Origin of the sequence: Eubacterium sp. 1001713B170207_170306_E7 (assembly GCF_015547515.1) — a bacterium.
In the GTDB taxonomy this organism is placed as follows: domain Bacteria; phylum Bacillota; class Clostridia; order Eubacteriales; family Eubacteriaceae; genus Eubacterium.
On the sequence record NZ_JADMVE010000003.1, the window covers coordinates 1 to 115,343 of the forward strand.

108 protein-coding genes, 4 tRNA genes, 1 rRNA gene, 1 pseudogene and 2 riboswitches (1 of these 116 running past the window's edge) are annotated in these 115,343 nt (G+C 47.5%); of the genes and pseudogenes, 83 read left to right on the plus strand and 31 right to left on the minus strand.

Annotated features, from left to right (window positions below):
• The first annotated feature begins 115 nt into the window (after positions 1-115).
• The 5 genes from rrf (at position 116) to I2B62_RS08005 (ending at position 670) form a co-directional block, all read left to right on the plus strand.
• Positions 116-232 (plus strand): 5S ribosomal RNA (gene rrf / locus I2B62_RS07985).
• Positions 233-241: 9 nt separating this feature from the next.
• A tRNA-Asn gene (locus tag I2B62_RS07990) sits at positions 242-316 on the plus strand.
• A 67-nt stretch (positions 317-383) separates the two neighbouring features.
• Positions 384-458, plus strand: a tRNA-Glu gene (locus I2B62_RS07995).
• 36 nt (positions 459-494) lie between these two features.
• Positions 495-571 (plus strand) — tRNA-Asp (locus I2B62_RS08000).
• A gap of 23 nt (positions 572-594) precedes the next feature.
• A tRNA-Lys gene (locus tag I2B62_RS08005) sits at positions 595-670 on the plus strand.
• Between the two features lie 247 nt (positions 671-917).
• Here the strand turns inward: I2B62_RS08005 and I2B62_RS08010 are convergent.
• From I2B62_RS08010 to I2B62_RS08020, 3 genes are read right to left on the minus strand one after another with little or no spacing between them, the layout of a single operon-like run.
• Positions 918-2,147, minus strand: coding sequence for an aminopeptidase (locus tag I2B62_RS08010; RefSeq protein ID WP_195268462.1), 1,230 nt, complete (start codon positions 2,145-2,147; stop codon positions 918-920).
• An 11-nt stretch (positions 2,148-2,158) separates the two neighbouring features.
• Complete coding sequence (locus I2B62_RS08015) at positions 2,159-3,742, minus strand: carboxylesterase family protein (protein ID WP_195268463.1); 1,584 nt, start codon at positions 3,740-3,742, stop codon at positions 2,159-2,161.
• Positions 3,739-4,980, minus strand: coding sequence for a nucleotidyltransferase family protein (locus I2B62_RS08020; protein ID WP_195268464.1), 1,242 nt, complete (start codon positions 4,978-4,980; stop codon positions 3,739-3,741). The genes I2B62_RS08015 and I2B62_RS08020 overlap by 4 nt, the downstream gene beginning before the upstream one ends.
• Positions 4,981-5,125: 145 nt before the next feature.
• Between I2B62_RS08020 and I2B62_RS08025 the strand changes: the two genes are divergently transcribed.
• The 17 genes from I2B62_RS08025 (at position 5,126) to I2B62_RS08105 (ending at position 21,580) form a co-directional block, all read left to right on the plus strand.
• Entirely contained in the window at positions 5,126-6,316 is a 1,191-nt protein-coding gene (locus tag I2B62_RS08025; protein ID WP_058695250.1) for an acetate kinase, read from the plus strand.
• Positions 6,317-6,506: 190 nt separating this feature from the next.
• Complete coding sequence (locus tag I2B62_RS08030) at positions 6,507-6,977, plus strand: DUF177 domain-containing protein (protein ID WP_074618482.1); 471 nt, start codon at positions 6,507-6,509, stop codon at positions 6,975-6,977.
• Between the two features lie 30 nt (positions 6,978-7,007).
• On the plus strand, positions 7,008-7,184 hold the full coding sequence (rpmF, locus tag I2B62_RS08035; protein ID WP_013381192.1) for a 50S ribosomal protein L32: 177 nt from the start codon (positions 7,008-7,010) through the stop codon (positions 7,182-7,184).
• A gap of 56 nt (positions 7,185-7,240) precedes the next feature.
• Positions 7,241-8,257 carry a phosphate acyltransferase PlsX gene (gene plsX, locus I2B62_RS08040; protein WP_195268465.1) on the plus strand — a complete coding sequence of 339 codons (1,017 nt, stop codon included), beginning with the start codon at positions 7,241-7,243 and terminating at the stop codon, positions 8,255-8,257.
• Positions 8,257-8,481: an acyl carrier protein gene (gene acpP / locus I2B62_RS08045; protein ID WP_195268466.1), complete on the plus strand. Its 225-nt coding sequence runs from the start codon at positions 8,257-8,259 to the stop codon at positions 8,479-8,481. Before plsX ends, acpP begins: the two co-directional genes overlap by 1 nt.
• 145 nt (positions 8,482-8,626) lie before the next feature.
• A complete protein-coding gene (gene rnc, locus I2B62_RS08050) occupies positions 8,627-9,295 on the plus strand; it encodes a ribonuclease III (protein WP_195268467.1) in 669 nt (222 codons plus the stop codon).
• A gap of 31 nt (positions 9,296-9,326) precedes the next feature.
• Positions 9,327-12,905, plus strand: a complete 3,579-nt coding sequence (gene smc / locus I2B62_RS08055) for a chromosome segregation protein SMC (RefSeq protein ID WP_195268468.1) — start codon at positions 9,327-9,329, stop codon at positions 12,903-12,905.
• A 111-nt stretch (positions 12,906-13,016) separates the two neighbouring features.
• Positions 13,017-13,952 carry a signal recognition particle-docking protein FtsY gene (ftsY, locus tag I2B62_RS08060; RefSeq protein ID WP_207735973.1) on the plus strand — a complete coding sequence of 312 codons (936 nt, stop codon included), beginning with the start codon at positions 13,017-13,019 and terminating at the stop codon, positions 13,950-13,952.
• A gap of 235 nt (positions 13,953-14,187) precedes the next feature.
• Positions 14,188-14,553, plus strand: a complete 366-nt coding sequence (gene ylxM, locus I2B62_RS08065) for a YlxM family DNA-binding protein (RefSeq protein ID WP_074618623.1) — start codon at positions 14,188-14,190, stop codon at positions 14,551-14,553.
• Between the two features lie 8 nt (positions 14,554-14,561).
• Positions 14,562-15,908 carry a signal recognition particle protein gene (ffh, locus tag I2B62_RS08070; protein WP_195268469.1) on the plus strand — a complete coding sequence of 449 codons (1,347 nt, stop codon included), beginning with the start codon at positions 14,562-14,564 and terminating at the stop codon, positions 15,906-15,908.
• 48 nt (positions 15,909-15,956) lie between these two features.
• Positions 15,957-16,202, plus strand: coding sequence for a 30S ribosomal protein S16 (gene rpsP / locus I2B62_RS08075; RefSeq protein WP_058695241.1), 246 nt, complete (start codon positions 15,957-15,959; stop codon positions 16,200-16,202).
• Positions 16,203-16,217: 15 nt separating this feature from the next.
• Positions 16,218-16,448, plus strand: a complete 231-nt coding sequence (locus I2B62_RS08080) for a KH domain-containing protein (protein WP_013381181.1) — start codon at positions 16,218-16,220, stop codon at positions 16,446-16,448.
• Positions 16,449-16,576: 128 nt separating this feature from the next.
• Positions 16,577-17,095: a ribosome maturation factor RimM gene (gene rimM, locus I2B62_RS08085; RefSeq protein ID WP_195268470.1), complete on the plus strand. Its 519-nt coding sequence runs from the start codon at positions 16,577-16,579 to the stop codon at positions 17,093-17,095.
• The gene (trmD, locus tag I2B62_RS08090) at positions 17,092-17,781 is read left to right on the plus strand and encodes a tRNA (guanosine(37)-N1)-methyltransferase TrmD (protein WP_195268471.1); all 690 of its coding nucleotides are present in this window, start codon (positions 17,092-17,094) and stop codon (positions 17,779-17,781) included. Before rimM ends, trmD begins: the two co-directional genes overlap by 4 nt.
• Before the next feature lie 335 nt (positions 17,782-18,116).
• On the plus strand, positions 18,117-18,779 hold the full coding sequence (locus tag I2B62_RS08095; protein ID WP_195268472.1) for a Crp/Fnr family transcriptional regulator: 663 nt from the start codon (positions 18,117-18,119) through the stop codon (positions 18,777-18,779).
• Between the two features lie 188 nt (positions 18,780-18,967).
• Positions 18,968-20,167 (plus strand): MFS transporter, encoded by a 1,200-nt coding sequence (locus I2B62_RS08100; protein ID WP_195268473.1) that lies wholly within the window; start codon positions 18,968-18,970, stop codon positions 20,165-20,167.
• An 18-nt stretch (positions 20,168-20,185) separates the two neighbouring features.
• Positions 20,186-21,580 carry a uroporphyrinogen decarboxylase family protein gene (locus I2B62_RS08105; protein WP_195268474.1) on the plus strand — a complete coding sequence of 465 codons (1,395 nt, stop codon included), beginning with the start codon at positions 20,186-20,188 and terminating at the stop codon, positions 21,578-21,580.
• 415 nt (positions 21,581-21,995) lie between these two features.
• Here the strand turns inward: I2B62_RS08105 and I2B62_RS08110 are convergent, their stop codons facing one another.
• On the minus strand, positions 21,996-22,901 hold the full coding sequence (locus I2B62_RS08110) for a DMT family transporter (RefSeq protein WP_195268475.1): 906 nt from the start codon (positions 22,899-22,901) through the stop codon (positions 21,996-21,998).
• Between the two features lie 242 nt (positions 22,902-23,143).
• Here I2B62_RS08110 and I2B62_RS08115 point away from each other — a divergent pair, with 242 nt between their 5' ends.
• From I2B62_RS08115 to I2B62_RS08145, 7 genes are read left to right on the plus strand one after another with little or no spacing between them, the layout of a single operon-like run.
• The gene (locus tag I2B62_RS08115; protein WP_195268476.1) at positions 23,144-23,773 is read left to right on the plus strand and encodes a histidine phosphatase family protein; all 630 of its coding nucleotides are present in this window, start codon (positions 23,144-23,146) and stop codon (positions 23,771-23,773) included.
• A 17-nt stretch (positions 23,774-23,790) separates the two neighbouring features.
• Entirely contained in the window at positions 23,791-24,792 is a 1,002-nt protein-coding gene (locus tag I2B62_RS08120; RefSeq protein WP_207735974.1) for a PhoH family protein, read from the plus strand.
• A gap of 35 nt (positions 24,793-24,827) precedes the next feature.
• Positions 24,828-25,298 (plus strand): rRNA maturation RNase YbeY, encoded by a 471-nt coding sequence (ybeY, locus tag I2B62_RS08125; protein WP_243259466.1) that lies wholly within the window; start codon positions 24,828-24,830, stop codon positions 25,296-25,298.
• 28 nt (positions 25,299-25,326) lie between these two features.
• Complete coding sequence (locus I2B62_RS08130; protein WP_195268477.1) at positions 25,327-25,704, plus strand: diacylglycerol kinase family protein; 378 nt, start codon at positions 25,327-25,329, stop codon at positions 25,702-25,704.
• Between the two features lie 21 nt (positions 25,705-25,725).
• Complete coding sequence (gene era / locus I2B62_RS08135) at positions 25,726-26,640, plus strand: GTPase Era (RefSeq protein ID WP_195268478.1); 915 nt, start codon at positions 25,726-25,728, stop codon at positions 26,638-26,640.
• A gap of 3 nt (positions 26,641-26,643) precedes the next feature.
• Positions 26,644-27,390, plus strand: coding sequence for a DNA repair protein RecO (gene recO / locus I2B62_RS08140; RefSeq protein ID WP_195268479.1), 747 nt, complete (start codon positions 26,644-26,646; stop codon positions 27,388-27,390).
• Between the two features lie 14 nt (positions 27,391-27,404).
• The gene (locus I2B62_RS08145) at positions 27,405-27,791 is read left to right on the plus strand and encodes a VOC family protein (RefSeq protein WP_013381142.1); all 387 of its coding nucleotides are present in this window, start codon (positions 27,405-27,407) and stop codon (positions 27,789-27,791) included.
• Between the two features lie 81 nt (positions 27,792-27,872).
• On the opposite strand, the gene I2B62_RS20645 is transcribed toward I2B62_RS08145, so the two are convergent.
• Complete coding sequence (locus I2B62_RS20645) at positions 27,873-28,007, minus strand: hypothetical protein (RefSeq protein WP_013381141.1); 135 nt, start codon at positions 28,005-28,007, stop codon at positions 27,873-27,875.
• A gap of 8 nt (positions 28,008-28,015) precedes the next feature.
• Complete coding sequence (locus I2B62_RS08150) at positions 28,016-29,173, minus strand: uroporphyrinogen decarboxylase family protein (protein ID WP_195268480.1); 1,158 nt, start codon at positions 29,171-29,173, stop codon at positions 28,016-28,018.
• 162 nt (positions 29,174-29,335) lie between these two features.
• Here I2B62_RS08150 and I2B62_RS08155 point away from each other — a divergent pair, with 162 nt between their 5' ends.
• The 13 genes from I2B62_RS08155 to I2B62_RS08215 all read left to right on the plus strand — a co-directional run bounded on the left by I2B62_RS08155 (position 29,336) and on the right by I2B62_RS08215 (position 42,155).
• Positions 29,336-30,046: a TetR/AcrR family transcriptional regulator gene (locus I2B62_RS08155; protein ID WP_195268481.1), complete on the plus strand. Its 711-nt coding sequence runs from the start codon at positions 29,336-29,338 to the stop codon at positions 30,044-30,046.
• 154 nt (positions 30,047-30,200) lie between these two features.
• Positions 30,201-30,318: riboswitch (cobalamin riboswitch) on the plus strand.
• Positions 30,319-30,466: 148 nt separating this feature from the next.
• The gene (locus tag I2B62_RS08160; protein ID WP_013381138.1) at positions 30,467-31,219 is read left to right on the plus strand and encodes an energy-coupling factor ABC transporter permease; all 753 of its coding nucleotides are present in this window, start codon (positions 30,467-30,469) and stop codon (positions 31,217-31,219) included.
• 1 nt (position 31,220) lies between these two features.
• The gene (locus tag I2B62_RS08165; RefSeq protein WP_013381137.1) at positions 31,221-31,541 is read left to right on the plus strand and encodes an energy-coupling factor ABC transporter substrate-binding protein; all 321 of its coding nucleotides are present in this window, start codon (positions 31,221-31,223) and stop codon (positions 31,539-31,541) included.
• Positions 31,542-31,620: 79 nt separating this feature from the next.
• Complete coding sequence (gene cbiQ, locus I2B62_RS08170) at positions 31,621-32,508, plus strand: cobalt ECF transporter T component CbiQ (protein ID WP_195268482.1); 888 nt, start codon at positions 31,621-31,623, stop codon at positions 32,506-32,508.
• A gap of 10 nt (positions 32,509-32,518) precedes the next feature.
• A complete protein-coding gene (locus I2B62_RS08175; protein ID WP_195268483.1) occupies positions 32,519-33,352 on the plus strand; it encodes an energy-coupling factor ABC transporter ATP-binding protein in 834 nt (277 codons plus the stop codon).
• 146 nt (positions 33,353-33,498) lie between these two features.
• A complete protein-coding gene (locus tag I2B62_RS08180) occupies positions 33,499-34,143 on the plus strand; it encodes a cobalamin-dependent protein (RefSeq protein ID WP_038351724.1) in 645 nt (214 codons plus the stop codon).
• Positions 34,116-34,832, plus strand: a complete 717-nt coding sequence (locus tag I2B62_RS08185) for a GntR family transcriptional regulator (protein ID WP_195268484.1) — start codon at positions 34,116-34,118, stop codon at positions 34,830-34,832. Before I2B62_RS08180 ends, I2B62_RS08185 begins: the two co-directional genes overlap by 28 nt.
• A complete protein-coding gene (locus I2B62_RS08190) occupies positions 34,829-35,530 on the plus strand; it encodes a GntR family transcriptional regulator (protein ID WP_195268485.1) in 702 nt (233 codons plus the stop codon). Before I2B62_RS08185 ends, I2B62_RS08190 begins: the two co-directional genes overlap by 4 nt.
• Positions 35,531-35,751: 221 nt before the next feature.
• Positions 35,752-37,158, plus strand: a complete 1,407-nt coding sequence (locus I2B62_RS08195; protein WP_195268486.1) for a trimethylamine methyltransferase family protein — start codon at positions 35,752-35,754, stop codon at positions 37,156-37,158.
• Positions 37,159-37,233: 75 nt separating this feature from the next.
• Positions 37,234-38,538 (plus strand): MFS transporter, encoded by a 1,305-nt coding sequence (locus I2B62_RS08200; RefSeq protein ID WP_195268487.1) that lies wholly within the window; start codon positions 37,234-37,236, stop codon positions 38,536-38,538.
• Positions 38,539-38,585: 47 nt separating this feature from the next.
• On the plus strand, positions 38,586-39,860 hold the full coding sequence (locus tag I2B62_RS08205; protein WP_195268488.1) for an MFS transporter: 1,275 nt from the start codon (positions 38,586-38,588) through the stop codon (positions 39,858-39,860).
• A 23-nt stretch (positions 39,861-39,883) separates the two neighbouring features.
• A complete protein-coding gene (locus tag I2B62_RS08210; protein ID WP_195268489.1) occupies positions 39,884-41,290 on the plus strand; it encodes a trimethylamine methyltransferase family protein in 1,407 nt (468 codons plus the stop codon).
• A 94-nt stretch (positions 41,291-41,384) separates the two neighbouring features.
• Positions 41,385-42,155: a formate/nitrite transporter family protein gene (locus I2B62_RS08215; protein ID WP_195268490.1), complete on the plus strand. Its 771-nt coding sequence runs from the start codon at positions 41,385-41,387 to the stop codon at positions 42,153-42,155.
• 61 nt (positions 42,156-42,216) lie between these two features.
• Here the strand turns inward: I2B62_RS08215 and I2B62_RS08220 are convergent, their stop codons facing one another.
• Positions 42,217-43,101 carry a LysR family transcriptional regulator gene (locus I2B62_RS08220; RefSeq protein WP_195268491.1) on the minus strand — a complete coding sequence of 295 codons (885 nt, stop codon included), beginning with the start codon at positions 43,099-43,101 and terminating at the stop codon, positions 42,217-42,219.
• 153 nt (positions 43,102-43,254) lie between these two features.
• Here I2B62_RS08220 and I2B62_RS08225 point away from each other — a divergent pair, with 153 nt between their 5' ends.
• The 8 genes from I2B62_RS08225 (at position 43,255) to I2B62_RS08260 (ending at position 54,506) form a co-directional block, all read left to right on the plus strand.
• On the plus strand, positions 43,255-45,018 hold the full coding sequence (locus tag I2B62_RS08225) for an ABC transporter ATP-binding protein (protein ID WP_195268492.1): 1,764 nt from the start codon (positions 43,255-43,257) through the stop codon (positions 45,016-45,018).
• On the plus strand, positions 45,018-46,904 hold the full coding sequence (locus tag I2B62_RS08230; RefSeq protein ID WP_195268493.1) for an ABC transporter ATP-binding protein: 1,887 nt from the start codon (positions 45,018-45,020) through the stop codon (positions 46,902-46,904). Before I2B62_RS08225 ends, I2B62_RS08230 begins: the two co-directional genes overlap by 1 nt.
• Before the next feature lie 213 nt (positions 46,905-47,117).
• Entirely contained in the window at positions 47,118-47,699 is a 582-nt protein-coding gene (locus I2B62_RS08235; RefSeq protein ID WP_195268494.1) for an MptD family putative ECF transporter S component, read from the plus strand.
• A complete protein-coding gene (locus I2B62_RS08240) occupies positions 47,699-48,433 on the plus strand; it encodes an energy-coupling factor transporter transmembrane component T (RefSeq protein ID WP_195268495.1) in 735 nt (244 codons plus the stop codon). Before I2B62_RS08235 ends, I2B62_RS08240 begins: the two co-directional genes overlap by 1 nt.
• A gap of 7 nt (positions 48,434-48,440) precedes the next feature.
• Complete coding sequence (locus tag I2B62_RS08245; RefSeq protein ID WP_195268496.1) at positions 48,441-49,940, plus strand: energy-coupling factor ABC transporter ATP-binding protein; 1,500 nt, start codon at positions 48,441-48,443, stop codon at positions 49,938-49,940.
• A complete protein-coding gene (locus I2B62_RS08250) occupies positions 49,930-50,925 on the plus strand; it encodes an AraC family transcriptional regulator (RefSeq protein WP_195268497.1) in 996 nt (331 codons plus the stop codon). The genes I2B62_RS08245 and I2B62_RS08250 overlap by 11 nt, the downstream gene beginning before the upstream one ends.
• A 64-nt stretch (positions 50,926-50,989) precedes the next feature.
• Positions 50,990-52,765, plus strand: coding sequence for an ABC transporter ATP-binding protein (locus I2B62_RS08255; protein ID WP_195268498.1), 1,776 nt, complete (start codon positions 50,990-50,992; stop codon positions 52,763-52,765).
• On the plus strand, positions 52,758-54,506 hold the full coding sequence (locus tag I2B62_RS08260; RefSeq protein WP_195268499.1) for an ABC transporter ATP-binding protein: 1,749 nt from the start codon (positions 52,758-52,760) through the stop codon (positions 54,504-54,506). The genes I2B62_RS08255 and I2B62_RS08260 overlap by 8 nt, the downstream gene beginning before the upstream one ends.
• A 211-nt stretch (positions 54,507-54,717) precedes the next feature.
• Here the strand turns inward: I2B62_RS08260 and I2B62_RS08265 are convergent, their stop codons facing one another.
• The 3 genes from I2B62_RS08265 to I2B62_RS08275 are packed head-to-tail and all read right to left on the minus strand — an operon-like array spanning position 54,718 to position 58,067.
• Positions 54,718-56,298: an ABC transporter permease subunit gene (locus I2B62_RS08265; protein WP_195268500.1), complete on the minus strand. Its 1,581-nt coding sequence runs from the start codon at positions 56,296-56,298 to the stop codon at positions 54,718-54,720.
• A 13-nt stretch (positions 56,299-56,311) separates the two neighbouring features.
• Positions 56,312-57,076, minus strand: coding sequence for an ABC transporter ATP-binding protein (locus tag I2B62_RS08270; protein WP_195268501.1), 765 nt, complete (start codon positions 57,074-57,076; stop codon positions 56,312-56,314).
• A 1-nt stretch (position 57,077) separates the two neighbouring features.
• Complete coding sequence (locus I2B62_RS08275; protein WP_195268502.1) at positions 57,078-58,067, minus strand: extracellular solute-binding protein; 990 nt, start codon at positions 58,065-58,067, stop codon at positions 57,078-57,080.
• Positions 58,068-58,368: 301 nt separating this feature from the next.
• Here I2B62_RS08275 and I2B62_RS08280 point away from each other — a divergent pair, with 301 nt between their 5' ends.
• Positions 58,369-59,754: a sigma 54-interacting transcriptional regulator gene (locus I2B62_RS08280; protein WP_195268503.1), complete on the plus strand. Its 1,386-nt coding sequence runs from the start codon at positions 58,369-58,371 to the stop codon at positions 59,752-59,754.
• Positions 59,755-59,792: 38 nt separating this feature from the next.
• Here the strand turns inward: I2B62_RS08280 and I2B62_RS08285 are convergent, their stop codons facing one another.
• From I2B62_RS08285 to I2B62_RS08315, 7 genes are all read right to left on the minus strand, one after another.
• Positions 59,793-61,244 (minus strand): trimethylamine methyltransferase family protein, encoded by a 1,452-nt coding sequence (locus I2B62_RS08285; RefSeq protein WP_195268504.1) that lies wholly within the window; start codon positions 61,242-61,244, stop codon positions 59,793-59,795.
• Positions 61,245-61,281: 37 nt separating this feature from the next.
• Positions 61,282-62,538 (minus strand): MFS transporter, encoded by a 1,257-nt coding sequence (locus I2B62_RS08290; protein WP_195268505.1) that lies wholly within the window; start codon positions 62,536-62,538, stop codon positions 61,282-61,284.
• A 277-nt stretch (positions 62,539-62,815) separates the two neighbouring features.
• Complete coding sequence (locus I2B62_RS08295) at positions 62,816-63,607, minus strand: XdhC/CoxI family protein (protein WP_195268506.1); 792 nt, start codon at positions 63,605-63,607, stop codon at positions 62,816-62,818.
• A 14-nt stretch (positions 63,608-63,621) separates the two neighbouring features.
• A complete protein-coding gene (locus I2B62_RS08300) occupies positions 63,622-64,398 on the minus strand; it encodes an ABC transporter ATP-binding protein (RefSeq protein ID WP_195268507.1) in 777 nt (258 codons plus the stop codon).
• Complete coding sequence (locus I2B62_RS08305; protein ID WP_195268508.1) at positions 64,398-65,435, minus strand: iron ABC transporter permease; 1,038 nt, start codon at positions 65,433-65,435, stop codon at positions 64,398-64,400. The genes I2B62_RS08300 and I2B62_RS08305 overlap by 1 nt, the downstream gene beginning before the upstream one ends.
• A 34-nt stretch (positions 65,436-65,469) precedes the next feature.
• Positions 65,470-66,507 carry an ABC transporter substrate-binding protein gene (locus I2B62_RS08310; protein WP_195268509.1) on the minus strand — a complete coding sequence of 346 codons (1,038 nt, stop codon included), beginning with the start codon at positions 66,505-66,507 and terminating at the stop codon, positions 65,470-65,472.
• Positions 66,498-66,633: riboswitch (molybdenum cofactor riboswitch) on the minus strand. Its footprint overlaps the gene before it by 10 nt.
• A 117-nt stretch (positions 66,634-66,750) precedes the next feature.
• Complete coding sequence (locus I2B62_RS08315) at positions 66,751-67,662, minus strand: exopolyphosphatase (protein ID WP_195268510.1); 912 nt, start codon at positions 67,660-67,662, stop codon at positions 66,751-66,753.
• A 241-nt stretch (positions 67,663-67,903) separates the two neighbouring features.
• Here I2B62_RS08315 and gpmA point away from each other — a divergent pair, with 241 nt between their 5' ends.
• The 3 genes from gpmA to I2B62_RS08330 all read left to right on the plus strand — a co-directional run bounded on the left by gpmA (position 67,904) and on the right by I2B62_RS08330 (position 70,718).
• Positions 67,904-68,647, plus strand: coding sequence for a 2,3-diphosphoglycerate-dependent phosphoglycerate mutase (gene gpmA, locus I2B62_RS08320; protein ID WP_195268511.1), 744 nt, complete (start codon positions 67,904-67,906; stop codon positions 68,645-68,647).
• Between the two features lie 173 nt (positions 68,648-68,820).
• Positions 68,821-70,125 (plus strand): ATP-binding protein, encoded by a 1,305-nt coding sequence (locus I2B62_RS08325; protein ID WP_195268512.1) that lies wholly within the window; start codon positions 68,821-68,823, stop codon positions 70,123-70,125.
• A 35-nt stretch (positions 70,126-70,160) separates the two neighbouring features.
• Positions 70,161-70,718: a nitroreductase family protein gene (locus I2B62_RS08330; protein WP_195268513.1), complete on the plus strand. Its 558-nt coding sequence runs from the start codon at positions 70,161-70,163 to the stop codon at positions 70,716-70,718.
• Positions 70,719-70,777: 59 nt separating this feature from the next.
• Here I2B62_RS08330 and I2B62_RS08335 read toward each other — a convergent pair whose 3' ends face one another.
• Entirely contained in the window at positions 70,778-71,455 is a 678-nt protein-coding gene (locus I2B62_RS08335) for an isoprenylcysteine carboxylmethyltransferase family protein (protein WP_195268514.1), read from the minus strand.
• Between the two features lie 167 nt (positions 71,456-71,622).
• Between I2B62_RS08335 and I2B62_RS08340 the strand changes: the two genes are divergently transcribed.
• Complete coding sequence (locus I2B62_RS08340; protein ID WP_195268515.1) at positions 71,623-72,351, plus strand: NAD-dependent protein deacylase; 729 nt, start codon at positions 71,623-71,625, stop codon at positions 72,349-72,351.
• A gap of 22 nt (positions 72,352-72,373) precedes the next feature.
• On the opposite strand, the gene I2B62_RS08345 is transcribed toward I2B62_RS08340, so the two are convergent.
• Both I2B62_RS08345 and I2B62_RS08350 read right to left on the minus strand, forming a co-directional pair.
• Complete coding sequence (locus tag I2B62_RS08345) at positions 72,374-73,303, minus strand: DMT family transporter (RefSeq protein ID WP_195268516.1); 930 nt, start codon at positions 73,301-73,303, stop codon at positions 72,374-72,376.
• Positions 73,293-74,153 carry an AraC family transcriptional regulator gene (locus tag I2B62_RS08350; RefSeq protein ID WP_195268517.1) on the minus strand — a complete coding sequence of 287 codons (861 nt, stop codon included), beginning with the start codon at positions 74,151-74,153 and terminating at the stop codon, positions 73,293-73,295. The genes I2B62_RS08345 and I2B62_RS08350 overlap by 11 nt, the downstream gene beginning before the upstream one ends.
• A gap of 305 nt (positions 74,154-74,458) precedes the next feature.
• Between I2B62_RS08350 and I2B62_RS08355 the strand changes: the two genes are divergently transcribed.
• From I2B62_RS08355 to I2B62_RS20505, 3 genes and pseudogenes are all read left to right on the plus strand, one after another.
• Complete coding sequence (locus I2B62_RS08355; protein WP_195268518.1) at positions 74,459-76,249, plus strand: bifunctional diguanylate cyclase/phosphodiesterase; 1,791 nt, start codon at positions 74,459-74,461, stop codon at positions 76,247-76,249.
• Positions 76,250-76,578: 329 nt separating this feature from the next.
• Positions 76,579-77,264, plus strand: a pseudogene (locus tag I2B62_RS20790) (MATE family efflux transporter); the annotation flags it as partial.
• A 75-nt stretch (positions 77,265-77,339) separates the two neighbouring features.
• Positions 77,340-77,822, plus strand: a complete 483-nt coding sequence (locus I2B62_RS20505) for an MATE family efflux transporter (RefSeq protein ID WP_347707808.1) — start codon at positions 77,340-77,342, stop codon at positions 77,820-77,822.
• A 46-nt stretch (positions 77,823-77,868) separates the two neighbouring features.
• Here the strand turns inward: I2B62_RS20505 and I2B62_RS08365 are convergent, their stop codons facing one another.
• The 11 genes from I2B62_RS08365 to I2B62_RS08415 form a co-directional block, all read right to left on the minus strand.
• Entirely contained in the window at positions 77,869-78,630 is a 762-nt protein-coding gene (locus I2B62_RS08365; RefSeq protein WP_195268519.1) for a peptidylprolyl isomerase, read from the minus strand.
• Between the two features lie 62 nt (positions 78,631-78,692).
• Positions 78,693-79,739, minus strand: a complete 1,047-nt coding sequence (locus I2B62_RS08370) for a spore photoproduct lyase family protein (RefSeq protein WP_195268520.1) — start codon at positions 79,737-79,739, stop codon at positions 78,693-78,695.
• The gene (locus I2B62_RS08375) at positions 79,678-80,211 is read right to left on the minus strand and encodes a hypothetical protein (protein WP_195268521.1); all 534 of its coding nucleotides are present in this window, start codon (positions 80,209-80,211) and stop codon (positions 79,678-79,680) included. The genes I2B62_RS08370 and I2B62_RS08375 overlap by 62 nt, the downstream gene beginning before the upstream one ends.
• 44 nt (positions 80,212-80,255) lie before the next feature.
• Positions 80,256-80,558, minus strand: coding sequence for a nitrous oxide-stimulated promoter family protein (locus I2B62_RS08380; RefSeq protein ID WP_195268522.1), 303 nt, complete (start codon positions 80,556-80,558; stop codon positions 80,256-80,258).
• Positions 80,558-82,210 (minus strand): ABC transporter ATP-binding protein, encoded by a 1,653-nt coding sequence (locus I2B62_RS08385; protein ID WP_195268523.1) that lies wholly within the window; start codon positions 82,208-82,210, stop codon positions 80,558-80,560. Before I2B62_RS08385 ends, I2B62_RS08380 begins: the two co-directional genes overlap by 1 nt.
• The gene (locus I2B62_RS08390) at positions 82,161-83,945 is read right to left on the minus strand and encodes an ABC transporter ATP-binding protein/permease (RefSeq protein WP_195268524.1); all 1,785 of its coding nucleotides are present in this window, start codon (positions 83,943-83,945) and stop codon (positions 82,161-82,163) included. The genes I2B62_RS08385 and I2B62_RS08390 overlap by 50 nt, the downstream gene beginning before the upstream one ends.
• Complete coding sequence (locus I2B62_RS08395; protein ID WP_195268525.1) at positions 83,938-84,312, minus strand: YbaN family protein; 375 nt, start codon at positions 84,310-84,312, stop codon at positions 83,938-83,940. The genes I2B62_RS08390 and I2B62_RS08395 overlap by 8 nt, the downstream gene beginning before the upstream one ends.
• A 22-nt stretch (positions 84,313-84,334) precedes the next feature.
• The gene (locus I2B62_RS08400; protein ID WP_195268526.1) at positions 84,335-86,425 is read right to left on the minus strand and encodes a heavy metal translocating P-type ATPase; all 2,091 of its coding nucleotides are present in this window, start codon (positions 86,423-86,425) and stop codon (positions 84,335-84,337) included.
• 14 nt (positions 86,426-86,439) lie between these two features.
• Positions 86,440-86,682, minus strand: coding sequence for a DUF6110 family protein (locus tag I2B62_RS08405; RefSeq protein WP_195268527.1), 243 nt, complete (start codon positions 86,680-86,682; stop codon positions 86,440-86,442).
• Between the two features lie 90 nt (positions 86,683-86,772).
• The gene (locus tag I2B62_RS08410) at positions 86,773-86,994 is read right to left on the minus strand and encodes a ferrous iron transport protein A (RefSeq protein WP_013381057.1); all 222 of its coding nucleotides are present in this window, start codon (positions 86,992-86,994) and stop codon (positions 86,773-86,775) included.
• A gap of 12 nt (positions 86,995-87,006) precedes the next feature.
• Entirely contained in the window at positions 87,007-87,222 is a 216-nt protein-coding gene (locus I2B62_RS08415; RefSeq protein ID WP_347707809.1) for a FeoA family protein, read from the minus strand.
• Between the two features lie 294 nt (positions 87,223-87,516).
• Between I2B62_RS08415 and I2B62_RS08420 the strand changes: the two genes are divergently transcribed.
• The 25 genes from I2B62_RS08420 to pstA all read left to right on the plus strand — a co-directional run.
• A complete protein-coding gene (locus I2B62_RS08420) occupies positions 87,517-88,080 on the plus strand; it encodes a DUF3793 family protein (RefSeq protein ID WP_195268529.1) in 564 nt (187 codons plus the stop codon).
• 23 nt (positions 88,081-88,103) lie between these two features.
• On the plus strand, positions 88,104-88,532 hold the full coding sequence (locus I2B62_RS08425) for a flavodoxin (RefSeq protein WP_195268530.1): 429 nt from the start codon (positions 88,104-88,106) through the stop codon (positions 88,530-88,532).
• Positions 88,533-88,586: 54 nt separating this feature from the next.
• On the plus strand, positions 88,587-89,201 hold the full coding sequence (locus I2B62_RS08430) for an L-2-amino-thiazoline-4-carboxylic acid hydrolase (RefSeq protein ID WP_195268531.1): 615 nt from the start codon (positions 88,587-88,589) through the stop codon (positions 89,199-89,201).
• A 687-nt stretch (positions 89,202-89,888) separates the two neighbouring features.
• On the plus strand, positions 89,889-90,545 hold the full coding sequence (locus tag I2B62_RS08435; RefSeq protein WP_195268532.1) for a helix-turn-helix domain-containing protein: 657 nt from the start codon (positions 89,889-89,891) through the stop codon (positions 90,543-90,545).
• 36 nt (positions 90,546-90,581) lie between these two features.
• The gene (locus I2B62_RS08440) at positions 90,582-91,238 is read left to right on the plus strand and encodes an HAD family phosphatase (protein WP_195268533.1); all 657 of its coding nucleotides are present in this window, start codon (positions 90,582-90,584) and stop codon (positions 91,236-91,238) included.
• A 119-nt stretch (positions 91,239-91,357) separates the two neighbouring features.
• Positions 91,358-91,777 (plus strand): MarR family winged helix-turn-helix transcriptional regulator, encoded by a 420-nt coding sequence (locus tag I2B62_RS08445; RefSeq protein WP_195268534.1) that lies wholly within the window; start codon positions 91,358-91,360, stop codon positions 91,775-91,777.
• 35 nt (positions 91,778-91,812) lie between these two features.
• Positions 91,813-94,200 carry an endopeptidase La gene (lon, locus tag I2B62_RS08450; RefSeq protein ID WP_195268535.1) on the plus strand — a complete coding sequence of 796 codons (2,388 nt, stop codon included), beginning with the start codon at positions 91,813-91,815 and terminating at the stop codon, positions 94,198-94,200.
• A gap of 162 nt (positions 94,201-94,362) precedes the next feature.
• Positions 94,363-95,478: a 1-propanol dehydrogenase PduQ gene (locus tag I2B62_RS08455; RefSeq protein ID WP_195268536.1), complete on the plus strand. Its 1,116-nt coding sequence runs from the start codon at positions 94,363-94,365 to the stop codon at positions 95,476-95,478.
• A 293-nt stretch (positions 95,479-95,771) separates the two neighbouring features.
• Positions 95,772-96,776: a PhnD/SsuA/transferrin family substrate-binding protein gene (locus I2B62_RS08460; protein WP_195268537.1), complete on the plus strand. Its 1,005-nt coding sequence runs from the start codon at positions 95,772-95,774 to the stop codon at positions 96,774-96,776.
• A complete protein-coding gene (locus I2B62_RS08465) occupies positions 96,748-97,530 on the plus strand; it encodes an ABC transporter permease subunit (RefSeq protein WP_195268538.1) in 783 nt (260 codons plus the stop codon). Before I2B62_RS08460 ends, I2B62_RS08465 begins: the two co-directional genes overlap by 29 nt.
• Positions 97,520-98,128 carry an ABC transporter ATP-binding protein gene (locus tag I2B62_RS08470; protein WP_195268539.1) on the plus strand — a complete coding sequence of 203 codons (609 nt, stop codon included), beginning with the start codon at positions 97,520-97,522 and terminating at the stop codon, positions 98,126-98,128. Before I2B62_RS08465 ends, I2B62_RS08470 begins: the two co-directional genes overlap by 11 nt.
• 56 nt (positions 98,129-98,184) lie before the next feature.
• The gene (locus I2B62_RS08475) at positions 98,185-100,074 is read left to right on the plus strand and encodes an alpha-amylase family glycosyl hydrolase (RefSeq protein ID WP_195268540.1); all 1,890 of its coding nucleotides are present in this window, start codon (positions 98,185-98,187) and stop codon (positions 100,072-100,074) included.
• A 573-nt stretch (positions 100,075-100,647) separates the two neighbouring features.
• Positions 100,648-101,637: a ketol-acid reductoisomerase gene (gene ilvC, locus I2B62_RS08480; RefSeq protein ID WP_038351264.1), complete on the plus strand. Its 990-nt coding sequence runs from the start codon at positions 100,648-100,650 to the stop codon at positions 101,635-101,637.
• 116 nt (positions 101,638-101,753) lie between these two features.
• Positions 101,754-103,349 (plus strand): citramalate synthase, encoded by a 1,596-nt coding sequence (gene cimA, locus I2B62_RS08485; RefSeq protein WP_195268541.1) that lies wholly within the window; start codon positions 101,754-101,756, stop codon positions 103,347-103,349.
• A 23-nt stretch (positions 103,350-103,372) separates the two neighbouring features.
• On the plus strand, positions 103,373-104,635 hold the full coding sequence (gene leuC / locus I2B62_RS08490; protein ID WP_195268542.1) for a 3-isopropylmalate dehydratase large subunit: 1,263 nt from the start codon (positions 103,373-103,375) through the stop codon (positions 104,633-104,635).
• A gap of 16 nt (positions 104,636-104,651) precedes the next feature.
• Complete coding sequence (leuD, locus tag I2B62_RS08495; protein ID WP_195268543.1) at positions 104,652-105,143, plus strand: 3-isopropylmalate dehydratase small subunit; 492 nt, start codon at positions 104,652-104,654, stop codon at positions 105,141-105,143.
• An 81-nt stretch (positions 105,144-105,224) separates the two neighbouring features.
• On the plus strand, positions 105,225-106,286 hold the full coding sequence (leuB, locus tag I2B62_RS08500) for a 3-isopropylmalate dehydrogenase (RefSeq protein WP_195268544.1): 1,062 nt from the start codon (positions 105,225-105,227) through the stop codon (positions 106,284-106,286).
• 18 nt (positions 106,287-106,304) lie between these two features.
• A complete protein-coding gene (gene ilvD / locus I2B62_RS08505; RefSeq protein ID WP_195268545.1) occupies positions 106,305-107,963 on the plus strand; it encodes a dihydroxy-acid dehydratase in 1,659 nt (552 codons plus the stop codon).
• Between the two features lie 100 nt (positions 107,964-108,063).
• Complete coding sequence (ilvB, locus tag I2B62_RS08510) at positions 108,064-109,731, plus strand: biosynthetic-type acetolactate synthase large subunit (protein WP_195268546.1); 1,668 nt, start codon at positions 108,064-108,066, stop codon at positions 109,729-109,731.
• Between the two features lie 180 nt (positions 109,732-109,911).
• Positions 109,912-110,646, plus strand: a complete 735-nt coding sequence (locus tag I2B62_RS08515; protein ID WP_347707802.1) for a flavin reductase — start codon at positions 109,912-109,914, stop codon at positions 110,644-110,646.
• Between the two features lie 119 nt (positions 110,647-110,765).
• Positions 110,766-112,178 (plus strand): MATE family efflux transporter, encoded by a 1,413-nt coding sequence (locus I2B62_RS08520; protein ID WP_195268548.1) that lies wholly within the window; start codon positions 110,766-110,768, stop codon positions 112,176-112,178.
• A 14-nt stretch (positions 112,179-112,192) separates the two neighbouring features.
• Complete coding sequence (locus tag I2B62_RS08525; protein WP_195268549.1) at positions 112,193-112,834, plus strand: cytidylate kinase-like family protein; 642 nt, start codon at positions 112,193-112,195, stop codon at positions 112,832-112,834.
• Between the two features lie 364 nt (positions 112,835-113,198).
• Positions 113,199-114,035, plus strand: a complete 837-nt coding sequence (locus I2B62_RS08530) for a phosphate ABC transporter substrate-binding protein (RefSeq protein WP_195268550.1) — start codon at positions 113,199-113,201, stop codon at positions 114,033-114,035.
• 48 nt (positions 114,036-114,083) lie between these two features.
• A complete protein-coding gene (pstC, locus tag I2B62_RS08535; protein WP_195268551.1) occupies positions 114,084-114,965 on the plus strand; it encodes a phosphate ABC transporter permease subunit PstC in 882 nt (293 codons plus the stop codon).
• 5 nt (positions 114,966-114,970) lie between these two features.
• Positions 114,971-115,343 carry the start of a phosphate ABC transporter permease PstA gene (pstA, locus tag I2B62_RS20795; RefSeq protein WP_195268552.1) on the plus strand. It continues 833 nt past the right edge of the window, so 373 of the gene's 1,206 nt are visible here — the first part of the coding sequence; the start codon lies at positions 114,971-114,973; its stop codon lies beyond the right edge, outside the window.

Here is a 115,343-nt window from a genome sequence, read left to right on the forward strand (position 1 = left end):
ACTAATCGGCCGAGGTCTTGATCCCATTAAGACATTTTGAAAATACTCCCAATCTTTATGTTGTTTTGAATGACCAAAATGAGCATCAAACAACCGAATAACAAAGTGAGATTGATCTCGTGATGATGGCGAAGGGGAAACACCTGTTAACATACCGAACACAGAAGTAAAGTCCTTCAGCGCTGAAAGTACTTGGTGGGCAACTGCCTGGGAGGATAGGACATCGCGGGGTCTTAAATAATCCTCAGTAGCTCAACGGTGGAGCACTCGGCTGTTAACCGATAGGCTGTAGGTTCGAATCCTACCTGGGGAGCCATTTGAAGACAAACGGATATGGAGAAGCAAAGACTTTCCATATCCGTCTTTTTAAGCCAAAGCAATTTGGCCCCTTGGTCAAGCGGTTAAGACACCGCCCTTTCACGGCGGTTACGGGGGTTCGAATCCCCCAGGGGTCACCATTTTTAGTTTTAAAGTTCCTATTTTTAACACCATGCGGCCTGGTAGTTCAGTTGGTTAGAATGCCAGCCTGTCACGCTGGAGGTCGAGAGTTCGAGTCTCTTCCAGGTCGCCATTTTTTATATTACCAATTTATGTGACCCATTAGCTCAGTTGGTAGAGCATCTGACTTTTAATCAGGGTGTCGGGCGTTCAAGTCGCCCATGGGTCACCATTTTAGAAGATATAGCAGCTGTGAAAACAGTTGCTTTTTTTATTTTTTAGAGAAACAAGACAGGCGGCTTGAATGCTGAGAGGGGGATATGGCGCGCTGTTTTGGCACGTCATCTCACGAGGAGTTGGTGAAAAATTGGGCCGGAGCTGAGTGCACAGCATGGTGTGTCGTTTTGGCATGTCGTCTTATTCCATCAAAAAAGAACCTTTGGCTGGATCTGCCAAAGGTTCTTTTTTGATAGCTTGGGCTAGATGGCCCAGTCGCCGTTCACAAAGATGGGCACTTCGGTGCCGTCGGCCTGGATACCGGTAATGCTCAGGTCTTCGGTGCCGACCATGAAATCAACGTGGGTGGTGGAATAGTTGAGACCAGCCTTTTTAAGCTCGTCCACGCTCATGCTGGAGCCGTCTTTGACACAGGTGGGATAGGCGGCGCCAAGGGCAAAGTGGCAGGAGGCATTTTCGTCGAACAGGGTATTGTAAAACAGGATATCCATATTGGAAATGGGGGAGTGGTAGGGAACGAAGGAGATCTCACCCAGGTAATTGGAGCCTTCGCTGGCTTCGACGAGGTTTTTGAGGGCTTCTTCGCCGGTTTCGGCCTGGTAGCTTACGACCTTGCCGTCTTTAAAGGTCAGTGAGAAATTGTCGATGAGCTGGCCATTGTAGACGAGGGGATGGGAGCTGACCAGTGTGCCGTTGACCTTGTCCTTATGCGGGGCGGAGAACACTTCCTCGGTGGGGATATTGGGGAAGAATTCGACGCCGTCTGCGGCTTTTTCACTGCCGCCGGCCCAGATATGGTTTTCGGGCATGCCGACCTCAATGTCGGTGCCCAGGCTGTTTTTATAGATGAATTTGACGAACTGGCTGTTGTTGAGGAAACGGGTTTTATCCTCAAAGCTTTTGTTGAACTGGTGCCAGGCGGCAATGGGGTCGTCCTGGTCTGCCCGTGTGGCCTTGAAGATGGAATCCCAGAGCATATCGACAGCGGTTTCGGGCTCGACGCCGGGGAATACCTTGGTGGCCCAGCCGACTGTGGGTACAGAGACGACACACCAGCGGCATTCGTTGTTCATCATAGCCATGTGGTAGGCTTCGGTGGCGCTCTGAATGGCGGCTGAGGCGGTTTTGATCTTTTCGGGGTCGACGTCCTTCAGGAGGTCGGGGTCGTCGGCGTAGACAGAGATCATGGCTGAGCCTTTTTCGACCACGGCGTTCTGCTTGGCCACGAACCAGTCGGGCACTTCTTTAAACACGTCGAGGTCGGCGTGGGTATAGCGGATTTTGCTGAATTTTTCGTCGCTGTAATTGATGCTGACGTCTCTGGCGCCGGCCTTGTAGGCTTCTTCGGCCAGGGCTCTGGCGAACGCGCTGCACTCGATGGGGGAATTGACGACCAGGTTCTGGTCTTTTTGAATGTTGACGCCAATGCGGACAGCCAGTTTAGCCAGCTTTTGTAAATTTTCTTTCTGCATGATTATCTCCTTTATAAATAGTAGGGTTTTTTACCATAGAGTAAATTCTGTAAAAAATCGAGGGTATCGGCATCGGGCATGGTCTTGTTGGAAAGCTCCTTGTCAAAAACCATGAGCTGCCGGGTTCTGGTGTTGTAGAAGGGCCAGAACATCATATTTTTGTACTCGCCGCCAGTGTTTGGGTTGCCGGTTTTCATAAAATTAGTCCAGTGGGTCTGCATCTGGTCGGACAGGATGCTGATTTTGCTGATCCGCATTTTTCCGATGGCGTTGCCGAACACAAAGGGCAGCTCCAGGGAGTGGGCGGTGTCGAGCCCGACGATTTTAAGGATTGTCGGATCATAGTTAAAGTTATAGAAAAACACGCTGCGCCCGGCGTCGGCAAAGTAGTCGGCGATGATGCGCATGCCCAGGATAAAGCCGGTATGGGTAAAAATGGCTTCGAGCTGGCGTTCGGCTTTGCGCTCGTCCTCGATGGGGAAGCGCTCAAACACAGCGGGGGCGTTGTCGGCGCCGAAGAGATCATAGATCATCATCTGGTAGGAGCCAAAGTTGTTGTTGCTCTTGAAGAACAGGGTGGCCTCGTTAGTGTTGTAGCCGATGAGCAGATCGACGGCGTTGTAGTCGCCGTTTTTCAGGGCCTGTATGGGATCCTTTGGCAGGATGACGCCGTCGAATACGGGCCAGAAGGAAAAACGTAGGGGCAGGGCGCGGTCGGCCTTGATCATGGACAGGTAGGCCATGGCCTCGGCCGGGGCTTCCCGGAGTTTTTCAAGCCCCTCTGGGCTGTCGTCTGCGCCGAAGATCTGGGCAAAGTCTTTTCCCATGGCAATGGATTTTGCGAGGTTGCCCTTGGCCCGGGTGCAGAAGGCTCCGATGGACAGGATGGAGCCGCTCTCGACGATGGCCCGGTGGAACAGGCCCCTGGCCAGCGGGCTGAGCAGCAGGCCGGTCACGCTGAAGGCGCCGGCGGACTCGCCGCCCAGGGTGATGTTTTCGGGATCGCCGCCGAAGGCTTCGATGTTTTCCCGCACCCACTTCAGAGCCTGGATCTGGTCGAGGAGGCCGAGGTTGCCGATGCTGCCGGATTCTTCGGCCATGGCCCCGAGGGCTAAAAAGCCGAAGGCGCCGAGGCGGTAGTTAAAGGTGACGACCACCACGCCCCGCCCGGCCATATTGGTGCCGTCGAACATGAGCTCGGAGCCGGAGCCGGTGGCAAAGCCGCCGCCGTGGACGTAGACATAGACGGGGAGCTTTTCCCCGGGCTTGGTAGCGGGTGTCCAGACGTTGAGGTACAGGCAGTCCTCGCTTTTTCCGATGGCGCTGTACATGGGCGGCAGGTCGGCCAGAATGCCGCCAAACTGGAGGCATTTATCGCTGAATTCAAAGCATTCGCGCGGGCTGATCCAGGCTGGGGCGGGCTCTGGCGGCCGGAACCGCAGGGGACCCACCGGAGGTTTGGCAAAGGGAATGCCCTTGTAGCTGGTGACGTTTTTCCGGAAAACGCCGGTCACAGGGCCGCAGGGCGGATAGATGGTGGGATTGGGGGGCAGGGTGGCTTCCGCGTTGGGGATCATGTTAAAGTTCAGATTCATAAGGCCTCCTTTTCGGCGATGATGACAGGGTTTTGGGTGTAGTCGCGGTGGTAATGGTACTGCTTTTCACAGAACAGGCTGAACAGGTCGGTGGCGCGGGCGTCGAAATCGAAACAGGCGCGCTGGTCGGGGCTCAACCTTGTGATATTGGCACGGGTGTTGGTGATAACGGGCAGGCCGTCCTGCTCGCGGATGGCCTTTAGCAGCGCCCGGCCTTTTTCGTTAAAGCCCAGAACCCGGAGGCAGGGCACAAAGCCGGGGTCTGCGAAGCGGCTGAGATCGGCGGACTCAAAACCCATGGACAGATCCATTAAAATACGCCGTATCCGGCTTTTGGGCGCGCGTTTTGAGGTGAGGGTATCCACAATGCTGTTGTAACGGCTGTCTGCCTCCAGGGCTTTTTTAAGCTTGAATTCAAGGCCTTTTTCCATGTAGGGCAGGGTTCTGAAACGGCTGAGGTCCTGGGAGTGGATCTGGCTGAGCAGGGCCTTGGCGTAGCTTTCCTCCCAGGGGACGCGGGCTTTTTGTATATAGCTTAAGAGCAGGCTGGGATCGTAGGGCAGCAGGGGCGCCAGGGCCGGGGCGCTGACGCCCGGCGCGGCCAGCAGCTGCCGGATGGCGGTGGCGCTGGCAAAGCGGCTCTGGGCGTCGGTGTCGTGGTAGGCATTTCCCTGCCGCTTTATGGTGACGGGCCGGATGGTGCTGTGGGTGCGGAGCAGGGCTTTGAGATATTCTATACCCAGAATATTGTTGGGCTCCCGCAGATAAGATGCGGATTTTTCGCCTTTGGTAGCTTTAAAAGCAAGCTCGCGAGCCTTTGGAAAGGCCAGGCCCTGGCCGAGGGCGGCCTTGAGAGCGTCTCTGAAGGCGGACGTCTCAAAGGCGAGGCTCTGGGCCACATCGCTCAGGGCCTCGAGGTCGCCGGCCTCGGAGCCAAAACAGAGGGTGTCGCACACGCCGGTGGCGTTTAGGATTTTGACGGCGCCGGCGGCAAAGTACTCGGCGCTCTGGGCGGCGTAACAGAAGGGAAGCTCGCAGACCAGATCGGCCCCGGACAGCAGGGCGGTGCGGGCGCGCAGCCATTTATCGGCTACGGCAAAGGTGCCCCGCTGGACCACGCTCCCGCTCATGAGCGCCAGGGTATGGGTGCTGCCGGCTGCCTTTTTTCCTGCCTGTATCTGGTAGGCGTGGCCGTTGTGAAAGGGGTTGTATTCGCAGATGATGGCCTGGGTTTGCATGGTTTCCTCCAACTGAGCAATAATTTAGCCCAAAAAAACAAAAAAATAATGGCATTATTGGTTTGTTACTGTTATTATATACTAGTGTAGTTCAATTATAAATTGTTTATCTGAAAAAGACAATAAAAGGAGAAAAAATTTAAAAATGAATGTACTTGTTATTAACTGCGGTAGCTCATCACTGAAATATCAGTTGCTGGATATGGACACTGAAACAGTGTTGGCAAAAGGTTTAGCTGAGAGAATCGGTATTGATGGCTCTGTTGTGGTGCACCAGCCGGCTGGTAAAGATAAGGTTAAGTTTGAACAGCCAATGGAAACACACAAGGAAGCTTTGGATATTATTATGGCGGCCCTGGTTGACGCTGACCATGGCGTGATCAAAGACCTTAAGGAAATTGATGCTGTCGGCCACAGAACCGTTCACGGGGCTGAAACTTTTGCGAGCTCTGTTGTGATCAATGATGAAGTGATTAAGAAAATGGAAGACTGCTCTGAGCTGGCGCCGCTTCACAATCCTGCCAACTTAATCGGGATTCGTGCCTGCGAAGAACTGCTGCCGGGCGTACCGATGGTCGGCGTGTTTGATACGGCTTTCCACCAGACCATGCCGGCAGAAGCTTATATCTACCCGTTGCCGTATGAAATGTACGAAAAATACAGAATCCGTAAATACGGCTTCCACGGCACCTCTCACCGTTTTGTGAGCCTGACGGCTGCTGAGCTGCTGGGTGAAAACATCGGCAACTTAAAATTAATTTCCTGTCACTTAGGAAACGGCGCGAGTGTCGCTGCGATCCGCTATGGCAAATGTATTGACACTTCCATGGGCTTAACCCCGCTGGCAGGCCTTGAAATGGGTACCCGCTGCGGCGATATTGACCCGGCCATCATTCCTTTCTTATGTGACAAGGGATATACCGTGGATCAGGTAAACACCATGATGAACAAGGAATCCGGCGTGCTGGGCGTTTCCGGCGTAAGCTCGGACTTCCGTGATGTTGAAGCGGCGGCTGAAGCGGGCAATGAACGCGCGAAGCTGGCGCTGGATATCTTTATCTACCGTGTCAAAACCACCATCGGCGCTTATGTCGCTGCCATGGACGGCGTTGACGGCATTATCTTCACTGCCGGCCTGGGTGAAAACTCTGCCAAGGACCGCGCAGCGATCTGCAGCGGCTTAAAATACCTGGGCATCCAGCTGGACGAAGAAAAGAACAGCAAACGCGGCGAAGCGCTTGTGATCTCTACCCCGGACTCCAGAACCAAGGTCATGGTGATCCCGACCAACGAAGAATTAATGATCGCCCGCGATACCGTCGAATTAGTCGGTTAATCATAAGAAAAACAATCACACAGAGATGGCGTGTCATATGGGCACGCCATCTTAGTGTCCAGAGGCATAGAAATCCCTTATTTTTAAGCTTTTGTCGGCCTTTGAAATTTGTGGCCCGTTTGTAAAGATTTTTACTTGACAAAATGGGCAATCCTATATATAATGAGGATTGCCCATTTGGAGTTATGAAATGATTATTAATGTTTTAAAATTATTAAATGATGAAACCCTGAATTATGAATTTCGTCTGTTTCAGGATGATCTCAAAGGATATGGGGACGATTATGAGGGCAAGCTGGATGAAAACGGCGCTTTGGTAAAGGGCAGCATCAAAAAGCTCGGAGCTACTGAGTTTTTGATGAAGTTTACCTTGACCGGAGTGATTGTTTACCCCTGCGCCCGCTGTCTTACACCCACCCCCGTTAGCAGTGTCTTTGAATTTGAGGACACGATCGAAACGGACCCGGGTACGGAGACCATTGATATGGTGCCCTATGTTGAGGAGTGTCTCTTTATCAACGAGCCGTTTAAGGTTTTGTGTGACGAAGACTGTAAGGGGTTATGTCCAAGTTGTGGAGCAAACTTAAATCAAGAACAATGCAGTTGCGGGGATGAATCGGATATTGATCCGAGGATGGAAGCCCTTAAAAAGCTACTGTAAGATGTGACTTAAACATAGGAGGTGTAAAAGATGGCAGTACCAAAGAGTAAAATTTCTAAATCTAGAAGAGACAAGAGAAGAACACATTACAAACTGAATATCCCTGGTATGAGCGTATGCCCAAAATGTGGTGAAATCAAATTACCACACCGCGTATGCAAATCCTGCGGAACTTATAAAGATGTAAATGTAATGATTGAAGACTAAACAGAGTTCCGACTCTGTTTTTTCTCTATACGGAGTTATTTTAGGAAGGTGTTAACGTGAATATATTCGTCGATGCAATGGGCGGCGACAACGCGCCGGTCGAGATTGTCAAAGGCGCGGTGGACGCCGTTAAGGAGTACGGCGTGCCCCTCACCCTTGTGGGTAAGGAGGACATCGTAAAGCAGGAGCTGGCAAAATATACCTATCCACAGGATAAGATAAAGGTGCTTCACGCAGAAACCGTCATCGGCTTTGACGAGGAGCCGGCAATGGCGATCCGCCGAAAAGAGGATTCCTCGCTGGTGGTGGCCCTAAACGCCATGAAGGGCGACCCGGACAGTGTGCTCATCTCAGCGGGCAGCACAGGTGCGCTGCTTTCCGGCGGGCTTCTTAAACTGGGAAGGATCAAGGGGATCAAGCGTCCCGCGCTGGCGGCTGCCCTGCCAAAGGACGGCGGCGTGGTGCTGCTCATTGATACCGGAGCCAACGCAGACTGCAAGTCTGAGTATCTGGAACAGTTCGCCATGCTGGGACATGTCTATTTTGAGAGCGTTTTGGGTAAAAAGAATCCTAAGGTGGGCCTGGTCAACATTGGGTCTGAGGAGGAAAAGGGCAGCATGATGGTCAAGGAAACTTACCAACTGCTCAAAAACAGTGACCTGAATTTTGTGGGCAATGTTGAAGCCCGGGATATCCCCACCACCGATGTGGATATACTGGTGTGCGACGGCTTTACAGGCAACATTGTGCTCAAGCTGCTCGAGGGCCTGTCCAGCTACCTGATGAAAGGGATCAAAAAATCCATCATGGGCTCTGCCAGGGGCAAGATCGGCGGGGCGCTCATCAAGAACGACCTGAAGCAGTTCAAAAAACAATTTGACTCAGACGAAGCCGGCGGAGCACCGTTTTTGGGCGTGAAGGGCGGCATCATCAAGGCCCACGGCAGCAGTGGCGCCTATGCCATCAAAAACGCCATTAACCAGAGCATTAAGTTTATCGACAACGATGTTCTGGGCAAAATCACTGCCAAACTACAAGAAGAAAAGGCAGTTAAGGAACAGGAGAAAGAATAATGGAAGAAAAATTTGCAAAAGTTCAGGAAATTATCGCGGAACAGCTGGAGATTGACCCGGCAAAGATCACCATGGAATCCTCTCTGATGGAGGATCTGGAAGCGGATTCTCTGGACGTTATCGAGCTGGTCATGGCCTTTGAGGAAGAATTCGGCGTTAAGATGCCCGATGAGGAGCTTGAAAACATTAAAACCGTTGGCGATATCGTAAACGCCTTGCAGTAATCAAAAGTCCCTTTGCGGACTTTTCTTTTGTTTTGGCCCCAAAATTATGATTTTGGCTGTTAGAAAAGCAGCTGTCAGAACCGAAAAGAAGCTCTTAAGAGGTGGTATAAGAGGTTTCTTAATTTTAAAAGCGAGGTGGAAAAGAATGAAGAGAATTGAAGATCGCATTGCTTACATATTTAAGGACAAGGAACTTCTGAAGGTGGCGCTGACCCACAGCTCACATTCAGGAACGACCACGAACAATGAACGCCTGGAGTTTTTGGGGGATGCAGTATTGGAACTGATTATCAGCGAGTATTTATATAAATACAACAAGCTTTCCGAGGGAAAGATGACGAAAATCCGCTCCAATATTGTATGTGCCGAATCCTTGTCCCAGGCCGCCTCTGACCTGAACCTGGGCGATTATATGCTCCTCGGCAAGGGAGAAATCGTGACTGGAGGCAGAAAACGCAAATCCAATCTGGCCAACGCCTTTGAGGCAGTGATGGGCGCGGTGTTTTTAGACAGCGACTATGACACCACCAAAAAAGTGGTGCTGGGAACCCTGGAAAAAAACATCGAGCTGGCCCTGAGCGGCGGCCTCATCAAGGATTACAAAACCGAGCTTCAGGAGCAGATCCAGAAGCACAGTGACAACGCCATCGAGTATGTGCTGGAAAAATCTGAGGGGCCGGAGCACAACAAGACCTTTTTCATCGACCTTTCCTTTAACGGTGTGGTCGTGAGCAAGGGCACCGGCAAGAGCAAGAAGGAAGCCGAGCAGAACGCTGCTAAAAACTATCTGTTTAAAGACAAAAAGAGTGAATAAATAAACAAATCAAAAAAGAGGAGGTGTGCGGTTGTACCTGAAAAAACTAGCCCTGGCCGGCTTTAAATCCTTTGCGGAGCCCGTAGAGCTGGAATTTTCCAAGGGGGTATCGGCCATCGTAGGCCCCAACGGCAGCGGCAAGAGCAATATCACCGACGCGATCCGCTGGGTGCTGGGGGAACAGAGCACCAAGTCCCTGAGGGGCAAGAAAATGGAGGATGTTATCTTCTCCGGAACTGAGAAAAAGAAACCCCTCAGCTACGCAGAGGTCACCTTGACCTTAGACAACACCAGCGGCTTCACCCTGGACAATCTGGACGAGATTGTCATTACAAGACGGCTTTTCCGCTCCGGTGAGAGCGAATACCGCATGAACCAGAAAAACTGTAAGCTCAAGGACATCCATGAGCTGTTTATGGACACCGGCCTTGGCAAAAACGGGTACTCCCTTATCAGCCAGGGCGGGATCGAGAATATTATCGGTGCCAGTCCCCAGGAGCTCCGCGGCATTGTGGAGGAGGCTGTCGGCATTGTTAACTACAAGACCAAGAAGCAGGAGGCCGAGAAAAAGCTGACGAACACCCAGAATAACCTGGAACGGCTGAAGGACATCCTGGAAGAAATTGAAAAACAGCTGAAGCCTTTAAAGGCCCAGTCCGAAAAGGCCAAGGAATACCTGGAGCTGCGGGAGGCCCTTAAAAAGGTTGACCTCATGGTGTTCTACCACAACATGAAGGACGCCTCAGAGCAACTGGCCGCCTATGAGAAGCAGCTGGCCGAAATCCGGTTTCAGATTTTTGAGATTGAGAAAAAGACCGAAGAAAAGGACCGCGCCTTCCAGACCGCCCGGGGCAATATCCGGGGCATTACCGAGCAGGCCGACGCCATGTCAGAAGCGCTGGAGCAGTTAAAAAAGCGCATCGGCGCGTGTGAGCGTGAGCTTTTGGTCACTCAGGGTAAAAGTGAGAACGAGTCCGCCAACGCTGAGCGGCTCACCCAGGACCTGAACGCCCACCTGGACGAGCACAGCCGCTGCCAGGCGGAGTATGACGGGCTGGTCGCCTCCCGCGACGCGGCCGCCCAGGCCTACGCGGCTGAGAGCGAAGCCCTGCAGAAGCTGGTGGACGAGAAAAGCCGCCATCAGGCCGAGCTGGAAGCCGAGAAGCTGAAGCAGGCCGAAGGCGTTAGCCTGAGAGAAGAACGGGAGCAGCAGCGGGCTGTGCTGAACGATACGCTGTTGGATTTAAAAACCCGCCTGGCCGGCTTTACCACCAGGAAAAGCTTTCACGAGGACCAGCTGAAACGTGTGAGCGAAGAGCAGGCGCGCAGCAGTCAGCTGCTGGCCGACATTAAGCTGGAGGCCGAGCAGAACGAGCGCACCCACGCCCGCCTGGCCGCGGAGACCGAGAGCCTTAAAACCCAGACCGAGGCGGCTGAGAAAAAAGCCCTGGGCCTGAGAAATGACCACAGCGTGCTGGAAAACAACTACAAGGTAAACCTGTCCCAACGCGATTATCTCAAGAGCGTCCAGAAAAATTACAGCGACTACTTTCCGAGCATCCGGACCATTATGAATTCCCGGGAGCATCTGGGCGACATGATCGACAAGGTCTATGGCCCGGTCGGGGAGCTTTTATCCATTCCCGACCGCTTTACCATGGCTGTGGATGTGGCGCTGGGGGCCAAGAGCCAGAACATCGTGGTGGAGGACGTGTCCACTGCCAACCAGTGCATCAATATTTTAAAAAAGCAGCGGGCAGGCCGGGCGACTTTCCTGCCGCTGGACAATCTGCGCTATGGCCGGGTAGAGGCAAGGGATCTGGAGATTCTGTCCCGCTCCCCGGGCTTTGAGGGCATCGCTTCTGAGCTGGTGGCATACGGCCCCCGATTTAAGCGGGTCATCGAGAGTCTGCTGGGCCGCATTGTGGTGGCCGCCGACTTTAACGCCGGCCGGGCCATCCAGAAAGCCATCTTTGGCAAATATACGGTGGTCACCCTGGAGGGGGAAATCTTTTACCCCGGCGGGGCCATCGTGGGCGGTTACAACAAGAGCGGCAAGCAGTCGCCTCTGTTTAAAAAGGCCGAGATCGAAAAGCTGGAAGCCGAGATGAAACGGCAGGACAGCGAGAAAATCAAGCTCAAGGCCGCCTACCGCGAGGCATTTAAGGCCTATGAGGGCCTGAAAGAGGCCGCCAAAAAGGCCGAGCTGCGCCTAAACAGCGTGGAGCAGGAGCGCTGGAAAATCAGCCAGAACCTGGAGACCACCAAAAAGCGTATGGCCGAGAGCGACCGTATTTTTATGAATCTGCAAGACGACGCGGGCAGCTCTTTGGAAAAAGAAAAACGCCTGCGGGAAACCGTCGCCCAGAAGGAGGCCGAGCTGGCTGCCCTGGAGGCGGAAATGGAGCAGGACGATACCGGCAGCGCCGGGTACATTGAGGTGATCCGCGGGGCCATCGAAGGCCTGAACCGTAAAATCTCCGAGGGGCGGGTCAAGCTGGCCCGGGACAACGAGGGCATCCGCTCCCTGGAGCAGCAGATGGCCATGATCCACAGCCAGATCGAGACCTGCGTCAGCCGAGAGAAAAAGGTGGAGAGCGAGATCCGGGCCTGCCGTGAGAGCAGCGCCCTGCACCGCACTCGCTGCGAGGTGCTGAAGGTCGAGACCGAGGAGCTGCAGGCAGCCGTCAACGAAAAGCGCGCGGCCTTAGAGAGCTTCTCCGCCGAGACGAGAGAGCAGACCGCCATCAGCGAGGCCCTGGAGCAGGAGATCAAAGACCTGAACCATCAGCTTATCCTGCAGAATGAGACCAAAAGCAACGCCGAGATGGCAAAGAACAAGCTGGAAATGCAGATGACCCACTGGGAAGAGAATATCTTCGAGAGCTATGACATGAACTTTGTGATGGTGGGGGACATCTACGAGGCCCTGAGCCGGGAGAACCTGGACCTGAGCCCCGAAAACCAGCGCAGCTTAAAGGGCCGCATGGCCGCCATTGGCAATGTGAATGTGGGGGCCATTGAGGAATATCTGGAGCTGAACGAACGCTACGGCTTCATGAGCGCCCAGTATAAAGACCTGACCAAGGCCAAGGGCGAGCTGGAGCGCATTATTGACAGCCTGTACGAATCCATGGAGCGGCAGTTTGCAAAGCAGTTCGCCGAGCTCCAGAAAAAATTTACCCGGATCTTCGGCATCCTCTTCGAGGGCGGCAAGGCCCACATCGAGTATACCGACCCCGAGAACGTGCTGGAAAGCGGTATCGAGCTGGTCGCCCAGCCGCCAGGCAAGAACCTGCGCCACATTTCCCTGCTGTCAGGGGGCGAGAAATCCATGATCGCCATCGCGCTGCTGTTCTCCTTCCTGGAGCTGAACCCGTCGCCCTTCTGCGTCATCGACGAGATCGACGCCGCTCTGGATGACCATAACATCTACCGGTTCACCAGCTATTTAGAGCATATTGCCGCGGATAACCAGTTTATTATCATCACCCACCGTAAGAGCACCCTGGAGGCCTGCGACGCCATATACGGCGTTTCCATGGCCAAAAACGGAATCTCCAAGCTGGTGGCGGTAAGGCTGTCGGATTATATCGAGCCGGGCGCTTAACAGCTTTTGTGGAAGGTTGAAGGTGGAAGGTTGAAGGTTATAGAACGAATTTGAACCTGAACTTTCCACTTTTCACCTTTCACCTTCAACTTTAAAAAAACGAGGTGTAACATGTCAGAACTGACCCTTTATGAGCGGATGTGCGAGAAGCTCAAAAAGACCAAGGATAGCTTTATACAGAAGGTCGAGAACGTCGTGTACTACGGCGACCTCGACGATGATTTTTTCGATGAGCTGGAGGAAACCTTTATCCTTTCCGACCTGGGCATCGAAACGGCCACCAAGATTACCGAGACCCTGCGTGAGCAGATCAAGGAGACCAAGACCAAGGCCAAGCAGGACGTCATGGACCTGCTCAGGCAGATCATGACCGAGATGGTCGAGGTGGAAAAGCACGAGACCAAATTACCTGTGATCATGCTGGTGGTGGGCGTCAACGGTGTGGGAAAGACCACCACCATCGCCAAGCTGGCTCAGAAATACAAGGACCAGGGCAAAAAAGTTATGGTGGCCGCGGCCGATACCTTCAGAGCCGCCGCGGCCGAGCAGCTGGACGTGTGGGCAGGCCGCGTGGGCGTGGACATTATCAAGAGTGTGCAGGGGGCAGACCCGTCCTCTGTGGTCTTTGACGCCATCGGCGCCGCCCGGGCCCGCGGCACCGACATCCTGCTCTGCGACACCGCCGGGCGCCTGCACAACAAAGTCAACCTGATGAAGGAGCTTGAAAAAATCACCCGCATTGTTGACCGGGAAGGCCCGGATTTCAGCCGGCATAACCTGCTGGTGCTCGACGCCACCACAGGCCAGAACGCCCTGAACCAGGCCAAAACCTTTAACGATGCCGTACACCTGGACGGCATTGTCATGACCAAAATGGACGGCACCGCCAAAGGCGGTGTGGCCATTGCCATCATCGATGCGCTCCAAGTGCCCATCGAGTACGTGGGCATCGGAGAAAAGCCCGAGGACCTCATCGATTTTGACGCCGGCGAATTTGTGCGCATGCTGTATGAGGGCGGGGGAGAGAAAGAAGAAATGGAAGGTTAAAGGTGGAAAGTGGAAGGTTAAGGTACAAATCCGCTATGCGGATTTGATTTTAAATCGAATTTGTCAAAGCAAATTCCTTCCAAAACCTTCCACCCTCAACTTTACACCTTCCACCTGTTTACCCTGTCAAGTTTTTTTCTTGACAAAGGCGAAAAAAGCTTGACAAGCGGATTGAAAAACCTTAAAATAAGTAAGTGCGTAAAGGGAAGAGACTTTACGCGCTGTGAAGGTGCTTATGGAAAAGAACGTATTAGAGCGGTTACTCTTTGATTTCTATGGAGAATTGCTGACAGACAAGCAGAAAATGATCATGGATTATTATTATAACGATGATTATAATCTGGCCGAAATCGGCGATGTGGTTCATGTCACAAGGCAGGGCGTCTACGATGTCGTCAAGCGTTCGAAAGCGCAGATGCAGGCCTACGAGGACAAGCTGAAGCTGGTGGAACGGTTTTTAAAAAGCCAGGAGCTCATCGACGGCGTGATCCTCGAGCTGGAAGCGCTCCTCGCGACCGAGCTGGTCACAGGGCATCCGGCCCTGGGTAGCGAGCTGACAGCCATCAAAGAGAAAATGAACAGAATTAGCGAAGATTATTAGGTGATATCATGATTTTTGAAGGCTTGAATGAAAAATTTCAAAACATCTTCTCAAACTTAAAACGCAAGGGCAAGCTGAGCGAAGCCGACATCAAGGCCGCCAGCCGCGAAATCAAGCTGGCACTTTTGGAAGCCGACGTCAACTTTAAGGTCGTCAAGCAGTTCACAAAAGCTGTGAGCGAGCGCGCCATAGGCGAGGAGGTCTTAAAATCGCTGACCCCGGGACAGCAGTTCATCAAAATCGTCAACGACGAGATGACCAAGCTGCTGGGCGGTGAGCTCCAGAAAATGGCATTTGTGGACCAGGGCATCAACATCTTTATGATGGTCGGGCTCCAGGGGGCGGGTAAAACCACCACCGCGGCCAAAATCGCAAACCTTCTGCGCAAAGAAAAGAAGCTTAAACCACTGCTCGTGGCCTGTGACGTCTACCGTCCCGCGGCCATCGACCAGTTAGAAATTCTGGGCAAGGAGCTGGACATTCCCGTTTACCTGAACAAGGACGAGAAGGACCCCAGAGTCATTGCCAAAAAGGCCCTGGAATTTGCCGAGGCTGAGGGTTACGACCTGGTGATCATCGATACCGCCGGGCGCCTCCAGATCGACGAAACCCTGATGAACGAGCTGGTCGACCTCAAGGCGCTGCTCGAACCAACCGAGATTTTGCTGGTGGTCGACGGCATGACCGGTCAGGAATCCGTGAACGTGGCCGATGAATTTAACAAACAGCTGGAAATAACCGGCGTTGTACTGACCAAACTTGACGGGGACACCCGGGGCGGGGCGGCACTGTCCGTCACCTACACCACCGGAAAGACCATCAAATACATCGGGACCGGCGAAAAGCTGACCGATATCGAGCTTTTCTACCCCGACCGCATGGCCAACCGTATTCTGGGCATGGGCGATGTCCTGTCACTGATCGACAAGGCACAGAACATGATCGACGAGGAAAAGGCCAGGGCGCTCGAGGAAAAGCTGAGGACGCAGGAATTTGACCTCAACGATTTCTTAGACCAGATGCAGCAGCTTCAGAACATGGGCTCCATGAGCGAGCTGATGGAAATGGTGCCAGGCGTCAACAAAAAAATGCTGAAGAGCATGAACATGGACGCTGCCGAGGGACAGACCAAACAGACCGAGGCCATTATCCGCTCTATGACGCCCGAGGAAAGGCTGAAGCCCGGAATCATTAACGGCAGCCGCAGAAAGCGCATCGCGCTGGGCAGCGGCACCACCGTCTCCGACGTCAACCGGATGCTCAAAGGCTTTGAGCAGACTAAAAAGATGATGAAGCAGATGGGTGCCATGCAGGGCAAGGCCAAAAAAGGACGGTTCAAGCTACCGTTTATGTAAGCTTTTAGATAAATTAATTTAGCAATTTCACAGAAAGGGGGAAATAAAATGGCAGTTAAAATCAGATTAAAAAGAATGGGTAAAAAGAAAAAACCTTTCTATAGAGTCGTTGTTGCGGACATCCGCGCACCAAGAGATGGTAAATTCATCGAAGAAGTAGGTTACTACAATCCATGCGTAGAACCCGCAGAGTTAAAGCTGGACGCAGAAGCCATCAAAGGCTGGTTAGCCAACGGCGCAAAGCCGACGGACACCGTTCAGGCATTACTGAAAAAAGAAAATATCATTGGATAGTCCAGGAGAGTGGTAATGAAAAAGCTTGTAGAAATCATTGCTAAAGCGCTGGTCGATCATCCGGACGCAGTTGTCGTCAACGAAATTGACAAGGAACAGAGCATTGTTCTGGAGCTCAAAGTCGCCGACGAGGACATGGGTAAGGTGATCGGCAAGCAGGGCCGCATTGCCAAGGCAATCCGTACGGTTCTCAAAGCAGCGGCTACAAAAGACGATAAACGCGTTGTACTGGAAATTGTTCAATAGAGAAAAACGGGATTGTTCAAAAGTGAACGGTCCCTTTTTTGATACCAAGGGCCAAAAGGGCCTGTGTTTCACGCTCGTGTGAAAAAACGGGACTTTTGCCCCCGATAGCGTATTTTAATTTGGAGGAAATGATGAAAAAAGAAACCATGGTGATCGGTAAAATCCTTGGCGCCCACGGCATCCGCGGCGAGCTCAAGGTCTACCCGCTGACCGATGATCCCGGCCGGTTTTACGGGCTGGACACCGTCTATGTGCAGGACGGGCAGAAGCAAGAGTGCTGCGAGGTGGAGCTGGTGCGCCTGCACAAGGGCAACGTGCTCCTGACCCTGAAAGGCGTGAGTGACCGCAACCAGAGCGAAAAGCTCATTGGCCGCACTGTTGCTGTAGACCGTGAGGACGCAGTGGCCCTGGAGGAGGACGAATATTTTATCGAGGATATGATTGGCCTGGAAGTCTCAGACCCGGACGGCGCGCCCATCGGTGTTATAAAGGACGTGATCCAGACCGCCGGCAGTGTGGATAATATCGAGATCAAAACCCCGGAAAAGCTGGTCTACGTCCCGGCGCGCAAAATCTATTTCCTGAAAGTGGATTTAGAGGCAGGGCGCATCACCGCCGACATTCCAGAGGAACTGATGAACCTATGAAATACTATTTCCTGACCCTGTTTCCGGGGCTCATTCACCAGTACTTCGGAGACAGCATGATGAAGCGGGCTGTGGACAGCGGCGTGGTGGACTACGCGGTCATCGATATCCGGGATTACTCGGGCAACAAGCACAAAAAAGTGGATGATTACCCCTACGGCGGCGGCGCGGGCATGGTCATGGCCGCCCCGCCCATCGCCGCGGCCCTTAAAAGCATCGAGGGCAGCGCCCATTATCCGGTCATCCACCTGAGTCCGGGTGGCAGGATCTTCACCCAGCAGGAGGGCGAGGCCCTGTCAGAGGCGGAGGGGCTGATCTTTATCTGCGGCCACTACGAAGGCATTGACGAGCGGTTTATCCAGGCCTATGTCACCGACGAGTACTCCATCGGGGACTATGTGCTCACCGGCGGCGAGCTGCCGGCCCTCACCATGGCCGACTGCATCGCCAGGCACCTGCCCGGCTTTCTGGGCAACAACGAGAGCCTGAGCGAGGAATCCTTTGAGAACGGTCTGCTGGAATACCCCCAGTACACAAGGCCGCCGATGTTTGAGGGCCGCGAGGTGCCCCCGGTGCTGCTCTCCGGCAACCACAAAGCCATCGCCGACTGGCGCCACGAGCAGGCCGTCGAAAAGACAAAAGCCCGGCGTCCCGATTTGTACGAGAAGTGGAAGCGGAAGCAGTAAAAAGAGAGAAAAAAGATGGAGTGCTTTTTGGGCGCTTCGTCTTTTTTGTTGTGGCGAGCTGCGAGGCCGCGCCTTTCACCTAAGTAAAGAAAAGTCGTCCTGCGGCTACATCATTTGGACTTGGATCAAGCTGGGGCCTGTTATCTCACGGGTGACCGGCTGTTCCGGTCAATTACCGCGATTCCAGATCGTATTCGTCAGCGCCTGGATACTTTTCTTTGTCTGGATGAAAGGCAGAGCCTCGCACCCCGTATCTCCCCATATCTCCCCGTATCCATTCCGCTTTCTTTCTGCTATAATAAAATAAACACTGCAACGCAGAGAGGGAGGGGCTCATGGATAAACCAGATTTTATCAATGATGATTTTTCGGAGTTTGAGGATTTTCTGATAGGGGAGGAGCATGGAATCATCCGGCGCAAAAAGGGCGAGGTGCTCAACGGCGCCGGCGACGTGTTCGACCGTTATTTTTACGTTTTGGAGGGGGCGGTCCGCTCCTTTTATTTTCATGAGACGGGCAATGTCCGCACGGTGCTCACCTATTACGGCAAGGGCGCGCTTTTTCCACTGTACTGCCCAAGCGCTTCAGTCTTTGAAATGGCCACCAGCTTTGTGGCCGATACCGACACGGTACTGCTGACCCTGGCGCCAGAAGTCATGGACCGCTGCGTCAACGGCAGCGCCAGCTTTAACCGGGCCATGTACCGGTGCTATAACCGCATGCTCAACCAGATTCTGGGCGAGCTGTCCGACCGGATCTACCTGTCTGGTATGCAGGTGCTCAGCCGTTTCCTGCTCCGCACCTACGAGGAAACTCCAGGGGAGATTCTGTTCTGTACCCAGGAGGATATTTCCTCCCACATAGGCATCACCCGGTCCAATACAGCCCGCTATCTGAAAAAACTGCGGGAGGAGGGCGCCCTGGAAACCGGAAGAAACCGTATAATCATAAAAAATATTGAAAAAGTGCGCGAATGCAGCGAGATTAAAGAAGATTAATCATAAAAAACAGAAAAATTTTGAAAAAAAGATCCTTTATGTCTCATATGAGACAAAAGGGTCTTTTTTTACGTGCTATAATGCCCATAGAAAATACAATCATCATTCTAAATTTAGTTTGGCCAGTAAATTCGGAAAATAAAGAGGTTGTATTTTAAGAAGATCTTCTTTTCCAAAATGAGGGGAAAATGAAAAAAACAAAGTATTTAGCGGGATTTGTTCTGTTTGCGGCCTGTGTCGCCAATTTTTCGCCAAATTATTCCCAGTACCAGCTGTCGCCCCTGGCGTCCCAACTCATGGAAATGTTCAGCATGACGCCGTCTCAGTTCAGCAGTATTTTTACAGCTGTCATGATGCCGGCCATTTTTCTGAGCCTGGTCGCCGGGATACTGGCAGACCGCTTTGGCTTAAAGCGGGTGGTAGGTTTCGGCCTGGGCTTCACCGCCCTGGGCACTTGCCTGCGGATCTTTGCCGGCAGCTACGGCACCCTGGTGGTGTTTATGTTCATGACCGGGATCGGGGCCACACTCCTGAACGCCAACGGGGCCAAGTTTATCGGCAGCTACTTTCCGCCTGAGAAGAACGTGACCATGATGAGCATCTTTCAGGCCGCTGCCACACTGGCGATGGCAGTGGCCATGGGCACCACCAGCCTTTTTCCGTCTGTCAGCAGCGCCTTTGTGTTTGCGGCCGGCATCAGCCTGGCGGCCCTGATCCTGTGGCTTGTCTTTGCCAGAGACCCGAAGCAAGAGGCCAGCGCCGGGGTGGCAGAGCTGCCCAGGGACACAATCGCAGAGGCCATGAGGATCGTTGTCCGGAACAAGTACGTCTGGCTGACGGCCTTCTGCCTTATGGGCATTATCACCAGCGCTACAGCCATGAACGCCTTTTTGCCCACCGCCCTTGCCGAGCGCGGCATCGACGCCGTGCAGGCTGGTGTGGTGGCCTCCTTTATGACCATCGGAAATCTCTGCGGCTGCCTGGCAGTGCCCTTTATCGCCAACCGCTTGGGGAAGAACAAACCCGTTCTGGCCGCCTGCGCCATCATTGCCGCAGTGGGGTCAGCCTTTGCCTGGCGGGCGCCCGAGGGGCCGCTGCTTATTGCCAGCTTGTTTTTAACCGGCGCCTGCCTCAGCGGTATGGTACCGCTGCTCATGCCCATTCCAGTTCAGATTAAGGAAATCGGGCCCCTGTACGGCGGTACGGCCGGCGGCTTTGTCACCACCATCCAGCTGCTGGGCGTTGTGCTGCTGCCCACCTATGTCCTGACACCGCTGGCAGGGGGGAACATGACCCTGTACTACCTGCTCTGCGGCCTGTGCGTGTGCATGTCCATCGTAACGGCCTTTTTTCTGCCCGAGTTCGGCAGAAAAGCGATTTCTAAATAAAATAGAGAGAGAAATAATATGAATAACAATCAATCAGTCAAAGAATTACAGGAAGAACGCTGCAAGGATTTCAGCGATTTTTATCAGAACCGGATGCCCAAAAAGGTACCCCTGTCCATGGTCCTGCCCTTTCACCTTATGGCCGAGTATGGCCGCCAGAACCCTTTTGATTTCCAGTACGATTACAGCTGCCTGCGTGAGCCTTTGCTGGCTCTGGCCGACCAGGTTTATTCGGATGGCTGTATCAGCTTTCCAGTCAACCTGACCACTGGCCGCACGCCGCTGATCTATCAGCTCCTGGGCTCCCAGTCCTTTGTCATGGGCAGAAACGGCTTCGTGCAGCACCCCGAGGTAACCGGCATGAACGATGACGAATACCCCCAGCTCATTGAGGACCCCTTCACTTTTCTGGTGGACAAAGTGATCCCGAGACAGTACCGGAATCTGGACTTTAAGAATGAGCCGGTCAAGGCCATGCAGCGCTTTAACATGGCCCAGAAAGCCCTGGAGGAGGATACCCTGGCGTCATTGCCCTGGTTTATGGAGCTTATTGAGACCAAGGGCTACTATCCCGGCGCGCCCTTGGGCTCCTCAGGCTTCTGCGAGGCTCCCTTTGATTTCATCGCCGACCAGCTGCGCAGCTTCAGCGGCGTGAGCATGGATATCCGCCGCCACCGCGCCCAGCTCAGGGAAGCCTGCGAGGCCGTGCTGCCCCTGATGTTTTACTGGGGCCTGCCCGAAGCGCCCCATCCCGAGGGCAGTGTGATTACCCCGCTGCACATGCCTACCTTTATGCGTGAAAAAGACTTTGAAGCGCTGTGGCTCCCAACCTACAAGACCATGCTGGAACAGTTCGCCAGCAAGGGCGTGCGGGTCATGGCCTTCTGCGAGGACGACTGGTCCCGCTACCTCGACCACCTGCGTGAGCTGCCCGCCGGCACCCACCTCATGTTTGAATATGGCGACCCCAGAGCCATCAAGGACAAGCTGGGCGACAAGTTTATCCTCCACGGCCTGTACCCGATCTCACTCATCAAGCAGGGCACCCGGGAAGAATGTATTGACAAGGCCAAGGAACTTCTGGACATCATGATGCCCGGCGGCGGCTACGTCTTTGGCTTTGACAAGGATCCGCTGACCTTGGGCGACATCAATCTGGAAAATTACATCGCAGTGGCAGAGTTCGTGCACGAGTACGGCACGTATGAAAATTTCGGACAGCCCTTTGGCATGCCCTTGAACAGTGAGGGCTTCACCTTTGACCCGGCCATCATGAAGCCTGTAAAATCTAGGTGTCTGCTGACATGGGAGGACTTTAAAGCAGAAAATCCCCTGGCCCCAGAAAGCGCCCGTCCTCGGGTAGAAAAATACAGTAAGCAGTTCTTTGACGGGATCATGGACCTGCTGGTATAAGAAAAAGACGACGTGCCGTTTTGGCAGGTCGTCTTTTTTAGTTTGGCAAAGCCTTACAATCTCGCTTCACCCCTTTCCTCTATAAAACATTGGCGTGTAACGGATACCGTCGCTCAGCTGCTTGGGGCTGTGGAGTTGGTGATCTGGGCAGCATGTATTATAATAAATCCATAAGGTTGAAAAGAAGACAAAAGAAAAATTTAAATCAACAGCAGTCCTTGTATTAAAACCTGTGAATTTGCCGATATCAGTAAATTTATCAGTTTGATCAACACAATTGGCAGTGTCGGTAATCTGATTAGCCGAAGTTGGGTTGGGCCTCAGAAGCATTGAATACTCTGACCAGCAGTTTGATTATAAGAAGATATTGAGTTGAACTCAAATAAAAAACGAACATTGTTTGAGACTTCGTTTTTTATTCAGGGCTGTCTTTTACTGTGTTGTGTCGCAGAAAAGCCCATTTGGTCTCTGCGGTAATAACGCCGAGAAAAATGACAACACAGCCGATGGCCATCATCAGCGTAAAACGATCACCCAGCAGAATGATGGAGAAAATACTGCCAAAGACGGATTCCAGGCTCATGAGAATGGCCGCATGAGTCGAGCTGGTGTACTTCTGGGCCACTGTCTGGAGCAGGAAGGCCAGGAAGGTGCTGAACAAGCCCAGATAGACGGCGTTAAGCCAGCCCGAAGGAGTGATGGCAGTGGTTAGCTCTCCGGAGAAAATGACATAGAGCAGCGATGCCAGCGCCGTGAAGCCCAGCTGGATAACCGTCAGGGCAATGGGGTTGTGATCTTTTGAGAACACGCCTACCGAGACAATGTGGCAGGCAAACAGGAAGGCACACAGCAAGGTGAGCCCGTCGCCTGCGCCAAAGCTGAAGCCAGTGCTAAAGTCTGTTGTCAGCAGGGTAATGCCCAGCAGCATAATAAAGGCCGCGGCAAAATTATAACGGTCTGGACGGTGCTTCTTCACCGCCCAGAAGATAAAGGGAACCATCACCACATTGGTGGCGGTCAGGAACGCCTGCTTACCGGCCTGAATAAATTGTAGGCCGATGGTCTGGGCCGCAAAGGCTGTAAACAGGAAGAATCCGATGATGCACCCGGCCTTGAGTGTGTCCTTCGAGATCCTCCTGAGATGCTTGAAAAAGACAATAAATGCTATTAGAAAGGCCACTGTAAAACGGATGGCCATCACCATCATTGGGGTGGTGGCGGCAATGGCGTTTTTGGAGGCCACAAAGCCCGTCCCCCAGACAACCGCCACTACCAGTAACCCAAGATCCGCCATCAGACCTGTTTTCTTTGTTTTGTCCATGAAAAGCTCCTTTCTGAGATATAAGGATTATTATAATAAAAATACATTTAAAGCACAAGTGAAACCTTGAAAAATTGAAAATAAATTTTAAAAATGCATTATTTATGAATAAATATACGAAACGAAAGGGTGCTTTTCAGGTGGAGGCTGGTAAAATTTAAAAATTCCTGGTTCCTACCTTTTACTATTTTGTAAAATCGTATATAATGGATATAAATAATTATGTATACGTCAGGTGAAGAATGAAATATATTTTAGTAAGACACGTAGAAACCTTTGGAAACGCCGAACACCGCCTCAACGGCCATACCGAATCCGACTATACGGCCTTCGGGGCCAGGATGAAGGAAATGCTGGTGGATAAGCTGGTCGCTCTGAACGAAAAAATTCCCTTTGATGAAATTTATGTGAGCCCCATTTCAAGGGCGTATAAAATTGGAGAGGCAGTGGCAGAGCGCCTGGACAGGCCTTTTACACCAGACGACCGTCTTAAGGAATTTAACTTTGGTATTTTTGACGGGTTGACCGCCGACGAGGCCATGGCCCTGGACAAAAAAATGTGGGATGCCTGGATGGATGACTACAACCACGTCACCCTGCCCGGGGGCGAAAACTATACCGATTACCACAACCGCATGAGTGCTTTTCTGGCTGAACACGCTGAGGCTCACGCGGATAAAAATGTGCTTATTGTGGCCCATGGCGGTACGGTGCACAGTCTGCTGGTCAACCTGCTGGATCTGCCTCTTCAGTCGAAATGGCATTTTAACATCAGGCTTGGCAGCATTACCGTGGTGGACTGCCCAGAGGGTTTTGGCATGCTGGAGGCGCTTTACACACCCGATTATGACAGTATTAAACTAAATCCGTAAAATATCAGGAGGTTCATTTGGAAGAAATCACAAAGGACATTATGATTGAATCGCCGGAGACTATGTCAAAGGTTTTTGGCAAATATGACGAAAATATCAAGCTCATTGAGGAGCACTTAAAGGTCGACGTCATGGTGCGCGACGGCGCACTCAAAATCTGCGGCGAAGGCAGGCGGGTGGATGCGGCGGTAAGGATCATCGAGGAAATGATCCGCACCATCGTGGGCCAGGGCGGCATTACAAAGGATAATACCGAGTATATCCTCACGCTCCAGTCCAAGGGGCTGGAGCGTGAATACAGCGCCCTGAACGATGACATCATCTGCTACACCATGCGAGGCAAGCCCATCCGAAGCAAAACCCTGGGCCAGAAGCGTTATATCGACGCCATCCGCCATAACGACATTGTTTTTGGCATTGGCCCGGCAGGTACAGGCAAAACCTATCTGGCCATGGCCATGGCTATCACTGCTTTTAAAAACGGCGAGGTAGATCGTCTGATTCTGACCCGTCCGGCGGTGGAAGCCGGTGAAAAGCTGGGTTTTCTGCCAGGCGATTTGCAGGACAAGGTCGACCCCTATCTGCGGCCGCTGTACGATGCGCTGTTTGAAATCATGGGGGCCGAAGCCTTTGAAAAGAATATGGAAAAGGGGCTCATCGAGGTGGCGCCGCTGGCCTACATGCGTGGGCGTACACTTGAAAATGCCTATATTATACTGGATGAAGCTCAGAACACTACGCCAGAGCAGATGAAAATGTTCCTGACCCGCTTTGGCCAGGGCTCTAAAATCGTGGTGACCGGGGATATTACCCAGATCGACCTGCCCGGCGGCAAACGTTCCGGCCTTAAGGAGGTCCGTAAGATTCTGCGCGGCATTCAGGACATTGCCTTTATCGAGTTCTCACAGGACGATGTGGTGCGCCACCGTCTGGTTCAGCGTATTATCGAGGCCTATGACCGGAACGACAAGGCGAAGGAGAAAAAGCTCACGCTTGAGCTGGCTGAAAAGCCAAATTAAAATCATCAGGGCGTTAAGAAGAAGGAGAGAAAAAATTGCCATTAGAACTTAATTTGGAAATTGACAATCGGAGTGAGGTCGAGCTTGACGCATCGGTCTACGAAAAGGTTGAGGAGTACATTTTAATCACGCTTCAGCAGGAGAATGTCCTGGTGCCCTGCGAGATTAGCTTTTCGCTGGTCGTGCCTGAGGAAATTAAGGAGCTTAACACTGAGTATCGGGGCATCGACAAGGAAACTGATGTGCTGTCCTTCCCCATGCTGGAATTCCCGGAGGATGAGGATATGATCACTTATGAGACTGGGATACCGGTCATGCTGGGGGACATCGTCATCTCAACCACACGGGCGGCAGAGCAGGCGGAGGAGTATGGGCACAGTCTGGAGCGTGAGATCTGCTACCTGAGTGTGCACAGCGTGCTGCACCTGTTAGGCTATGACCACATGGAAGAAGACGAAAAAAGAGTGATGCGCGCCCGCGAAAAAGCCATTATGGGCGACGACTGACCGTTTTTCAGTTAAGGGGGAGAGAAAAATGCGCCGACGTTTAACAAGCAGTTTTGGGTACGCATTTGAGGGTATTAAATATGTATTAAAAACGCAGCCCAATATGAAGATACACAGTGTCATCGGCCTGTTTGCCATACTGGCTGGCTTCTTTTTCAAAATATCGGAGACCGAGTGGCTGGCCATTGTCATTGTGATCGGCTTTGTGCTTATTTTAGAGGTGGTCAACACTGCGGTCGAGACGCTGGTAGACCTCTACACCGAGGAATACCACCACCTGGCCAAGGTCTCCAAAGATACGGCCGCCGGCGCGGTACTGCTCATGGCTATTGTGTCTGTGGTAGTGGGGCTGATCATTTTTCTGCCAAAGATCTGGACCATGATCGCGCCACTTATCTTTAAGTAAAACAAAAGTAAAGGAAAATTTATGCAGGAAACGAAAAGTACAGAACAACCATTTAAATCAGGCTTTATCAGCATTATCGGCCGTCCCAACGTGGGAAAGTCCACGCTGCTTAACAGCATCATGGGCGAAAAGCTGGTGATCACGGCTAACAAGCCTCAGACCACGAGAAACGCCATCCGCTGTATCCACACCGACGCGGACAGCCAGATGGTTTTTATCGACACACCGGGCATGCACAAGCCCAAGAACAAGCTTGGGGATTTTATGCTCAAGTCCGCTGAAGACACCATCTCCGACGTGGACGTGGTGCTCTTTTTGGTGGAGCCTGAAGACAGGATCGGCCCGGGAGACCAGTACATTCTGGATAAGCTCGCGGGCAGCCGGACACCGGTGATCCTGATCATTAACAAGATCGACACCGTGCCCAAGGAAGAACTGCTTAAGACCATTGCGGCCTATCAGGGCTATACCTTCCTGGACAGCATTATTCCTGTCTCGGCCTGGAATGGCGATGGGGTACAGGCGCTTCTGGCGGCCATTAAAAAGCATCTGGAGCCAGGTCCCATGTACTTTCCGCCGGATATGGTGGTGGATCAGTCCGAGCGCTTTATTGTGGGTGAGCTGATCCGCGAAAAGGTTCTGCATCTGCTCAAGGATGAGGTGCCCCACGGTGTGGCGGTTGAGGTTACAAAAATGAAGGCGCGTGAGGATAAGAACATTGTCGACATCGACGCTACCATTTTCTGTGAGCGCAAAACCCACAAGGGGATTCTGATCGGAAAGCAGGGCTCCATGCTCAAAAAAATCGGAACCTACGCCCGAAAGGATATTGAATTCTTTTTAAAAACCCCGGTCAACCTTCAGCTCTGGGTCAAGGTAAGGGCAGACTGGCGCGAGAAAACCTACGACCTTAAGGATCTGGGATATACCGAGTAGCCTATGGCACTGGTAAAGACGAAAGGCATTGTGATCCGCGAGCAACCCTTTCAGGAGCAGGACAAGATTCTTACCCTTTTTACCGAGGAAGAGGGAAAGGTTAAGGCCATCGCCAAGGGGGTAAGGCGGAACCGCAGCCCGCTGGTGGCAGCGACCCAGCTCTTTGCCTACAGCGAGTTTGTCTACTATCCCGGCAAAAATTTTGCAAATATCAATCAGGCCAGCCTCATACAGTCCTTTTATCCGCTGCGCAACGATCTGATAAAGATGTCGCTGGCTTCCTACGTTTTGGAGTTGCTGGACGCCTTTTACGATTACTACCAGGGGAATAAGGCTGTACTGCGGCTGGTGAATTTTATTTTGTTTTACATTTCGGAGGATAAGAGCCAGAGCAACGAGGCGCTGGTCGCCGCCCTTCAGCTAAAGCTGACAGAGGTGCACGGCATACGGCCGGTTTTTGACATCTGCGCGCTTTGCGGCAGTACCGAACATTTAATGTATTTCAGTATTGAAAATAACGGCGTTTTATGCGAAAATTGTCATCGGACAGAAGGCTATAGCTACCGCCTTACCCCGGAGGTGCTCACGGAGATGGTCTATCTCCTCGTCACCCCCATCAAGGCGATAAGACAGCGGGCGTTTGACAAAACGCTGGTACGGCGCATCATGGATATGATGAACCACTATATTTCTTACCAGCTGGCGAAAAACCTCAAAACCTATGACTTCTACCGGGACTTAAATTTATAAGGAGGAACAACATTATGGGAAAATACCGTATGGCACATACCATGATCCGTGTAATGGATCTTGAAAAATCACTGGCATTCTATCAGGATGCGCTGGGCTTTAAGGAAGTCCGCAGAAAGGACAAGCCGGAAGGCAAGTTTACCCTGGTATATCTGGGCGATGGCCAGACTGATTTCACTCTGGAGCTGACCTATAACTACGACCCTGAAAAGCCTTATGTCATCGGCGATGGCTACGGCCATTTGGCAGTGGAGGTCGAAGACCTGGAAGCCAGCCATGAAGAACACAAGGCCAAGGGATACGATGTCACTGACCTCAGTGGTCTGGACAACGGCGTTAAAAGCTATTATTTTATCAAGGACCCAGACGGGTATAAGATTGAAATTATCCGCCTGAAATAAACGCGGCAAAAAGCCCCCGGAAATTTTCGGGGGCTTTTGTTTTGCGGTACCATACTTTTCCAGACCCTGCATCAAGCGGTTTTACATGATCAGGCTGAGAATAAACATTTCCAACTCGGTTTCGGTAACCTCAAGATTGCTTTCGATCATGGGGCGGTATTCTTCGGGATAGCTCTCAACAATTTCTCTGTCTAACTGTGTTAATTGATCTTTCATGTTTCACCTCAATACTGTCCGTACTCGCGGACGAAATTCAATACAGCTTTTAGCTTATCCGGGTCAGCATCATGAAAATCCAGGGCGGATTTGTTCAGCCCGAAGTAAAAGCGGCCGTTTTTCATGCCGATATCCATCAGCTCACGGGCTTTGTCAACACATTCCCCGGTAGAGTAATCCGAAAAATAGTTCAGTGGATAGGAGCAGCTGAGCATATGGTCCCGGCCGAGGGTGGCAGTCGCCTGCTCAAAATCCTGGTATTCCACGGCGATGACGATTTTATCCTTTGGCAGATCCTGATAAAAGTCGAAGAAACGGCCGTCGCGGTAGTCACCCTGGAAGTTGACATAAAGGGTGACGCCCTTATCAGTCAGCATTTCACACAGCTTTTTGAAGGTGGGCCAATAAAAACGCTCAAACTGCTTCTGATTGATCATCGGCGGCAGGTGAGACCAGGTGCAGGCCAGTGGGAAGCCGCTTTCATCTGCCATGCTGGTGGTTTCCACGTAGCGGGCCATGACGTTTAACAGCGCGTCGCAGGCGGCTTCGACGTCGTCTTTTCTGCGCCGCAGATCCATGGAAATCTGGGTGATGCCCCGCAGATGGTCTGCCAGAAGGTCGAAGGGGGCGTAGAACATGGTGCCGTAGTAGAGCAGCGCATTGTTTTCCATAGTTTTTTCAAAAATCTGGTCATAGAAGTGGTGAACCTGATTCTTTTCATAAAGCAGTGCCTTGGCAAAAGCCATTGTGCTGTAGGGGGCTTCACGCCCCAGCTCGGTGTACATCCGGGGCAGCACGCGTGATGCGATGCAGTGGAGAGGATCCTCGATGAGCTCGGGATATTCCTCCGGAAACAGTGAGGTCACCTCCGGATGCTGCATATAGCCGTTGACGCGGTTCTGAACCCACACCTTTGAGCCCAGTAGGGCATTTTTCTGCGGCGGCAGAAAAACCACACTTTGGGTCAGATCGATGTCAAAATCCTTCATGACCTGGTCATAGCCTGCGATAAAGCCGTCGTAATCCCAGAAGGAACGGATGCAGTCCTGTTTTGTATACTCACAGATATAGGTGGGCTCAAAGTCCATCATAATGGGGACATAGTCCATTTTTTCGCCGCGAACACCGCGCATAAAATTATCCAGCTTTGCCTGAACATTTTCCATTTTGTTTTGTTCTCCCTTATTTTTACAGATTTAGACAAAATGTGCACATATTTTGAATACGTTCAATATACACCTTTTTCTGAATTTTGTCAACGTTCAAAATTTGTTTCTTTATTTTTTTTACGGTGGATGCTATAATATAATAAAAAACGTGGAGGAGCCATGGCTAACTATAAAAACGGCCTCGAGACAAAGGAAAGCCTTTACCAGAGCGCCAAAAAGATTTTTTATCAGAAGGGCTATGATAAGACAACGGTCAAGGATATCATCACCGATGCCAGGACAAAACAGGGACTTTTAAACTATTATTTCGGGGCGAAGGAGAACCTGGCGGTTCAGATCTATAAGGATTTCTGCAACGATGTTGTTTTCTGCGTGGACGAGAAGAAAGATGAACTGGGAAGCCTGCCGCGGGGGATGCTATTAGATATGATCGGCTATCGGGCTTATTTTAAGGCGTTGTTTACAGACGACGCTGTCATGCGGTTTTATGCAGAGGTCTCAAAACTGCCGCTGTTCGCGAGGAGCATGCTTGATCTGCGGGATTATTTCTTTAGCCTGGAGCTTGAGAGTGAGGCCTATACGGGCATTAACCCAAAGCTGAAGGAACGCAGATATTTCGAGTATCTGAAATCGCTGACGGTTGGAATGGAAATTCAGGTGTTCAGGGATGTGCTCGAAAAGCAGATTGATCTGGAGCTTCAGGACGCTGTTGACTGGTTTTTCTTTGATTATTACAGCTTTCTCTTTACCGATGCGGGCTATATCCGTGAAAATATCGAAGCGTCAAGACAGGTTGTCAGTCGTTTTATCTTTGAGATTACCCCGACCTTTGAGATCAGCTTGTCAGTACAGGCGGGCAGGCGTCTCTAGTAAGAAATGCGTAATAAAGTTAGCTAAATCAAAGTATACCCATAAGGGGTACAGGTATAAGGGGCTCTGGTAGATTTCAAATAGATGCAACAGAGGTATTGACAAAACAGGTTTTTAAGCATATAATAAATGTAAATTCGGCATTGTTATTATTGTCCTGTGGTTGTCCATCGGCCTCACGATGGTTTGAGCACAATTGGGTGAAAATCCCAAACGGTCCCGCCGCTGTAAGACGAAAGTCAAGTCAGATTGCTGACCATAGGATTTTAAGCTGCATTTGGTTACGAGAGATAACTGAATGTAAGGACGAGGCTGTGTGTATCTTTGGCACACCCATTTCGTACTTTCATCGCTTATCTTTTTTGATGAGCGATTTTTTTATGGCAAAGTACGTTGGGAACAAGTTTGAGGAGGTAGAAAATGACAAAGAGACAAAAACAAGTTGTGACCATGCTTGGGGCATGGGCACTGGTCTTCGGTATCGTGCCCGCGGCAAACGCGATGCACATCATGGAAGGCTATTTACCGGTTGGCTACTGCATTATGTGGGGTGTTTTATGTATACCTTTTCTGGCAGCCGGCTTTTTCTCCATTAAAAAGACTCTGACAGGCAACAGAAGGGCGATCACCCTACTTGCGATGGCGGGCGCATTTATCTTCGTGATCTCTTCTTTGAAAATTCCATCCGTTACGGGCAGCTGCTCGCACATGACCGGTACAGGCCTGGGCGCCATTTTATTTGGCCCAAGCGCGGTCAGTATTCTGGGTATTATTGTACTCTTATTTCAGGCGATCCTTCTGGCCCACGGCGGTTTAACTACCCTTGGCGCCAATACCTTCTCCATGGCGATTGCAGGTCCCTTCGTGTCCTTCGGAATCTATAAGCTTTGTCAGAAAATGAAGGTAAACCGCAAAATCGGGGTATTTTTGGCAGCCTGTATCGGCGATCTGTTTACCTACTGTGTCACCAGTATTCAGCTGGCCTTTGCCTATCCGTCAGAAACGGGCGGCGTAGCGGCTTCAGCGGTTAAGTTTTTGGGCGTCTTTGCTCCTACACAGCTGCCGCTGGCCATCATCGAGGGGATTTTAACGGTTATTATCGTCATTGCTCTGGAAACCTATGCGAGCCCAGAGTTAAAATCAATTGGATTTTTAGCAGCGGAGGAAGCGTAAGATGAGCAAAAATAAAAAATTAGTTATTGTTCTGCTGGTAATCGTCGCGCTTTTGGTAGTCGTTCCGCTCTTTGCCCTTCAGGGCGCAGAGTTTGGTGGCTCCGATGATGCAGGAAGCACCATGATCGAAGAAATTCAGGGCGGCGAATATGAGCCATGGTTTACGCCAGTGCTTGAAACGTTGATCAACGGTGAACTGCCAGGTGAGGTTGAATCACTGATCTTCTGTCTCCAGACCGGTATTGGCGTTGGCATTCTGGCCTTCTTTATGGGCCGGCTGGTTGAACGCAAAAAGCTCGGGAAAGAAGATTCAGAGCTGTAATCGCATTTCCGGGGGTAGGGAAACCTGCCCCTTTTTTATGATTTAAAGTAAAAAATCCTTAGTGTAAAGGAGCTTGTTCGTGAAAGTATTTTTAGCAGCGCTTGCGATTCTGTGTGTGTGTGGCCTGGTATACTGGTTTCGCCACCGGGAGTGCGTCCACAGACATGGTGGACACCATGGACATTCCCACGGCGGGGCGGTTTTTTCCATTGATGTACTTGCCTATAATTCAAAGATCAACGGCTGGAATCCTGGCTTTAAGGTAGGGTTTTCCCTGCTGCTTCTGCTCATCTGTGTCATCGCCAATAACCTCTATGTGTCAGTCCTGGTTATTTTGATCACAGCTTATATTACGGTGGTCATGGGCGGCGTACACTTTAGGGATTACCTGAGCTTTTTAAGGGTGCCGGTGGCGTTTCTCATCCTTGGGAGCATTGCCATCCTCTTTAATTTTTCAAAGGAGCCTCTGGGACTTTGGTCCCTCAACTGCCATTTCTTTTATATTTATATATCCCATGACAGCCTTATGACGACGCTGTATCTGTGGGGCAAAGCCTTTGGCGCAGTCAGTGCCATGTATATGATGTCTCTGTCCACACCGTCCACTGAGGTCTTTGGAGTTTTGCGCCGAGTGCATGTCCCCAAGCTTGTCATTGAGCTGATGAATATGATTTACCGGTATATTTTTATTCTGATGGACACGCAGGCCAAAATGAAAAACTCGGCGGAGTCCCGGCTGGGCTACTGTGATTTTAAGACAGCGGTTTATTCTTTCGGTCACTCCATGAGTAATCTTTTTGTGGTTTCCATGAAGCGCGCAAGCCAGTACTATGACGCGATGGAAGCCCGGTGCTATGATGGCGACCTTCTGTTTCTAGAGGCTGAGAAGCCCCTGCGCAGGGAGCAGGTAATGGCCGCGGGACTGGTCGTACTGCTGCTTACAGCTGTCTGGATTTTAAAATTCTAGGAGAGGCAACATGAAAGAAACAATCATTGAAATAAAAAATCTTAAGTACGCATATACCGGGGACAAGCAGGCGCTTCGGGGCATTGACGTTACCATTGGCAAGGGGGAACGCATTGCGGTTATCGGCTCCAACGGAGCTGGAAAGTCAACCTTTTTCCTGAACCTCAACGGTGTGCTCACGCCGGACAGCGGCGAAATTTATTTTAAAGGCCAGAAGCTGACCCGGGATAAAAAGGACCTGAATACCCTGAGAAAATCTATCGGGATTGTTTTTCAGGACGCGGATAATCAGATCATCGCGTCAACAGTCATGGGAGAGGTTTCCTTTGGTCCCATGAACCTTAAGCTTCCCAGAGACGAGGTGGTCCGCCGGGTCGATGAGGCGTTAGAGTACATGAACATTACGGATTTTAAGGACCGGCCGCCCCATTATCTGAGTGGCGGTGAAAAAAAGCGAATCACCATTGCTGATATTATTGCCATGCACTCCGAGGTCATTGTTTTTGATGAGCCTACCGCGGCTTTGGATCCATTAAATGCGGAAATGCTGGAGGAGGTACTTGAGAAGCTGGCATCCCAAGAAAAAACCATGCTGATCTCCACCCACGACGTCGACTTCGCTTACCGCTGGGCGGAGCGCGCCCTTGTTTTCTGCGATGGGCAGATCATTGCCGACGCTCCGCCAGTTGAAATTTTTGACGATGAGGATATCCTGAAAAGGGCCAATCTGAAAAAGCCCATGATGCTGGAGATTTATAACGCCATGGTAAAAAAAGAGATGCTCCCGGACGATCAGTCTTATCCGAAAGATGTGGCGGCTTTTAAGCGTCTGCTTGAAGCCTGACATACAGCAGCCAAAAATGAAAATTTACAGAAGAACCAGCCTTGAATGTGCTGGTTCTTTTTTATCACCAATTTGGCCTGACACGGTTGTTTTTTATGAGTATGCTATGTTATACTAAAGGAGATTACAATACCAGTGAGGCGGAAATGATTGAACAATTAATTACTGCTTTTGTAGAACTTGACGAGGAGCTCGTTAATAAATTGACTAAACGGGCACTGCGGAGCGGCATAAAACCCTACGAAATTATCGAAGCGGTTAATTTTGCGCTCGGCGAAATTGGGAAAGGCTTTGAGACAGGGGAGGCGACGCTCTCAGACCTGATGATGTCGGGCATTCTCTATGAGCAGATCATTAACTCCAAAGAGATGCATCTTTATGACCAGATCGAGCAGACCAACAGCTCTGGCCTGATTCTCTTGGGGACCATAGAGTCGGATATTCATGACATCGGCAAGTCGATTTTCAAAAGCGGCGCGATTATCTCAGGCTTCAAGGTCATTGACCTGGGTGTAGATGTCTCCTCTGATATTTTTATAAAAAATATCATCAAGTATCAGCCGGATATTTTGGGAATCAGCGTAGTCTTGACCAGCGCTGTGGACTACATTAAGCGGACCATCGACGTTATTACAGGCGAGGGGCTGAGACAGAATTTAAAGATTATTCTCGGGGGCAGCTTCATCGATGATGAGATTGTCCGATGCTGCGGGGCCGATGGTTACGCAAATAATATTTTGGATGGTGTAAAGCTGTGTCAACGATGGATGGAAGAAAGAGCCAATCGGTAAAATATCAGCAGATTGCTGACGATATCCGTTTAAAAATACTGGGTGGAATCTATGCCCAGAATGAGATGCTCCCATCAGAGAAAAAACTGGGTGAGAAGTATGGCGCAAGCCGGCTGACCATCCGAAACACGCTTAACCTGCTGGAGAACGAGGGATATATCTACACGAAGGCAGGGAAGGGCTCTTTTGTAAAGGGGGTATCCACTGATCTATATCGGATTGATATGGACATCAACAGCATTCTTAACGACGGATATGACCGGGTAGAGCTAATCAAAGCTAAAATGATCAAGCCAGATATCGATCTGGTTTACGAGCTCAAGGTTTCAAGGGAGAGCAAGATCGTCTTTATGGACTGGCACATTTTTAAGAACGAGGCGATTATTGGGTACGACAGGCGTTTTATCCCTTATTTCAGAGGTCTGCCCATTGATGAGAAGGATTTGACCTACACAGGCCTGAAGGATATGATCAAGGACTCCCAGACAGATTTTAGGGAGGAGATTGTCATTAACGGCATTATTCCAGAGACGTGGCTGAAGGAAAAGATGGGCATTGACAGCAAAAATACCGATTCGCTGCTCTTAGTGGAGCGCAAAATTTATGACGACCGGGGAACCCCCACCGGCCTTGACCGCCTGTACCTGAACGCGAATGAAAGCTGTATTAAAGGAGTTTTTAGTGTATGAGCAATGAACAACTGTTTACGACCTATCAGGTTGTTTATGAGGATTTGAAAGATAAAATTCTGGACAAAACGTTTCAACCCGGGGAAAAGCTGCCCTCCTTCAGTGAGCTGTGCGAGATCTATAACGTGAGCAATATAACAGTCCGCAGGAGTATTGAGCTGCTGCGTCAAAACGGCTATGTCCATTCCAAGCCGAGAATTGGTAATTTTGTAAATGAAATTAAGAATGAGGTCTATGCTCTGCGCTATAACCAGCGAACCTCCATGAAACATGAGCCGACAGACGTAAAGGTTCTCTCGGTCGATTCGGTCGATCTCGAAGAGATGAAGCAGTACACCAAGGTGCGGCCAAACCGGCGCGCCAGGTGTATTAAGATCGCCCGTATACACTATTTTGGACAGCTGCCTGTTATGTATGAGCTGATTTTTATCCTGCACAACCCGCGGCTTAACATCCATTCCTATAACGAGGAACGCTGGATCAATGACGGTATCAGCGTCATTAACAATTATGACATCAATAAAAAATTTTATCTGTCTGTCGATAACCACTGTGGACCGGTAAAGGATAAACTCTATCTGGAAGCTGAGGACAGTATGTTTCGCATCCTTATCGAGTACTACACAAAACAAAACCGTTTTGCGGGCATTTCCGTGAGCTTTGCCAGCTGTGATGATATAGATTTTCGGATTTCGTAAAAATTTATAAATTTTCTTGACAACGCATACAAAAGGTGTTAATCTTATCTCAGAAATTATCGTTAGAGTAATTCAATTGAGTATAACATGTTATATATATTTAAATGGAAAGGAGATGGTTTTTTAAGAGGCTTATTTTTTTATAGCAATTGAGTATAACATGATATTTATAATATCTTTGTAAATTGAATTGATTGATTATTAAAATTTAGGGGAGAATCATGAAGTTAAATTATTTAATTGGTACAGATCAAGAGGTACAGCGTATACACGAGACAAGCCTGAAGATTTTGTCAGAGATAGGTGTGTCCTTTCGGTGTGAAGCGGCCTTTGATATTTTCAGGAAGCATGGAGCCAGGGTAGAGAACGGAATCGTCTATATGGATGAAAAGCTTGTAGAGAATGCGCTGTCCAGTTTGCCGAAAACTTATGAGTGGTATGACCGACTTGGAAATAAGATTATCATCGGCAACAAGGTTACTCATAATGCGCCGTCCTATGGCCCAATGTATGTCTGCCAGAACGGGAAGTATGAGCTGTCGAGCCACAGACATCTGGTCAATTTTCACAAGTTGCATGAGACCAGTAGAGTCATTGACATCTCAAATCCAAACGTTATTGATGTGTCTTACGTCCACGGCGCGGCGCGGGAAAAGTACCGCTTGGGCATTGCTTTGAAATACTGCCAGAAGCCCTTGATGGGCCTGGTAGAAGGCAAGGCTGTTGCGACAGAGAGCCTTGAGACTATGTGTCGTTTTTATGGCCTGGAGGATGTCAGAAGACAGATTATCGCCACTGGGCTGATCGACACAATGGGGCCGATGCAGATGTCTACAGCGATGTCAGAGGCTCTGATCACATATGCAGAGCTGGGACAGGCGGTGATTATCTGTGCGGGACAGACCTTTGGCGTCACCACGCCGCAGTCCATGGCCGGGGTCTATACTCTGGGAAACTCCATGATCCTGGCAGCCATGGTTTTAGCCCAGCTGGCCCGGCCAGGCACACCGGTTGTCTATTGCGGGAAATTTGACTCGTCGGATATGCGGCTGCGTTCAGCGGCTGCCTATGGGGGGATAGAGGCCATGCTTGCCTGCGCCACCTCAAGAAGAATGGCAGACTTTTATGGTGTGCCGCTGCACAGCGGCACGAGCAATACGGATTCCAAACTTATGGATTATCAGGCAGGGGCCGAGTCATTTATGAATCTTCTGACAGCTTATCTGCTAAAGGTTGAATGCCAGGTACATGCCTGCGGATTGCTGGACTCAATGAACTCCATCGGCTATGAGAAGTTTATTCTGGATGAAGAAAAAATAGAGTCACTGAAGCATCTGATGGAAGGCTATGAGATCGATGACTCGACGATTATGTTCGATTCCATCTTAAAGACAGGGCCGACAGGACAGCACTTTGAAAGAACTCAGAAGTCCTACCGGAAAGATTTTATCATGCCAAGGCTTTCGATCCGTGACAACCACAACAGCTGGATGCAGGCAGGTTGCCCATCTGCTGAGTCGCTGGCGACAAAAGAATGGCAGCGGCGGCTGGAGGAATATACAATGCCTGAGCTGTCCGGGGAGCAGGCGGAAATTCTTGATACACTCATTCCTGAAGAATATCGTTAATGTTGGACTTACCGGGCGGCGGGATTATCCGGGCCGCTTGATAAGCACTGTTTTACTAAACAAAAAGGAGTAAAAATGAAAAATTCTAAGTTAAAAAGCATCCTTCAGTTTATTGTGCTCTGCGCCGGGGGAAATGCAATCTTTTATGTTATTTTTATGCGAAGCAGCTTCTACGAAGCTTTTCTGGAAGCCTTCACGATGACAAATGAGCAGTTCGGCGTTTTGTTCAGCTGCTATGCCTGGGTTGCTGTCGCAACCTATTTCCTGGGAGGGATCGTGGCCGATAAAGTTTCTACAAAGGTGCTGATGGTCATATCTTTTGCGGGAACCGGTCTGCTTAATATTTGGTTTGGTACCTTTCCTAAGTACGAGACAGCGTTGTTAATCTATGCGCTGATGGGCGTCACAACAACGCTGACCTTCTGGGCAGCTTTGCTGAAGGCCACAAGACAGTTTGGTCAGAGTGTGGGCAGTGAGAGTAAGGCCTTTGGCGGGCTGGAAGCCGGTAAAGCCATATTTGAAGTCATCTTTGGAACACTGGCGGTTTTTCTGTTTACAAAATTTGCTGTTATGTCAGCAGGGCTCCGCTTTGTCATCTTCATGTACGGTGGCATTTTAATCCTGCTGGCGATCATCTCACTGTTTGTTTTTGATAACGGTACGGGTGACGAGGCAGTTATCAGTGAGGAAAGCCCCTTTAAGCTGCTGCTCCAATGCCTGAAAAATGTGGATATTTGGATATGTGCCCTGATGGGTGCCGGAGCCTATGCCATCGGGAGCACCCTTGGCTCATACTGTGGTGATATTGTTGGCTCAAACTATGGCGCTACTATTGCCGTTATGGGATATGTTGGGGTCATGACCGCTTATTTCAAACCCTTTGGCGGGCTGGGCGCTGGCTGGTTCGGCGATAAATTTGGACCGAGTGCGGTGCTGTTAATTTTGAGCATTGTCCTGACAGGCTTTGCCATTGTTTTTGCTTTCCTGCCCACTGGACCGGAATATATTTGGCTGTTCTTAGTCCTTTTCGCAGTCGAGATTGTGTGTACAGGCGCTTTCAGAAGCCAGAAATATGCGACTATTAAGGAAGCGCGGGTGCCGATGTCTTTGTCTGGGACAGCTTTCGGCTTTATGGCCACCATTATTTATGCGTCAGATGCCTTTTTGCCACCAGTAATCGGCCGTTTTCTGGATACCTATGACTCAGTGACTGCTTACCGCTACACTATGCTGATACTGGCAGGATTTGGTCTGCTGTCTGTTGTGCTGTGTCTAATTTTCAGATACCGCAATAAAAACAATATTAAAGAGATTTTAGTTGAGGAGAGAGAGGCTAAGGTCCTTCGCAAAGAATCCAAACAAAAAAGCGCCCAGGTTTGAATCCATGTGTTAAAAAAACCAATGGATAAATGTAAAGGGAGTTAATTATGAAAAGGCAAAGGATCAGAAGTGTTTTGCAGTTTATAGTATTGTGCTCCGGCGGAAACGCGATCTACTATGTGGTTTATATGCGGAGCAGTTATTACAATGCTTTTCTAGAAGCTTTCACGATGACGAATGAGCAGTTCGGTGTTTTATTCAGCTGTTATGCATGGGTAGCGACTCTGACATACTTTCTGGGTGGCATTGTGGCTGATAAATTTTCACCGCGAAAACTTCTGACAATTTCTTTTCTGGGAACCGGTCTGCTGAACCTCTGGTTCGGTACCTTTCCGCCCTACAATGTAGCGATTGTGATATATGCGTTGCTGGGCATCACTACAACACTCACCTTTTGGGCCGCTTTGATTAAAGCGACAAGACAGTTTGGACGAAATGTAGGCAGTGAAAGCAAAGTGTATGGGGGACGAGAAGCAGGAGCTTCGTTTTTCGAGGTGCTTGTCGGAACTTTTGCGGCTTGGATGTTCACACACTTTGTATCGCTATCCATGGGGCTACGCTTTGTTATATTTTTATATGGCGGCATTTTGATGTTTCTGGCCATAGCATCCTGGTTTGTCTTCACAGACGATCTGGAAAACGATGAGAATATTAACGATGAGAAGCCCTGGAAAATCATCCTCCGCTGCCTTAAAAATGCCGATATCTGGCTCATTGCCATCATCGCGCTGGGAGGGTATACGATTGGGAGCACCATCGGATCTTACGGCAGCTCCATTGCCAATTTGAACTTTGGGGCTTCTGTAGCATCAATGGCCTTTATCGGCATGCTGACAGCTTATTTTAAGCCGGTTGGGGCTTTGGCCTCTGGTTTCTTCGGCGACCGGATGGGCGCGAGTAGATCAATGCTGTGGCTGATCAGCCTGCTGATTATCTGTGCGCTGGTGATTGGCTATATACCAGGAGGCGGTGCGAGTCTGTATCTGTTTATCATTGTATTTATTATTGAAATCATATTGACGGGCGCGGTCAGAGGACAGCTCTATGCGCCGCTGAATGAAGCGGATATTCCGATGAAATTCTCGGGAACCGCCATCGGGCTTATCTCCACCGTCGCTTATGCGTCCGATGCCTTTTTACCGCCAGTGATCGGAAAGCTGCTGGACACCTATCCGTCGGGTATGGCTTACCGGTATGTAATGCTGATGCAGGTGGGCTTTGGCGTTATGGCTGTTATCGCGCTTCTAATCTTTATGAAGCGAAACAAAAAACGTATCCGGCTGCTGGCAGAGGAAGAACAGAAAAAGAGAAAGAAGAACTAATTTAACAACGAGGAGACAAGAGAATGAAGCTAAACTATTCGATAGGAACAGACCAGGAGATTGAAAGGATTCATGAGGAGAGCCTGAGAATTTTATCAGAGGTCGGCGTGGTTTTTCACTGTGAGGAGGCCATTGAGATTTTTAGGAATTATGGCGCGAAGGTTGAAAATGACATTGTCTATATCGACAAAAAAATGGTTGATGAAGCCCTTACGTCTGTACCGCAGACCTTTGACTGGTATGGACGTGACGGTGATAAGATCACAGTGGGTGATGGAAAAACAAAAAATGTTCCTGCCTACGGGCCCATTTATGTTTTAAAAGAAGGCAGCTATGAAAAAGCAAGCCATGAGCATCTGGTTAACTTTCACAAGCTCCATGAAACCAGTAAAATAATGGATGTATCAAATCCAAATGTTATTGATGTATCCTACATTCCGCCAGATATCAGAGAGCGGTACCGCCTTGGTGTGGCGCTTGAGTACTGTACCAAACCGATGATGGGACTGGTCGAAGGCAAAGAGGTGGCAGAAGAAAGCCTTGAGATGATGCGCCGCTTTTATGGTGTAGATCATCTGGGTGACAGGATCATCGCCGCTGGCCTGATTGACACAATGGGGCCGATGCGCCTTTCAACCTCGATGGCAGAGGCGTTGATTACCTACTCACGCAGCGGGCAGGCGTTGATTATCTGCAGTGGGCAGACCCTCGGTATTACTGCGCCGCAGTCTATGGCAGGCACCTTTATCTTAGGCAATGCTATGATCCTGGCATCCATTGTGCTGTCGCAGATTGTACGGCCGGGCACTCCGGTCGTCTATTGCGGAAAATTTGATTCTGCTGATATGCGTCTGTCCTCTGGAGCGGCCTACGGTGGTATTGAGAGCCTGTGGAGTGCGGCGACCTCAGCGCGGATGGCCCGTTATTATAATGTGCCGTTGCATACCGGTGCGGGCAATACAGACTCTAAGCTCATGGACTATCAGGCAGGTGCAGAAACCTTTATGAACCTGTTTTCGGCTTATGCGCTGGATACAGACTGCCTTGTGCACGCCTGCGGTACGCTGGACTCCTTTAATTCCATCGGCTATGAAAAATATATTTTAGACGAAGAAAAAATTGAATCACTGGAGCATCTGAAGCAGGGCTACGAGGTTAATGAAAAGACTGTGATGTTTGATTCCATCAAAAAGACCGGCCCCTCCGGCCAGCATTTTGAGCGGACACAAAAGTCCTATCGTACTGATTTTATCATGCCGAAGCTTTCGATCCGGGATAACCATAACAGCTGGATACAGGCAGGCTGTCCGTCGGCAGAATCGCTGGCGACAGAGGTTTGGAAGAAACGCTTAGAAGAATACGTTAAGCCAGACTTTAACAAGGAGCAAAGAAACATTTTGGATGACTTGCTGCCCGAAAAATACCGTTAAAAAGCAACAAAACAGTTCTGCGCTGTGACGATGGTCACGGCGCTTCTTTTTTAGCCTTGTTATAATTTTCACAAAAGAGTTAGGAGGTTAACATATGTTTTTAGAAGCGTTTACAAGTGTGCAGAAGGCAGCTGTGGCCAAAATCGGGCTGCTGAAAAAGAACCCCCTGGGCTATTTTGTGGCAGCCATGCTGGCCGGTGCTTTCATTGGGTTTGGTGTTTTATTAAGTTTTACCATCGGCGGACTGCTGAGCGGAGAGCCCTATGTCAAGATTGTCATGGGAACAGCCTTTGGCGTTGCCTTGAGTCTGGTGGTTATCGCCGGAGCAGAGCTTTTTACAGGAAACAATATGGTCATGGCAGCAGGGCTTATGACAAAATCGGTCACCATGGCGGATACCTTGAAGCTGTGGGGAGTCTGCTGGCTTGGCAATCTGGCAGGCTCTGTGCTGCTGGCCCTTATTTTCTGGGGAGCCGGCTTTGCAGCCGGGCCGGTCGGTGAGTTTATTGCAGCGTCGGCAGCGGCTAAGATGGGTCTTTCCCTTATACCCTTGTTCTTGAGAGGCGTTCTGTGTAATGTGCTGGTTTGTCTGGCTGTGTGGTGCGGCTTCAAATGCAAATCGGAAAGCGGGAAGCTTATTATGATTTTCTGGTGCCTTTTTGCCTTTATCACGACGGGCTTTGAGCACAGCATCGCGAATATGACACTGCTGACAATCTCCCTGCTTGCGCCCATGGAAGCAGCGGTCAGTATCGGTGGCTACGTGTATAATCTAATCGTCGTAACCCTTGGCAATATGGTTGGCGGTATTCTCTTTGTGGCAATTCCGTATTATCTCATTTCTAAAAAGAAAGAAACAGCATAGTTTGCCAGTTATCTCCCTCGTTCAAAAACGCCTGAGTACAGCGCTCAGGTGTTTTTTGCCGTTATAGGGAAAAGCTGGCTTTTGTGAGCTCAATAAAAAGCTTGAGCAAGGGGGCTTTTTTCTTTCCCTTGTAATACAGACCATAGGAAACAGCCCTTGCCGGGGCGTAGGGAATATAGGCCAGCTCAGGATCACGGCTTGGGAGCAGATCGGGCAGAAGGGAGAAACCCAGACCGGCCTTTACCAGGGTGCAGGCCTCGTCGATATTTTCAGAAAAGTAGGAATTTGCCGGCGAGAAATTGGATGCCTCTTTCTGCTGAAAAGTCGAAATATCAGAAAAAACCGGCACCGGCGGCTGGCAGAGCACGATGCTGAGCTCCTTAAGCTCGGTCTGAGATACAGACGGCTGTCCTGCGAGGGGATGGTCCTTTGGCAGGACACAGGCAATGGGTGCTTTGATAAGCTCGACATAGCTGAGACGGAGTTTATCGGTTTTTTCATTTTTGAATTCGAACATGACGTCAATGGTCTCGTCGGTCAGGAGATTAGCGAGGGCGTGAAAGGGAACCATTTTAATAATAGGGTGCAGCAGGGGAACCTGTCTTTTCATTTCCTTAATAATACCCGGAAGAAAAGCGAGTTCCATTCTGCTGTGGAACCCCATAGCAAAAAAGGAGAGCTTATCTGTACTGTCATCGTGAAGCCGCATTTTTGATATTCTCATAAGCGACAGGATATTTTTGGCGTCGGAAAAAAAGCTCAGTCCAGCCTGTGTTAAGGATACGGAACGTGTAGTGCGGTGAAAAAGCTTCACGTTTAACTCTGCCTCCAGGGTGTGTATTTGGTGGGTAACTGAGGGCTGTGTGATGTGCAGGGCTTCCGCCGCCCGGGCGAAGTTCAGGTTTTCTGCGACCTGCATAAAGCATTCGAGCTGTGTGCTGTTCATAAAGATCTCCTTGATTTATCGATAAAATTTTTCTTTGTTTATTAATTGATGTTCTTAATTAATGATAACATTTTTTGAATTTACTTTCAATGTAATTTGTAGTTTAATAATATGTAAAACAATAAAAACAACAAACCTTGAAAGGAAGAAAAAATGGTAAAAACACTTTTGGGGCAGGTGAAGCAGTATAAAAAGGCTTCACTACTGACGCCCCTGTTTACGGCTCTGGAGGTTATGATGGAGGTCTTGATCCCCTGGATCACATCGCACATCATCGACCGAGGCATTGAGGCTGGAAATATACAGCAGGTTTATTTTTACGGAGGGATCATGGTGGTCATGGCCATGGCAAGCCTGAGCTTTGGCATTCTGGCGGGCAAATACGCGGCCAGCGCATCATCGGGGCTGGCCTGTAACCTGAGGGAGGGTATGTATGAAAATATTCAGCGCTTCTCCTTCTCAAACATCGACAAGTACAGTACGGCTGGGCTGGTCACACGGCTTACCACAGACGTTACCAATGTGCAGAACGCCTATCAGATGATTCTGCGCATGTGCACCCGTGCGCCGCTGATGCTCATCAGCGCCATGGTCATGTGCTTTTTCATCAACACCCGGCTGAGCCTGGTTTTTGTGGCGGCCATTGTGGTTCTCGGCTTGGCTTTGGCATTGATTATTTTAAAGACCACTAAAATTTTTGACCAGGTTTTTAAAAAATACGATGCTCTGAACGAAAGCGTCCAGGAAAATGTATCGGCTATACGGGTGGTCAAGGCTTATGTCCGGGAGGACTATGAAAACACCCGCTTTTCCAAAGCTGCCGCTAACCTGTACAGGCTTTTTGTTAAAGCGGAGGGGATTCTTGCCTTTAACAATCCAGTCATGATGTTTGTTATTTATGGCTGTATCCTTGGAATTTCATGGCTCGGCGCTCAGATGATCGTGGTCGGCAGTCTGACAACCGGCGAATTGACCGCTATGTTCAGCTATATCATGAACATCATGATGTCTCTGATGATGTTGTCCATGATCTTTGTGATGGTGACCATGAGTCTTGCCAGCTGCCGCCGTATTGCCGAAGTGCTGGAGGAACTGGCCGATATCAAGGACCCGGCGCGTCCTCTGACAGATGTAGAGAGCGGCAGCATTGATTTTGAACAGGTTCATTTCGCATATAAAAAGGGCAGTGGTAAGGAAACCCTTTCAGCCATCGACCTTCACATCCACGCCGGTGAAACCATTGGCATTATCGGAGGCACGGGCAGCGGTAAGTCGAGTATGGTCAACCTTATCAGCCGGCTTTATGATGTGACAGACGGCAGGGTACTGGTGGGCGGTAGAGATGTCCGGGATTATGACCTGGAGGCCCTTAGAAATCAGGTGGCTGTCGTGCTTCAGAAAAATGTACTGTTCACAGGGACGATTCTGGATAATTTGCGCTGGGGGAATGAGCAGGCAACTCTGGAGGAATGCAAATATGCCTGCAAGCTGGCCTGTGCCGATACTTTTATCGAGCAGCTGCCCGACAAATACGATACGGTTATTGACCAGGGCGGCACCAATGTTTCCGGCGGACAGAAGCAGCGTATCTGCATTGCGCGGGCGCTCTTGAAAAAACCAAAGGTCTTGATCCTGGACGACTCTACCAGTGCGGTGGATACCGCTACAGATGCCCGTATACGGAGCGCTTTTATCAGCGAGATTCCAGGAACGACCAAGCTGATTATCGCCCAGCGTATCTCCAGCATCGAGGACGCTGACCGGGTCCTGGTGATGGACGAGGGGCGCGTTGACGCCTTTGACACACCGGATAATCTGCTGAAAACAAACGCCATCTACCAGGAAATTTATGCCTCTCAGGTAAACGGTAACGGAGATTTTGATGAGGGCAACATAGAAATGGAGGCAGTAAGTTAATGAATAAAATCAAAAAAGACGGTCTGAGCATAAAGGCTCTCGGCCGTATTCTGGCAATGATTGTAAGAAACTACAAAGTAACCACAGTGGTGGTGCTTTTATGTATTTTTGGCTCGACTCTGATCACAGTCAAAGGAACCTTGTTTATGCAGACCTTGATTGATGATTATATTATCCCTCTGACCGGTTCAGCCAGCCCTGATTTTGAACCTCTGGCCACAGCACTTGTCCGTCTGGCCTGCATGTACCTCATCGGTGTGGGGCTGGCCTTTTCCTATAACCGCATCATGGTCAATGTGAGCCAAGGCACGCTTAAAAAGCTCAGAATTAAGCTTTTTACCCATATGGAGGCATTACCCATCAAGTATTTTGATACCCACGCCCACGGTGATATCATGTCGGTTTACACCAACGATGTCGATACTCTCCGCCAGCTTATCAGTCAGAGTCTCCCGCAGATTATCCAGTCCATTGTCAGCATAATCACAACCTTTGTAAGTATGCTGCTTCTGGACATCCCCCTGACACTGGTGACGCTGGCCATGACAGCGGTTATGCTGGCCGCGACATCAAAGCTCGGCGGAAAATCAGGCGCTTATTTTGCGGCGCAGCAGAGGGATCTGGGCAATGTGAACGGCTATATTGAGGAAATGATGAGCGGCCAGAAGGTCGTCAAGGTTTTCTGTCATGAGGAAAAAAGCCTGGAAGGCTTCAGAGAGCGCAATGACCATCTCCGTGAGAGTGCCAACAGTGCCAACAAGTTCGCCAATATTCTCATGCCTGTCAATGCAAATCTGGGCAATATCAACTATGTGCTGTGCGCTATTGTGGGCGCGGTGCTGGCTTTGAGCGGCAGCGTAAGCATGACTCTGGGGACACTGGTGTCCTTCCTCACTCTGAATAAAAGCTTTACCCAGCCCATCACCCAGGTCAGCCAGCAGCTCAACAGCATTGTCATGGCTCTGGCAGGGGCTGACCGTATCTTCAACCTCCTGGAGGAAAAGCCAGAGACTGACGACGGTTATGTCGAACTGGTAAACGCAGTGGAGCAGCCGGACGGCACTCTTTTAGAGAGTGCAGAACGCACAGGCGTCTGGGCGTGGAAGCACCCGCACAGGGCGGAGGAGACTGTTACCTACAAACGGCTGGAAGGGGAGGTTACCTTCAACGGAGTCGATTTTGGCTACGACGATATTCATATGGTACTGCATGACATTCGACTTTTTGCCGAACCAGGGCAGAAGATCGCCTTTGTGGGCAGTACCGGCGCGGGAAAGACGACCATCACCAATCTGATCAACCGCTTTTACGATATACAGGATGGAAAAATACGCTATGACGGCATTAACATCAACAAGATCAAAAAGGCCGATCTGCGGCGCTCGCTGGGCATTGTTCTACAGGATACCCATCTTTTTACAGGTACCGTTATGGACAATATCCGTTTTGGACGGCTCGACGCCACCGATGAGGACTGTATCGCAGCTGCGAAGCTGGCCAATGCAGACGGCTTTATAAAACGTCTGCCAGATGGCTACCAGACCATGCTTACCGGTGACGGAGGAAGCCTGAGCCAGGGACAAAGACAGCTGCTGTCTATCGCAAGAGCTGCGGTTGCCGATCCGCCGGTGCTCATTCTGGACGAGGCCACCAGCTCCATCGACACCCGTACCGAAGCCATGGTGCAGGAGGGAATGGACCGTCTGATGAAGGGAAGAACGACCTTTGTCATCGCCCACCGCCTCTCCACTGTCCGCAATGCAGACTGCATCATGGTGCTGGAAAACGGCCGCATTATTGAGCGCGGTACCCACGACGAACTCATTGCCGGGGAGGGTAAATATTACGAACTTTATACCGGAAACTTTGCCGAGGAGGCAGCCTGAGCCCAGAGGAAAACCAATTGCTCCCCAAAGACAGAGAATAAGCCGTTTGGACAGTTTTTCTGTCTGAACAGATTTATTTTGTCCGGATGGAGCAGACGGCAGACAAAAGGTTATGCTACACTAAATATGCTTATGAAAGGGCTCCATGCAGATGGAGTCCTTCTTTAAAAAAATCTAGTTAGGTAAAACTAACTGAAACAGGAGGAAGTTTACATGAACAACAGGCTTCAGGCAAAGGATCTGATTAATGTGGGCATTTTTACGGCCATTCTTTTTGTTATCTGCATGGGTGTCGCCATGGTAGGTTATATTCCCATTTTTGTACCGCTGCTCTCAGTGATCGTTCCCTTTGTGGGCGGTATACCTTTTATGCTGTTTTTGACAAGGGTCAGGAAATTTGGAATGGTACTCATCATGGCTGCCATTATCGGTATTATCATGTGTCTGATGGGTATGGGGTTATGGGCCTTGATCACTGCGCCGGTCAGCGGCCTGCTGGCAGAGCTGGTGCTGAAGTCCGGCGGTTATACCAGCGCCAGAAAGGGCGTTTTAAGCTACGGCGTGTTTTCCGTGTGGCTCATTGGCAATTACATTCCTATCGTGGTCAACCGGGGAAGCTATTTTGATATGCTGGTCTCCGGGTATGGACAGGAATACGCTAATACGCTCATGGCCTACATTCCAAATTGGAGCCTTCTGCCGCTTCTGGCCGCCTGCTTTATCTCGGGTATTTTAGGGGCTGTGCTGGGCAAAGCAGTGTTCAAAAAACACTTTATGAAGGCCGGGATTGTCTGATGGCACAGGCGCGTACCAATACGGATGTTTTTGGCGGCCTGTCTCTTGACCCAAGAACAAAAATGCTTTTGGTGGTCACCGTTTCCACGGTTGTCATTGGCGGGGGGAACGGCGGCGTTATGAATTTTGTCAAGCCGGCCCTCACGCTGGTCCCTTTTATACTGCTGTTGGCCTCAAAAAAGTGGGGCGCTGCGTTTGGATACTTAGCCGCTTACACGGCAGCCTTCTGCGGCGAGCTGTTTCTGGTGCCTGTCACCACAGGCTTTCTGAATTTTATCATCGTTGCAACCTGTGGCCTGTTCGCCCGGTTTATGCCTGGGATTATGATGGGGTACTTTCTGGTAAATACCACTACGGTCAGTGCCTTTATGGCAGCCATGGCCCGGATGCGCGTCACACCGAAGCTATCCATCCCCATGTCAGTCATGTTCCGCTTTTTTCCGACAGTCCGGGAGGAGTATGGAGCCATTGGAGACGCTATGCGGATGCGGGGGATCCGCTTTGGCGGCGGTAAGGCAGGCGCCATGCTTGAATACCGCCTGGTACCGCTCATGATGTCCTGCGTGAAGATTGGAGAGGAGCTCTCAGCGGCCGCTCTGACAAGGGGGCTTGGCGCACCTGTGCAGCGGACCAATATCTGCCGGATTGGGTTTCGTCTGGTTGACATTCTGGCCATTGTTTTATGCGTCGCCAGTCTGACGGTATTTGTATTGAATAAATTTGCGCTTCTGTGAGGTGAGTATGATTATATTTGAAAAGGCGTCCTTTTTCTACGGACAGGATAAAAAAGAGGCAGACCTGGACAGCCTAAGCCTCACCATCGCCGACGGTGAGGTAGTTTTGCTGTGCGGCGAATCGGGCTGTGGCAAAACCACCCTGACCCGCCTGATTAATGGCTTGATTCCGCATTACTACGAAGGCAGGCTGTCTGGCAGTATCACGGTCAACGGCCTGAATATCAGGAATGCGCCTCTGTACGAAACCGCAAAAATGGTCGGCTCCGTGTTCCAGAATCCCCGATCACAGTTTTTTAATGTGGATACCACCAGCGAGCTGGCCTTTGGCTGTGAGAACCTGGGTCTGCCGGAGGCTGAGATACACCGACGGCTAAAAAGCACAACCGAAGCATTTGGGCTTGATTCGCTTTGCGGCAGAAATATTTTTAAGCTTTCTGGCGGTGAAAAGCAGAAAATTGCCTGCGGCTCTGTGGCGGCGCTGCACCCGGAGGTTATGGTTCTGGATGAACCCTCCTCTAACCTGGACACTGCCTCTATAAAGGAACTGAAAAAAGTTATCCGCCAATGGAAAGCCCAGGGAAAAACCATCGTGGTGGCAGAGCATCGTCTTTATTATCTGGAGGGCTTGGCGGACAGAGTGGTCTGTATGAAAAAGGGCCGGATTGACAGGATTTATACAGGCCGGGAGTTTTACAGCCTGCCGCACCACAGACTGGAGGAGATGGGCCTGAGGGCACTTTCCATGTCGGGCCTTTCAAAGGTAAGGGCAGTCGAAACAAGCGTTAAAAAGACCATGCGTCTTGAACAGTTCCAGTTTGCCTATCCCCATTGTCCTCCAGCGCTGTCTATCGGACAGGCCGATGTGCCGGAACGCGGCGTTATCGGTATCATCGGACACAATGGCGCGGGTAAGTCTACCTTTGCGCGCAGTCTCTGCGGCCTGCAGAAGAGGGATAAAGGAATTGTGCGCTACAAAGGAACCGCGATGAAGTCTAAAAAACGACTCTCGGCCTGTTATATGGTTATGCAGGATGTTAACCACCAGCTTTTTACAGAAAGTGTGCTGGATGAAGTTCTGCTCTCCATGAAGCAGGAAACCCCGGAACGGGCATCCTCCATTCTGGAATCCCTTGACCTGCTGGAATATAAGGAAAAGCATCCTATGGCACTGTCAGGCGGGCAGAAGCAGCGTGTCGCTGTGGCCTCGGCCGTTGCCTCACAGCGGAAGATCATTGTTTTTGACGAACCGACCAGCGGGCTGGATCTGCGGCATATGCAGGAAGTGTCCGGCAATATACGCGTTCTTGCAGAGCAGGGCAGAACCGTCTTTGTGGTTACTCATGACCCTGAGCTTATTCTGTCATGCTGCACACATATCCTTCATATCGATCACGGCAGACTGGTGGGAAATTATCCCCTTGACGCAGCGGGAAGGAATATAATGCTTGACTTCTTTTTAAAAAGCAGCGAGGAGATGGAAGGAGGACAAGACCATGCATTTTGACCGGGAAGCGATGGGACCAAACGTTTCGCTGATCTGTCAGGATGAGCGCTGTACAGTTTATCAGGTAAAGGAAGACAGCGGGGAGGGCGTGATGACCGCCTACGATGTATTCCCAGGTGTGTATCTCCTATACAACGATTTTCATATGGAAAAATGTTTTTCAGAGTTTAAACCTGATGTGGACTTGTTTTGTATCGACCACTGCCGTGAGGGACGGATTGAGTGGGAGATCATAAAAAATAAATTCATCTATCTCGAAGCCGGAGACCTGCAGATGAACACCCGAAAGCATCACGTCTGTGATTTTAGCTTTCCTTTGAGGCATTATCATGGCATCACGGTTGGCTTTTATATGGAAAAAGCCATGGAGGCGCTGCCGCATGTCCTGGAGGGATTCCCTGTTGACCTTGAAAAAATCCAGAAAAAACTCTGCGGGGACGAGCGCCCATTTGTCATGCGGGCAGGCGCAGGAGTAGAGCACATTTTTTCTGAACTCTACACTGTCCCGGAACATTTGAGGATGAGCTACTTTAAGATCAAGGTGCTCGAACTTCTTTTGTTTCTGGACGCGCTGGAGGTTGCCCAGAACAGCGATGAGCGGCCGTATTTTTATAAGACACAGGTCGAAAAAGTCAAGGCTATTGTTCGGCTTCTGACCGACAATTTGGAGCACCACTACACATTAAAAGAGCTTTCCGAGCGCTTTGAATTTCCCCTCACCTCCATGAAACTTTGCTTTAAAGGGGTTTATGGAACCTCTGTTTATGCCTATATGAAGGAATACCGGATGAACGCCGCCGCACTCATGCTCCAGGAAACCAATGAAAATATCGTTTCGATCGCCAACCGGGTAGGGTATGAAAATCCCAGTAAATTTGCAGCGGCCTTTCAATCTGTTATGGGCATGTGCCCGGCAGAGTATCGCAAATCCGTCGTCCGAATGGAGCGGCATTGGCAGAAACGGAGCAGACAAGAAGTGCAGTGATTGAGTATAATACGGATGGTTCTTAAAAAGGACTGTCCGTTATTATTTTTTAGGAGGCGAAAGCATGAAGAAAAAAGGAACCTTTCAGAGTATCTTTTCGTTTGCGGCTGAGTGCAGGAAAAAGATGCTTTTGTCTGTGATCTGCGCTGTGGTAAGCGTGCTGGGTGGGCTGGTGCCTTATCTCGGCGTTTATCAGATAATCCTGCTGTTTTTTAAGGGGACGCCCGAAGTTAGGAGTATCCTGTCCTGGGCGGCGGTGTGCGTGGCGGGGTATATCGTAAAGCTGGTGTTTTACGGTATTTCAACAACCTTTTCCCACATGTCGGCGTACCAGATTTTGGAGAGCATACGCCTGGCACTGACCGATAAGCTGATGCGCGCGCCCCTCGGAACGGTTTTATCCAGAACAGCCGGCGGTCTTAAAAGTATTTTTGTCGATAGGGTAGAAACCATTGAGCTTCCGTTGGGCCACCTGATTCCAGAGGGGATTTCAAATCTGCTGCTGCCAGTCTGTGTGTTTATTTATATGATCAGCATTGACTGGCGTATTGCCTTGGCATCGCTGGCCTGCATCCCGCCCGGAGTGCTGGTCTATGCCGTCATGATGCGCAGCTACAACAGCCAGTACGCGAGATTTATGGAATCCAGCCGCCATGTCAACAGTGTGATTGTGGAGTATGTTGAGGGGATACAGGTCATCAAAGCCTTTAACCAGTCCTCAAGCTCCTATGAGAAATTCACCAGAGCAGTGGGAGATTTTAAGGACTTTACCCTTGACTGGTTCCGATCAACCTGGGGTCTCATGAATCTGGGAAACGCTATTCTGCCCAGCACCCTGCTTGGCATCCTGCCGGTGGGGATGCTTCTGTATATTTACGGAGCTCTCACACCTGCGGAACTGACCCTGTGCATGATTCTCTCCATGAGTATCGTGGGGCCGGTAAGCTGGTTCACCACAGCGGTTAATGATTTTAAATCTATCCAGTATGCCATTAACGATGTCAATCAGCTGATGGAGCTTCCAGAGCTCACGGAAGAGAAGAAAAATGTCGGTTTGAAAAACTACACGGTTTCGCTGAAGGATGTGAGCTTTGCCTACAACGACAGAGATGGCGATGTGCTGAAAAATATCAGCCTGTTCCTGCCGCAGGGCAGCTTTACCGCGCTGGTAGGTCCCTCTGGCGGTGGGAAATCCACGGTCGCCCGGTTGATTGCCCGGTTTTGGGATGTGGGGGATGGAAGTATCACCATTGGCGGTGTTGATATCAGAAAAATTCCGTTGCCCCAGCTTGCGGATACGGTGAGCTTTGTCACTCAGGATAATTTTTTGTTTAACTGCTCACTGCTTGAAAACATCCGTCTCGGCAAACCGTCAGCCACAGACGAGGAGGTTTTTGAGGCGGCCAGAGCGGCGCAGTGCGAGCACTTTGTCAGTCGTCTGGAAAAGGGCTGGAGCACAACCGCGGGAGAAGCCGGCAAAAAGCTTTCCGGCGGCGAACGCCAGCGCATTGCCATTGCCAGGGCTATTTTAAAGAATGCTCCAGTGGTTATCCTCGACGAGGCCACAGCCTTTACAGACCCCGAGAATGAGGCACAGCTGCAACGTTCCATCGCGGCACTGACAGAGGGAAAAACCCTGCTTGTTATCGCGCACCGGCTGTCAACCATTCAGAACGCCGACAGAATTGTCGTCTTGGAAAAAGGACAGATTACTGCCGAGGGCACGCAGCAGGAGCTTTTGGAAGGTTGCGCCCTGTACCGGGATATGTGGCAAGCCCATGTCGGCGCGAGGCGGTGGGCAGCCGGAAAAGAGATGAAAGGAGGAGTGACAGATGTTTAAAACCATCAGACATATTATCAAATGGACCGGCGGCCGTAAAAAACGTTTATATTGGGGGTTTCTCTGGTCCTTTTTACAGAGCATCTTTACAGCAATGCCCGTTATCGGCGCTGCCTATGCGCTGGAGCTCATGCTGGAGGACCAGCGGGGAGAGATTGCTCTGACGCCGATATGGGCGCTTTGGTTTCTTATCTTTATGATTGGGATGATTTTTGGGAGGTTTCTGTTTTCATATCTTAAGGCGACTTTTCAGGAAAGCATCGCTTATGAAAAAACCGCTGAGGAACGTATCCGGATCGGTGATATTCTAAAAAGAGTTTCCCTTGGCTTTTTTGACCGCAATAATACAGGAGAGCTTGCCGGGGCGGTGACCACGGACCTGTCAGTTTTAGAGATGTATGCCATGAAGATGACCGATGTGGTAGTGGGTGGCTACATCAGCGCGCTGGCCATTATTCTCTGCCTGGCTTTTTATTCCTGGCAAATCGCCCTGATTGCAGTGGCTGGTATTCTGGGCTCTGCCTTTTTCCTGAGAATGCTGAGCCGCAGGAGCCGGGTAAACGCGGCTGTGCACCAGGAGGCCCAGAATGATCTCATCGCGGCAACGCTGGAGTACATAAGAGGTCTGGCAGTGGTAAAGGCCTATGGTCAGGAAGGCGTTTCGACAGAGGGAATGAAACGGGCCTGTGGGGAACACCGGCGCATCAATGTGAAGATTGAGTTGGACTACATTCCCTGCAACTGCCTTCATCAGTTTTGTTTGAAACTTGCGTCGGTGGCAGTGGCAGCAGCGGCAGCTGTTTTTACCGCAGAGGGCGCCATGACTGTACCAGTCTTTTTGATGTTTGCGGTCTTCTCTTTTATGATTTTTACGCATGTCGAGCAAATTAATAATGCGGCTCATACCATGGAGCTGATCGAGTCGACCTTTGAAAAGCTGGACAAAATTGAGAAGGCAAAATTCATCGATGAAAACGGGAGGGATATAAAGCCGGATAATTTTAATATCGCCTTTAAAAATGTGAGCTTTGGTTATGACAGCCGCCCGGTTCTGGAAAATGTGAGCTTTGCTATTCCCGAAAAAACAACCACGGCCATTGTGGGACCCTCCGGCAGCGGCAAAACCACGGTATGCAGCCTGCTGGCCCGTTTTTACGATGTGGACAGCGGGGCTGTTACCATCGGGAGCACGGATATCCGGGAGCTGACCTGTGACAGCCTGCTCTCAAACATCGGCATGGTGTTCCAGAACGTTTACCTGTTTCACGATACCATTTTAAATAACATCCGTTTTGGCAACCCCGGAGCAGATATGGAGGCAGTCATAAAGGCCGCGAAGGAGGCCCGGTGCCATGAATTTATCACGGCAATGCCCGATGGCTACAATACACTGGTGGGTGAGGGCGGCTCGTCGCTGTCCGGCGGCGAAAAGCAGAGAATATCCATTGCCCGGGCCATTTTGAAGGACGCGCCGATCGTAATCCTGGACGAGGCCACTGCCAGCGTTGACCCGGAAAATGAGCACTTTATACAGGAAGCAATCTCATCCCTGACGAATGGAAAGACCATCATCGTTATCGCCCACCGTCTGGCAACCATTGAACGCGCTGACCAGATACTCGTTGTGGATAACGGAAGGATCGCCCAGCGCGGAACCCACGCGCAGCTTATCCAGGAAAAGGGAATTTACAGGCAGTTTGTCGATATTCGGGAAGCGGCCGAGGGCTGGAGGATCGCCTGAATAAAAGCCGCAGTCTTAAAGATGGCTTAAGGGCAGCCACCACTTCACATAACCGTCACATTGCCGGTTTATACTATAGTTAAGTTAAGAAATTAACTTACTAATCTCTAACGGGCTGTATGAGATTAAAACAAAAACTTTTTCATTTCTTTTCCTTTTTATAAAAACCCCTTCATGGAGTAATGGACATGAAGGGGTTTTTATTTTGTATTCAGTTCAGATACTTTTGCCATTTTGAGGAGACAAAGCTGGTGAGCGCTTTCAGAATAAGGTTGCTCACAAGAATGATCAAAGAGACAAAAGCAGCACATTCAAAGAGCCGCTGTCCCTCAAAGACAGGGATCATCAATGCCAGAGGCATATTGTCAACCGTGCTCAGGAACGAAATGGCAGAGATGGTGATCATACCGTTGATAAAATAATAAGTAAACATCTCAAGCAGTGTGCTGAAGGTGGAAGGCAGCAGCACATCCCGGATCATCCGGTGCTTTGGAATATTCAGTGTCATGGCGATATCCTCAAAATTTGGATTCAGCTTGAGCAGAGCGTTGTGCGCCATGAGATAGGGCGAGGAGAAGAAGTGAATGGTGTTGACAAGGACAAGGATCATGAGTGTCCCGTAAAGGATACTGCCGCTGAAAAGTGTGACATATCCAAGGCCGAGCACAATACCAGGTACAGCGACTGTTACCAGGGAGATAAGATGCAGGCATCTTGAGGTAAAGGTCTGTTTTCCTCTGGAGGTAAAATAGGCCACAATAAAGGCAATGGCAGTCCCGACAAGCGCTGTGAGCAGGGACATGACAATGGCGTTGAAAAAGTATTCGCCTGCGCCCAGCTGAAGCGTCTGTAAAATACTGTCAAAGGAAAGGGACAGATCAACCGGATATTTTTTAACAATAGATAAAAAGACAAAAGCGATGATCGGCAGGTTAAATAAAACTGCGGTCAGAATACAAAATCCGGCGGCGCAGCGGTCGCGCACTGGTGAAGCCTTGATCTTAAGCCTGACACTGTTGGTACCGCTCTGGCTGTCCCGGCTGAAAAAGTCGATGATAAAAGCCAGAATGGCCGGTAGAAGCAGGATAATCCCTACCACAGCGCCGTTGGAAAAATTGAGCAGGCCCAGAACCTCGCGGTACATATAGGTCGAAAGCACACGGTACTTGCCGCCAACTGCCAGTGGGACGCCATAGTCGGTAAAAATCATGGTAAATACAGCAAAAAAGGCAGAGATTAACGGCTTTTTGAGGTAAACCAGAGTGAGGTCTGTGAATTGGCGAAGCTTGGAAACGCCCATGACCTGCGCTGCTTCGTACAAGGCGCCATCCTCATATTTAAAGACATCCATAAGCATCAGAAAGGCAATGGGAAAGGTGTAGAGCACCGAGCCGATTACAATGCCGGAGAAGCCGTAAAGGTTAAAGCTGGTGTGCAGCAGGTTTGTAATGATCCCCTTTGCGCCAAAGAGAATGACCAGCCCCATACCGTGCGAAATGGAGGGAATGAGCATTGGCAGGGTCAAGGCCGGGATCAGGATGGTTTTAAAGGGCATGGCGGTTTTCGCCACACACCAGGAGAGCGCAAGAGCCAGCAGGATCGAGATGAGCGTCGCGGTGGCAGTCACCAGAACAGACCGCAGGATAACCTCCCCAAAAACCGGCGTGAACAGCAGGTTTTGAATACTTTCTATGGTGATGGTGGCAAACATATTAAACAGGGGAAGGATCAGGGTAACGAAAAAGAACACGACGAATAGAAGCCTCAGCGATTTAGATTTTACCCATTTCATGGCAGCTCCTCCTTTATTTTCCTGTGAAACGCCGGAACGCGGCCAGCTTTTCCATCAGGTGAAAGACGACAAATTCTTCAATATAAGCGTTGCCGGGGTGATGGTAAATGTTAAAAGGCGTATCCAGCTGCTCGATGGTCCCATTACTCATAACCATAATGCGGTTCGACATGGAGAAGGCCTCCTCCTGGTCATGGGTGATATAGATCATCGTCACACCAAACTCTCGCTGGATGCGCTCCAGCTCAAAACGAAGTGTCAAACGGGTAGAGGCGTCGAGAGCGGACATCGGTTCATCAAATAAAATAATATCTGGATTTAACGCGAGGGTGCGCGCGATGGCCACACGCTGCTGCTGACCGCCAGAAAGCTTGCTGGGCCTTTTATCCAGATGGTCGGACAGACCGATGCTGTCAATGGCAGCGCGGGCGCGTTCAAGGGCTTCCTTTTTGGGAAACTTGTTGATTTTAAGGGGATAGGCCACATTTTCCAGAACAGTCATGTTTGGAAATAGGGCATAATTCTGAAAAACAATGCCCATGCCCCGTTTGTCAGCGCTTAAATGTGAGATATCCACGCCGTCTTTTATAATGCAGCCCTCATCCTGGTCGGTAATGCCGATCAGAATCCGAAGCAGCGTTGTTTTACCGCAGCCCGAGGGGCCCAGGATGGACAGAAACTCGCCTGAGTAAACCTCAAAGCTGATATTATTCAGGATTGTCTTGCCGTTGTAGGACTTGTGTATATTTTTAAGGGTAAGTTTAACCGTTTGGTTCATGTCAGTACCTCCAGCGTTTTAACAGATTTTCTTTGTGTTTGATGTCATTGATGTCCGTCATGTCACCGTAGACAATGTTTTGCGGGTAATTGGGGATCGTGATGGTCTGGTTTTTGAAGATGGGTTCAGGGGAGAAAAGCTCCTTGTCTCTGTAAATAAAATGGTTATACAGATAGCTGAATACTGCCGCCACATCTTCCGGGTGATCCCGGTCCTTCAGCATGGCAAAGGATGAGGTGTTGTAGGGGGAGCCCTCGTCAAAATAGATGATTTTAAAGGGCATACCGTTGTTGATCTCCTGGACAACGGTAAAGGTAAGGCCCAAGCCAATAGCAGCTTCCCCCTGGATCAGCAGGTTGACCGGCCCGGAGCCGGAGGCAGTAAAGAAAATAACGTTTTCGACCAGCTTATCGAGATAGTCGAAGGCCTCGTCCTCGCCCATAAAGTTTACCATGTTTTCAAGAAAGAGGTAACCGGTGCCTGTGGATTTGGGATCAGGCATGACGATCAGGTTTTTATACTCGGGCTTGAGCAGGTCCTCATAACAGGTGGGCTCAGGCAGTCCTTTCTCGGCAAGAAGTGCCTCGCTGACGACAATACAGCCGCCGTAGCGTTCCCAAATAGCATATTCCCGGCCCGGTATTTTAAACTCGTCCAGATACTGGCTGTCATCATATCCAGCCAGAGGCTCGAGATAGTTCTTAAGGCTTTCGGAATAAGCTGTATCCAGTCCAATGATGATATCGCCTTCCGATTTCGTACCCTCGGCTTTGAGCTTTGAGGCGACTTTGCCAGTGGACAGGCTCTGGACATTGACAGTGATATGGGGGAGGTCCTTTTGAAGCTGTTCAATCATGTCCTGGTTTCTGAAGGACTCAAGACAAGAATAGATAACCACGCGGTGGCTGTCTCTTTTGGCACAGCTGCAGAGATTAAAGATAAGGACAGCGGCACTGAGTAAAAGAATGATGGCAGATGATTTTTGTTTCATATGAAGAACCTCCTTTTTATTATTTATATATGCAATATTAATGCCACAAGTCGAAATAATCAAGAAAAACGCTGTATTATTTTTAAATTTACGAAAAATAGAATAATAAGGCTGTTTATATTGTTTTAAAGGGGGGATTCTCTTAGAAAATAATTTTTACTTGAAAAAATTTGTTTCAAATTTGAAAAGGGCAGTTCAAATCTGACTCGAAATCGGTTATAATAGGCAGAGAAAACGATTGTAATTTTGAAGTTAGTTGTAATAATTAACAAATTACAAAAAAGTGCGAATGGGGAGAATAATGACAGAATTAGGTTATAGCAAAGAATATCAGTCTTATTTAGACAGTCTGACAAAGGAAACGCTGCTTAAAATTTTGGAGAATGCTTACACAGAGGTTTTTGTGACAGATGCCGATGACCAGTACGTCTACACTAATCCGGCCTGTATGCGTCACTATGGCTTGACGCCGGAGCAGATGAAGAACATGAACCTTCAGAGTGAGCTGAGGCCTGAACGGTGGAAAATATCCCTGTCAGGCCGGGTGAAAAAGTCGAAAAAGGTCATCATTGCAGAAAACAAGTATTATGCCATGGAACAAAGCGTGGTTACCATCTCTGTTCCGATTCTCGATGAAGATGGAAACGTGGAGATGATCGTGTCAACGACTCAGGACCCCATTAACAGCTATGATTTCAGCATTAAGAATGAGGTTAAAACCATCGTGTCAGAGGAAGAGGACTCTGGAGAGATCATCGGTTCCAGCAAAGCCATCAAGCGCTGTCTGTCTATTTTACAAAAGGTGTCCAAAACTGATATCAACGTTCTTATTTTGGGCGAATCAGGGACAGGCAAAAGCTTTTTGTCGAAATATGTTCATACCAACAGCCTGCGCAGGGACAAGCCCTTTATTTCGATCAACTGCTCGGCGATCCCGGAGACTTTGCTGGAATCTGAGCTGTTCGGCTATGTCCCTCACGCTTTTACCGGCGCCAGTAATAAGGGGAAGGAAGGGTTGATCAAAATCGCCAACGGCGGAACGCTTTTTCTGGATGAGATTGGGGAACTCTCCCTGCCCATGCAGGTCAAGATACTGGATGTTATCGAAAATAAGCGTTTCATTCCTGTGGGGAGCACCACCCCGGAGCATGCGGATATCCGAATCATCACCGCTACCAATAAGGATCTGTATCAGCTGGTTCAGGATAATAAATTCAGGGAGGACCTTTATTGGCGTTTGAACAGCATTAAGACGACCCTTCCGCCTCTGCGGGAGCGGCCAGAGGATATTATCTCCCTGGCAAACTATTTTTTGAACGTGTTTAATGAAAAGTATAAAACCAACAAATATTTTTCTAAAAAGGTGCCCCCGCTTCTGTGCGGGTACCATTGGCCGGGCAATATCCGTCAGCTTCGTAACCTGGTAGAAAGGCTTGTGATCCTGTCCGATGGCAAGGTTATCGAGGACTATGATTTTCAGCGTTTTACCTCAGAGGAGGAATCAGGCTCGAAGAAAATTGTAACCTCTGATTACGAGTCAGTAATGGAGGAGGCAGAGCGCAAGCTGGTGGAAAACAGTTATCTTTTTTACAAGAGCAGCCGGAAGATGGCAGAGGCCTTAAACATCAGCCAGTCCAAGGCTTACCGTCTTATCCGCAAATATGTATATGACGAGAAGGAAGAATAGGAAAAGGAGATGCACCGTCGGATGCATCTCCTTTTTGCTTAAAGGTCATATTTATAAGGATCAGGAAGGTATTCGTTCAGAATTTCTTTTTGTTTCTTGGTTGTCTCAGGGAGCTCGTACTCATCTACGCGGCGTTGTACTTCCTTTTTAGCACGGTCCAGGGCTGTTCCGAATTTTTCACGGTCGGCCAGCTTGTCACCCTGTTTATTAAAATACTTCGGCAGATAGTGTTCTTCACGGTAATCCTTAGGCGTTCTGCCCTTGAGATAATTGCCCCGCGGGCCGACTTTAAGCATCAGGTCGACGCCGTCCTTTTTGTCGGAGATAGCGATACCTTCGTAGAGGCGTTTTAGCATGGAGACGACCTCTTCGTCCAGCATCAGTTTTTCAAAGCTGCCGAGATTAAAGGAACCAAGAGTACCGACAGAGTGAGAAACAAAGTCTGCATTACCCAGATAGGTGGGTAAGAGGGTCATCATGGTTTCTGCACCTGCCTGGTAGTCGACGGTAAGGGAGTCAGAAAGTCCGCCACCAGCACCCACCGGTACGCCATAGTAACGGGCCATGGCGATCCCGGCAAAACCGAGGAGGGTATTTTCAGGGCTGCCGATTGCCAGCTTGACCTCACGCATATCGGTCGGTGAGCTTAAAGTACGGTAAATGGTCGGTGTTCCAGGCTTTACAAGCTGTGTAAAGACCATGGCTGCCAGCAATGTCGCATTATCCTGCACAACGGTTCCCATAATGCTTGGCGGAGAGGTCAGATTGGTCATGGAACAAACCGTGAACTGTACAATCTGATCCTCATCCAGCATCGCCAGCATATTTTCCAGAACCTCACTGCCGACAGAGAGGGGAGAAATACAGCAGTGGTCGGTCAGAATAATATTTTTATCCCAGACATCATAAAACTTTTTAATGAGCTGTATTGAATCACGGGTACCCTGGCGGATACTTTTACCCCGAGTATGGTTACTGTTGACAATGGTTCCGTAAACAGGCTTGGTGTTGTATTTTAGCAACAGAGCCTGCTGAGGGTTAAAAAGATTTTCGGAGCTTCGGTCGAGATCCGCAGTATCAGAGGATACGATACGGGTCACGTCGATGATATCGCTGGATTCAATGAGTTTGTAAAATTTGATGACGTCCTCAAGAGTGGAGTCACGGATTGTATCATCCTCGTGAACCAGCTGCGGAGGACCGCCGGCAGTGGTGATAACCGGTGCACCGTCCACAGAAATGGTGGAAAAGCCCGCACGGCCATGAAGCTCAAAGCTCTTGGGTACGGTTTGCAACGCATTATTAATGATATCTTCATCGAGATAGACAATGGAGTTTTCAACACGTGCGCCGTGTTTTTTAAAGACATCCAGCACTTCCTCATGCTTGAACTCAACACCGACTTCTTTTAAAACCCGAAGGGTACTCTCGTGGATTTTTTCAACATCTTCCAAACTCAGAAACAGATCATAAGCATTTTTGCGTAACATTTTTCTACCTCACTTTTATTATAATTTTAATTGAAAGCTAAAGAGCCTGCTGCATATTCTTTTTCTGGATCATCCGTCTTAAGATAATGCTGATCAAAAGGCCGACCGTCACAATACCGAGAACGAGCATAAAGATGTAGCTGTAGCCTGCCTCGCCGTATTTATCTAGCATATTGCCGCCGATCAGATAGAAGAAAGCATCGGGTGAAAAGGCAACAGCTGAGACGATACCAACGATGGTGCCGTAATACTTGTTCGGGATTCTGGCCTCTGTGATGGGGGTATACCAGCAGGGGACAGACAGATTATAGATCGCTGCAACCATGAGCAGCAGAACAACTGCGATAATGGCAAAGGAGGGGCTGCCCGGCAGCAGCAGTGTGATACCAATAACGATGATACCGAGGATGAAGTCAACAGTCATCACTTTGGTAGCGGATTTCATTTTATCGATAAAAATACCTGATATGGGGTTCATGATAATGCGCACGCCGTAAGATCTGAAAATGGCGATAAAGTTCATCATAACAACCGGAATGGCAAAGGAGTCAGTCAGGTAAGGTGTAAAATAGGAGGCGCTGCATTTAAAGGTGTAGGAGCAGCAGCCCATTAAAGCAATTAACCAGACCTCCGGCATTTTCACAACGTCGCCCAGATATTTCAACTGGAACTTTTCATCCTGATCTTCTTCGGTCAGGTAGGTATCCCGTTTTTCATTATAGAAGAACAGAAGAACAATACCAGGCACGATATTGAAGAAAGCGTACAGGTAAAGCATGTAACGGAAGGCTTCGACATCGCCGGTTGCAGAAAGTCCTGCATAAATGCCGGAGGCAATAAAACCAAGGGTCATTCCGAGCAGCCCGTTGAAGGCAAACATGAAACCATACATTTTTCCCTGTTCGTGTTCCTCACCGATAGTATGGGTAAATTTTACGAAAGCACCGTAAAAAGTACAGACAACTGTTACAGCAAAGCCCATCTGGATGGCCAGCATGATGGGATAGCTGGGCAGAGTCGCCATAAGCAGGATCAGGGCCCCGGTTCCAAAGCTTGAGATGAGCAGCAGTGGCTTGAGCGGAAAACGGTCGGAGAGAATACCGGCGATAATATACATAAAGACTGCAATAATGCCAAAAACCGTGATCAGCATCCCAAGCTGCCCGTCGGTATAGTCGAGGGCCCCCTGCATGGCTTTGTAATAGTAAGTTGAAAACCAGGGCATGACGTTTTGGGAAGAGTAAAGCATTCCCATAAAGAACATGAGAATATAACGTTTTTTCTTAAGGTCCATTGTTTCATTTCCTTTCTAAAAAGTGTTTCAGATCTCTGATGCCAATATGTTAATGCAAGATGCGTGCCATGAAATGTATTATAATATAAAATTATGAAAATACGGGCTGTTAAAGGTGGTTTTGAAAGTGAATAGAAAATAAAAAGGTATAAATTACAAAAAATAACAGAAAATGAGTCTGAAATGAATCGGATTTTCACAAAAAGAACTCAAATTAGAAATAGCAAAAAATAAAAAAACGGAGGCAAAACAACCTCCGGTAAATAACGCATACAAATCATAAATCCTTCAGATGTACGCCGCTTCGCTTATATTTGACAGCGAGCATTTCAGCAACGATCGAAATGGCAATTTCCTCAGGTGTTTCTCCGCCAATATCCATGCCAATGGGGGCATAGACGGCTTCCAGTTGGTCGTTGCTAAAGCCTTCTGATCGAAGCTTTTCATAGACCGCCGCGATTTTTTTACGGCTGCCGATCATCCCGAGATAGGCGGCCTTTTTAGTTAAAGCTGCCGCCAGAGCCTCTTTATCGAAACGGTGTCCATAGGTAGTAATGACGATAAATGCACCTGCCGGAACGGGCAGCGACATAACGCCCTCGTAAAATTCTGTGACCGGGACATAGGTATCCGCCAAAGCGATCGCCTCGCCGATCTGGTCTTCACCGCGGGTATCAACCAGGGTGATATCAAATCCGGCCAGGCGAGCTGTTTTCATCAGGGCGGTGCCCACATGGCCAGCGCCGCAGAGCAGCAGACGCGGCCTTGGGTTTTCAACCTCGATAAATACAGAGAAGTCGCCACCGCAGACCATACCATTTTCGCTGTTCAGAACATAATCCTTAACGGCGTTTTCACCATAGCGGATACATGCCTGAGCGTCCTGTATGGCCAGCAGCTCCGAACTGCCGCCGCCAATGGTGCCAATGCTGTTGCCGTCAGCAGTTACCAGCATTTTGCCGCTTTTTCTTGGAACTGCGCCGTCTGCACGGATAATGGTTATTATCGCGTAGGGACGTCCGGCTTCCTCCAACTTAAGCTGTTCTTCCAGTAATTTCTTTGGATTCATGGTAAACCTCCATTTTATAGTTTTGGTGCAAAGCAGACTCGGCGGCCGACAGAGGTGATATCCTCAAGCCGAAGGTCTATGCCGTAAAGATGATTGAGAAAGGGCTCTGTCAATACCTCCCTGCAATCACCAAAGGTAAAGGTACCGTCCCGTTCCAGGACAGCCAGCTGGTCGCCCAGAAGCAGGGCATGGTCGGGATTGTGTGTGGTCAGCGCGATACCATAGCCCTGAGAAGCCATTGAGCGGATGGTCTTGAGCACTTGAATCTGATTGCCGTAGTCCAGATGAGCGGTGGGCTCATCCATCAGGATAAAGGCAGGCTTTTGGGCCAGGGCACGCGCAATGCTGACCTGCTGGCGTTCGCCGCCGCTGATTTCATTGTAGGGCTTATCCTTGAGAGCCACAATGCCCATTTTTTCCAAAGCAGCCATGGCAGCGTCAAAATGGACTTGTTTTGGCCGTTCAAAGGTACCGATATGCGGGGCACAGCCCGTCACCACATAGTCCAGAACGGAGTAGGAAAAAGTAGGAACAATGATCTGCGGAACATAGCCAATAATTTTTGCAACCTCCCGATGGGAAAGGCGATCCATATTTTTTCCATCAATTAAAATATTTCCCTTCAAGGGCTTAAAAAGCCCGGCAATACAGTTGAGAAGCGTCGTCTTTCCCGCACCGTTTGGCCCGAGGATAGAGATCACCCGGCCTGAAGAAAGGGTAAAGCCAATATTTTTCAACAACGGAGCAGAATCAGAATAAGAAAAAGACAGGTTTTCAATTTGTATTTTCATCAGCTCACCTTTGCTTTCTGCCGGTATAAAAGCCAGGCAAAGAAGGGGGCACCGATGAGGCCTGTCAAAACAGAAAGCGGTATTTCCAGAGAGGTAGCTGTGCGGGCAATGGTGTCGATGAGAAGCAGGAAAATACTGCCCATCAGCATGGTTACTGGAAGGGATTTGATATGGTCAGAGCCTGCCAGCATCCTTGCAAGATGTGGCATAATCAGCCCGATCCAGGCAATGGTTCCGCTGATGCAGACCGCGCTGGCAGTCAACAGGCTGGCGATTAGAATAATGATCCATCGGATTTTTTTTACATTGACACCAAGGCTCTGCGCTTCAATATCACCAAAAGAAAGAATATTGATCCGAAAGGAGAGACTCAGCAAAATAAAAGCACCAATCGCAAAAACGGGCAGTACAGAAAGAATTTCATTAACCTTTATGGCAGCCAGACTGCCCATCTGCCAGAAAACAATGGCGGCAAGGTCTGTGTCGTTTTCGGAGGTAAATTTCATAAGCCCAAGAATCGAATCCATAAAGCCACTGGTGATGATACCGGCCAGCACTAAAACAAGGTTGGACTGGTTGCGCAGAAGCTTGGGAAAGGTCATGGTCATGAGCATGGCGATGATGCCGAAAGCAAAGGCAGACACCTGACGCGCAAGCATGCCGCCGCCCAGCAGGATTGCCAGCGCAGCGCCTACACAGGCACCTTTGGACACACCAAGTAAATCCGGCGATACCAGTGGGTTTTTGAAAATGCCCTGATAAACGGCGCCGCAAAGTGAAAGCACCGCACCGATGCTGACCGCGGCAATGACACGGGGCAGCCGAATGACAAAAAAGACGTTTTCCATGGCCAGATTCCCGGGCTCGCCCGTGATTTTGGTCTGGAGGGCATGAAGCATATCCTGGGGGTTTACCGTGTAGCGCCCTACGCAGCAGGCAATAACCATGAGCAAGAGCAATATGGCGGTTAATACAAAAATGAGATGTCGATGTTTTGTGTTCTTCATAGTGGATAAAATGAAAGGGCCGGCAGGCATTCATTGAGCCTGCCAGCCCGCAAGTCCTCAGCGCTTATTGAAGCCCAAGCTGTTCCTTGGTAAAGCTTTTGCCATAGACCATCTGATAGAAGGCATCGACATCCTTCATAAAATCATCAGAACTATAAAGATCGCCGTGAAGGTTATTTGCTGCCCAGCAGACACCGAGAACAGAGGAGGCCGTCGGGTAATCCCACGGTTCCAGTGCAGACGGAAAAACATAAACGGCTTTGTCCTGAACAGCCTTAATACTGCTCCAGGCCGGATCATTCAGAATATCATCCACTTTATATTTGGCGTAGGAAGGTATCCAGATGATATCTGGATTCCAGCCAACGATCTGCTCAATGCTGACATCGGCAAATTCGCCCTTCTTATCCAGACCGCTGACTGCGTTGCTTCCGCCGGCTTTTTCGATAATATAGGTCTGAATCATGGCATCAGGGGCGACGGTCAACTGGCTGGTACCGCCTAAGAACAGGATAGACGGCTTTTCAGAAGCCGAGCCTACCTTCTTGTTGACATCGGTGATTTTATCATTAATAAAAGAAGTGATTTCTTCGGCGCGGTTGTCTTCTCCCAATGCCTTACCGACGATTTTTAAGGAATTTGTGACGGTATCAAAGCTTTCGTCGTTAGGAAGTGCAACGATGGCCGGAACATTTACTTCGGCGAACTGGTCAGCTTGACCGGCAAAACGTTCAGGCAGAATCGCAAGGTCTGCACCTAACTCCATAACCGTCTCCATATTGATATCCTTACTCTTGCCGATCTGTGGAAGATCATCGTATCCGTCAATAACCTGCTCATACAGGCCCCGGGCCATGTCCTTGTTGCCAAAGCCGGCGATATACTTGCCGCCGCCAATGACAACTGCGGTGTTTAAGGATGGGTTATGTGTCCCAACGACCTTGGTCGCCGGCGCAGGAAGGGTGACCTCTCGCCCGATGGCGTCTGTGACTTTGATTTCACCAGAGGTTTTATCGGCCGATGTATCCTGCTTCGGGCTGCAGGCAGTCACGCTTAAAATTAATGTAAGGGCCAGAATCATACATAACAGTTTTTTTCTCATTTTTTCCTCCTTTTCAAGTACGGAAGGCACAGTCGTTTCCAGCAGTACCCTATTGTGGTAAAACCGTGAACAGATGATTTTGGGAAGCCTGTTTTTAGGACAATACCATCAGAGACTTTTCATAAATTCATTATAGCACGGTTTGATAACGTTTTAAAGGAGAAAAACAACAGGATGAATGAATAGAAAATAAAACCCCGCTTTCACTGAGGAGAGTGGGGTTTTGTGGATAGTCCGTTTTTACTAAGGATTTACAAGTTCGTCCAATAATTTGGGAAGCTTTTCTTGAATTTCTTCATCCTTAAACTGGCAGGTACCGACAGCCTTGTGACCGCCGCCGCCATATTTAAGCATTAAGCTGCCAACGTCAATACAGGAGGTCCGGTTTAAGACTGAGTAACCAACGGCTACCGAGCAGCCCAGCCCCCCCTTACCGCTGACAATCCAGGCTGAGATGTTCTGTTCTGGGTACATACTGTAAATAAGAAAGCGATTCCCGGTATAAATCGGGTCTACACCACGCAGGTCGGAGATAATGACATCACCTTCGGTATGGGTATATTTTTCAATCATTTTCTTAAATTTGGCAGTTTGTTCAAAATAAATTTCGATACGTTCCTGAACATCCGGAAGATTCAAAATCTCATTTGTGGACATGGTCCGGCAGGCGTCGATCAGCTTTTCCATCAGCTGATAGTTGGAGATGGTAAAATTGCGCCAGCGTCCCAGACCTGTTCTGGGATCCATCAGAAAACCGATTAATATCCAGCCTTCTGGGTTTTGAATTTCATCAATGGTTAAATTGCCAGAATCCACTTTATCGACAGCGGCCAGCATTTCGTTGAAATGTGAAAAACGTTCCTCTCCGCCGTAGTATTCGTAAATAATTCTCGCACAGGATGGTGTGATACGGCTTTCGCCTTTATATTTTCCAGTGAGCTGATTACGCTCAAATTCGCTGGAATGGTGGTCAAACCATAGGCCACAGCCCTCTACAAAGGGGACGTTTGCCAGACAGTCATCTTCGTTAACCTCTACCAGACCATCCTGCAAGTCTTTAGGATGGGCGAATTTCCAATGATCAATGATTCCGGCTTCCTTGAGCAGCGCGCCGCAGACAAGGCCGTCGAAGTCAGAACGGGTAATTAATCTCATAATGTTTGCTCTCCCTTTTTTAGATATTATAATCATCAAAACAGATGGTTTATTGCCTGTATGACAATTATAGTTGATAACAGCAAGGACTTCAACTTGATTCTAAAGTAAAATTTAGATAAAGATGGGAATGAATCCTTGTTGTGAAAAGTATGGGTACAAAAAAGAACCGTTTTTGAAAAATATGCAATTTCCAGAGATTTTTGGGTATGAATACTTAAAAGAACAGGAGATGATAAAGATGAAGCTTGTACTTTTAAGACATGGTGAAAGTGAATGGAACCGACTGAACCTGTTTACAGGGTGGACGGATGTAATTTTATCGAATAAAGGGATCAAAGAAGCCGCTGACGCGGGAAATATGCTCAAAGGAAAGGGCTATGATTTTGATATCTGCTATACCTCTTTTTTGAAGAGGGCTGTGGATACCTTAAATGTGGTTCTGGATACAATGGATCGGGCATGGCTGCCGGTTATTAAGGACTGGAAGCTTAACGAACGCCATTATGGTGCGTTACAGGGGCTTAATAAGGCAGAAACGGCTGAAAAATACGGAGAGGAACAGGTCAAAATTTGGCGGCGTTCCTTTGATGTCCGTCCTCCAGAGCTGGAGCCGGAGGACCCGAGAAATCCACAGTTGCAGGAACAGTACCGAAATGTGGAGAAAAGTGAGCTGCCCCTGGCAGAAAGCCTTAAGGATACCATTGCCCGTGTGATCCCATATTATGAAAAAGTGATTAAGAAGGATATGCAGGAGGGCAGACGTGTTCTGCTGGTTGCGCACGGCAACTCGATCCGGGCTCTGGTTAAGTATTTTGAAGGACTGTCAGAGGATGAGATCATGGGCGTCAACATTCCAACGGGTATTCCTCTGGTTTATGAATTTGACGATGACTTTAATATGACAGACCACTATTATCTGGGGGATCAGTCCATCATTGAAACACGGATGAAGAAAGTAGCCGAGCAGGGTAAGGCAAAATAAAGAAAAACGGCGATACCATTCGCCGTTTTTTTGATGGATTAAAGCGATGCTGTTTTTAACAGGATATAAACAGCATCGTCATTTTAAGGACTGGTTGAACTCAGTGAGGGGTCAACTTTGCATCTTGTGTCTTTTTCCGATATAATAGTAGCAAAAGTGGGGAGGAAACAGATATGAATGCATTCAGTTTATGGAAAATCATTATCACTGCGCCATTCGGCATTGTTTATTTCCTGCTTTTATCAAATTGGCGTTTTTCAAGAACAAAAACTTTTCTGATTACCGGAGCTGGAATTCTTGCGGTAATCATTCTTGATATCTTATTGGAACTCAGGCTTCCTGAAAGCATAAGCGATCTGGAATTTCGACTGCTTCACATTGTGATCGCCATTGGTTTTAATATACTTCTGTCACGCTATAATGATGCGAGAACCTTTTTCTCATTTCTTATGTCCTGTAGCTTTGTGGCCATTCAGGATTTGTTTTGCGGGATTTTGGCATCATATTTGCCCGATGTCGCCGGAGAGCTTCTGAGCCAGGTGGTGGTATTCTTTATACTGGCGCTGGTTATTATAAGGTTTATCCGGAAACCACTCCTCGAGACATTGGAGCAGTTGCAAACCGGCTGGATACGTTTATCGCTGATTCCGATCTGTCTGCTGCTTTCATTTTTAAACATAGCTTCTTATCCGGCACCGCTAAATGAGCGCCCTGAGAGTATTCCGGCGGCCATTGGTCTTTGTGTTGCCATTGTTTTATACAATGGAACAATCTATACAATCCTTAAGCAGCAGAGCAGCTATTTTGAGAGCACAAGGGAGCTTTCCTCCATGCAGCTTCAGATGACATCATTGAAAAAGCATATGCAGGCCATTGCCGAGAGCGAGGAGAATCTTAGGATTTTCCAGCATGATCTTCGCCATCTTACCACCGCGCTAACCGCGTGTATTAAGACACACAGTGATGATGAGGCGCTGGCTATTTTAGCCTCCATGAACAATACCATTGAAAAGATAAGCCGGCCAGCAGTCTGTTATTGCGAGGATGAGGTGTTGAACGCAGTGCTGTCAGTTTATGGACAGATGGCTGAAAATGTGGGCATAACAGTTAGCATAAGGGTTAATCTTCCTGAAAAACTGTCCATCAGCGTAGAAGAGCTGTCGCTGGTTTTTGCCAATGGTATCGAAAATGCCATCAATGCCTGTAATCAGATGAACAGCGCCGACGCGCGCAGAATCTCAGTTGTATGTTCACGTGTGGGGTCACAGCTGTTTATTGAAATTACCAATACTTACACAGGCGAGATTATGTTTAATGCTGAAACCGGATATCCGGAAACCATAGTGAAAGACCACGGCTTTGGAACACAGAGCATCTCGATTTTTGCCAGACGATACGGTGGTTTGCTGAGGTATAAAGCGGAGGATGGTATGTTTTCAATGCGGCTTATTTTGCCGGTTTGTGAGGATAAAAGCTGAATAATGCTTTAGTCAATTATTAAAAGGGGTAAATAATGAAGAAAAACGAAACATTACAGACAATTTTAAAGCGGAGAAGTATCCGAAGCTACCTGGCAGATCCGGTTGATGAGGAGACGCTTAAGGACATTCTTGAAGCCGGGATGTATGCACCCAATGCGGGAGGCCAGAGCTGGCACTTCACCGTGATTCAAAACAAAAAAATGCTCAACCGGATGAGTAAGCTGGCAAAGGAAACGGCCAGACAGCTTGGCGGCCACCTGGCAGATTTAGGAAATGATCCTGATTTTAATTGCCTTTATGGTGCGCCTGCCCTGATTGTGGTATCAAGCTCTGAGGAAAATGTGGGCTTGGACTATGACTGCTCTGCCGCCATGGAAAATATGCTTCTGGCCGCAGAGTCATTGGAAATCGGAAGCTGCTGGATTTATTTTGTTTTATTGGCCTTTTTCTCACAGGAGGGTGTGCTGCTGAAAAAAGAGCTAAAGATACCTGAGGGATATAAACCATCTACCGCAGCGGTTTTTGGGCATAAAGCTGAGGCAGCCGAGCCGGCAGCCCGCAAACAAGATTTAGTCACCTGGATTTTTTGAATTGTTGATAAAGCCTGCATGCAGACACATTTGCGATGGCCTGCCTGCAGGCTTTATGCTTACCAGATATAAGGGATCAAGCGGTATTTTACCTGGCGGGCATAGCTTGAATAGCCAGGAAAAGAAGCCATCAAGGATTGATCCTCATAATAAGTCCGGAGGATGAGAAGAAGAATAATTAAAGCGGACATAATGCCTGTGGCCCATCCGAAAATCATCGCGACTGTGACGGCCCAGAAAATCATAAAAAGATAGCCTGGATGCCGTACAAAACGATAGGGACCGCTGGAACAGACAGTGGGCTGGGTATCCTTAAGCATGGGAGTATCCGATTCATAATACTTGTTTGAGAGCAGCGCCCAAGACATCAGCAGATTGGCGATAAGGCTGAGGATAAGCCCCGCAGCTATCACAGGCTGGGGCACCAAAGACCAGTGAAAACGGATTTCCAGCCCGGCGATAATGTAGATGCCATAAAAAGCCAGAGGACTGCAAAAATTACGCAGGGTGATATCTGCTCCGGCTGCCTTTTCAGCGCCTTTTTCTGGAAAAGACAGCGCATCTGGATTGCGGTGTAACAAAACAGCCAGCGTAGCGGCCATGACCGTCAGATACAGAATAAAATAAATCCAGCCCCGCAGGCAGTTCAGAGTTCCGGCAGCGATTAAGAAACAGGACAGACTCAGTATTTTTTGAAGCATTGCCAGAGCGGCAAAGCCAATGGTTTGTTTTTTCATCGGGCAATCTCCTGATAGAAATGTTTAAACTTTTAAAATGCTGTTATTATACCATACCGAGTAAAGCTTATATAGTGGTGAAGGCTGATTTTATAACTTGTTTAGCTGAAATGATTAATTTTAAGTGAAAAAATGTGGTATACTAAAAATAAAAGGAGGTTTTAGCGATGGAACAAATTGGTCGATTACAAAAAATTATTGATGAGAGCAAAAGCATTGTTTTTTTTGGCGGAGCTGGCGTTTCAACTGAAAGTGGAATTCCTGATTTTCGCAGCAGTAACGGTCTTTACATGCAAGAGTATCGTTATCCGCCTGAACAGGTTGTGAGCCACAGCTTTTTTGAAAATCATACAGAAGCCTTTTATGATTTTTACAAAAATAAAATGATGTTTCTGGATGCTAAGCCAAACGCTGCCCATATGAAGCTGGCAGAGCTTGAAAAATGCGGCAGGCTAAAGGCAGTGGTGACACAGAATATTGACGGCCTGCACCAGGCCGCGGGCAGCCAGGCAGTTTATGAGCTGCATGGCAGTATTCACCGCAATTTTTGCCAGAAGTGTGGAAAATTTTTTGATGCTGCCTATGTTAAAAACACTGAGAGTATTCCGAAATGTGACGCTTGCGGAGGCAGAATCAAGCCAGATGTGGTACTCTACGAGGAGGCGCTTGACTCTGAGACCATTCAAAGGGCAGTGCAGGCAATCAGCGAGGCAGATACCCTGATTATCGGAGGAACCTCTTTAGTCGTTTATCCGGCAGCAGGTTTTATTGATTATTTCAGAGGAAAAAGTCTGGTGGTTATCAATAAGGATGCCACCGCCAGAGAATCAGATGCCACATTGACAATCCATGACGCCATTGGAAAAGTTATGGAGCAGATTAAAGCTGAGTGTTAGAATGAAAAAAGGAGCTGCGCGGTTAGCCGCGCAGCTCCTCTTTTTTATTTAATGATTTTTGACGTTTGAGACTAAGCCGGCTTTCTGAAAGGAACAGCCCTGCGATGGTCAGCACAATACCTAAAATTGCCGGCAGGGTAACATGCTCGTGCAGAATAATCACAGAGGTGACCACGGTAATGACAGGCACCATATAAATATACACGCTGGTTTTAACCGGACCCAGGAGCTTTACCGCCAGATTCCAGGTAACAAAGCAAAGCGCTGATGCGCCAAAGCCCAAAAATAATATATTGGCCAGATTTTTGAATTCAGTAAAAACTGAAAAATCCAGGTGAAAACCAAAAACAAACAGAGCGGGAATCATAAAAAGCAGGCCATAAAAAAAGATTCTTCGGGTGGTTTGGATGGTTCCGTAACCAAAGGTGCTGATCTTTTTAGTAAAGGTTGAGTATCCGGCCCAGACAACAGCGGCGGCAATGGCCAGCAGATCGCCGGCTGGATTAAGCTGTACCGTGCTGTCACCGCGAAAGCTGATAAGGCAAATACCTGTAATTGCGACAACAAATCCAATAAAGAACCGCAGGCCAGGCTTTTCTCCATGGAGGAAAAAATAGTCAAACAGTGCAGTAAAAAAGGGTGCAATGGCAATGATTACCCCAACGTTTGCTGCCAGCGTAAAGGTAAGGGCAAAATTTTCCAAAAGAAAATAGAGTGTGACGCCCAGAAGGCCGGCAGCCATGAAATAGAACTCCTGCTTTCGGCTGTTTAGCTTCAGATTTCTGGGAGCAACCAGCCATAATACCAGATAGCCAAGAAAAAAACGGTAAAAAAGAATTTCAACGGGTGTGAGTACCCGCAGAAGTACTTTTGTGGCAATAAAGGTGGTTCCCCAGATGATAATGGTAAAAAAGGCGGCAATGTGCCCAATGGACGCACTTTTAGTATTCATTGGAAGATACCTCCTTCTCTGAATCCTTTTGTGGTTGGAAAATTTTTTGGTATTGCCGTGGAGTCAAACCAATAAAATCCTTGAAAAAGCGTGAAAAATGACTCTGATCCGAAAAACCGGTCATGGCCGCAGTATCAATGGCCGGGATACCCTGCTCCAGCAGTTTTTTAGCCCGCTCAATACGAATGGACTGGAGATAACGATATGGAGAGACACCAACCTGTTTTGTGAACAGCAGCAGAAAATATGACTTACTGAGCCCGGCTAGAGCTGTTAAGTCATCTAACGAGATGTTGTCCGAAAAATGGTCTTCCATATAGGTACAAACAGTTTTAATTTTATTGTCTGGCTCGATCATATTGCTCTGTTCAAAAGGAGAACTGTATTCGCGGAATAGCTGTTCTAAAAGCAGAAAGAAAGCCTCATCCTTTTCAAAACGTGATGACAGCTCAACGATGCCTGTGTAAAGGTCATTCAGAGCGGTTATAATATCACTTTGATAGACGACATTTTGGGTGAAAAATGGGGTATAGGACTGGCCGGTGATTTCACGGGCGGCGCTTTGCATAACCTCAATGGGGATATTAACCGCTCTGTAATCCAGAATTTCTCCGTTTCTTGGAGAGCAGCGATGGCTGTCTCGTGGGTTGAAAAGTATCAAATCTCCGGCACTCAGATCATATTCCTGATCTTTACACCATAAATGACGGCGCCCGCCTTCCACAAAACCGATAACGTAATAATCATGAAAATGGTTGGGAAAAGGCTGGACAATTCCAGTTAAGTGGTATGCTTCAATTTTTAGATCTGTATCATAATAAACATGTCTTTGTTCTTGTTCGAATGTCATGTAGTCTCCTCACTTTCTGGTTTTATTTTAACAGAAGTGCCAACCTGTGTCTTGTATGATCTTCCAGATGATGTGTGAAAATTTAATCAAAGAATTGAATGACTCTATATAGTGTTTTCGGTCATAAGAAATGGATTGCACACAAGTTGTAATGGTGCTATAATAAGAATGGTTTATATTTCATGAAAAGTTTTAAACTAGAATTCATGACAACCAAGCAATTTTTTAAACTGTATTATATTAAGTGATTAAATACCTTAATATGAAAGGTTTGAACTGAGCTGAAATGAAGGAGCCGGTAATCAATGGAAAATCGAAAGAATATTGTCCTATATACTGTAATCTGGCTTGTCGGAGCTGTTATTTTGCTGTTTTTTTTATTTCAAAATGCCGGCGATTCGAGAATTATAAATTATACCGGGATTGTCAGAGGAGCAACACAGAAGCTGGTTAAAAATGAGATCAGCGGAGATCCGAACGCTCCACTAATGGATCGCCTGGACGGTATTCTTTATGATTTGCAGACCGGTGATGGCGATTACCAGCTGAATAAATGCGGCGACAGTGATTATCAGGCTAAGCTTCTTGAAATTCAGGAAGTGTGGAAAGATATAAAGCTCGAGATTGATGTGGTCCGAAGTGGAACTGGCAGGGAGAATCTTTATCAGCTCAGTGAGCAGCACTTTAAGCTATCTGACCAGGCTGTGTCTCTGGCTGAACAATATTCAGACAGAAAACTTTATCGTACCTTTATAATACTGATTGTATATATTCTGGTTTCGAGCGTCTGGGTGATTTTCAGAGAACGTAAAAGATATAAGGATTTCAGACAAATTTACTATCACGATACTTTGACGGGAATTCCCAATTATTTGGCTTTTATTCAGGGAACAGAAACGATTTTAAACCGTCGTGACCGCTCTGATTATATTATTGTCAATATGGATATTGATGATTTTAAGTATATCAATGATCTCTATGGCTACCAGATGGGGGATAACATTCTTAGAAATATCGGGTTTGGTCTCTCAAAAAAGTTTGAGGGTGAATTGTGCGCCCGTGTATCTGCCAATAATTTTATCATCCTCACGAAAAAGACTCAGAGTATTGACAAAGAAATTCGTGATTATCTTAACCAGCTTATTTCTAAAAAAATGGATTTTTTAGAAAAGCTTTCTTTTTCTTTTGGTATCTATAAGGTAGAGGCGGGGGAAGAATCCGTTGAGGCGATGATTGACAAATCAGCTTTTGCTCACAAAATCGCCAAAAATGGAAAGCGGGCGACCACTGTATGGTATGATGAAGCATTGCTGGAGCAGCTGACACGTGAGACAAGACTGACGAAATCTGCGGACAAAGCTTTGGAAATGGAAGAGTTCAAGGTTTATTTACAGCCAAAGGTAGATATTCTTAGCGGCAGTGTTATTGGCGCTGAGGCGCTGGTGAGGTGGGTATCACAGGAATATGGATTTTTGCCGCCGGATGAGTTCATCCCGCTTTTTGAGAGCAATGGTTTTATAACAAAACTTGATTTTTACATGCTTGAAAAAGTTTGTTTGCTGGTGCGGCAGGCTTTGGATGATCCGGAAAAAACAGCGCTTCCGGTTTCAGTGAACTTTTCAAGAATAACAGTGCGTCAGATGGATTTTGTACGTCAGTTTCAGCAAATCGTCGAAACCTATAACATTCCACCCTGTTATGTTGAAGCGGAGGTCACCGAGAGTGCCTTTGGAACAAATCCTGAAAAGGTCGTTAAAACAATGGAAGTACTTCAGAAAAATGGCTTTTTAATCGTTATGGATGATTTTGGAGCAGGCTATTCATCTTTGAATTTACTCATGTCTCTGCCCATTGATGTTTTAAAACTGGATAAAGAGTTTTTGCTGGAAGGTACGAGCGTAAAAAGGGCTCAGATCATTATAAAAAATATCGTTGATATGGCAGAATACCTGGGTATTCAAGTCGTTTGTGAAGGTGTGGAAACAGAGGAACATCTCCGGTTTTTAAAAGAGATCGGCTGTGAGATCGGACAGGGTTACTACTTTTCAAAGCCCCTGCCGGTCAGTGCCTTTCGGGAAAAATACCATATTTTTTAAGCTCAGATCATAATGTTTAGATATTGCGGATCGGGGTATATAAATAAAGCAATATCATACCAAACCCTTATCTTTGATAATCTCGGACAACACAGAAAAGACTGCTCGCACTTTCCCACGCTGGCAGTCTTTTTTGTGGTTAAAGAAGAATTTGTTTTCCCGTATAGCAGGTGTCTGTGTTATAATTTTGAGAGACTAAACAATGACGGGTCTGCTGCTCTAAGGTACAAGACCGTAAAGGGGAGAATAAAATGGATAAAAACCAACTGGTGACACAGCCGGTTCAAAAACTGTTCTTTCACTATCTGCTTCCTGCGATCAGTGGGACGATGGTAACCTCTATTTATATTTTAGCGGATACAATCATTATTGGAAAAGGTATCGGAACGGAGGCAATGGCAGCCCTGAACATTGTGCTGCCCGTCTTTAACCTTGTTTTTGGCACAGGATTATTATTTGGTGTAGGCGGCTCTGTGCTGATGTCTATCAGCAGAGGGCGGGGAGAAGAAAAAAGGGTCAGCAGTATTTTACCACGGCCTTTATACTTAATTTGCTGGCAGGCATTATTTACATAATGGTCTTTTTTATTTTTGGTGAAAAGATCATGCTTTTTCTGGGCGGAACAACGGTTACCATGCCCTATATTATGAAATATGCTCCTTATATTGCGGGCGGAGCGCTGATCTTTAGCTTTTCATCATTTTTACAGGCCTTTGTTCGTAATGATGGCGCCCCCAGGCGCGCAATGGCAGCTGTCATTGCCGGCGGCATATTTAATATTATTTTTGATATACTGCTGGTTTTTCCATTTCAAATGGGCATGGCCGGTGCTGCGCTGGCCAGTGTGATGGGGTCTGTTTTGACTGATTGTATACTGGTTTCTCATTTTTTCTCTAAGAAAAACGGGCTTTGTTTTCGGTTCAGAGGGCTGACTTTCTCCTTTTTCAGAGCAGTGTTTGCAAATGGTGTAACCAGTTTTCTTATTGAAATTTCAGCCGGAATTGTTATTTTTGCATTTAATCATCAGCTTTTACGCTACGTGGGGGATATTGGTGTGAGTGCTTACGGTGTTATCACGAATACAGCCTTTGTGGTCACAGCCTTAAGCAACGGAGTCAGCCAGGCGGCCCAGCCAATTTTATCCACCAATTATGGCGCGGGAAGGTTTGACCGTATCTATAAGGTACGTGCCCTTGGGATTAAAACGGCTTTGGCTGTCTGTGCTCTTCCGGCTGTTTTAGGACTTCTTGTACCAGATCTGTTTACTTATATTTTTTTAAATCCTTCATCGGAGGTACTTGCGCTGTCTGCGACAGCCATACGTATTTATTTTATTGGTTTTTTTGTCACAGGGACCAACATGTTTATTATCAATTACTTTCAGGCCATTGTCCGTCCGGGAATTTCCCTGGCTCTTTGCTTGTTTAGAGGATGTGTTTTCAACCTGATATTGGTCAGTGTGCTGCCGCTCTTATTAGGCGTAACGGGCATCTGGATGGCCGTACCTTTAACGGAATTTATATCAATGGGCGCAGGTGTTTTTTTAATAAAGAAAATATCGGTTAAACACTGACAAAAGTTTTAAAATAAAGACCTGGGCACGTAGCCCAGGTCTTTATTTAGAATAAGCCGATTTTTACATCGACGTTATATTCATTTTTCAGTTCATCGACACGGTCGAGGAAAGCACGGTTTTGTTTTTGCCCGAGAAGATACTGACGGGCATTTTCCTTAACCACATCATAAGGAATGGTTTCAGAGGTTTTGCTGTCAGTTACCTTGATGATGTGCCAGCCAAAATCCGTTTTAACCGGTTCGTCGCTCATTTCACCGACTTTCATGGCAAAAGCGGCATTTTCAAATTGTGGAACCATTTTTCCTTTTGAAAAATAACTCAGGTCGCCGCCCTGCTCCCTGGACGGGCAGACAGAGTAAGCTTTTGCAGCTTCTTCAAAGGTTTTGCCGCCATCCTTGATTTCCTGAATAATATCAATGGCCTGCTGTTCTGAGGGAAGCAGAATATGACTCGCGCGAATGCTGTCCGGAGCAATGAACTGTTTTGGGTTTTCGTCGTAAAACTTTTTAACTTCTTCATCGCTCACTTCAATATTTTTCATAAATTTAGCAATCATATGTGATTTCAGCAGTTTTTCTTTTGCGTCCTCCACCAGGGCGAGATACTCCTCAGTTTCATCCTCATGGTTTTTTTTACCTTCAAGATAAAAAAGTTCCTGAGCAACCAGCTCCTCAAGTAATTTTCTGCGGCCTTCCTTTGTGCGGAACTGGCCTTGCTGCTCCTGAGGTAATTGTTGTATTAAAGCTTCCAGGTCGGTATTGTAAATTTCTTTACCTTCGACGACGGCTACGACTTGTTTTTCCATTTAGAAAATCTCCTTCTATTAATAGTCATTAAATTAAATATTATAGTTTATAGTTCTCTTTGTCAAGGGGCGGCTTGGTATACAATGATTTTTTCAGATTTTACAAAGCTTTTCAAATCATTTGTTATTTGCTCGATCAACGGTTCGTTATCACTATAGCCGATACCATAGGCATTTTCTGTCAAGGGCCAGGCGAAAACCGGGCAGGTGGGATCTTTTTTATAAAAAGATTTAAACTGTTTACCACTGATCCGAAATCCGCCGACATTAATATCCAGCAAGCGGTTTAAATCTAATTGCTTATTTAAAAAGCAGATAAAGTCGTGATAGATGTTTGTGCTATTGTAAATGGGCATTACCGGTTCGATGGAAAATCGAACGGTGGCCCCGGCGTCAAGCGCCTGAGAAGCAGCTTTTAACCGCGTTGTCAGGGAAGGCGTATGGCGCTCGTATCGGCGTATTACGGAGTCAGGAAGCAGCGACCAGGCGAAAATAACATTTTGAGGGGGATCTGCGATGGGAAACCGCCCAGCCTTTGTTTTTACCTCAATAGTAAGCTGAGGGTACCTTTTAGCCAAGGCCAGCCATGGACTCAGAAAATTGGTCAGCGGATCAAGAGCCATTAAATCACTATCGTAGGATATGGCCAGATAAAGCGGTTCACTGCCTGTCAATAAATCCTGCTCCACGGAGGCAATAAAATCCTCGTTATTGACGAAAACAACCATGTGTCCTGAAGGGTAAATACTTTTCAAATAACAATAGCTGCAATCATAGAGACAGTTCATGATAATGACCGTATAGTAAAAACGTGTGTGCCCAAAGTTTTCACAGTAGGGTGAGCCTTTATAATAGAAATCCTGTTTCTTTTGAGCCAGAATAAGATTGGGGGAACGCTTCTGAGCGACGAAGTCCTGATGATGCCGGTTGAAGATCTGGGAATAGTTATCAATATAAATAAGACTGTCATAATTGAGCTTACTTAAGATAGCTTGAGTATTTGGATGACAGGCCACTCTTTTCTCAAGATAAACATGGGAAAAGGGTTTAAGCCCAGAGCGTTTTGAGCAAGGCATTAAAAACAGCGCTCCTTTCTTTTTTAGCAGCAACTTTAAGCTCCGTATAGGGCAGCAGTGAATTTAAAAGGCGATTTTCACTTCTAAGCTTTTGGGAGATGCAGGCTTTTGTAAAAACAATTTTCTGTGATTCAGTCAAGCGGAGCGCCGCTTTTGTTTTTTCCATCATCAGCGATTCCTCCGGGGTAAAGAATGGATGATTATTGCTTTCAAGAGTGGCTTTCCAGTGAGAAAAGGCCTTTTGCCATTCAGGATTGCTGTTAATTCTCAATAATACAATACGGTGGGGCGGAAGCTTTTTAAAAGCTGTTTCCAGGGCAGAGGCAAGCTCTGCGCTTAAGGAGTCATTGATCGTAAGACATAAAGAGCCCTCGTCAAAGGGATGACGGTAAAGAATATCCGGAAAATACCAATTTGTTTTCCCAGCCTTTATAATCGACACCTGATTGACGAGGGTCCAGTTTTGTATGTTTTGATCGTTAATGAGCAGGTAAAAATGTTTCATGTCAGCCTCCTTTGAGATTATTTTACCTCAAAGAGGGCAGTTTGTCATCTGCGGTTACTTTCAATCATATGTTTGACCACTAAAACAGGATGATGAAGAAGCATTCTGGGTCCTGAAAAGCGCATAACCTCCTGTACCCGCTTTCGCATCGCTGGTTTGTAGCAGTGAACCGGACAATGACTGCAAAATGACTTTGAATCCTGAAAAGGACATCGTTCCAGGCGGCCCAGCGCGTAATCGAGAAGTGCCTGGCAGTCAGGACACAGTGCTTTGTGATGGTGTTTTTTTGAGCAATAGAGGCGGATCATTTCTTCAACAATACGCTGTTCAGATTTTACACATGCCATCAGGAGAGCCTCCCATTTTCTATCGAATAATCAAGATCAGTGATACCCATGGTGGAACGCCTGTGAGAAACCAGTACAACCGTATGATCAGCGGCATGCTCCCGGATGGATTTCAAAATAATCCCTTCATTCAGGCTGTCCAGATTACTGGTCGGCTCATCCAGCAGGATAAAGGGCGCCTGGTGCAAAAAGGCACGGGCCAGCCCAATACGCTGGCGCTCTCCCCCTGACAGGGACTCACCAAGTTCGCCTACCGGCGTATCGTAGCCTTTTGGAAGCTGGGAAATAAAGTCATGAATAGAGGCTTTTTTGGCGGCTTCGGCGACTTCTTTATCACTGGCGTTTAAACGTGCAATACGGATATTTGCTCCAATGGTATCATTAAAGAGGTAAGTGCTTTGAGTGACATAGCTTTCATTTTCACGCAGACTATGTGTATTGACTTCGCGGATATCATGACCAGACAACTGGAGACTGCCAGACTGGCGGTCCCAGAAGCGCATGAGCAGTTTAAGTAAGGTAGACTTCCCTGAACCGCTCTTTCCATGAATGCCGATAACTTTGGAGTCTGGAAAATCCATGGTAATCTTGTCAAGGATTGTTTCGGCGTCGTAGGAAAAGGACAGGTCTTTACATGCCCCTCCGTCAAACGTGATGTCTGCGCCGTTTTCTACGACCCGGACAACCGGGCTCTCATCCAGAATATCCAGCACCCGTTCCCCGGCGGCAAAGGTTTGAAGCAGATTGTTTGAAAGACTGCTGAGCGCTGCGGTTGGACCAAAGGAGCTAAACAAAGCAATAACCGGAATTAATACGCCCTCAAAGCCAAGAAGCCCCTGGCGCATTAATAGAATAGACGTAAAGAGCATTGCAAGATCAAAAAACAAAATAGCTGTATTGGTGACAGCGGCAGACAAACCCTCCTGGCTTTTCAGCGCTTTTTGCTGAATATCGAGCTCATCGGACTGACGTGTGATTTCAGTTAGGCGTGAAGGTCCGGAATGGTACTGGATACATTCTTTTAAACCGCGCAGGCTGTCCAGAAAATAAGTATTAAGCGCACCAAAAAGTCTGCGATAGCTTCTTCCTTTTTCTGAGCCCAGGTGAGAGGCGGCCGCGGGAATGACGAACCCGACGCAAAGGTAAGCAATGGCCGCGATGAGGCCAAGCAAAGGGTGGAAGTGCCCAATAAAGATGACCATAATTAAGGAGGTGATTATGGCAATGGCAATCGGAGCAATAGTGTGCGCATAAAATACCTCAAGAAGCTCGATGTCACCGGTAATAACTGCGATCAAATTGCCTTTATCGCGTCCTTCCAGCTTTGCAGGGGAGAGCTTGCGTATGGCTTTAAAGACCTTGTCACGGATAATAGCAAGAAGCTTAAAGGCAATATAGTGGCCGCTGGCCTGCTCAATGTAATGAAGGATGCCGCGCATAAGTCCCAGAATCAGGATGATGATAAAAAGCAGCCCCAAATCGAATTTTATAATATCTAAAACAGAGAGAATGCCATAACCACCCAAAATGGTAATAAAGATCGCGCATAAATAGCCTGCGATTCCCATAAGAATGGTAAGCAGCATGATGTGAATTAATGGTTTAACCAGCCCGATAAGCCGTGCCATGATTGAGATGGGATTTCTGCGCATAAACGGGTTTCTCCTTTCCATAGTTTTCAAGGGATGTCTGAGTAAAGCAGAGATCAGCATAATAGCTGCTGTTTTCCAGAAGTTCAGGGTGTGTTCCAGACGCGATGATACGTCCTTTATATAAAACATAAATCTGATCAGCTGAACGCACATTGGCCAGCCGGTGGGAAATCAGTATAACGGTTTTGGTATGGGCCAGAGCTTCGATAACGGACATGATTTGTTCCTCGCTTTCCGCGTCTATATTGGAAGTTGCCTCATCGAAAATATAGATTTCGGAGTTGTGGAGCAGCGCTCTGGCAAGGGCGAGCCGCTGACTTTGTCCGCCGGAGAGGTTTGAGCCGTTCTCCAGTATACAGGTATCCAGCCCCTGCTGCTCCATAAGAAAATCATAAAGGCAAACGCGTTTAAGCGTATTATACAGCACTTCATCACTGGCGGTTGGCTGAGCGATCAAAAGATTATCCCGAACGCTTCCCTTGAAGATCATACTGTTATGGCTAATGAGGGTGATGTTTTCCATAATGCTGGCTTCAGACAGGGATTTTAGATTTTGCTGTCCAATGCAGATATCCCCGCTGTAACTCTGATGAGCGCCCATAATCAGCGAAGCAATGGTACTTTTGCCACTACCAGATTCTCCGACAATGGATATAAATTTCCCCTTTGGAATGCTCAAAGAGACGTCTTCCAGGACAGGGCGTTCGGCGTCGTAAGAAAACGCGATATGACGCAGATGAATATCCGCATTTTGGGGATCAACGATGCCGTCAGCTTGAGCAGGTTCTTCAAGGTTAAGCAATCGGAAAATTTTATCCGATGCGGCCATTCCGTTCATTGCGATGTGGAAAAAAGAACCCAGCAGGCGCAGTGGAATAAAAAACTCTGCAGAAAGCATAATCAACGCAAAGGTACCGCCAAAAGAGATATTTCCTTTCATAAATTCTGTGATCGCTAAAATAATACCAATGGCAGCGCCGCCATATGCAATAATGTCCATGACGGTTACGGAGTTTAACTGCATGGTGAGAACCTTCATGGTGATTTTTCGGAATTTTTCAGATTGAGCATTCATTTCTTCATTTTTATACTGGTCGGCTTCGTAAATTTTAAGGGTTGTTAATCCCTGAAGATTTTCCAGAAAGCTGTCACCCAATTCTGTATAGGTACTCCAATATTTTGAAAGAAGTCTTTTGGCAATTTTCTGTACAGCCACGATTGAAACAGGGATAAGCGGTACACAAATCAGAAGAATCAGCGCTGTTTTCAGATTAATAAAAGACAAAACAGCAAAAAGCGTTATGGGGGCAAGAAGACTATAAAACAGCTGGGGAAGATATTTACCAAAATAAATATCTAATTGTTCAACGCCTTCTACGGAAACCTGGACCACCTCAGCCGTCGAGATTCTTTCGTTGTAGCTTATGCCCAGGCGTAGCAGTTTTTTATATATTTTTTCACGCAGTGTTTTTTTGACACCAGAGGAGGCCGCATAGGACATTTTTGATGCCATGAGAGTAGCGGCAAAACGCACAATCAGAGCGATGAAAATGATTATCAGAGAGCCGGATATCTCAATGCTTTCAATACCACCCGTTAAAATGTTCTGTAGTAACCAGGCGATAGTAAAAATAATTGTCATATTTGCCAAAAGGCAAACCCAGTTAAAAAAAACATTTAAGAAAATATACCGGTTAGCCTTGCCCATCATTTGTGTCAGGCGTTTATCAATCATTCTGGACCTCCCGGATCGTTTTAATCCTGAAAATAAAATAGTAATATTTAAAGATTATTACCGCAATGATAAGAATGCGCGCATAAATAACATCTACCAGACAAAATGCAAGAATCAGCATCGCAGACGCAAAGGATAAAAGAGAAATCTTAGTTTTTAAAGTCATGGAGCGTTCCTTAACAAAGCTGTCCAAATGCTTTTGATAAATGCGGGTGCTTAGAAACCAATCATTAAACCGCTTACTGCCACGTGCGAAGCAATAGCTTGCGACAAGAAGAAAAGGGGTGGTTGGGAGCACCGGCAATATAACGCCGATAGCCCCAAGACCAAAAAATAAAAAACCAATAATAAGGTACAGTGTTTTCATAAAATTCCTTTCAGATAATCAATCACACAGGCGCCTTTAAACAGGGCCGCATACTGGCCGCACTGATAAACATTGTAGAAAAATTGTGTAAAAAAGCAGAGGTAGCCGGTGGAATAAATCCGACCAGTCCGCCCGCCAGCAGAAGGCTGTTAAATCCAATAATAATATAAAAATTTTTCTGAATACGTTCCAGTAGAGACTGGCTAAGGCGCCGCAGAGTAATCAGCTCTCTGAGATCTGTGCTGAGTAAAGTGATATCTGCAACCTCACGGGCAATGTCCGAAGAATCTTTCATGGAAACAGAGACATTTGCGGCCGCCAAAGCTGGTGAGTCGTTAATACCATCTCCTACCATGATAACCTTGTGACCATCTTCCTTTAAACCTTTGATGACCGAGGCTTTATCTTCCGGTAATATTTGAGCCTGATACTCAGTAATGCCAAGCTGGGCTGAGACATCCCGGGCGGCTTCGTCACTGTCGCCAGTAAGCATAATAATTTTATCTATGCCTGATTTACGGAGTGCCTGTATTGTCTCAGCAGCTTCGGGCCGGAGTGGATCATCAATACAAATCATACCGGCCAATGCGTCACCCAGAGCCAGAAAAATCGTCGATTTGCCATGCCATTTTTCCAGGATAATGGACTTTTGTTCAGGTGTTACAGGGATCCCTTCATCTTCCACAATGAAATGGTAGCTGCCAATCAGCGCTTTTTTATTGTGAAGCTTTGAACGTATCCCATGTGCGACAATATACTCTACTTCAGCATGTTCTTCGCGGTGCTTTAAATTTTCCTCCTCTGCTTTACGAACAATGGCGTGGGCAACACTGTGGGGAAAATGTTCTTCAAGACATGCAGAAGTTCGCAGAACTTCGGTCCTGTCGTATGGTGGAAAGGGAATGACTTCACCAACACTGGGGGAAGCAACCGTAAGTGTACCTGTTTTGTCAAAAACAATGGTGTCGGCCTGAGCATAGGACTCAAGGAATTTTCCGCCTTTTATGACGATTTTATGGTTAGCCGCTTCATGCATGGCAGAGATAACAGAGATCGGGGTCGCAAGCTTAATGGCGCAGGAGTAATCAACCAGCAGGACAGAGGCGGCTTTTGTTGCGTTTCTGGTGAACAAAAACGCCAAACCAGAGGCTAAAAAACTAAAGGGTACAATCGAATCTGCTAATTTTTCAGCACGACTTTGGACATCAGCCTTCAGGCTTTCTGACTGGTCAATGAGCTCAATAATTTTGTTCATACGGGTTCCATTTCCAATGGCACGAACCTTTATAACAATGCTGCCGTCTTCAATGACAGTTCCGGCATAAACAGAATCATCTTCTTTTTTTAAGACGGATTGGGATTCGCCGGTCATGCAGGCCTCATTAATATAGGCTTCACCTTTACAGATGCTGCCATCTACGGGGATAGTACCGCTGGTACGAACGATAATAATATCGTTTTCTTCGAGCTGGCCGATTGGTGTGCTGATAAATTCACCTGAGTGGTCTTGTTTCCACACAGTATCAACATTGACAGACAAACTGCCTGCCAAAGCCAGCTTGGTTTTTTTTCTGGTATAGTCTTCCAGTAAATCTGAGAGCGAAAGAAGAAACATAATAGAGCTGGCGGTTCCATAATCTCCCTGCATTAAAGAAACCCCAATGGAAGACGCGTCTAAAACATCAACATTAACATGGAAATTAAGCAAACTTTTTATACCGCGTAAGACATAGGGGACAGCGCGTAACAAAGTGATCGCATGGCGCACGGGAGAAGGAAGAAACCCTCGAAAAAGAAAGCGGCGTACAATCTTAAATGCAAGCGCATATTGAAAATCCGCGTCAACTTCAGTGGTGGTGTCTCTTTCGGATTGAGGTATGACAGGAAGCTTTGCCGGCACCAGAGCGTCAATAAAATCTAGAAGCAGGGAGCGAGAGTCATCGACATAAAAAATTAAAAGGCTTCCGTTAACACTGGAAGCCTTTGCGTCGGTAACTATGGTTTGCGCCATCAAAACAGAAGTTATACTGTAGCCTTCATCAGGGGAAAAAGCATTACGTCCGCAACGCAGACGAATGCGTCCGGGCAGATCGTGAACGATGGTGTATTTCATAGTTTGGATACCTCTTATTCTCCAGCAGATTCAGCTTTTTTTGACTCAAGCTTTGCTTCATAACAGAGGTCAACAGCATCTTCTTTAATATTTTCGTACATCACTTTGGCATCATCCTGTAATTTCATGCCAGAAGCTAATGTGTTTACAAAAAACTTATGGGCGCACTTACTCTTTAATGCCTTCACCCCCAAAGTAGCGGCGGCAATGCCACCAATAAAAAAAGTTAACTTGTCATTCTCTAAAATATTTTTCACTATCAATACTCCTTTAATTAGTTCTTTCTATTTTTGTTTTACGATCTGCACATAATTAGAATAGGCTAACAGTTGCGCAAAAAAATAAAACTACTCAACAATAATGCTTTCAGCATCCGCCTTTCTGAGGGAAAGCTCATAGCCGCGTACGGTTACTTCAATAGGATCGCCTAAGGGAGCAACTTTTCGGACAAAAATATCCACGCCTTTTGTAATGCCCATATCCATAATACGGCGCTTGATTGGTCCTTTGTTTTCAATTTTAACAACCTTTACTGTCTGACCACATGGAGTGGCTTTTAAAGTTTTCATATTCATATCTCCTTATTCGTTGATCATTATACGGTTGGCCATAGATTTATCGATAGCAACGCGTGTATCTTTAACATTGATGATCATGTTGCCGCCTAATTGTGAAACAACAGTGACATTATCACCAATAACAAATCCCAAGCTATTCAAGAAACGTTTTGTTTCTTCTTTACCATTGATTTTCATTATTCTAACGGGTTCTCCCATACGGGCCATGCTTAACGGCATCATTCATACCTCCTAATTCAGTTAGATGTTCATAAGAGTGTTAGTCGAATCTCATATCTTGCTTAAAGTTTAACCTTTTGTGATAATATTGTCAAGAAAAATTTGGCGATTGATTCAATTTTATTTAGGAAAATGGAGCAGTATTAATTAATTTATAATGATTCTTATTTACGGGAAGGGTATTGACAGAATAAAAAGCACATGCTAAGATGTTTCCAGTTAGTTAGCTAGCTCTAACAATTACTTCGAAGTTAACATGAAACTACTGAACATGTAAAAGGGGAAATAAGACAAATGCTAAATGATTTTGATAAATTACTGGGCTTTCATTGTGCCCCAACCCTAATGGGAATAAAAGAAGCAAACCTTATTTGCTGTGCCAAGAAGCAGTTTGCAGATATTTCGGTTTTACTGTCAGAATATAATGCTTTTATGAATTATAAAGACTTATATCTTGAACCGTTATGGGAAACAGAACGGCGTATATTGATCCTGGTTTATCAAAAGAAAAGGCTTATGAAAAGTCTTAAAGACCCAAAAGTGATAGAATTTTTAAATAAATATGGTTATCAAGAGAAGATGAGCTTTAATGAACTGCTGGACAATCTTAAAAGAAATGTAAGTGCAGCGGGAGATTTTCCACATGAAATTGGCGTTTTTTTAGGATATCCCATAGAAGATGTTGAGGGATTTATTCTCAATAAAGGAAAAAATTGCCAGGCGTGTGGTTGTTGGAAGGTATATTCAGACGTTGAGAACAAATTAAAGCTTTTTGAAAAATATACCAAATGCCGTGATGTAGTTTGCAGCTACATTAATCGCGGAACGTCAATCAGACAATTGTTTCAGACTGGTTGAAAAATGATTAAAGGAGAAAAATAATGGATAAAATTGCAGTTGTTTATTGGAGCGGTACAGGAAATACTGAGTTGATGGCGAATCGCATTGCGGACGGAATTGAAAAGGGCGGAAAAACCGCAGAGACATTTTTTGTAACAGATTTTAGTAAAGATAAAATTGCTGATTATGATCATATTGTCTTTGGATGTCCGTCTATGGGGGCAGAGGTGCTTGAAGAAGGCGACTTTGATCCGTTTTTTACTGATATTGAAGGAAGCTTGAGGGATAAAAAAGTAGCTTTATTTGGCTCTTATGGCTGGGGAGATGGCGAATGGATGAGAGATTGGGAAGACCGTGTCCGTGAGGCCGGTGCAGTGCTTTACGACGAAGGCTTGACGATTCAGGAAACGCCGGATAGTGACGGAGAGGAAGAGTGTGTTGATTTCGGGAAAGGATTTGCACAGTTTTAATTTTACAGGCCGGTAGACTCCGGCCTTTTATCATTTATTTTGAAAGGACATAATATGAGAGCAGCAATCAATAAACAAATGCTATTTAAGAAATGCAGAACATTGTTGTTGGAAATGCTTGGAACAGAAAGAGGCGGCCAGGTTTACAGCACTTTTAAGCTGGGCTATGATGCTTTACTGTTAGAAGAATTACCGGAAAGTGAAAAGGCTGAGCTGCCACAAATGCGGGAGATTGTATTGCGTACCATCGCGCTATACCACGCATTGCTTGAAATAAAGATATCATGGCAGCAGACTGAAGAAATATTGAAAACACTTATGAAGGTGTACGTGGACTTACTTGCCGGGGAATTAGAGAGGTTATCATCTACCCCGTTTTTCTTTGCAAACTATCGAAAAAAAGTGACAACAGAGTACACTCATTATTTTTCTGATAAAAAATGGGATATTGATTTGATTGAAAACACACGCCGTAAGCTGAGCTTTGATATTAAGGCCTGCCTGTTTTTTGATGTCCTAAAAGAGAATAATTGCATTATACTGGCGCCTTTGTTCTGTGAATTTGAAAAAAATATTTTTCAGGGAATGGAGGATAAGGTTGAATTTAGCAGACCGAGTTACAAAGGTCAGGGAGATGATTACTGCGAATTAAGCTTCTATAAGCTTTAAATAAAAAAAGCCTGTCAGAATAGCCTGCAGGCTGTTAAATGAACAATGAATGCTAGCATTCATTAATTCAAGAGAGGTTTGTTGGATGTGTTGGGAAAGGGGCCTGCCTGCCCTTGGCAGACCCCGAAAGAAGGAGTATCATTTCCCGAAACACTTTTGAAGAAATTAATAAGTTAGTCTTAGCAGCTTTCGAAAGTGGATTAAACAATTCATTGGTATTTGAACGAAGTTGATTGTTAAAAGGATTTGTCTTAATAGGAATACATCTCGCATGTTACGGTGAGTGATTATCGCTGTGCTTCGATAATCTTCATCTGATTGGCTGCATTAATCAGAGAGAGTGTGTTGTTGTTCAGTTTAGCTGCTTAAGTTAAGTTAAACTAACTTATGAAATAAGTATACAACAAAGAAAAAGAGCTGTCAAGTATAAAACATAAAAAAATTATTTTTATTTTATTACTAAATGAAATTTCTTCGTATAAACTATTGCTTCCTTTATCAAAGACTGTAACTCTATAGGATTTATACATTTAAATATGAATTAAGTGATCGTCAGAAAAGAACTTAAAAAAGGTTCAAAAGACAAGCTTTTGCTAAGATTAGTTGTTGTTATCGCGAGAATCAAATGGTACAATTACTGTATTGGAAATGATATTCCATTAGTAATTAAAGAAAGCAGGGTGAAGTATGGCCGAAAAATTAACAACTAAAGGGAAAAAGACCCGAGAGAATATAATGAATACTGCAAAAAAGCTGTTTTATGAACGCGGTTATACCAATACAGGGATCCAGGATATTGCTGAAGAGGCCGGTGTTAAGCTTGGCACAATGACTTACTATTTCAAAAAAAAGACAGATTTAGTCGGCGAGATTTACAATACATATTTTATGGGCCTTTATAATTCTATTAGCGAGACATTAGGACAGGAAGCAACCTTATTTACAAAGTATTGTTTTACGTTGATATGCTTTTTTGACGATATTCTTAAGGATTCAAAAAATGCGCGGTTTTATTATGAGATATTGGAAAAAAACGCCAGCCGTAAAGAACGTCTTTATTTAATTAAAACATTTAATCGATCATGTCTTGATTTTTTCAATAAATCTTATGAAAAAGATGATCTGGATGCTTATGCTATTACAAATTATGGCGCGCAAAAAGAAATATACATGGATTATTATGACCGGGAGCTTCCTTTTGACGCACATAAGGTTGTAGAGTATCTGGTACGCAATACATTTCGTATTTTAGCTATTGATAAAGAAACACTCGACAATACGATTGAGCAGGCTTTTCGCTTTTCTGAAAGTGGCCAGCTGTCAGAAATCCGTTTTCTGATTTAAGTATAAAGATAATAAAGTTGTTTTTAAGGAGATGAAATGATCGAGGCAGTCATTTTTGATATGGACGGAGTTATTATTGATTCTGAGACAGATTATCAACAAATTGAACTGGACATGTATGCCGAAATGGGCTTGGACATGTCTGAAGAGGACGCGGTAAAAAGCATGGGCAGAGTAACCGTTGACTGGTGGCGGGAGCTGAAGGAACGGTTTGGTTTTGCGCAGAGCGCGGAGGAGCTTGCAGAATACGAAAACAAGCTTTATCTGGATTTTTTGTTCAGTGATGAACAGCAGAAAACCATGATGGAAGGCGTGGATGTTTTCCTGAAGACCCTGAAGGATAAAGGATATCGTCTGGCGATCGCATCTTCCTCGACAGTTCCCGCGATTAACCGTGTGCTGGAGCTATTTGGTTTGGAGCAGGTGTTTGACGTGAGGGTATCAGGCGATCATGTTGCTATCGGGAAGCCAGCGCCGGATATTTTTTTACGTGCTGCAGAACTATTGAACGTTGAGCCAGAAAAATGTATGGTCATTGAGGACTCGGGCAGCGGTATTCTTGCAGCAAAACGGGCCGGGATGAAATGTACGGCGTATCTTAGTGCGCCGGACGGGCAGGTTGACTACCGGCTGGCAGATTATCAAGTCGCGCATTTTGACCGCTTTTTTGAAACCGTAACGGTTATGGATTAACTTAATTAAAACTTTAGGTACAGAAGCCCTGTCTTGACACCTCGTCGGGATAGGGCTATAATTATGTCTGTAAAGTTAGGTTAATGCTAACTAATTAATCTTGGTAAAAGGTGGACAAAATGACATGTAAAAGACATGAGCTCTATCAAGCATACATGAAGCTTTTAGAAGTAGGAAGCCAGTGTAGTGAGACCATCAGCCACGAGTGTCAGGCGAAAGCATTGACCCGTAAGCAGGTTTATTATTTACGGATCATTGATGAAAATAATGATATGACCTTTAGTAAACTGGCTGATTTTACATCAAATTCCAAGCCAACCATAACAGAAGTGATCAATAAGTTTATTTCCTGGGATTGTGTTTACAAAGAAAAATCGGATAAAGATAGAAGGGTGTGCTATATCCACCTGACACCTAAAGGAAAACGCATTGCTCGGGCAGAGGAAATGACGCAGCTTCGTCTGATTGAACGGATTGAAGCTTGTCTGGATGAGTCGGAAATTAATACGCTTATCAACCTGTTGAATAAACTAAATTGAGATGATGGTTTTAAATAAAACTGAGGAGGACATTTATGAATTTAGAAATGAAGCATACAGCAATCATTCCCATTACTGAGACGGTTATCTATCCTGGTGTAGCAAGCCGTATTTTTGTAAATGAGGTGATTGGCCAGAATATAAAAAAATTGATCGTTCGGAATGACACGTTAGCTGTCGGTGTAACGACAAAAGATTATCATGCATACGACCTTCTGACGGGAGAATCTTTTTATTCCGTTGGAGTGCTTATGAATTTTGACAACATTCAGCGGGCAGACAACGGCTATATTATTGATATTAATACGTTGGGAAGGGTTCGTATCAGCAATATCGTCAATGACGGTGAGGGCCTCGTAGGCGATTACTATGAGCTTGAGGATATTCACGATCTGGATGAAACCGAACAGACGGAAATGATTGAATATATCAAGGGGATCATGGGAGACATCGGCCGTAATTTCAAAGGAGCAGATTATTTTGTCAAGCTGCTTGAGGGATTTCATTCGATTGAAGAGGTAATCGGCTATACGGTTCCTATGATGGGAATTCCGATTTCCAGCAAACAGGAGCTTTTGGAGATTGATTCAGAAAAAGAGCGGGCGCTTAAGTTTATTGATTATGTTATCCGTGAAAAAGATTCTGTTCATCTCCAGCTGGAGATCAGCAAAAAATACTCTAAACAAAAGGATAAAGCTTATCGTGAAGCCATGCTTAGAGAGCAGCTGAAAAATATTCGGGCAGAGCTGGGTGAGATGGATATTGAAGAGGAAGAAGATGCGGACTACAGAAAACGCATTGAAGAGTCCGATATGCCTGAAAAAGTCCGGAAAGTGGCCATGAAAGAGCTTAAAAAGCTGGAGGCTGCTGCCCAGGGAAGTGCTGAGATCAACGTCATCCAGAATTATCTGGATCTGCTGCTGGAACTGCCATGGCACAGCGAAATTAAGGAAATTGATATTGATAAAGCCAGAAAAGTGCTTGATTCGCACCATTATGGTATCGACGATGTAAAAAAACGTATAATCGAGCATTTAGCAGTTATGAAGCTGAAGGAAGATAAACAGGGTTCTATTCTCCTGTTAGCGGGACCTCCGGGAACAGGCAAGACAAGCCTCGGCAAGAGCATTGCCGAAGCGTTGGACCGTGAATATGTACGTGTCAGCCTTGGCGGCGTCCGGGATGAATCCGAAATCCGCGGCCATCGCCGAACCTATGTTGGCGCGCTGCCGGGCCGCGTTATTAAGGGAATCAACGACGCCGGGACCATGAATCCGGTTTTCATCCTTGACGAAATTGATAAGCTGGGAATTTCAAATCAGGGTGACCCATCAGCGGCACTTTTGGAAGTTTTAGATCCAGAACAGAACAACACCTTTGCGGACCACTATCTGGAGGTTCCTTATGATTTATCAGACGTCTTCTTCATTGCGACCGCTAATGATTTAAGCACCATTCCGGCACCGCTTTTAGACAGAGCTGAAATCATCGAGCTTTCAAGCTATACAAACCGTGAAAAACTGCACATTGCCAAGGATCATCTGATTCCGAAAGTATTAGACGACCATGGTCTTAGCGCAAGTCAGCTGACTATCAGCGATGAAGCGCTGCTCCAGATCATTGAAGACTATACCGCAGAAGCGGGCGTCCGAGGACTGACCAAGCAACTGGCAAAAATTGCCCGTGTGGCAACGGAACGGATTGTTTCCGGAACCTGCGAGGAGCTGGCAGTCACAAAAGACAATTTACGAGAAGTTCTTGGCAATAAAACAAGACGGCACGAAAAGGCTGGTGAAAACAATAAACCAGGGGTCGTAACCGGTATGGCATGGACAGCTGTTGGCGGCGAAATCCTTTTTACCGAAGCCACTATTATGCCAGGGAACGGCAAATTGACCTTAACGGGACAGCTGGGTGATGTTATGAAGGAAAGTGCGACCATTGCCATGAGCCTGATCCGCTCCCGTCTTGGCGGCGAAGACACTGGGTTCAACTATTTTTCCTATGACACACATATCCACGTGCCTTCAGGCGCGACACCAAAGGATGGACCGAGTGCCGGCGTAACATTAACAACCGCCCTGGCATCTCTGGTGCTTGGGAAGCCAGTAGACAGCAAGCTGTCCATGACTGGTGAAATTACCCTGAGCGGTCAGGTGCTGCCAGTTGGTGGAATTAAGGAAAAGGTTATTGCGGCCCATCGAAGCGGTATTGAAAAAGTGCTGCTGCCAAAAGAAAATCAAAAAGATATCGAGGATATTCCTGAAGAAGTGCGAAATGAATTAACTTTCGTCTTTGTTGACACCATAGAGGATGTGCTGAAAGAAGCCCTTGGTGTTGATTTGCCGGAATGCGATTTGAAATTTGACGTTTTGCTGAACAAACCGGAAGAGAAGGATCATACGCCTTCGATGATTCTGTAAGAACGAACTGGACCAGGGCTCAGGCCTTGGTCCTTTTTTAATGATGAAATTTTATATGATGTTGACGGGATTTTTCCTTCTAAAAGATGAGGTGAAAGGTTAAAATAGACCAATATTCTATCTGGAAGCTTTACGTTAATGAATAAATACCAGGAGGCTAACATGGAAGTTTTTGAACTAAACACAAAGGTCATCAGTGGTGTTGACTGCCTTGAATATTTTAACCAATACAAAAAACAAGGGATTTTCATTGTCTGTGACAAATTTCTGGCAGAAAATCAGTCGATAATTAAGATTTTGAAAGAGATAGATGATTCAAATAAAGTTGAATTGTTTACCGATGTTGTGCCAGATCCACCGCTCGAAGAGGTCGCGGCTGGTATGAAACGGCTCATGGCCAGCAGCTTTGATGTAATTGTGGCGTTTGGCGGCGGATCGGCCATTGATGCGGCAAAAGCCATCCTGTTCTTTACTGCCAGGCAAACAGGCAAGGTTTTTGAATTTATTGCAATCCCAACCACGAGCGGCACCGGTTCTGACGCGACAGCCGCCACGGTTATTACCGATTTACAGGCAAAAGTAAAGCATCTTTTTGCAGACCCAATGATGCTGCCGGCTGTGGCGCTTTTAAACCCGGATTTCACAAGAAGCGTGCCCAAACCAATCGTAGCCAATACAGGTATCGATGTAATGACACATGCGCTGGAGGCCTACGTTGCCCAGGGAAGAGATAATTTCTCGGATTGCTTTGCGGAAAAATCAGTTCAGATCATCACACAGTCGTTGTTAATCACGTACAATGATCCAGATAATACCTATCACCGTGAACAGATGCAGGTAGCTTCAACCATGGCTGGTATGGCATTTAACAAGGCTGGACTCGGTATTAACCACGGTATTGCCCATAATCTGGGCGGTATGTTTCATATTCCACATGGGCTGGCCAATGCAATTTTGCTGCCGCATGTCGTTGCCTTTAACAGCCGTGATGAGCAATGCCTAAGCCGTTATGCCCAACTGGCAAAGGTTACGGGGATCGCGTTGTTTACAGATACGGCCCGAATCGCTGTGGATAAGCTTATCGCCTATATCCGGGATATTATGGAGAAAATGGCGATGCCAACCTCTCTGATTGCCTGGGGGATGGACCGGAATGAATTTGAGTCCGGAAAACGACAGTTAGCTGAGAATGCACTGGTCGATACCTGTACCCAGACAACCCCGCTTATGCCCACGGTCGATGAAGTGCTGGAAATTCTTAATAATATCTCTAAATAAATTATGACACGCACAAGCCGGGCTTTAAACGCCCGGTTTTTTGTGCTCTGACAGCAGAAAACAGAAAAAAAGAAAAACTGTAATCCTTGCCAGAATGTCGGGGCTGTGCTATACTAAAAACGATGGAATACCCTAACAGAGAAGGTGTAGCAGCCTGATTTGAAAGGAAGATGAAATCAAAAAAACACATGCTGTGCATGGGTTCCTTTTAGGTTGCATACTTCCTGCCTTGGCTGGAAGTTTTTTTGATTTAATGGGTATACATTCAAAATAACGTTTAAAGGAGTTTTGAAATGAAGAAGAAAAAATGGCTTGCGGTTGTCGGATGCTTTCTGGCAGTGGTTTTAATGAGTGCTGGCTGCTCAACCAAACAGGTTGAGGAAGAGCCAAAGCCCGAACCACAAACGGTAAAAATCGCAGCATTATCCGGCCCGACCGGAATGGGAATGGCGGAGATGATCGCCGAAGGTGTGCAGCTGGGTGAACAGGTGAATCCTGAATGGACTATTGCGACAGCGCCCGACCAGGTTACAGCCGGGATTATCAACGGTGACTACCAGATCGCAGCGGTGCCAACCAATCTGGCGGCGACGCTCTACAACAAAACAGAAGGTAAGGTCATACTAGGCGCTGTTAACACTTTGGGAACTTTATCCATTGTGGCGGATCAAAATGAAAATATCAGCTCGATAGCTGATCTTAGGGGTAAAACTCTTTATGCAACCGGACAGGGCTCTACGCCTGAGTATGTCCTGAATTATCTACTGGACAAAAATGGTTTGACACCGGGGAGTGATGTAACCATTGAATGGTTCGGTGAACACAGTGAAGCCGCCGCTAAGCTTGCGTCGGGAGAAGGATCCATTGCCATGCTGCCACAGCCCTTTGCCACAGCAACGCTTGCCAAAAACCAGAACCTCAAGATTGCTGTTGATATGACGGACGCGTGGGAAAAAGCAACGGATGGAACAAAACTGGAGATGGGCTGCGTGGTTGTGAACAGGGAATGGGCTGAAAAGAACCCAACCGTTGTTAGAAAGTTTATGGAAGCATACAAAACTTCGGTTGAGACCATTAATGTTGCCGACGAGCGGGCCGCAAACGACGTTGTAGAAGCCGGAATTATGGATAATCAGCAAATGGCTCAGAAAGCCATCCCGAATTGCAGCATTGTCTTTATTACGCCGTCTGACGCAAAAAGCGACCTGCAAAAATACTTTGACGTTTTGGTTTCTTTTGAACCAAAATCGGTAGGAGGAAAGGTACCGGGTGAAGATTTTTACGGGCTCACATATTAAAAAAGTACCGCCAGGGGTTTTGAAGCTCCTGGCAATCCTTTTTTGGATTGGAATCTGGCAGCTTGGGGCCAGCATGGTGGGAAACAGCCTTGTTCTGCCGTCGCCGTGGGTAACGCTTGCCGGTGTGGCGGCGGTGGTTGGCGAGAATGGATTTTTCAAGGACCTCGGGATGACACTGGTCCGGGTTTTTGGAGGCATTGCCATATCTGTGGCGCTTGGTATGGCAGTGGGGATGCTCAGCGGGCTTAATCGCGTTCTCTATGAGCTGATGCTTCCTTTTGTTACAGTTGTGCGGACTCTGCCGGTCGTATCGGTCAGTATCTTGATTAACCTTTGGATTCAGTCGGGCTGGGTGCCGCTGATGGTCACTTTTTTAGTTTGCTTTCCGATTACCTGGACAAACGTGGTGGAGGGCATCCAGAATACCAGCAGCAATCTGCTGGAGATGGCCGCGCTCTACCATGTGCCCTTTAACCGGGTTCTTAAAGATATTTATCTGCCAACGTTAAAGCCTTATTTTGCATCTGCATTAATGAATGTTATCGGGATGGGCTGGCGTTCGACAGTTACCTCTGAGGTTTTAGCCAATGCGCTCCCGTCGGTTGGAATGAATTTGTACTACGCTAAGGTATATCTGGAGACAGAAACGCTGTTTTCCTGGACTTTAATTGTGGTAATCTGCAGCTTTACGCTTGAAAAGCTGACGGTTTGGTTTTTGAGAAAAATAAAGGCCGGTGATGACTATGGATATTAAGATAAAAAGTTTGGAAAAAGCTTATGGAAATGAAGTGATTTATCACGATTTCAGCATTGTTTTTCCTGAGAATAAGATCACCGGTATTATGGGGCCATCCGGCAGTGGGAAAACGACACTTTTAAATCTGCTGGCTGGTGTCACAGCACCGGACAGTGGTATGATTGAAGGGGTGGAGGACGGAAAAATTTCCTATATTTTTCAGGAGGACCGTCTCCTGCCCTGGCGAACAGTAAAGCAAAATCTGCTTTTTGTTCTGGACAAAGAAAAGGAGGCTGTAGTGGCGTCAATCCTTGAGATGGTAGGACTGGCGGACTACGCTGATTATTATCCCAAGGCTCTGAGCGGCGGCATGCGGCAGCGTGTTTCCATTGCCAGGGCTTTTTGTTATCCTTCGACTCTGCTGCTGATGGATGAGCCTTTCAGCAGTTTGGATTTTGAACTTAAGGACCGCCTGACTGAAGATTTCAAGCGCCTTTGGCAGCTCGACCCTAAAACAGTTATCTATGTAAGCCACAACCGGGATGAGCTCACAAAGATTTGCGATTCGATCTACAGGCTAAAAGAAAAACCTGTGAAGCTTGAGAAAATTACATAATATCAAAGGGAAAAGTGTTATAATTAAAAGAAAACAGGATTAACAGGAGGATCACTATGGATTTTGGCGATTATAATGTATATCATATTTTTACAATGGGCTTTGCCGGTGCAGAGGAATATCAGGATCAGTGCGCACAGACCGAGCACCGTCTGGGAAAAATTGAGAACCTCCTGGGGTATTTGAAAAAACTGGGTATGAATACCATCTTGCTTGGCCCTTTGTTCAGTTCGGTATCTCACGGATATGATACAACGGATTACTATACTGTTGACAGACGTTTAGGAACAAACGGGGATTTAACGACGCTTGTGGAGAGACTGCACAATAATGGTTTTAAGGTGGTGCTGGACTGTGTGTTTAATCATGTTGGAAGAGATTTTTTCGCCTTTCAGGATATGAAGCAAAATCGGGAAAATTCGCGCTATAAGGACTGGTTTCTGGGTGTTAACTTTTGGGGAAACAACAGCTTTAATGATGGCCTCAGCTATGAGAACTGGGCCGGTCATGACAATCTTGTCAAGCTGAACCTTTATAATCCTGAGGTAAAGGACTATTTGAAAGAGGTTATGCATTTTTGGATCGACACCTTCCATATTGACGGTGCCCGAATGGATGCCGCCAATGTCATGAACACTGAATTTTTAAGAGAGCTCAGTGATTATTCCAAAAGTTTAAAGCAGGATTTTTGGTTTGTGGGCGAGAGTGTCCATGGTGATTACAATGTGCTGGTGCAGCAGGGCCATCTGGACTCTGTCACCAATTATGAGGATTATAAAGGGCTTTATTCCAGTCTTAACACAAAAAACTATTTTGAGATTTCATTTTCGCTGAACCGTCTTTTTGGAGATTACGGTATTTATAAAAATTTCTATACCTTTAATTTTGTAGATAACCATGATGTAGACAGGGTCGCATCGACCCTGTCCTGTGAAGCGTGGCTGTATCCACTCTACCTTATGCTTTATACGATGCCAGGTATCCCCTCCATTTATTATGGGAGTGAACAGGGAGCTAAGGGCATGAAGGGCAATGGGACAGACGCGCCGCTCAGGCCAAGCTACGAAAGCATGCATTTTGACGAGCATTGTGATCTATATCAGAAAATCTGCCGTATGGCAGCGGTGCGAAAGGCATCGAGGGCGCTGCGCTACGGCGATTATAAAGAGCTGTTTGTAAAGTCACAGCAGATGGGGTTTGTAAGAAGCTTTGAAAATGAACGGGTTTACGTGTTGTTTAACAGTGAGGAAGCGCCTGTCAGCGTCGAACACAATGAGCTGAGAGGAAAATTTAGAGATCTGTATCACGACGAAATTGTGGAATGTGACGGTTATGTAGAAATCCCCGGAGTTTCTGGCCGTGTTTTGGCCGATGCGGGCTGTGGCCTTGTCATTGAGGAAGCTGTGGAACAGCTGGCGGATAAGATTTTGCAGGAAACAGAAGCAGAGAGTACCAGCGGAGTGGCGGAATATGACCAGAACGCGAAGAAGCCCGAAGGGCTGACAATGCAGGATATTATGGCAAAAGCCATAGAAGAGGCTGAGAAGGGCATTACAGAGGGCGAGGTTCCTGTCGGCGCGGTTATGATGCGGGAGGGGGCGATTATCGCAGCCGCTCATAACCAGAAGGAAACCCTGCAGGATCCAACTGCCCATGCCGAAATGCTGGTAATCCGTGCTGCCGCCCAGAAGCTTGGGCGCTGGCGGCTGGATGACTGCGAGCTCTATGTCACAGCAGAACCGTGCCCCATGTGTATGGGGGCGGTGATCCAGAGCAGAATCAGGAAACTGGTTTATGGAACATGGGAGACCCGATTCGGCGGGGTTGAGACCACAGTCGAGCTTGGAAAGCACCCCATGCTCTCAAATGCAACTGAAATCTATTCCGGCATCTGTGAAGAAAAATGCCAGGAGCTGTTGGAGCGGTTTTTTCAAAATAACCGGTAAATGAATTAAAGCATTGCAGAGTGGATGCGGGCAAATCAAATCCATTCTGTGGTGCTTTTAAGATTTAGGACTCTAAAGTGTCAAAATAAAAATAATTTGACAGGGGTAAGCGGTTTCAGGCTGTTAAAATTAAAACAAGTAAAAATAAGTGTTGACAAAGGTTTTAGAAACAGATATAATCTTTTCAACATCAAAAATATCTAACAGCTATGACCAAGAGAAAGATACCGTAGGTCTTTATTTCAGAGAGTTGGCGAATGGTGTGATGCCGACAATAAAGGGGTATGTAATACTCACTTGCGAGCTGCTGACCTGAAAGTTTACCAAACTAGTAGGGGAAGCCGTTATCCTAACATTTAGGAGTGTCAGCGTTAAATGACTAGGGTTAAGAAAAGCGATGCGCAATTCCGACCTGAGGAGGAAACGGCCGTGAGGCTGTTTTAAAGAAGAGTGGTACCGTGGATATGTATATATTATCCGCCTCTTTTTATACAATGACAGAATTGTATACAAGAGGCGGTTTTTTTATATAAAAAATTATTTTTAAGAGTTTTATTAGGAGGAACTAAAAAAATGGCAACATTATTTTATGACAAAGATTGTAATTTAGGTTTATTAGATGGTAAGAAAGTAGCTGTTATTGGCTATGGCAGCCAGGGCCATGCCCATGCTTTAAATATGAAGGAATCCGGAGTGGACGTACGCATCGGTTTATATGAAGGCAGTAAATCCTGGCCAAAGGCAGAAGCAGCAGGCTTGACAGTCAAAACAGTTGCCGAAGCTGTAAAAGAATCGGATGTTATCATGGTATTACTTCCAGATGAAAAACAGGCGCAGATTTATGCAACCGAAATTGAACCGAATCTGGAAGATGGCAACTATCTGGCGTTTGCTCATGGTTTTAACATCCATTTCAAACAGATTGTTCCACCGGCAGGCGTAAATGTATTTATGATTGCTCCAAAGGCTCCTGGCCATACTGTAAGAAGCCAGTTTGAAAAGGGCGAAGGTGTTCCAATGCTGATTGCCGTTGAGCAGGATCCATCTGGCAATACACACGATATTGGCTTAGCTTACGCAAAGGCCATCGGCGGAGCAAGATCCGGCATTTTGGAAACCAGCTTCCGTGAAGAAACCGAAACGGACTTATTCGGTGAACAGGCTGTTTTATGCGGTGGTGTGACCGCTTTAATGAAAGCAGGCTTTGAAGTATTGGTAGAAGCCGGCTACGAACCGGAAAGCGCTTACTTTGAATGTATCAATGAAATGAAACTGATCGTTGACCTGATCTTCAAGGGCGGCTTCTCCATGATGCGTTACTCCATCTCTGATACAGCTGAGTATGGCGACTATGTAACAGGATCAAAGATTATCACCGAAGATACCAAAGAAGCCATGCGAGAAGTGTTAAGAGATATTCAGGAAGGTACTTTTGCTAAAAACTGGTTACTTGAAAATAAATGCGGCAGACCATATTTCAACGCTAAGAGACGCATCGAATCTGAACAGCAGCTTGAAAAGGTTGGTGCGGAATTAAGAAAAATGATGACCTGGGCTGACTGATTGTCCAGTTAACGCTTATTCACCAAGAAGGCAGAAGGTTATCCTTTTGCCTTCTTTCATAAAATAAACCAATTGCTAAAGTCCCTTCATGATGGAGTGTAGAAAGAGGAAGAACAATGTCCGAAAAAATAATTTTATTCGATTCTACCCTTAGGGATGGAGCCCAGGCAGAAGGAATATCTTTTTCTGTAGAGGATAAAATCCGGGTACTGGAAACGCTGGACCGGGTAGGGATTGATATCATCGAAGCGGGAAATCCCGGATCAAATCCGAAGGATATCGATTTTTTTGAGCGCGTAAAGGATATCGAGCTGAAGCATTCAAAGCTTTGCGCATTTGGCAGCACGAGAAGAAGCAGCATTGATGTGGAAGACGATACAAACCTGCAGGCGATTATCCAGGCAGATACGCCGGCGGTTGCCATTTTTGGCAAAGCATGGCCCTTTCATATTACAGAAATCATCAAAACAACCCTGGATGAAAATCTTGCAATGGTTGAGGATACAATGGTTTTTCTAAAAGCCAACGGTAAGGCTGTAACCTTTGACGCAGAGCATTTTTTCGATGGCTATAAAATGGACCCGGTTTATGCCATTGAAGTTTTAAAAGCAGCGCAGCGCGGTGGAGCGGAATGTGTCGCACTCTGCGATACCAACGGCGGAACCCTCCCCATGGAAATCATGGAGATCGTAAAGCATGTCGTCAGTGAGGTGGACATAGCGGTTGGCATTCACTGCCATAATGACAGTGGTCTGGGCGTGGCAAACAGTATTATGGCGGTACAGGCCGGAGCAAGACAGGTGCAGGGAACCTTTTTAGGCTATGGAGAACGGTGTGGAAACGCCAATCTCTCCTCGATTATTCCAAATCTTCAGCTAAAGCTGGGTTATGACTGTCTGAGTCTAGAGTCTATGGAAAAGCTGACCAGCTCGGCCATTCGCATAGCGGAAATTTCGAATTATGTTTTATCCGGAAGAGAGCCCTTTGTGGGCAAAAGCGCTTTTGCCCACAAAGGTGGCATGCATATTGACGCAGTACTTAAAGCGCCAACCTCTTTTGAACATATTCCGCCGGAATCTGTCGGGAACCAGCGACGCATTCTCATGTCCGAGGTTGCCGGGCGCAGTACCATTATCCAGCTGATCAATGAGATTGATCCGAACCTGACAAAAAAATCAGAGGAAACCACGCGGGTGATGGATAAAATCAAAGAGCTCGAATACCAGGGCTATCAGTTTGAAGGCGCCGAAAGCAGCATCAAGCTTTTGATCCGTAAAGAGCTCGGGAAATACCGTCCGTTTTTTCAGATTGAAGACTTTAAAACCATTGGTGAAAAACCCGTCGAGGGCCGCGCTCTCAGCGCATCCGCCGTTGTAAAGGTCAATGTCGAAGGACAGTCCGAGATCAACGCTGCAGAAGGTGACGGTCCTGTAAATGCTTTGGATAAAGCGCTCAGAAAAGCTCTGGAGGTCTTTTACCCCAAGATTAAAGAGGTTCGCCTGACAGACTTTAAGGTCCGCGTGATTGATAAAGGCGCGACGGCTTCTAAGGTCCGGGTGTTAATTGAAAGTACCGACGGTGAGGATATCTGGACCAACGTGGGTGTTTCCACCGACGTGATTGAGGCCAGCCTTATCGCGTTAATCGATTCGATTGAGTATAAGCTTCTCAACGATATGGAAAGAAAATTGAAAGAGTTTAAATTTATATAAAACGAAGAAGGAGTGTGATCATTTTGGGTATGACAATGACTCAGAAAATATTGGCGGCACATGCCGGTCTGGAATCCGTAAAACCGGGTGATTTGATCATGGCAGACCTGGACCTGGTGTTGGGGAACGACATTACCTCACCGGTAGCCATCAATGTTTTTAAAAATATTAACAAGGAAACGGTTTTTGATAAGGATAAGGTCGCTCTGGTTCCAGACCATTTTGCGCCAAACAAGGATATTAAGGCTGCTGAGCAGTGCAAGCAGGTTCGCTGCTTCGCCTGTGAACAGGATGTCACCAACTACTTTGAAATCGGTGAGATGGGCGTAGAACACGCACTGCTGCCGGAAAAAGGACTGGTGGTTGCTGGCGACGTGGTGATCGGGGCAGATTCCCATACCTGTACCTATGGCGCTTTGGGCGCCTTCTCGACTGGTGTTGGCTCGACGGATATGGCAGTTGGTATGGCGACAGGCAAAGCATGGTTTAAAGTGCCGCCTGCAATCAAGTTTAATCTGACCGGCGCTTTTAAAGAAGGCGTTTCAGGGAAAGACCTGATTCTTCACATTATCGGTATGATCGGTGTGGACGGAGCACTTTATAAATCAATGGAATTTGCGGGAGAGGGCGTATCAAATCTGACCATGGATGACCGCTTTACCATTGCGAATATGGCCATTGAAGCCGGGGGCAAGAATGGCATTTTCCCGGTTGACGATAAAACCATCGAATACATGAAGGCCCATTCTACCAAGGAATACAAAACCTTTGAAGCCGACGCGGATGCCGAATATGACACGGTATACGACATTAATCTGGCAGAGATCAAATCCACAGTGGCTTTCCCGCATTTGCCGGAAAACACGAAAACCGTTGACGAAATCACCGAACCGGTTAAGATTGACCAGGTCGTTATTGGTTCCTGTACCAATGGCCGCTTTTCGGATTTTAAAAAAGCCGCGGATCTGATGCGCGGTAAGCATGTTGCCAAGGGAATCCGTGTTTTGATTATTCCGGCAACTCAGCAGATTTATCTGGATTGTATGGAAGCAGGTTATTTGAAAGACTTTATTGAAGCTGGCGCGACGGTTAGCACCCCAACCTGCGGACCATGTCTGGGCGGACATATGGGGATTCTGGCAGCGGGTGAGCGTTGTGTTTCCACAACAAACCGTAACTTTGTCGGACGTATGGGCCACGTGGATTCAGAAGTCTATCTGGCAAGCCCAGAGGTTGCAGCAGCGTCTGCCATCTTAGGCCGTATTGCCGGACCGGAAGAATTATAAGAAGGAGGAACGCACAATGAAAGCAAAAGGAAAAGTATTTAAATATGGCAACAATGTTGACACCGACGTTATTATACCGGCAAGATACCTGAACACCAGCGATCCTCTTGAATTAGCAGAGCACTGTATGGAGGATATTGACAAGGATTTTGTCAAACGCGTGGAAGATGGTGATATCATCGTCGCGGATGATAATTTTGGCTGCGGCTCCTCGAGAGAGCATGCCCCCATCGCAATCAAGGCCTCAGGTGTATCCTGCGTCATTGCCAATAGCTTTGCGCGTATTTTTTACCGCAATGCCATCAATATCGGACTGCCGATTCTGGAATGTCCGGAAGCGGTAGCGGCCATCGAAGCAGGCGACGAAGTAGAAGTGGATTTTGACTCTGGCGTTATCACTGACGTGACCAAAGGACAGAGCTTCCAGGGACAGGCTTTCCCCGAATTTATGCAGAAATTAATCGCGGCGGGCGGTCTGGTAAATTACGTCAACGAAAATCTCATTTAGTTTCATCACGACAGGCTGGAGCTTTCAAAGCGCTCAGCCTGTTCTTTGAAAATTTTGAGCAGATACGAAGGAGAAAAACCAATGAATTTTAAAATAGCAGTTATTAAAGGGGACGGAATTGGTCCTGAAATCGTAGAAGCCAGCATGAAGGTGCTGGACAAAATCGGTGAAAAATACAGCCACACTTTTGATTATACGGAAGTTCTGGCAGGAGGAGCGGCCATTGATGCCTGCGACACACCGCTGCCGCAGGAAACAGTGGACATCTGTAAAGCCAGCGACGCTGTACTGTTAGGCGCGCTCGGCGGTCCTAAATGGGACAACCTGCCAGGGGATAAACGTCCGGAGGCCGGCCTTTTAGGAATCCGCAAGGCGTTGGGTTTGTTTGCAAATTTACGGCCCGCCATGCTTTTTGAGGAGCTGAGAGACGCTTCTCCATTGAAATCTGAAATTATTGGCGATGGTCTGGACGTTCTGGTGGTGCGTGAGCTGACAGGTGACGTCTATTTTGGAGAAAAGAAAAAAGACGGCGATTTTGGGGCTTCGGACTTAATGAATTACACGCGTCCAGAGGTGGAAAGAATTGCCCGCGTGGCCTTTGACAGTGCGAGAAAACGCGGCGGAAAAGTGACCAGCGTGGATAAGGCAAATGTCCTTGAAACCTCTCGCTTCTGGCGTTCGGTTGTCCTCGAAATTGCCAAGGAATACCCGGACGTTGAGCTGGACCACTTATATGTTGATAATGCGGCGATGCAGCTTGTTATCAACCCGCATCAGTTTGATGTCATTTTAACTGGAAATCTTTTTGGGGATATTTTATCTGATGAAGCCAGCATGCTTACCGGTTCTATCGGTATGCTGCCCTCTGCCAGCCTTGGCGAAGGCAAGTTTGGTATGTATGAGCCGATCCACGGCTCTGCGCCTGATATTGCAGGCCAGGATAAGGCTAACCCGATCGCCACAGTGCTGTCTGTTGCGATGATGCTGCGCTATTCCTTAGGACTTGCGGACGAAGCGAATAATATCGAAGAAGCGGTGAAAAAAACGCTTGCCCAGGGGTACCGCACTGGTGATATTGCCAGTGAAAATACCAATGTAATTGGTTGTGTGGAAATGGGCGAAAAAATTATTTCTAATTTATAATCGATAAGGAGAAAAATTATGCGTAGTGATTCCGTAAAATCAGGAATGCAGAATGTGCCGAAACGGGCGCTTCTGAGAGCGCTTGGTTTGACAGAAGAAGAAATGACAAGACCTTTAGTCGGTGTTGTCAATTCTTTTAACGAAGTGGTCCCGGGTCATATGAATCTCGATAAAATTACAGAAGCGGTAAAGGCCGGTGTACGTCTGGCCGGCGGGGTTCCTTTGGAATTTCCGGCCATCGCTGTTTGTGACGGGATCGCCATGGGCCATCAGGGTATGAAGTATTCCCTGGTTACCCGTGACTTGATCGCCGACTCAACCGAAGCCATGGCGATGGCCCACGCCTTTGATGCCATGGTTATGATTCCGAACTGTGATAAGAACGTACCAGGCCTCTTGATGGCCGCTGCCCGCCTTAATCTTCCGACGATTTTTGTGAGCGGGGGTCCAATGCTGGCTGGACGTGTGGGAGATCTGAGAACAAGCTTTTCCAGTATGTCTGAAGCTGTCGGATCATATACGGCTGGAAAAATGTCCAAGGAAACCCTGGAAGAATATGAATGTAACACCTGCCCGACCTGCGGCTCCTGCTCTGGGATGTACACCGCCAACAGTATGAATTGCCTGACCGAGGTTTTAGGAATGGGTCTGCGTGGCAATGGGACAGTTCCGGCTGTTTATTCCGAGCGTCTGCGCCTGGCCAAGCGTGCGGGTATGCAGGTTATGAAGCTGCTCGAAAAAGACATCCGTCCAAAGGATATTATGACAGAGGATGCGTTCAGAAATGCTCTGACAATGGATATGGCGTTGGGATGCAGTACGAATTCGATGCTTCACCTGCCAGCGGTCGCCCATGAATGTGGCGTAGACCTGAATCTGGAAATTGCCAATGAGATTAGCGAAAAAACCCCGAACCTGTGCCATCTGGCGCCAGCAGGCCATACTTATGTCGAAGATCTGAACGCTGCCGGTGGAATCTATGCGGTTATGGGTGAAATTAATAAGCTCAGCCTTTTAAAAACAGATTTAATGACGGTTACAGGCAAAACTGTAGGCGAAAATATCGAGGGTGTTCAGAACCTGAATCCTGAGGTGATCCGTCCAGTGGAGAACCCTTACAGCAAAACAGGCGGAATTGCTGTGCTGAAGGGCAGCCTGGCGCCGGACACCTGTGTGGTTAAGCAGTCTGCCGTTGTGCCGGAAATGCTTAAGCACGAGGGGCCTGCCAGAGTGTTTGAAAGCGAGGAGGCGGCCCAGGAAGCCATCAATAATGACCAGATTAATGCTGGCGATGTCGTGGTTATCCGCTATGAAGGACCAAAGGGCGGCCCGGGCATGCGGGAAATGCTGAATCCGACCTCGGCGATTATGGGAAGAGGGCTCGGCAGCTCGGTTGCGCTGATCACTGATGGCCGTTTCAGCGGCGCCACCAGAGGCGCCTGCGTCGGCCATGTTTCCCCCGAAGCTGCTGCCGGTGGACCAATCGCGTTTGTAGAGGAAGGCGACATCATCGCCATTGATATTCCAAACCGCAGCATCGAGCTGAAGGTCAGCGAGGAAGAACTGGCTAAGCGCAAGGAATGCTGGACACCAAAAGAACCGGATATTAAAACCGGATATCTGGCCCGTTACGCAAAGCTCGTTTCTTCTGCAAATAAGGGAGCCATTTTAGAATAGTCAAGTTAGCACCTGCTGTGAAAATCATACTGCCGGTATTGCTTGCCGGCAGTATGATGAATTTATAGCGGCTGTTAACGAGAGAATAGAGGAGAGAACTATGAAAAAAGCAGAAAAATTATTAGGATCAGAGATTGTCGTGCGCTGTCTCGAGGAACTGGGGGTTGAACACGTTTTCTCTTTTCCGGGCGGCGTTGTCATTCCACTTTTTGATGCTTTCTACCGGATGGATCATACGATTACCCAGATAGAACCTTGTCATGAGCAAAATGGCGTGCATGCTGCTGATGGCTATGCGCGTGTCAGCGGGAAAGTGGGCGTGGCGATTACCACATCCGGTCCGGGAGCCACCAACGCCATCACCGGGATCGCCAATGCTTATCTGGACTCTGTGCCATTGGTGGTTTTTACCGGGCAGGTAGCCCAGTCGCTTTTGGGAAAGGATTCCTTCCAGGAAATTGATATTGTCAGTGTGACGATGCAGATTACAAAGCACAGCTTCCAGGTAAGGGACGTCTCGATGCTGGCGCCTTCTATCTATGAGGCGTTTAATATCGCCTCCACAGGCCGGCCGGGCCCTGTTGTCATTGACATTCCCAAAGACATTTTTATGACCGAAACAGAATATGTGCCTCTGAGTGATGAACGGAAGCCAGTTAATTATTTTCCAACGCCGAGCCGTGACGCGCTGGTTCGCTCCGCTGAGTTTATTAATCGCGCAGAGCGTCCCATGATCTACGCCGGCGGCGGTGTCTTAAAATCCGGCGCGAGTGAGGAGCTGGTCGCTTTTGCCGAAAAAGCAGGAATTCCAGTCGCCAATTCTTTGATGGGTCTGGGCTGTATCCCGAGAGATAATCCGCTTTCTCTGGGCTTTGTCGGGATGCATGGTTCTCAGGAGTGTAATCTGGCGGTCATTAATTGCGATACCCTGATCGCCATCGGGGCCCGTTTCAGCGACCGGGTTACCGGAAATATCAACGAATTCATGCGGGATAAAAAGATTATCCATATTGATATCGACCCGACAGAATTTGAAAAGAATATTCAGGTTAATGTGCATATCCAGGCAAACATTAAGGATGTACTGCCGGCGCTTTCCAAGCTGGTAGAGGAAAAGAAACACCCGGAATGGTATAAACAGATTGCGGAATGGCCGCTGCCTGAACCTCCGAAGGATGCGTACAATCCTAAGAATATGCTGGAGCACATCAACGATGTCTTTGATGATGCCTATGTTGTAACAGAGGTAGGCCAGCATCAGATGTGGGTAGGCCAGTATTGGCGGTTTAAGTTCCCGGGCCAGTACGTCACCTCTGGTGGACTTGGGACCATGGGCTTTGGCTTAGGTGCTGCGGTAGGCGTCCAGCTTGCCAAACCGGATAAGGATGTGATTCTGGTTGCCGGTGATGGCAGCTTCCGCATGAACTGTCAGGAGCTGATCACGGTGAAGCGCTATAATCTGCCCATCAAGATATTCCTGTTTGATAACCAGACGCTCGGTATGGTTCGCCAGTGGCAGAAGCTTTTTAATGAAAAGCGCTATGCCGAGACAGATTTAGACCAGGGCACAACGGATTATTTAAAACTGGCGGCTGCCAGCGGTATCAAGGGCTTTGAGGTTAATAGCCTTGAGGAGCTGGATGACGCGCTTGAAAAGATCAAAGACATGAAAGAGCCAGTACTTGTCCACTGTAATATTTCCAAGGAAGAGGGTGTATACCCTATGGTTCCTGCGGGAAAACCGATTGACGAAATTTACTATGAATAAACATAAGTAGCCTCATGCTTGAATGAGGCTCTTTTTTTGCGTGGAAAACCATGAGAATATTTCGTTAATTGTTTATAAAAAGTAAGAATGGGTATATAATGGAATTGACAAAGGTTGTTTTTTAAATTAAAATTATTCTAAAATGTTTTATAATTGAGAGTAGAAAATTAAAAGAAAGTGGTGAAAACTTTGAAAAAATGGAGATGCACAGTCTGCGGTTATATTCATGAAGGGGATACACCGCCGGAAGAATGCCCGATTTGCGGTGTGGGGCCGGACAAATTTGAATTAGTTGAGGAAGAAAAGCCTAAGAGATGGCGTTGTACGGTTTGCAATTACATTCATGAGGGCGATACACCGCCGGAGAAATGCCCAATCTGTGGTGTGGGTCCAGATAAGTTTGTGCTGGTGGAGGACGAGCCAGAGGATGGTCTTTCTAAAGAAGAAAAAGATATGCTGCAGGGCCTGCTGTTTAATTTGAGCTATGGCTTGTACATCATCTCATCCAAGGAGGGCGACAAAATTAACGGTATGACCTCCAACAGCTTTATCCAGATTACCGATACGCCGCTGCGCGGCAGTGTCTGCATTAATAAAGGAACCCGCACAGCTGAAATGATCGAAAAATCCGGCGTGTTTGGCGTTTCAGTCCTTGGCCAGAATAACCATGACCTGGTAACACATTTTGGTTTTCAGAGTGGACACACCGTAGACAAGTTTAAGAATGTATCTTACATCACAGGTGAAAAAACAGGTTGTCCTGGCCTGCCGGGTACCCTTTGCTTTATCGAGCTGGAGGTTGAAAAAGTGGTTGATCTCGGCACGCACAATATGTTTATCGGTAAGGTAGTTGGCGGTGAGGCTTTTCATAAAGCAGAACCGATGACCTACGCCTATTACCGGGCGACGCGCTAAAATAATTATAAATCCGCCATGCTGGCGGATTTTTTTTATTGACATTAAACCAGTTTAAATTTATAATTAGTTTCGTATGAAACTAATCGTTGGATATTTTTAACAAGAGAGGAGAGAGTATGTCGGAAGAAATGATTGAAAATCGGGACAGCTCGTATTTTGCGACTGAGCGTATTGGAAAGCTCATCGCCAAATTTGCGGTTCCCTGTGTTGTGTCAATGCTGGTAAATGCCCTTTATAATATTGTCGATCAGATATTTATCGGCCAGGGCGTGGGATATCTCGGGAATGCTGCTACAAATGTGGCCTTTCCCCTGGTGACTATTTCTTTGGCCATTGCGCTGCTCATCGGCGATGGCTGCGCGGCTTATTTCAGCTTAAAGCTGGGTCAGGGAAAAAATGAGGAGGCAGCCAGAGGTGTTGGCAATGCGATCTCAATGCTGACCTTGGCGGGAATTCTTTTTTTTGTGTTTGGGATGCTTTTATTAAAGCCGATGCTTCATTTGTTCGGTGCAACGGAAACTGTTTTTCCTTATGCTGAAGCTTATACACGCATTATTATTATCGGGCTTCCTTTTGTGCTGGTCGGTGCGGGGTTGAACTCTGTCGTTCGGGCAGACGGAAGTCCGCGGTTTTCCATGATCGCGATGATTGTGGGGGCGGTTATTAATACCATTCTGGACCCGATCTTTATTTTTATTTTTGGATGGGGTGTAGCGGGCGCCGCCTTTGCGACGATTCTGGGCCAGATCGCTACCTTTGTTATTACCATGTTTTATCTGGTGCGTTTCAAGAACATTACCTTAAAAAAGGAGTACTTGAAACTAAAGGGGAAAATCTGCAAAATGGTCTGCTCGCTCGGGATCTCGAGCTGTGTTAACCAGCTGGCCGTCACAGTGGTGGTGATTGTCACCAACAATGTGTTGGCGTACTATGGCGCAATGTCACCATATGGGGCTGAGATTCCTTTATCGGCCATTGGAATTGTTATGAAGGTAAACCAGATACTGATGTCAATTCTTATTGGTATCGGCGTGGGTTCACAGCCGATCATCGGTTATAATTATGGCGCACAGAATTATGAACGGGTGAAAAAAACCTTTTTTATGTCGGCGGGAATTGCCACGGTGTTCGCCTGTATCGGTTTTGTTTTATTTCAATTCTGCACACAGGGGATCGTTAATATCTTTGGGCAGGAGGACGCACTGTACAATGATTTTGCCCTCAGGACCTTCCGCGTGTTTCTGGCAGTTTGTTTTCTGAATGGTTTTCAGATGGTGACCTCGATATTTTTCCAGGCCATCGGCAAGCCGCTAAAGGCTACTTTGATTTCACTTTCAAGGCAGATTCTTTTCCTTTTGCCGTTGTTTGTTATTCTTCCTGCGTTTACAGGTGTCACCGGCGCTTTATACGCTGGTCCGATTGCGGATGCTATGGCTTTTCTACTTGCTTTGGTTTTGGTTATGTTTGAAATGAAACACTTGAATTTATTGGTAAAAACAGGTAAACTAGAGTTAGAAACCAATGAATAAAGGGGGAAGCAAACATGAGTGAACGTATTATTATAACCATTGCCCGCCAGTTTGGCAGCGGTGGAAGAAACATTGGAAAGAAGCTGGCAAAGGCACTGGATATTCCGTTTTACGATCAGGAGCTTATTGACGAGGGCGCTAAGGAAAGCGGGATTAATCCGGAAATGGTTAAGGACCTGGAAGAAACACCGACCAATTCTTTGTTGTACTCCATTGCGACCAGCTCATTCTTTGGTGCAGGACATTTTTCACCAACGGTTGAGCTGCCAATGACCGACCGTTTGTTTTTAGCCCAGTCTGACGTTATCCGGAAATTTGCCGCCGAAGGCTCCTGCGTGATTGTGGGGCGCTGTGCCAACTATGTTCTCAGGGATGACGAGGATACGGTGGATGTTTTTATTCACCGTGATTTTGAAGAGCGCGTGAATCAGGTATCTAAAATTTATGATTTGAATTTGAAAAAGTCAGAGGAAACCGTTAAGAAGATTGATAAAAGGCGGAGTAATTATTACAGCTATTATTCAGACAAAAAATGGGGTCAGGCCGATAATTATGACCTGTGCCTGAACAGCGGTGCTTTAGGCGAAGACAGCTGTGTGGATATTATCAAAGCCTTCATTGAAAAACGGAATATACGTAAAAGAGCAAGAGGTTAAAAACCTTTGCGCCCATTGGATTTTCCAATGGGCTTTTTTATTTTTTGGGTATAAAGGAAATATGGAGTCAAAACAAAAAAAGCTTTTATGAAAACGTGACATTTTAGAGCCTTAACCTGATCGTAATACGCCCTTAACATGGGTTCGCTATAATGAAGGAGTCCTGAAGAGAAAAATAAGAGCGTGATCAGACGAAGCGGGGCAGTCTTAAGGCAAAAAACACGTTATGACTGGCTGGAATATAAACGGTGCGATTTAACCTGATTTTAACATTGGTTTAACATTCTTTGCACGAATCTGGCGGCTTTCTTTGATATGATTACCATAATGTTAAATTTAGGTTAATCGTGAAGGAGAATGAATAATGAAAAAATCTTTGTCTTGGACGGCGGCATTGATGGTTTTAATCCTGCTGGCTTTTGCACTTTCCGGCTGCGGCAATGAGGAAACGCCCGTCGGTTTAAGTGAAATTTCGGGAGAAATTAATGGCGGTGGTTCCACCTCTGTTCAAAAAATTATCGACGCCGAAGGCGCGGAGTTTGGGGCCCTGCATCCAGCGGTAAAGTTTACCTACAGTGGGACAGGCTCATCCGACGGCATCAAAAACGCGGCGAATGGAACCTATTCCTTCGGCTGTGCCTCCAGAGAGCTCAAGGCGCCTGAACAGGAAGGCCTGACAGAGCTGATATTTGCCTATGACGGAATTGCGGTGATTGTCAATGATAAGAATCCTGTGGAAAACCTGACAAAGGATCAGATTAAAGGTATCTATACCGGGAAGATTACCAACTGGAAGGAAGTTGGCGGCGCGGACCGCCCCATCGCGGTGGTATCGAGAGAGGACGGCGCCGGAACGCGGACAGCGGTTGAAGAGCTTTTAGATTTTACGGAACAGCTGAAGCCCAGCGCTACGGTTAAGGAGGGCAACGGAAATGTCCAGTCTACGGTCGCGGCCAACCCCAATGCCATCGGCTATGTTTCCATCACCTTTGTTGACCGTTCGGTTAAGCCCCTGATGGTGGATGATGTGGAGGCAACCATGGACAATGTGTTAAATAAAAGCTATGGTCTGTCACGGCCATTTCTGGCGCTTTATAATGAAAAAAACATCACTCCACAGACCAGGGCCTTTCTCGACTTTATCATGACAGATGAAGGACAGACCATTGTGGAAAAAAATGGCGGAATCAGCGTGAGGTAGCATTCTGCTTTTTAAATAAAATTCTTTAAAGAAAGTGAGATCATTTACTTGGAAGAAAAGAAACAAACCAAAGTAGGCGAGAAAGTTGTTGAAAAGATTTTTTTACTTTGCGCCCTTGTATCGATCATCAGCGTCGTTACCATTACCATTTACGTATTTGTCAACGGGCTGCAGCCTTTTGTGAACGGCTCATACTCCTTCTGGAAGTTCATTTCCGGCACAGAATGGCGGCCCGGGTCCGATATGTATGGTGTTTTTTACATGATCGTCGGTTCAATTTACGCCACCTTGGGAGCCATTGTCATTGGCGTGCCTATCGCGCTGTTAACGGCGGTATTTATCTCTGAGCTGGCAGGTACGCGGATTGGAAAAATCGTCCGTTTCGCGGTTGAGCTGCTGGCCGGAATTCCCTCCGTGCTGTATGGTGTTTTTGGGCTTGGGATCATTGTCCCCTATGTGTTAAAAGTTTCTCCCATGGCTCAGGGTGAATCGCTCCTGGCGACGATCATTGTTTTAGCGGTCATGATCCTGCCAACCGTGGTCAGTATCTCCGAAACCTCCATATCCGCGGTTCCCGAAGCGTACCGTGAGGGTTCTTTGGCCCTTGGCGCGTCCAAGATTCAGACAATCTTCAAGGTGATTATCCCGGCGGCTAAATCGGGGATTATCACAGGCATTATTCTGGGGATCGGGCGGGCCATTGGGGAAACCATGGCAGTTATGCTGGTATGTGGTAACCCCATTGCGGGCATACCGACCAGCATTTTTGACCAGATAAGGCCGTTAACCACGAACATCGCCCTTGAGATGGGCTACGCCTCCGGTGTGCATCAGCAGCTTCTGTTCTCAACCGGTGTGGTTCTGTTTGTATTTATTATGATCATCAATTTTATTGTGAATAAATTTGTCGAATCGAAAATTGGAGGCTGAGGACCATGAGCAGAAAAGTAAAAGACAATTGCGTAAAAGGAATTATCTACGCGGCCACAGCCATTACACTGGGTATTTTGCTCTTTATTATTGGTTTTATCTTTGTCAAGGGAATCGGTATGGTGGACTGGAACTTTATCACCCGCGATTTTAACGATAAGGTGGGCTACCAGATAGCGGAAAAGAAAGAAGTGCCGCTCTCGATTAATAAGGCGGATCTTTTGGCAAAATCGGATTACTATAAAAAATATGAAACACCGGACGGCGAGCCGCTCTATATCGAGTCTCTGGGAGCCGCCATTATGAAGGTTGATTATTCAAAGCGAAACGACCAGCATAAGCAGGTGATTTTCAGTTATATTGAAAAAGACTCAAGCC

Bases quoted from the DNA above. Each gene is read 5' to 3' on its own strand.
- I2B62_RS08340 (WP_195268515.1), top strand. From the start codon at position 71,623: ATGGAACAAATTGGTCGATTACAAAAAATTATTGATGAGAGCAAAAGC.
- I2B62_RS08345 (WP_195268516.1), bottom strand. From the start codon at position 73,303: ATGAATACTAAAAGTGCGTCCATTGGGCACATTGCCGCCTTTTTTACC.
- I2B62_RS08350 (WP_195268517.1), bottom strand. From the start codon at position 74,153: ATGACATTCGAACAAGAACAAAGACATGTTTATTATGATACAGATCTA.
- I2B62_RS08145 (WP_013381142.1), top strand. From the start codon at position 27,405: ATGGGAAAATACCGTATGGCACATACCATGATCCGTGTAATGGATCTT.
- rpmF (WP_013381192.1), top strand. From the start codon at position 7,008: ATGGCAGTACCAAAGAGTAAAATTTCTAAATCTAGAAGAGACAAGAGA.
- ilvD (WP_195268545.1), top strand. From the start codon at position 106,305: ATGCGTAGTGATTCCGTAAAATCAGGAATGCAGAATGTGCCGAAACGG.
- I2B62_RS08275 (WP_195268502.1), bottom strand. From the start codon at position 58,067: ATGAAACAAAAATCATCTGCCATCATTCTTTTACTCAGTGCCGCTGTC.
- ffh (WP_195268469.1), top strand. From the start codon at position 14,562: ATGATTTTTGAAGGCTTGAATGAAAAATTTCAAAACATCTTCTCAAAC.
- I2B62_RS08235 (WP_195268494.1), top strand. From the start codon at position 47,118: ATGAACAACAGGCTTCAGGCAAAGGATCTGATTAATGTGGGCATTTTT.
- I2B62_RS08180 (WP_038351724.1), top strand. From the start codon at position 33,499: ATGATTGAACAATTAATTACTGCTTTTGTAGAACTTGACGAGGAGCTC.
- I2B62_RS08425 (WP_195268530.1), top strand. From the start codon at position 88,104: ATGGATAAAATTGCAGTTGTTTATTGGAGCGGTACAGGAAATACTGAG.
- I2B62_RS08150 (WP_195268480.1), bottom strand. From the start codon at position 29,173: ATGGAAAATGTTCAGGCAAAGCTGGATAATTTTATGCGCGGTGTTCGC.
- I2B62_RS08435 (WP_195268532.1), top strand. From the start codon at position 89,889: ATGGCCGAAAAATTAACAACTAAAGGGAAAAAGACCCGAGAGAATATA.
- I2B62_RS08185 (WP_195268484.1), top strand. From the start codon at position 34,116: ATGGATGGAAGAAAGAGCCAATCGGTAAAATATCAGCAGATTGCTGAC.
- trmD (WP_195268471.1), top strand. From the start codon at position 17,092: ATGAAATACTATTTCCTGACCCTGTTTCCGGGGCTCATTCACCAGTAC.
- I2B62_RS08195 (WP_195268486.1), top strand. From the start codon at position 35,752: ATGAAGTTAAATTATTTAATTGGTACAGATCAAGAGGTACAGCGTATA.
- I2B62_RS08095 (WP_195268472.1), top strand. From the start codon at position 18,117: ATGGATAAACCAGATTTTATCAATGATGATTTTTCGGAGTTTGAGGAT.
- I2B62_RS08375 (WP_195268521.1), bottom strand. From the start codon at position 80,211: ATGAAACATTTTTACCTGCTCATTAACGATCAAAACATACAAAACTGG.
- I2B62_RS08105 (WP_195268474.1), top strand. From the start codon at position 20,186: ATGAATAACAATCAATCAGTCAAAGAATTACAGGAAGAACGCTGCAAG.
- I2B62_RS08525 (WP_195268549.1), top strand. From the start codon at position 112,193: ATGAGTGAACGTATTATTATAACCATTGCCCGCCAGTTTGGCAGCGGT.
- I2B62_RS08410 (WP_013381057.1), bottom strand. From the start codon at position 86,994: ATGAAAACTTTAAAAGCCACTCCATGTGGTCAGACAGTAAAGGTTGTT.
- I2B62_RS08100 (WP_195268473.1), top strand. From the start codon at position 18,968: ATGAAAAAAACAAAGTATTTAGCGGGATTTGTTCTGTTTGCGGCCTGT.
- I2B62_RS08470 (WP_195268539.1), top strand. From the start codon at position 97,520: ATGGATATTAAGATAAAAAGTTTGGAAAAAGCTTATGGAAATGAAGTG.
- I2B62_RS08250 (WP_195268497.1), top strand. From the start codon at position 49,930: ATGCATTTTGACCGGGAAGCGATGGGACCAAACGTTTCGCTGATCTGT.
- I2B62_RS08415 (WP_347707809.1), bottom strand. From the start codon at position 87,222: ATGCCGTTAAGCATGGCCCGTATGGGAGAACCCGTTAGAATAATGAAA.
- era (WP_195268478.1), top strand. From the start codon at position 25,726: ATGCAGGAAACGAAAAGTACAGAACAACCATTTAAATCAGGCTTTATC.
- I2B62_RS08190 (WP_195268485.1), top strand. From the start codon at position 34,829: ATGAGCAATGAACAACTGTTTACGACCTATCAGGTTGTTTATGAGGAT.
- I2B62_RS08225 (WP_195268492.1), top strand. From the start codon at position 43,255: ATGGTAAAAACACTTTTGGGGCAGGTGAAGCAGTATAAAAAGGCTTCA.
- recO (WP_195268479.1), top strand. From the start codon at position 26,644: ATGGCACTGGTAAAGACGAAAGGCATTGTGATCCGCGAGCAACCCTTT.
- I2B62_RS08030 (WP_074618482.1), top strand. From the start codon at position 6,507: ATGATTATTAATGTTTTAAAATTATTAAATGATGAAACCCTGAATTAT.
- I2B62_RS08325 (WP_195268512.1), top strand. From the start codon at position 68,821: ATGAATGCATTCAGTTTATGGAAAATCATTATCACTGCGCCATTCGGC.
- I2B62_RS08160 (WP_013381138.1), top strand. From the start codon at position 30,467: ATGACAAAGAGACAAAAACAAGTTGTGACCATGCTTGGGGCATGGGCA.
- I2B62_RS08205 (WP_195268488.1), top strand. From the start codon at position 38,586: ATGAAAAGGCAAAGGATCAGAAGTGTTTTGCAGTTTATAGTATTGTGC.
- I2B62_RS08335 (WP_195268514.1), bottom strand. From the start codon at position 71,455: ATGAAAAAACAAACCATTGGCTTTGCCGCTCTGGCAATGCTTCAAAAA.
- acpP (WP_195268466.1), top strand. From the start codon at position 8,257: ATGGAAGAAAAATTTGCAAAAGTTCAGGAAATTATCGCGGAACAGCTG.
- I2B62_RS08285 (WP_195268504.1), bottom strand. From the start codon at position 61,244: ATGTTACGCAAAAATGCTTATGATCTGTTTCTGAGTTTGGAAGATGTT.
- I2B62_RS08310 (WP_195268509.1), bottom strand. From the start codon at position 66,507: ATGAGAAAAAAACTGTTATGTATGATTCTGGCCCTTACATTAATTTTA.
- I2B62_RS08220 (WP_195268491.1), bottom strand. From the start codon at position 43,101: ATGAACAGCACACAGCTCGAATGCTTTATGCAGGTCGCAGAAAACCTG.
- I2B62_RS08155 (WP_195268481.1), top strand. From the start codon at position 29,336: ATGGCTAACTATAAAAACGGCCTCGAGACAAAGGAAAGCCTTTACCAG.
- I2B62_RS08430 (WP_195268531.1), top strand. From the start codon at position 88,587: ATGAGAGCAGCAATCAATAAACAAATGCTATTTAAGAAATGCAGAACA.
- I2B62_RS08165 (WP_013381137.1), top strand. From the start codon at position 31,221: ATGAGCAAAAATAAAAAATTAGTTATTGTTCTGCTGGTAATCGTCGCG.
- rnc (WP_195268467.1), top strand. From the start codon at position 8,627: ATGAAGAGAATTGAAGATCGCATTGCTTACATATTTAAGGACAAGGAA.
- ftsY (WP_207735973.1), top strand. From the start codon at position 13,017: ATGTCAGAACTGACCCTTTATGAGCGGATGTGCGAGAAGCTCAAAAAG.
- I2B62_RS08455 (WP_195268536.1), top strand. From the start codon at position 94,363: ATGGAAGTTTTTGAACTAAACACAAAGGTCATCAGTGGTGTTGACTGC.
- I2B62_RS08390 (WP_195268524.1), bottom strand. From the start codon at position 83,945: ATGATTGATAAACGCCTGACACAAATGATGGGCAAGGCTAACCGGTAT.
- I2B62_RS08215 (WP_195268490.1), top strand. From the start codon at position 41,385: ATGTTTTTAGAAGCGTTTACAAGTGTGCAGAAGGCAGCTGTGGCCAAA.
- I2B62_RS08460 (WP_195268537.1), top strand. From the start codon at position 95,772: ATGAAGAAGAAAAAATGGCTTGCGGTTGTCGGATGCTTTCTGGCAGTG.
- I2B62_RS08020 (WP_195268464.1), bottom strand. From the start codon at position 4,980: ATGCAAACCCAGGCCATCATCTGCGAATACAACCCCTTTCACAACGGC.
- I2B62_RS20645 (WP_013381141.1), bottom strand. From the start codon at position 28,007: ATGAAAGATCAATTAACACAGTTAGACAGAGAAATTGTTGAGAGCTAT.
- I2B62_RS08270 (WP_195268501.1), bottom strand. From the start codon at position 57,076: ATGAACCAAACGGTTAAACTTACCCTTAAAAATATACACAAGTCCTAC.
- I2B62_RS08365 (WP_195268519.1), bottom strand. From the start codon at position 78,630: ATGGAAAAACAAGTCGTAGCCGTCGTCGAAGGTAAAGAAATTTACAAT.
- I2B62_RS08475 (WP_195268540.1), top strand. From the start codon at position 98,185: ATGGATTTTGGCGATTATAATGTATATCATATTTTTACAATGGGCTTT.
- lon (WP_195268535.1), top strand. From the start codon at position 91,813: ATGAATTTAGAAATGAAGCATACAGCAATCATTCCCATTACTGAGACG.
- I2B62_RS08110 (WP_195268475.1), bottom strand. From the start codon at position 22,901: ATGGACAAAACAAAGAAAACAGGTCTGATGGCGGATCTTGGGTTACTG.
- I2B62_RS08115 (WP_195268476.1), top strand. From the start codon at position 23,144: ATGAAATATATTTTAGTAAGACACGTAGAAACCTTTGGAAACGCCGAA.
- I2B62_RS08400 (WP_195268526.1), bottom strand. From the start codon at position 86,425: ATGAAATACACCATCGTTCACGATCTGCCCGGACGCATTCGTCTGCGT.
- I2B62_RS08260 (WP_195268499.1), top strand. From the start codon at position 52,758: ATGTTTAAAACCATCAGACATATTATCAAATGGACCGGCGGCCGTAAA.
- I2B62_RS08240 (WP_195268495.1), top strand. From the start codon at position 47,699: ATGGCACAGGCGCGTACCAATACGGATGTTTTTGGCGGCCTGTCTCTT.
- I2B62_RS08520 (WP_195268548.1), top strand. From the start codon at position 110,766: ATGTCGGAAGAAATGATTGAAAATCGGGACAGCTCGTATTTTGCGACT.
- ilvB (WP_195268546.1), top strand. From the start codon at position 108,064: ATGAAAAAAGCAGAAAAATTATTAGGATCAGAGATTGTCGTGCGCTGT.
- I2B62_RS08290 (WP_195268505.1), bottom strand. From the start codon at position 62,538: ATGGACCTTAAGAAAAAACGTTATATTCTCATGTTCTTTATGGGAATG.
- I2B62_RS08355 (WP_195268518.1), top strand. From the start codon at position 74,459: ATGGAAAATCGAAAGAATATTGTCCTATATACTGTAATCTGGCTTGTC.
- I2B62_RS08445 (WP_195268534.1), top strand. From the start codon at position 91,358: ATGACATGTAAAAGACATGAGCTCTATCAAGCATACATGAAGCTTTTA.
- rpsP (WP_058695241.1), top strand. From the start codon at position 15,957: ATGGCAGTTAAAATCAGATTAAAAAGAATGGGTAAAAAGAAAAAACCT.
- I2B62_RS08210 (WP_195268489.1), top strand. From the start codon at position 39,884: ATGAAGCTAAACTATTCGATAGGAACAGACCAGGAGATTGAAAGGATT.
- I2B62_RS08440 (WP_195268533.1), top strand. From the start codon at position 90,582: ATGATCGAGGCAGTCATTTTTGATATGGACGGAGTTATTATTGATTCT.
- ilvC (WP_038351264.1), top strand. From the start codon at position 100,648: ATGGCAACATTATTTTATGACAAAGATTGTAATTTAGGTTTATTAGAT.
- I2B62_RS08010 (WP_195268462.1), bottom strand. From the start codon at position 2,147: ATGCAGAAAGAAAATTTACAAAAGCTGGCTAAACTGGCTGTCCGCATT.
- I2B62_RS08200 (WP_195268487.1), top strand. From the start codon at position 37,234: ATGAAAAATTCTAAGTTAAAAAGCATCCTTCAGTTTATTGTGCTCTGC.
- rimM (WP_195268470.1), top strand. From the start codon at position 16,577: ATGATGAAAAAAGAAACCATGGTGATCGGTAAAATCCTTGGCGCCCAC.
- I2B62_RS08305 (WP_195268508.1), bottom strand. From the start codon at position 65,435: ATGCCTGCCGGCCCTTTCATTTTATCCACTATGAAGAACACAAAACAT.
- I2B62_RS08245 (WP_195268496.1), top strand. From the start codon at position 48,441: ATGATTATATTTGAAAAGGCGTCCTTTTTCTACGGACAGGATAAAAAA.
- I2B62_RS08015 (WP_195268463.1), bottom strand. From the start codon at position 3,742: ATGAATCTGAACTTTAACATGATCCCCAACGCGGAAGCCACCCTGCCC.
- I2B62_RS08130 (WP_195268477.1), top strand. From the start codon at position 25,327: ATGCGCCGACGTTTAACAAGCAGTTTTGGGTACGCATTTGAGGGTATT.
- I2B62_RS08295 (WP_195268506.1), bottom strand. From the start codon at position 63,607: ATGAATCCAAAGAAATTACTGGAAGAACAGCTTAAGTTGGAGGAAGCC.
- I2B62_RS08255 (WP_195268498.1), top strand. From the start codon at position 50,990: ATGAAGAAAAAAGGAACCTTTCAGAGTATCTTTTCGTTTGCGGCTGAG.
- I2B62_RS08280 (WP_195268503.1), top strand. From the start codon at position 58,369: ATGACAGAATTAGGTTATAGCAAAGAATATCAGTCTTATTTAGACAGT.
- leuD (WP_195268543.1), top strand. From the start codon at position 104,652: ATGAAAGCAAAAGGAAAAGTATTTAAATATGGCAACAATGTTGACACC.
- I2B62_RS08395 (WP_195268525.1), bottom strand. From the start codon at position 84,312: ATGAAAACACTGTACCTTATTATTGGTTTTTTATTTTTTGGTCTTGGG.
- gpmA (WP_195268511.1), top strand. From the start codon at position 67,904: ATGAAGCTTGTACTTTTAAGACATGGTGAAAGTGAATGGAACCGACTG.
- I2B62_RS08315 (WP_195268510.1), bottom strand. From the start codon at position 67,662: ATGAGATTAATTACCCGTTCTGACTTCGACGGCCTTGTCTGCGGCGCG.
- I2B62_RS08080 (WP_013381181.1), top strand. From the start codon at position 16,218: ATGAAAAAGCTTGTAGAAATCATTGCTAAAGCGCTGGTCGATCATCCG.
- I2B62_RS08300 (WP_195268507.1), bottom strand. From the start codon at position 64,398: ATGAAAATACAAATTGAAAACCTGTCTTTTTCTTATTCTGATTCTGCT.
- I2B62_RS08420 (WP_195268529.1), top strand. From the start codon at position 87,517: ATGCTAAATGATTTTGATAAATTACTGGGCTTTCATTGTGCCCCAACC.
- I2B62_RS08330 (WP_195268513.1), top strand. From the start codon at position 70,161: ATGAAGAAAAACGAAACATTACAGACAATTTTAAAGCGGAGAAGTATC.
- I2B62_RS08230 (WP_195268493.1), top strand. From the start codon at position 45,018: ATGAATAAAATCAAAAAAGACGGTCTGAGCATAAAGGCTCTCGGCCGT.
- I2B62_RS08025 (WP_058695250.1), top strand. From the start codon at position 5,126: ATGAATGTACTTGTTATTAACTGCGGTAGCTCATCACTGAAATATCAG.
- I2B62_RS08530 (WP_195268550.1), top strand. From the start codon at position 113,199: ATGAAAAAATCTTTGTCTTGGACGGCGGCATTGATGGTTTTAATCCTG.
- ylxM (WP_074618623.1), top strand. From the start codon at position 14,188: ATGGAAAAGAACGTATTAGAGCGGTTACTCTTTGATTTCTATGGAGAA.
- I2B62_RS08385 (WP_195268523.1), bottom strand. From the start codon at position 82,210: ATGCGCAGAAATCCCATCTCAATCATGGCACGGCTTATCGGGCTGGTT.
- I2B62_RS08175 (WP_195268483.1), top strand. From the start codon at position 32,519: ATGAAAGAAACAATCATTGAAATAAAAAATCTTAAGTACGCATATACC.
- I2B62_RS08380 (WP_195268522.1), bottom strand. From the start codon at position 80,558: ATGGCATGTGTAAAATCTGAACAGCGTATTGTTGAAGAAATGATCCGC.
- I2B62_RS08265 (WP_195268500.1), bottom strand. From the start codon at position 56,298: ATGAAATGGGTAAAATCTAAATCGCTGAGGCTTCTATTCGTCGTGTTC.
- cimA (WP_195268541.1), top strand. From the start codon at position 101,754: ATGTCCGAAAAAATAATTTTATTCGATTCTACCCTTAGGGATGGAGCC.
- leuB (WP_195268544.1), top strand. From the start codon at position 105,225: ATGAATTTTAAAATAGCAGTTATTAAAGGGGACGGAATTGGTCCTGAA.